This is a genomic window from Bacteroides sp. D20 (assembly GCF_003436255.1).
Taxonomy (GTDB): Bacteria; Bacteroidota; Bacteroidia; order Bacteroidales; family Bacteroidaceae; genus Bacteroides; species Bacteroides uniformis.
Map to the genome: position 1 here is coordinate 15492 of NZ_QSOO01000004.1, position 115343 is coordinate 130834.

The window sequence follows — 115343 nt, forward strand, 5'->3', positions numbered from 1 at the left end:
GGAGGGAAAGATTGTCTACAAGAAAATCGAGGAGGATGCGAAGATGAAGGAAATCGAATTCAAGAACGCCTACATCGTACATTACAAGGAAACCCTCGATGTGAACAACGAAGTGCCAATGACAATTGCGCTGACCTTCTCGGCTGAGATGATCAACGTGGGGAACGCCGCTTTGGACAATCGCTGGCCGAAGAACTGATATTTTCAGATAATAGCACCGAATATTTATCCGTTGTCGTTTGTAAAAACAAGCGGCAACGGAAAATTTATCAATCTTTTAATATTCCGTTGCCATGCTGGAAGAAAAGAAAATATCAATAAACGTAGATGGTAATCCTCTACATTCGTTTCAACAGATAGTGCTGAAGCAGGTCATCAATAACCACCACTATTTCGAGATAAGCCTTGATATAGAGGTCGGAGAAGTTTATGCGGCACATTCTTTGGAAAAGGCTAAGAACTGGCTCGGAAAAAAGGTTTCCATACAGATGGGAAGCAATACATTTATGGGAATTGCCACCCATGTTTCCATGCACCGCTCTTCCGGAAACCATGGATATCTGCTTTTAAGCGGATACTCCACAACATATCTTTTGGAATCAGACTTGCATTGCGCTTCATGGCTGAACAAGACGCTTGCAAATATTGTCAATGAGGTCTGTGAAAAAGCGGGAGTAAAAGCACTTATCGCTCCTGAATATACAGAAAAAATAGAATATGAGTGCCAATACAGGGAAAGTAATTTTGATTTTATCAGAAGGTTGGCACGGCAATACCATGAATGGCTGTATTATGATGGGACACAGCTTATTTTCGGGAAACCCGCACTTTCTTCTGCAATTCCCTTAACATACGGGCGGAATCTCCATAGTCTTGATATCTCCATCCAGACCCTTGCCCGTCCGTTAGCCGGGCAGTCCTACCATTCACCGGACAATCAAAAATACGATTCCAGTTCCCCTGATGCGCCTAAAGGATTGAATGCTTTAGGAAATTCGGCATTCCAATCCTCCCTGTCTTTATTCAAATCACCGGCCAACCAGTCAGCCGAACCGCGGGTAGCCAACAAAGGAGAGCTTGATTCTTATTTCCAGAAAAAACAGCAGAGTGACACTGCCGCCTCTCACTTCATAACCTGTGAAAGCGACTACTATTTGCTGACAGTCGGAAGTGTCGTTGATATAACAACCGCCATACATGCGGAAAAGTCCATTTTTATGGAACAAAGCCTCGGTTCGTATATCATTACCGAGATTACCCACGTGATAGGTACGGGAAATAACTATTATAACAGTTTCACGGCCCTCAGTTCTACGGTTGCAAGCATTCCGGCTCCGGATGTACCTCTGCCCGTGGCACAGACCCAGCAGGCTGTGGTAATCAGCAATGACGATCCTAAGAAACAGGGCCGTGTGCAGGTAAAGATGCACTGGCAAACCGGAGGGATGCAGACCTCGTGGATTCGTGTAATGGCTCCGGATGCCGGTATGAGTGACAAAGTACCCTCGAACAGAGGTTTTGTATTTATTCCGGAAAAGGACGACCTCGTTCTTGTTGCCTTTCGTCATGACGATCCCAACCGCCCATTCGTGCTTGGAAGTTTGTTTAATGGAAAAACCGGAACCGGAGGAGACAGCGGGAACAAGAAAAAGAGCCTGACAACGAGAAGCGGCTGTACCATTACCATAGATGATGATGCCGGAAGTATTCTGATATCGGATCCGACAGGAAGCAAAGTCATGCTTAACGGAGACAAAACCATCACCATAGACTCGGAAGAAAAAATCACTTTACATTCCAAAGTGATTGAAATCTTTGCTGATGAAAAGGTCGACACCAAAGGAGACAAGGAAGTCTGTGTAAAAAGTGACAAGACATCAATTGAGGGAACTTCCGAAACGGAAGTTAAAAGTTCCACTATTGTAAAGACAAATGCACCGACCGTTGAAACGAATGGTACCCAAAGTGTTGCTATCAAAGGGACAACGGTGGATGTAGATGGAAAAACGATGACCAACATAAAGGGAGGAGTTCTGAATTTTAACATGTAGAGTTTTTAATGGAATAAACAGAAAAAACGGAAAACCATCATGCTTTTAGCCGACACACATATGACGACTGTAACGGGAGTTGACGTCCATACGACGACAGTTCCTCCGTATAATCCTATCCATCCTTATATCGGTATAGTGATTGATCCTGCGGACTATATCCCCTTTCTTGGGACGAATGTCACGATCAACGGTCTGAAGCGTGGTGTTTCCGATACGAGCGGTATTCTCCTGACCGGTTCCCATATTCCCCTGATGGGGGCATTTGCCATGGCTCCGGTCATCGGACATGAAAGCATGAACTTTTTCTCTTCGCAAAGTGTCTTTTCTGACGGTAGCCGCCTGAGTCCCAAGGGATACATGCTGATGACCTGTAACGATATAGGTCTTCCTCTCTCGGCAACATTTGGTAGCAGCAAGGCGGGAAAGAAAAAGCTGAAACCCACGCTGTTCTCGCCGACCTCCTTCTCCATACCCATGCCTACCGGCAAGCCCGTATTTGTGGGCGGTCCGTATATCCCCGATATCGGTGGGGCTGCAATGGGGCTGGTTTCCAGTATAGGTTTCAGCTCGCTTATGAAAGTGGCAAGAAAGAAAGGCAGCAAGCTTGGTAAAAAGATATTGACCGAATTCAATCATAAGGTACTCAAAAGTAAGGTGATGCAGAAAGTACCCGGTACCCAAAAGTTGTCCAAAAAACTCTGCAAGATGGGCTTTGAGCCTGTCGATCTTATCGGTGGCGTGGTAGTGTACGAGGGCATGGACTTCCATTTGCCTTCCCCTGTACCATTCGCATGGGAGCGCTCGTGGTACTCCGACTCCCTATATACCGGCTGGCTGGGACACGGGGTACACTGTCTCTATGACCGTAGCGTGCAGGAACTTCCCGAATTGGGGGCTGCCTCCCTACGTATGGAAGACGGACGTGCCGTGGCATTCCCGATGATTCCCCCTGGTGAAGATTTTTATCTACGTGAAGAACGCATGACCTTACGACATACGGATACGGGGTACGAAGCATACGACCATGATACCCAACTTACATCCGTATTCAATGTCAAGGAGCAGGGCGGCAAATCATACCGGATGAACCGTTTGATGAATCCGGATGGTCTTGGTATAGAATTTAATTTTTCCAATGGTAAACTTTCCGGCATCACTGATGCCGCAGACCGTCGGATAAGGGTGGAAACCGAATTGCGGGGCTTTATCACCCGTTTGTCCCTTGAGACAGACAAGGGTATGGAGACACTGGTGTCCTATGGGTACGACGATGACGGGAATATGAACACCATCACCGATGCGCTCGGCCAGACGACCCATATCGTTTATGACGGACACCTGATGGTGGAGAAGACCGACCGCAATGGGGACACTTTCTTTTGGGAATATGACAGCCTGGGGCGTTGCGTGCATACCTATGGTAAGGACGGCATACAGGAAGGACATATCGAATATCATCCGGAGAAAGGTTTTAACCTTGTTACCGATGCTACGGGCGGCGTGACGACTTACCGTTACCGTCCCGACCGGATTGTCACCTCTGTTGAAGATCCTCTCGGTAATACGACCCGGTATGAATACACGGAGCATTCCGAACTGTACCGGGTAATAGATCCCGAAGGGCGTGTGACGGGCTACGGTTATGACGCAGTCGGAAACCTTACTTCCGTAACCTATCCCGATGGTAGCGAGGAAACATACATATATGACGAGCAGGACCGACTTATTATCCATGTGGATGCATCCGGGAACAAAACACATCGGCTCTATGATGCCGAACGGGGACACCTTGTCACACGTACCATCGACCGCATGGGAGAAGTGACAAAGTTCGGCTATGATGATAACGGAATGCTCGTATCCATGACACGCGGAGATCGTGTGAGTGAATTGTCCTACGACAGCGGGTTCAACCTCTTGTCGTGGACGGAGAACGGAAAGATTCTCCGCCACTGGAAATATGACCATATGGGGCGTGTGACGGCCGAGTACTCTCCAAAGCTTCGTCCCGACAGTTTCGAGTATGATGCGCTTGGACGTGTCACGAGGGTCTATGCGCACGACGGCAATACCGTAGAATTGGGTTATGACGCCTATGAGAGCGTGACGGAAGCCCGTGATGCACACCGCCATGTGTATATGTCCTACACTCCTTTGGGAAGCCTTGCTTCACGTGTGGAGGATGGTAAGGAAGTACGCTTCCGTTACGATCGTATGGAGCGTTTAGTAGATGTGGTGAATGAACGGGGTGACACTTATAGCTTTATAAGAGATGCTGCGGGACAGGTTCACACAGAACGTGGTTTTGACGGTATGACCCGAAAATACACACGCAACCGTGCCGGGGAAACCATCCGTGTGGAGCGTCCCGGAGAACGATATACCGAATATGAGTACGATGCGAGGGGACGGGTATGTACCGTATCGTACCATGACGGGACAAGAGAGGAATACTCTTACGACAAGTCTGGTAATCTGACTATGGCAGCAAACGGCTCGGCACGCATCCGGCTGGAGCGTGATGCTGCGGGACGTGTAGTACGTGAGACCCGCTTGCTTCCCGGAGGCGACAGCCCGGTAGAGGTAGTTTCCGTGGAATCGGAATACGACCGTTATGGCGGACGTACAAAAGTACGTAGTTCTCTCGGTGCGGACATATCGCTGGGTTATGACAGTTTCGGTCTGGTCAGCAGTATAGATGCACGTGGTAATCATGCGGAAGATACACCCGCATGGCAAAGTGATATTCGCCGTGACGAAGCCGGACGTGAAGTGGAGCGTTTTGCCACCGGAGGTATCCGTGTCACAACGGACTACGATGATATGGGAATGGTTCGTTCCCGGAATGTTTACTCGGACGGACGACATACAGGCTTCCGCAGCTATCGGTGGGACGTCGGCGCACGGCTTATGAGTATGCGCTGTAATATGTTGTCGGAACCGGTGATGTTCGACTATGATGCTGTGGGCAATCTTATACGAGGCGACTATGGGATGTTCGACCGTATTTTCCGTACCCCGGACATTGTTGGCAACCTGTACAGAAATGAGAACCGCAAGGATCGTACATATGACCGTGGAGGACGTATCCTCAATGACGGGGAGTATAACTACCGATATGACTGTGAAGGCAATCTCGTGCAGAAAAGCCGTAGAAGTTTGACAAATATCCCAAAAGAAAGTAATAAACCGGGCATATTCCGTATCTTTGGTGGCGACAAAGCCTCGAAACAGGAATCTGAGACTTTGGCATGGCAACCGGGTGACACCTGTTACACATGGCTGGCAAATGGTATGTTGGGCAGCGTGATTACTCCAGAGGGCAAGACAGTAACTTTTGAGTATGATGCACTCGGCAGGCGAACGGCAAAAACCTCTGGAGGAATAACAAAGCAGTTCTGTTGGGACGGAAATGTGTTGCTGCACGAGTGGAGCATTCCAGAGATCGAGCGTCCGAAGCTTGTTACGGATGAAATGGGACGTGAAAGCTATGATCGTCAGGAAACGTTCTTTGACATTGTTACATGGGTGTATGACGGCATGTCGTTCACTCCTGTGGCAAAGGTAGCGGAGAACGAACGGTATACGATTGTGCAGGATTATCTCGGTACACCTACACAGGCGTATGACAGTAAGGGAAACCTTGTCTGGGAAATGTTGCTGGATGTGTATGGTGGTGTAAAGAGTTACATGGGTAAGCAATGCTTTATACCATTTAGGTACCAAGGGCAGTACGAGGATGAAGAAACGAATTTATACTATAATAGATTCAGGTATTACAATCCCAACAATGGAAATTATCTTTCGCAAGATCCAATTAAATTAAAAGGCGGTGGACGCTTATATAGCTATGCCCGGGATGTGAATACATCTATTGATATATTCGGATTAGATAGAGATCATATTATTTTTCTTTCAGATGGTGGTGGTGTTATACCTCCTCAAACTACTAATTCTGAAAATTTGCACGGAGTATTTACAATAGATGCTACAGGTTCTTATGTTAAGGATAGAGAAGCATTAGCAAATAAAATTGGAATAAATGATCCCGGTAGAAATTGGAGAGCACATCACATTGATTATGATCCTCAAACAAATACAATGAGAATGCAGTTTGTTCATCAAGACTATCATTCTTATTCACATGTCGGTGGAGCAGATGATTTTTACAAAGCTACTGGTTTCAAGTATGGTACCGATGAAGCTGTAGCTGAAGCTGCAAAGAGAAATGAATTAAAAGTGAAAGTAAATTGTTATAAATAATATAAAATTAAACAACATGTCAAATAAACCATTATTTATAAATAACCAAATTCCTTTTGAAAATCAATGGAAAAACTTGTCTATTAATGATATAGAAGAAGCTGTTCCCTATGATTTTTTTGGTAAAAAAGAATTTATAGAATTCTATTTAGTCACAAATGGGGGAAATTTTACAAAAGGAGCATATATTTATCGTGATAACTTTTATTCTATAACTAAAGGAGATTATAACTCTTTAGAAGTTGGTAGCTTCTTCAATATACCTTTAATTGGAGATAATGAAGATTCTGAATATACAATGTCTATTCCTGATGCCATTGATAGAAGACAAGGTCATTCTGATGAGTTTGATGAATTTACTCTATTTAACATCCCATTTGCTGATAATTTTGGAGATAATGACTTTTGGATTGATATTCAAACAGGAGAAATAAAATATGTAGATTATGAATCTTGTTATGATCCTAATGATGCAATTATTGTAGCACCATCATTTGTTGATTTCTGTCAAAAACTTCAAGATAAAAGACGATTGTAAAAGCCTCAATGACACTTCTTCTTTAAGCAAGAAAATCAAGTCAACCACGGATTCTTGTATGGATCATAATCCGTTTGAAACGTAGCCATTGTATCTGACTCTAATAGTTGGGTAGATATTTTTGGATTATTAAATGAATTTGGTGTTGCTGGTTACGGAAGTCCAGTTCATGCAAAAGATGGTTTTACTGCTCACGAATTATTACAGAATGCGTGGCTAAGGAACAATAATGTCATATCGGGTAGAGCAACTTCTAATACAGCAATTGCTTTACAAGAAAGTATGCACAAAAGAATTTCAAAATTACAAGCAAATTATGGTTTACATAACCCCAATGTATTAAAAGATCAAACAGCTTTACAGAACATAAATCGGAATACTGCGTTAACTCGTAGGGGAATTTATGAAGATTTAGTAAGTAGAGGATGGGACCCTGCTAATGCTAAAGCATTTGCTACTAAAAAAGCGATGGAGTTACGAGGCGAAGCAATAGACTTTGCAAATAATAATGGTTTAATTAAAGGATGTCATTAATATGTATTTGGTTGCTAAAATTAGTCAAGTGAAAGGAAAAAATATTGTTGGTCGAATTGGAGGATTAGAGGCTATAATTTCTATGTTTCTTTTCAAAACCCACAGAAGCCGGAGGAATATATCACAGTACTTGTCCCTCAAAGCTATGATGTTATGATTGATTGTAATATCTATCCTAATTGTTCTATTAAAGTATTTACTCACCCATTTTCTGAAGAAAGTGATAATATTGAATATACAATAAAACACATTAGAAAAAGCAATATTGTTGGCTATGAAAATAGTAATAAACCTCAATATTTAACATTCTCTGAATATCCAATATTGATACAAGAAGAAGATTACTATATAAAGGATCTAAATAAAGATAATTACATTTTTTTATACAAATAGATGAAGATTACTATCCAAATGATTTAATTGATGGTAATTATATCTTTGGATATGGAGCATTGTATCTATATAAAAATATTGATAACAATAAAATAATTGCAGGGTTTTGGCAGTATTCATAACTTGACAATGTGTATCAATTAAGAATTTATTTAAAGATTACAGTAGTATAACTTTAGTTTTAGGATTCGTTGTTTGGAGTGATAATTGAAATACTATTAATGGAGTTTATTAAAAAAAGAAGATAGTATGTTGGAAATTAATAAATAACCGAGATCAGCCGGATATGCTGTGAAGTAAAGAAACTACGGCCGGCACCGGTCATTCAACATGCAGGTTGCCATTGGCTATATCAAGATAAAAGACGATAGTAAAAACCTGAATAATACTTATTCTTGAAAAAAGGAAATCAAGTCAGCCACGGATTCTTGTACGGATCATAATCCGTTTGAAACGTTGCCATTTGCCAATCGGTCACAGGCTTCTTCTTTTCATCCAATTTACGAGGAATCTGCGGGTTGAGGCGTAGTTTAGCCGCATCATTCAGCCATTTCATGCTATCTTCGTAATCACGCATACGTACAACACTGACATTGTTCGGGGCAATCAATTTTGTAAGCTCATAGATTGCCAACCGAACCATGTGTTTCTTGAGATTATAATTGCGTGGATCATGCGGAGATAAATTCTGTCCAACAGTAGGGGTGTCTGCATTTACATCTGTTTCAGGATAGAATACATGTCCGTCGAAGACAATATATTCGTGTTCTGAAAGCTCATAGGCATTGTATTTCGGATCATAATCTGCGATAGCTCCCCAACAATCGGATTTCATAGGATCAAGATTATAATCGAAATTATTAAAAGTCATCAATGTATAGAATCCTCCATCGTATTCGACCACACTCCATAACGGATATTCAACAGGCTGCCATAAGGATGTTTCCATCTCTATCCAGCCGGTAACCATCGGAATACGAATATCATCGAACTTGTAGCCATTCTCTGAAAGACATGTATAGACAACTCCATTACAATTCACCTTATCGCCTGGATAATAGGTATTAAACTGGGAATAATTTATTACCTGTGCTATATCTGTATTGATATCGGAGCACTCTTCCCAATAAATAACTGTTGACGGCTTGCGATAACCACTGATGGAACGTATCACTTCATGAATTTGTCCTTCAAAGTAGATATGCACTCCCACCGGATAAGTAATGCGCCGGTCATAGTCGGCGATATATTTTCCTTTGGCGAGCTCTTTCTCCACTTCGTAATTCTCCGAGAGATATTCCACGATACTTATTTCTGCCGATTCTTCAGCCTGGACAAATCGCCCGTCATTGCCCCGTGTAAGCTGCGCAAGGGCTTCTTGAGTGATGATACCCAAATAATCGTTGTTATTGAGAAACCGTCTATACATATTCTTATTTCGTTGTTAATATGAAAATCCTTCCTGAATAACCGAGGTAGAAACCACATATCCGTTTCCGTCTCCGCCACTCTTAAACTTGTACCAACTGTCGCGCAGATAATAACATAGCAGATAGTCAAGGCAGTCGGACAAATGACCGTAACGCTCGTACTTTACACCGGTTTTCGGATCGGTAGTCTTCTGTTTATTCTTGGAACCGTCCTCGTTGCGGAGCTGATAAATCAAATCCTGTGTGAGCTTCCGACATTTGATGTCTATCTGTATTTCCCAGCCGTTGTAACCATCGAACACCTCGTTTACAAACTCACAGCGTGTCGCCTGCGGAGGCTGCTTTCGTAAAAGTTTTACTTTCGGGCGTAGAACTCCTTTACCAAAAGTGTCCGTAATGATGGTGTAGTTGTTAATTCCGTCCTCGTTAGTGGTGGAGCGCTGCAATCCGGATGGATCTCCTGTTACATCCACTCCGCCGATATGTTTGTCACGGTAAAGTTTCAAACGTACTTTTCGTGCCAATGCAGGTGTGTTATTTTCTTTTTCCTCCGGCTTACCGAGTATTTCCTCAAGTATATATACCTTCTTGTTGTCGTAGTCTATCTGTGAGGAAAGCACGGACATTTGGGGAGCGACGTTAAAATCCCAAACCGTAACAAGCGGTTTGGTAGGATCATATACTTTTTCTTTCAGCCCGGTAACAAGATGCCTGGAACCATCAAAACTGCGATAAATGGCCATATCGTTAGCTTCCACAAAGTCCCAGTTGCCATAAAGCAAGCGTTCCTTGGTGGCCTGATCCCGAATTTTGTTCAATGCAGCCTCGTAAACCTGACGAAAAGCAATATTCGGATTATCAAATACGGAAAACGGAATATAGGATTCACCTTCACGGCAAATAACTTTTTCACCATTCTCGTCTTGTACAAAACGGGAGCGCACCCAGTTAATCGTCGGATTGGTCGTGAGCAACATTCGTGGCGTCTTAAACGTTTCGTGGGTTCTCCAACGGAGACGGGAAAATAGCACCTCGACAGCCCGTTCGGAAATCTCCGATACCTCGTCCACCATAGCAATGGTATATTCGGACGAACCAAAACGTTCGAAGTTCGGGTCGCTGGGGATATCTGCCATCTCTTTCATGATAATAACCGAATCATTCCAGAATGTGAGTGTGCCTTCGAGATTGTTTATCTTGTAATTTATATCCTCTTTAAGTCCCCAATCTTTCAGTATCGACTTAATGGTATTCCAGGTCGATTCCTTCAATGATTTGAGTGTTTTACGGGCTACGACCGCACGAATATTCTCAAACCGGATACACGAGGATACCAACCATACGCTACCGATAAAAGACTTTCCGCCACCTGCCGCTCCGCCACCCAATATCAACTGTGGAAGATTTTGCGACCTACATTGCTTACATTGCGGCTTATACTGCGGATTCCTTTGCGGGTCGTAACCGACAAGGATTTGCTCTATTTCTCCACCGCAGTGGGGGCAATAATTAGGCTGCAACAACTTCCACAGTTCATATTGTCGTGGTGACGGTTTAAACTCGATATGCAGGTTTTTAGGCGGTTTGAGCCTGTTGACCGCCATTCCTTATACGATTTGAATGGTTATATCGGTTTCGGACTCAAGTATGGAATATAATTTCTGGAAAGTAGCACGGGATTCCAACACTTTCCCTTTAACCGTGTTATTTCCCACGATGATGCAGCCGGCAGAATCAGATTCGGTATTGCCGGAATGAATCAGGATACCGAGGAAATGGGGCACATCGTGCAGATACGGCATCTTTTTCTTATACTTGGGACTGTACTGAAGAGTGACTTTATATGTCCCAGCGGGAATGGCAGTTCTGGCATAGATCTTTTCCTTACAAGTACAAGAACAGCCATTAGGGGTATTAGGGCAAACAGCCGGAAGTTCTCTTACGGTATCTTCGATGGTGTTACAGAAAAATTTACCGTTGATGGACAAGTCGCCTATTGTATAGGTCGAGCCTCTGAATTTGCGATTGAGTGTTAGCTTCATACTTTGATACTATTTGTATCGAAAGAGTAGCGCCAACTATCGAATAGAGTTTATTGAGAATGTTTATAAGGTAAGATTTTAGAAAGTGATTATTGTCTTTGTTGTGTTGTAGGTACTCAATATCTAATGAAAAGTGTCAGAACCTCTTTAATAGACGGGGAAAAGTTTTTTCGTGGATTCGGCATTTTAATCTAATTAAAAAGTTGTATGAGATAAATCGTATATAACATCATAAAGAATATCGTCATAATACAATTAGTTACCCATAATATTCAGGCATTTCTCCGTCCAAGAGTTTTTAAGAATAGAAGAGGAATAGGATTTGTGTGTTATTCTGATACTTATAGCACTTTATACAAAGAAACGAGGGTTCTATTTTCTGTTTGAAACAAGAAATGACCGTTACTTAATATGCATTCATGAATATTGCTGTCATTCGGATCGGAGTCTAATAAACGCACAGCTTCATCTTTATCTATAACTTGCATCTCCACACCTTGTATTGTTATCAAAGTGGCATCTTTGGGAATCTTCATAAGTTCATTTAATAATGTACTTTTCATAATACTCTAATTCTTGGCCTGAAGTCCCGTCAAGCATTTTTATAATCAAAAGAAAACGTGGGACATAACTGTCGCACCGAGGTTCTGGTAAAACCTATCCGCAAACAAGTTAAGCCCACGCCAAAGCATAGGCGAAAACCGTTTGTCTTGCGGATGAATGAAATTTACCAGATTTCGGTGCATGACAAAAGCTAACGCTTTCTATTATTTTTTTTCTTTTGCAAAATATAAATAAAAACGAAATCCAACAATCAATGTAGTCTTATCAGTCTTTAAATATATGCAAAAGAAGTTCTGAGTTATTTTTTATCTTTCATAAATAAAAAAGTAAGCAACCAACATAAATTGTGACAGCTTTATTCTTTACTCAGAAAGAAAACTATTTTTTACTTGCCTCCAAAGATGCTTTACGGAACTCTTTAGCCAGTTTTTCCAATATTAAAGAATCCTTACGGGCACGAGTCCCGGCAGCCTTATTCTGTTTTTCCAATTGAAGCGTAGCATTTGCTTTAAACGTTTCATAAGTGTCCTGCATTTTTTCTAAAAGTTCTTTCATCGTTATTTTTATTTGAATTATAATATATCAGCAAAGATAGCAGATGATTGAAAGTTATTTTTTAGAATGCAGAAATTATTGCTTGATAGCACGAATATTTAACAAATAAATACATTTGTTTGTATATGGAAGATTGATTCCTAACATCAAGTTCCGGTTAACAAGATGTTTATATACAAATTCGATAACCTGAAAACAAGAATGGAGTATAAGGATTTAGAAGGTCGATTTTCCTATGTTTGATTGCCCTATGCGAAAAATATCATGAGATAAATGCACTGAATCATGGAAAATAGCTATATTTGCAAGGAGTGACAAATATAGGGCGTTTTGCTCTATTTTGTCACCCAAAGACAGATGAGGTATAGTACAGCTATTGGAGTTTCACTATAAAACTATTGCATTGAGATGAAATGCTCAATATTAATAGATTATGTAGTTTTTTACAGAAGTGACAAGGAAGGAAATTTGCTCTGTATAGGGGGATTTTCAGAAATAATTCATTTCTAACCTTTTAGAAGTTGTAAACTATATACATCCATCTTTGCGAAAATTTGATTATTAATTGTATTCATGTAGGCTAATATGCGATTTTTCGACTCAGCCACCTTAGTTTACATTTGATATTCAGCAAGTTAGGTGGTAAAAATAAGCTACCTGGGATAGATAGCCTTTTTTTATGCCCGCACCATTCGATTCATCCAATTAGTATCAATTCACTTTATACAACTTTTTAACCCACCAAAAGTGTTTTTAAACCCCAAAAGTTGTAGATTATAAATACTATGTTTATATTTGCAACATGAAAAAAGCGCTCGAGAAAATGTAGTATCTACAACTCGTCTGTGAAGTGGGTGGCGGTTGTGATATAGACAGCGTTCATAAGACAAACAAGCAAGCAATCTACAACAATAAAAATATGAAAGTTAGACTTATGACGAAAGTTAGTGCTGCAACCCTCATTTCAGCAATTGCCTGCAGCATATTCACGGGATGTACCGAAAAAGACCTATACAATCCCGAACGTGGAAAAACAGAACTAAAGCCGGAGAGCGAATACTTTGACTTTGCAACAACAGCCCAGGTAGCTTTTGACGTGAATTATGGAAAAATCGCAGGAGGCGCATTAATAGAGGTGTTTACAGAAGACCCCATCACCTATCAGACAAACAACCTCTACTCCATCAACGGCGAAGCGGTTTTTAAAATCTTTGCAGATGCAGACGGACGCTTCACCGGCAACGTAGAACTGCCCAAAGCGACAGAAAAGGTATATATCATCTCACAAAGTTGGGGAGCCCCCATGTGTGTGGAAGCGGATGTGGAAAACGGCAAAGTGGTGGTAGATATGACCGAGGACAATGCCAACACTCGCTCAGCTGCCATGACACGTGCAAAATCCAACCTGACTATCGACCTAAAGGATAGGAAGGAACGGGTATACTCCATCGTTGGATGGGGACAATCTCACGGTGAGATTATTGATAATAATGACATTGTAACTACGGGAAATTTCAATGACGGAACTTTAAAGCAGTTACAACACACACTGTGGAAAGGTTATGACAGCAAACCCAGCAATCTGGACAACAGAGCTTTGGTGAGCGATACAAAGCATGTGAACACCACCATTGCCCAAGCATATATCAACAACCAGGGACAACACGTAACGATTACCGATGCAGAACTGTATCTGACCTTCCTGACCGAACGTGCCGGTTACCTGACTTCCATCGGCTATTATTACTACAAGACCAATGAAATTCCCAACAGCCCTGACAAGGTAGACAAATTCATTATCATTCCCAATGCATCCATTGCAGGAGACGACCCGTATACCGGATGGTCTGGAAGTGGTAACAAATATTCCCGATATGACGCTCCCATACAGAAGAATACAAAAATACAACTTCTGTATCAGGACGAAAACGGTAATGTCTCCACCAAATTCCCGGCAGGATATACCATAGGATATTTCATCATCCCCAATGGATATACCCCCAATAAAGGTATCGACTACTCTATAAATTATATATATTCCAATAAAGAATGGAACAAGATATATGCAGGCCAACAAGCTCGCTTTATCTCCCTCTCCACCAGCAACGGCACGGTAGTCTACGGAGTAGAAGATGGCGATGATACCAGCTACGAAGACATACTGTTCTGTATCGATGCCAACCCCAATGAAGCCATTCAAGACCCGGACCGTCCGGTCATAGACCCGGAAGAGCCTACGGTGACGAGCTCCGAAACAACCTACCGCACGTATGCCTACGAAGACATCTGGCCCAATGGCGGTGACTATGACTTGAACGACGTGATTATCGAACACAAACGGGCCATTTCATTCAACAGCAACAATTATGTGCTGAAGGTGGAAGACACCTTTGTACCCGTACAGCAAAGTGGTGCCGCCACATACTCCAACGCATTTGCCGTGCAATATGTGGCCAGCCAGCGAGGCAGCATAGAACTGCCTGCCGGAGCAGTCGATGAAACAGAGACCTCTTCTGTCATCCTATTCCCCGATGCAAAGTCTGTGCAGGGCAACGAATTTACCGTAACCCGTACATTTGCAGACAACACATTGCCTAAGAAGAATCTGGAGAGCGACTTGAACCCGTTCATCATTGCCCAGTATACAGCCGGAGCCGACAACCGGACAGAAGTGCATCTGCCCAAGAAGAAAGCGACCGGTAAAGCCAACGCAGAGCAAATCGGAGCCGAAGACGATGCCTACTACATCAACAAGGACGGCAAATATCCATTCGCCATCATGCTGCCGGCCACAACCGGCACGGAAGGCCCCATCCGGTTCACTCCGGCAAAGGAAACCGTACGCATCGACCTGGAGTATCCCGATTTCGCCAAATGGGTAGAGTCCAATGGTGCCACCAATAATGACTGGTATCTCTACTACCAGTCGTCCAAAGAGTGAAATCCTACGACATTGCTTAAAGAAGAGCCGCGCAATAGTTGCATTTGCGCGGCTTTTTCATGCATGACCATTACCGTTATGAAATTATTTTTTCTACATTTGCATCCGCTAAAAGGAAACAAAACCGCATCAGGCTGAAAAAAACATGAGGAATACATCACCCGCCGCACCTACCATCCGCTTCCGCCGCTGGAGCAGAAAAGCCTACGCTGCATTTGCCAGCATAGGACGGTGTGTCACCATCGGTTGCCTGCGCAAAAGCGTGGCAGACAGCTCTCTGTCCAAACAGAAGACTGCGGGAACCGCCGGACATGCCGGATGCGGGGAAGAGAGTACCTGGAAAGGAGAAACGGAAGGAAGGGAAACCGACACCGGCATTCCGCTGGGTAGCAGCAGCGTCCTGACAAGTATCCTCACGGAGCCGGGAACGAACCGGCACATTCTTTTTGAAACACAATTCATCCGCCCCTGCGGGAATACGGGCGGACAAGACACATATAGCCTGAAACAAAAGAGAACAAGAGGTACGGATTACCGGAAGCCATGCAGCAGAATGACGAGCTGCACCGCCCCGGCAATCCGTACCTCTGTCTTTATCCATGAACATAACCCAAGAAAGATATGACCCTACAGAAATTAAAGGAACAAGTGCTGCGCGGCAGCCACATCAGTAAGGAAGAAGCCGAATGGCTGGCTGTGCAACCCGACAAGGAAGCGCTATACGAAGCTGCCCACGAGATAACCCGGGCCCGAGCCTCGGAGGAGTTCGACATGTGCTCCATCATTAATGCCAAGTCCGGACGATGCCCGGAAAACTGCAAGTGGTGTGCACAGTCGTCGCACTACAAAACCCAGGCAGACGTGTACGACCTGGTGGACAAAGAAGAATGCCTGCGGCATGCCCTGCATAATGAAGCCCAGGGCGTGGCACGTTTCTCGCTGGTGACCAGTGGACGGAAGCCCTCCTCCAGAAACATGGAGAAACTGTGCGAAGCCGCCCGGCACATGCGCCGGCACTCGTCCATCCAGTTGTGCGCATCACTGGGACTGCTCAACGAAGACGAAATGCGGGCACTGCACGACGCAGGCATCACCCGCTATCACTGCAACCTGGAGACAGCCCCCTCCTACTTTCCCCAACTGTGCAGCACGCACACGCAGGAAGAGAAGCTGCGCACCCTGCAAGCCGCCCGCAACGTAGGCATGGACATCTGCAGCGGCGGCATCATCGGCATGGGCGAGAGCATGGAGCAACGCATCGAATTCGCCTTCACACTGCGCGAGCTGGAAGTACAGTCCATCCCCATCAACCTCCTGAGCCCCATCCCCGGCACACCGCTGGAACGGCAGGCACCACTCAGCGAGGAGGAAATACTGACCACCATCGCCCTCTTCCGCTTCATCAACCCGACGGCTTTCCTCCGCTTTGCCGGAGGACGCTCGCAACTGAGCAAGGAGGCCGTAAAGCAAGCGCTACACATCGGCATCAACTCCGCCATCGTGGGCGACCTGCTGACAACGCTCGGCTCGAAAGTGTCGGAAGACAAGGTACTGATAGAAGATGCCGGATACCGGTTCTGCGGCTCGCAGTTCGACAGAGAGCACCTATGGCACCCCTATACCTCCACAACCAACCCGCTACCGGTGTACAAGGTGAAGCATGCCGAAGGCGCCACCATCACCCTGGAAAGCGGAGAAACACTCGTAGAGGGAATGTCGTCGTGGTGGTGCGCCGTCCACGGGTACAACCACCCTACACTGAACCGGGCGGCAGAGGAACAGCTGGGCAAGATGTCGCATGTGATGTTCGGAGGGCTGACACACGACCCTGCCATTGAACTGGGCCAGTTGCTGCTACCGCTTGTCCCGCCGTCCATGCAGAAGATATTCTATGCCGACTCGGGCTCGGTGGCAGTAGAGGTGGCCTTGAAAATGGCCGTGCAGTACTGGTATGGCAAGGGAAAGGCGAAGAAGAACAATTTTGTGACTATCCGTTCGGGCTATCACGGGGATACATGGAATGCCATGTCTGTCTGCGACCCGGTGACGGGCATGCATTCGCTGTTCGGGGCATCATTGCCGATGCGCTATTTCGTGCCGCAGCCGCGCTCGCGCTTCCACGGCGAATGGGATGAACGGGATACGGTGGAACTGCGGAAACTGGTAGAGGAGCATCACGAGGAACTGGCAGCGCTTATCCTCGAACCTGTGGTGCAGGGCGCTGGCGGCATGTGGTTCTACCACCCCCAGTACCTGCGCGAAGCGGCACAGATATGCAAGGAACATGGCCTGCTGCTGATATTCGATGAGATAGCCACGGGCTTCGGACGGACGGGAAAACTCTTTGCCTGGGAGCATGCGGGTGTAGAACCGGACATCATGTGCATAGGAAAGGCCATAACGGGCGGATACATGACGCTGTCTGCCGTACTGACGACGAATGAAGTGGCGGATACCATCTCCAACCATACGCCGGAGGTGTTTATGCACGGACCCACCTTTATGGGAAACCCACTGGCATGCGCCGTAGCGTGCGCTTCGGTGAAGCTGCTGACCTCGCCCGAATACGACTGGCAAGGCAAGGTGACTCGCATCAGCCGGCAACTGCAAGAAGAGCTTGAACCGGCACGCCGATTACCGCAAGTGACGGATGTACGTGTGCTGGGAGCCATCGGGGTGATTGAGACAAAAAAGCCCGTAGACATGGCGTGGATGCAAAAACGCTTCGTTGAGGAGGGAATCTGGGTACGCCCGTTCGGAAGATTGGTATACCTGATGCCTCCGTTCATTATAGAGCCGGAACAGTTGAGGAAGCTGACGGGAGGGTTGATGAAAATTATACAGGAAATGAATTGAGAGGATAAAGGGAAAATTATTATATCAAGAATTTATGAACGTAACTAACTATATGCAGCAAGAGCTGCAAACATTGAAAGAACACAGCAACCTGCGCCGCCTGCCGCAACTGACACACGAGGGACGCACGGTTGTAGCCGATGGCCGGCATATGCTGAACCTTTCGTCCAACGACTATCTGGGTCTGGCTGCCGACCGCCAGCTGAAGGAAGAATTCCTGCAGACACTGACACCGGACACCTTCCTGCCGACTTCCTCCTCCTCCCGCCTGCTGACGGGGAACTTCGGGATTTACGAAGAACTGGAGACGGAACTCGCCACACTTTTCGGCACAGAGACAGCACTGGTGCTCAATAGCGGCTATCATGCCAATATGGGGATTCTACCCGCCGTGAGCGATACACAAACCCTGATACTGGCAGACAAGCTGGTGCATGCCAGCATCATCGACGGCATCCGCCTATCCACCGCACGCTGCATCCGCTTCCGCCACAACGACCTGGTACAACTGGAACGCCTGCTGGAACAACACCATGCAACATTCCGGCAATTGATTATCGTCACAGAAAGCATCTTCAGCATGGACGGTGACCAAGCCGACCTCACGGCATTGGTGCGTTTGAAAAAAAGATACTCCAACGTACTGCTCTATGTGGACGAAGCCCATGCATTCGGCGTAAGGGGACTGCGCGGTCTGGGCTGCGCCGAAGAAACCGGATGCATCCGGGATATAGATTTCCTCGTGGGCACCTTCGGCAAGGCAGCGGCGTCTGCCGGCGCATACATCGCCTGCTGCCGGACGATACGCGAGTATCTCGTCAACCGGATGCGAACCCTCATCTTCACCACGGCATTGCCTCCGACAAGTATTGCCTGGACACTGTTTATCGTGCGGAAACTTGCCGGAATGCAGGACCGCCGCGAGCATCTGGCAAGAATCAGCCGGACGCTGCGCGAAGCATTACAAGCCAAGGGGTACGGATGCCCTAGCGCAAGCCATATCGTCCCCTTGATTATCGGCCCCAGTGCCGACACTGTGCTGTGCGCAGAGTTGCTGCAGAGGCATGGGTTCTATGCACTGCCGGTACGCCCGCCCACAGTGCCCGAAAGGACATCACGCATCCGCTTTTCGCTGACGGCAGACATACGGGAAGATGAGATTGGAGAACTGATACCCCTTATTCCCCTAAAGGAAGAGAGGAATACTAACGCTATACGATTCTAAAAACAGATGAAACAAAGTTACATTATACACGAGCATCATCCCCGGCTATTGCTGTTCTTTGCCGGCTGGGGAGCCGATGAGACGCCTTTCAAAATGTATCGTCCGGCAGCCAGCGACTTCATGGTGTGCTATGACTACCGCACACTGGATTTTGACGCCTCCGGACTGGAAGAATACCGCGAAATCAACCTCATCGGCTGGTCTATGGGGGTATGGGCGGCTTCGCAGACCGTGCCACAGCTCTCATCGCCAGGTACGTCCGGCGAAGGTATCCATATGGCAAACAGCATCGCCATCAACGGAACGCCCTACCCCATAGACCAGCATATGGGCATTCCACCCGCCATCTACCACGGGACATTGGACGGACTGACTGGGGCTTCACTGCACAAATTCCTCCGCCGCATGTGCGCCAACGGAGCAGCCTTCAAAGCTTTCCTGGAAATCACTCCCCGCCGTCCGCTGGAAGAGTTGAGAGATGAGTTGACGGAGATTGAGAAGATGTACCACACACTGCCTGCTGCCACCTTCCATTGGCAGCAGGCAGTAACGGGAGGCAACGACCGCATCATTCCACCAGCCAACCAGCTGCAAGCCTGGGAAATACTCGGCACCCCCGTACTGCAAACGGAGGATGCCCACTACCAGGAAGAGTTATTCAGACATTACCTGCAAGACCTATGGACAAGCCACTGAACCCGATGGACAAACAACTGATAGCCGCCCGCTTTGCCAAAGCCCGGAATACCTATACCCGGGAGGCCCGCGTGCAGCAACAAGTCGCCGAGAAGATGATGCAGCTCATAAAGGAACCATACACACGTTTCCGCCGTGTCGTAGAGTTTGGCTGCGGAACGGGAAGCTACTCACGTATCCTCCTCCACACCTTGCAACCGGAAGCTCTGCTGCTGAACGACTTGTGCCGGGAAATGGAGGAGTGCGTCAAGGAACTTTGCGACGGCACTACCGTGCAGTTCGTCCCCGGTGATGCCGAAGCCATCGACTTCCCCGGAGAAACCGACCTGATAACCTCGTGCTCCACCCTGCAATGGTTCAACGACCCAGGTGCTTTCTTCACCCGCTGCCACCAAGCACTGGTGGCAGACGGCCTGCTTGCCTTCAGCACCTTCGGCGCCACAAACATGCACGAAATACGCCAACTGACTGGGCACGGGCTGGACTATCTCTCCGTTGAGGAGCTGCAAGCCCTGCTGTCTCCCGGTTTCGATATTCTTCATGCCGAAGAAGAGGTGATATCCTTGCCCTTCCCCACTCCCCAGGCAGTGCTGAAGCATCTGAAGCAAACCGGAGTCACGGGTACGGAAAAAAGGATGTGGACGCGTAGTCGCCTGCAATCCTTCTGCAAAGAATACACAACCCGGTTCAGTGATGCCGCAGGCAACGTAAGCCTGACCTATCACCCTATTTATATCATCGCACGAAAAAAAACAAAATAATGGAAACAAAAAACATCTACTTCATCAGCGGCATTGATACAGATGCCGGAAAAAGCTATTGCACCGCCTGGTACGCCCGTGAGCTTATGCAACGCGGCCTGCGCGTCATCACCCAAAAATTCATCCAGACCGGCAACACCGGTCATTCCGAGGACATCGACCTGCACCGCCGCCTCACCGGAACCGGCTACCTGCCGGAAGACAAAGAGGGGCTGACCATGCCCGAGATATTCTCCTATCCCTGCTCTCCCCACCTCGCCGCCCGCATAGACAAGCGCCCGATAGACTTCGGAAAAATAGAGCGTGCCACCAGGGAACTTTCCCATCGCTATGATACCGTGCTCGTAGAAGGCGCCGGCGGTCTGATGGTTCCCCTTACCGAAGATTTCCTGACGATAGACTACATTGCGGAGAAGCAGTACCCGCTTATCTTTGTCACCTCCGGAAAGCTGGGCAGCATCAACCACACCCTGCTGAGCTTCGAAGCCATCAAGAACCGGGACATCGCGCTCGATACGGTACTCTACAACCTCTATCCCACGGTAGAGGACAAGACTATCCAGGAAGACACGATGAAATACATCAAGCAGTATTTGTCCAAGCACTTTCCCGGAACAAAGTTTGAGGTAGTGCCGGAAATTGTGTAAATTTGCAGCACATAAACGTCCTACTGCACATGGAAGCATTTACATTAGATTCAACTGAAATTATCGTACTCGCTACGGCGGGTGGTCTGTTCCTTATTCAAATTATCTACTACCTCTGTCTCTACAACCGTATTCATGCGCGCAGCCGTGCCGTGAAGCAGGGAGACACGCACTTCACCCAGGAACTGCCCCCCATATCCGTCATTATCTGCGCCCGCGAGGAATCCGAGAATCTGCGCCGCAACCTGGGCGCCGTGCTGGAGCAGGACTATCCCCTATTTGAAGTCATCGTCATTAACGACGGCAACACTGATGAGAGCGAAGATTACCTGACCATCCTCGAGGAGAAATACCCCCATCTCTACCACAGCTTCGTGCCCGATTCCTCCCGCTACATCAGCCGTAAGAAGCTGGCTGTGACGCTTGGAATCAAGGCCAGCAAATATGAATGGCTGGTGTTTACCAATGCCAACTGCATGCCCCAAAGCAACCAATGGCTGCGACTGATGGCACGCAACTTCACATCACGTACCCAAGTGGTGCTGGGATACAGCGGCTACGAACGCGGCAAAGGCTGGCTGCACAAACGGGTGGCATTCGACAATCTGTTCACTTCCATGCGCTATCTGGGATTTGCCCTGGCAGGCAGCCCCTACATGGGCATCGGGCGTAACCTGGCCTACCGGAAGGAACTCTTCTACCAACAGAAAGGATTCTCCGCACACCTCAACCTGCAACGGGGAGACGACGATTTGTTCATCAACCACGTGGCTACCCCGGAGAACACGCGGGTAGAAACGGATGCCAATGCCATTGTGCGCATGCAGCCGCTTCTGCGTACCAAGGACTGGAAAGAAGAGAAAATAGGCTACGCCTCCACAGCACGGCTGTATCATGGAATGCAACGCTGGCTGGCCGGTTTTGAGACCCTGACCCGCCTGGCATTCCACGCATCCTGGATAGCCGCGATGGTCATCGGCATTCTGCACTTCCACTGGCTGGCAGCAGGCGTCGCTTGTCTTTTGTTCCTGTTCCGTTTCACCCTGCAGGCCGTCATTGTCAACAAGACCGCCCGCGACCTGGAAGAACAACGTAGATATTACTTCACACTACCGGCTTTCGACCTATTGCAGCCGATACAGTCTTTACGTTGGAAATGGTACTGTCTGTTCCGCAAGAAAAGCGATTTTCTGAGAAAGTGATTCTCTTATTCGTAACGGATGGAAGTTGCCGGATGGATGCGTGTAATCAGGAATGATGGGCCCAGCAACATCAGGACCGAAGCCAGCAATGTGCCGGCATTCAGCAGCAGGAACAGCCAGATATTGAAAGATACCGGAACAGTAGCCATGTAATAGGTTTCAGGGTCGAGCTTGAACAAGCCGGACCAGCGCTGCACGAAATAGAACGCAAGGCCGATTATGTTCCCCCAAAGCATGCCTTTCCCAATGAGGAAGACCGAAAACCAAAGGAAGACTTTACGGATGGTAAAGTTATTGGCTCCCAAAGACTTCAGCACGCCTATCATGGAGGTACGCTCTATGATGATAATCAGCAGGCCGGATACCATGGTGAAACCCGCCACCCCAATCATCAGAATGAGAATGACCCAGATGTTGACATCCAAGATGCCCAGCCAGGCAAAGATTTGGGGATTGAGCTGCTCTACATTACGGACGCAATACTCGGCACCATAGCGGTCGGGATTCTCATCCGTATCGGCAGCTATCTCATAGGTGGTTTCTTCCAGCTTGTCATAATCGCGTATTTCCAGCTCCACACCGCTCACCTGGTCCGGCTCCCAGTTGTTCAGGCGATTCACCAGGTAGAGGTCGGTAAGCAGGAATAGGTTGTCGTATTCGGAGAAGTTGGTTTGGTAGATACCTGCAATCTTCAGGCGGCGGGCACGCACATCGTCCTGGATGAAGTAGGTGTCTATCTTGTCACCGAGTTTCAATTGCAGCTTGTTGGCAAGAGACTTTGAGATGACTACGCGGTTGGACGAAGCGGAATCGCTGAATTGCGGAAACTCCCCCTCCAGCAGATGGCGGTGGAAAAAGGTGCTGTCATACTCCTGCCCCACACCTTTCAGCACCATTCCCTGAAAGGCATCGGCGGTCTTTATCATCCCCGGCTTGGTGGAGTAGCGTTGTACATGCTTCACTTCGGGATAATCGGAAAGCGCAGCCATCATGCTGTCGCCCACCACCACCGGGCGCGTCTCATAAGAGCGTGCAGCATCCAGGTTGCCTATCTGGATATGGGCACCGAAACCCACGATTTTATCCCTTACCTCGCTCTTGAAGCCAACAATGACGGACACGGCAATAATCATCACCGCCAGTCCGAGAGCAATACCCACCATGGCAATAAGGACAGCCGGACGGGAAACTTGCTTGCCCGGCTCCGAGTTGCGATAAATGCGCAACGCTATAAAGCGAGATAAGTTCATAAATTAATCCCTAATCCTTCATTTCTCTTCCCGGATAGGCTTCCAATGCTTTTTGCAATACAAACAAGGCGCGGTTCAAGTCGTCTTTCTTCAGTACGTATGCGATACGCACTTCGTTGCGACCGGAACCCGGCGTAGTATAGAATCCGGACGCAGGCGCCATGAATACCGTCTGTCCCTCGTATTCGAACTCCGACAGACACCAGGCACAGAACTTGTCCGAATCATCTACCGGAAGCTTTGCCACCGTATAGAATGCTCCCATCGGGATGGGCGAATATACGCCCGGTATACGGTTCAATCCGTCAATCAGGCATTTACGGCGTTCTACATATTCATCGTATGTGTCGCGCAGATAATCCTCACCGGCATCCAGCGATGCTTCTGCGGCAATCTGGCCAATCAACGGAGGACTGAGACGTGCCTGGCAGAACTTCATGACAGCATCCCGGATTTCCTTGTTCTTCGTTATCAGGGCACCGATGCGGATGCCGCACTCCGAATAGCGCTTGGACACGGAATCAATCAGCACCACATTGTTCTCAATGCCCTCCAGATGGCAGGCAGAGATATAGGGAGAACCCGTATAAATAAATTCACGGTACACCTCGTCCGAGAAGAGGAACAAATCGTACTTCTTCACAAGGTCGCGAATCTGGTTCATTTCACGGCGTGTATAGAGGTAACCCGTAGGATTGTTGGGATTGCAAATCAAAATAGCACGCGTGCGCTCGTTAATCAACTCCTCGAACTTCTCTACCTTGGGCAACGAGAAACCCTCTTCGATGGTCGTGGCAATGGTGCGTATCTTGGCTCCGGCAGAGATGGCAAACGCCATATAATTGGCATAGGCCGGCTCGGGAACAATGATTTCATCCCCCGGATTGAGGCAAGCCAGGAAAGAGAACAACACCGCCTCCGAGCCGCCGGAAGTGATGATGATGTCGTCTGCAGTCAGATTGATATTGTACTTTGCATAGTAACCCACCAACTTCTCGCGGTAACTGCGATATCCCGCACTGGGACTGTATTCCAGAACTTTCCGGTCGATGTTCCGTATCGCTTCAATCGCGACTTCCGGAGTAGGCAGGTCGGGTTGACCGATGTTCAGGTGAAATACATGTATACCCCTCTGCTTGGCAGCATCTGCCAGAGGAGCCAGTTTTCTGATAGGAGATGCGGGCATCTCCATTCCGCGAATAGATATTGTTGGCATGAGGTTTATTTACTATTTGACGATTTATGATTTACTATTTAATAGAGTATTTATAGGTGATATTGCTATCACTTTATCATTAAAGTTGCAAATGTAGCGAATTATTTGAAACCAAAAGGAAGGCAAGACCATAAAAACTTTAAAAAACTTATCTATCGTAAAAACTCTATGATATGTAAACAGAAACTTGTATCTTTGAAAAAGCAAACGAGCCAAGTAGAATCAATTGTAAATAGTAAATAGTCAAATAGTAAATAACACCATGGTCATCAACCTTATAACTTTTGCTTCCATACTGCATAAACAAGCATCAGTCCGTAGCTCCCACGAAGTGATATTGACTGAATTGGAAAAATACTTTACCGTCAACTTCATTGATTACAAAGACATAGACAAGTTATCACCCGATGACTTCAGTATTATATTCATTGCCACCGGAGGTGTGGAACGGCTGGTAATCCAGCATTTCGAATCCCTTCCCCGCCCCGCCATCCTCTTGGCAGACGGCATGCAGAACTCACTGGCCGCCGCTCTCGAAATATCTTCCTGGCTGCGCGGCCGGGGAATGAAAAGCGAGATTCTTCACGGAGAGCTCCCCGAGACCATCAAGCGTATTTTTGTCCTGCACAGCAATTTCGTGGCACAACGCAGCCTTTTCGGCATGCGTATCGGCGTAATGGGCACTCCGTCCAGCTGGCTCGTTGCCAGCAATGTGGATTATCTGCTTGCCAAACGCCGCTGGGGTATCGAGTACACAGACGTCTCATTGGACCGCATTTACGAATACTACGGACAGATAACGGACGACGAGGTGGGCGAAGCATGCGCCGGACTGGCAGGAAAAGCGCTTGCCTGCCGAGAGGCAAGCCCCGAAGACATGATAAAAGCCATGCGGCTGTATCGAGCCATCAAGAGGATTGTAGAGGAAGAGCGACTGAGCGCCATTACCCTCAGCTGCTTCCGCCTGATAGACCAAACGGGAACCACCGGCTGCCTTGCCCTTGCCTTGCTGAACGACGAAGGAATCATTGCCGGATGTGAAGGCGATTTACAATCCGTCTTCACCATGCTGGCCGTAAAAGTGCTGACGGGGAAAAACTCCTTCATGGCCAATCCTTCCATGATAAATGCCCGTACCAATGAAATCATATTGGCACACTGCACCATCGGCATCGCACAAACGGAGCAGTTCATCATACGCAACCATTTTGAGACGGAAAGCGGCATCGGTATTCAGGGAATCCTGCCGACGGGAGATGTAACCATCGTAAAATGCGGAAGCGAAAGCCTGGACGAATATTACCTGAGCACCGGCACGCTTGTTGAGAATACAAACTACATCAATATGTGCCGCACCCAAGTACGGATAAAAATGAACTCCCCTGCCGACTATTTCCTCAAGACACCGCTGGGCAACCACCACATCATGCTGTATGGCAATTACGAGGATATATTGGAAGAGTTCCTGCAAGCCAATGCCTGCAAACGGATTGAATGATTACTCGTTCGCATCCGGTATCACCACCTCGAAACGCGTTCCTTTTCCCAACTCTGAGGAGACCGAGATAGAACCATGCAGGCGGTCTACGATGGTCTGGCAAATGCTCAGCCCCAAACCGGCGCCCTGCGTAAAGCTGTCTTCTTTGTAAAAGCGTTCGAAGATATGTTTCTGGGCGTCTTCAGAGATACCGCTTCCCGTGTCTTCGACAAAGATGGTGGTATATCCTTCCCGGTTCGTGACATAGCCGAAGGTGATGCTGCCCGTTACCGTGAATTTCTTGGCATTGTTTATCAGGTTGTTCACGACCTGCTTCAAGCGGACGGAATCGGTGATGACCAATTTGTCTTCCCCTTCCGGAATCTCTATACGCAGCTCTACATCCCGAGGCATACTCAGACGCTGGGATTCATGGACCTCCTGCATGATAAACGCCAGGTTGAATGCTCCGAACTTAAAGTCCATCGTGCCCGATTCTATGCGCGAGAGGTCCAGAATATCGTTTATCAACGCCAGCAGCAATGTACAGTTGATGTTGATTGTTTCGACGAACTGCTTTACCTCTTCCGGAGAAAAAGCGTCCAAATCCTTCAACAAATCCGAGAAGCCGACAATGGCATTCAAAGGGGTGCGTATCTCATGGCTCATATTGGCAAGAAACGCAGATTTGAGCTTGTCGGCCTGCAAGGCACGGTCACGTGCGGCAATCAAGGCCTCTTCCGTATCCTTGTAACGCTGGATGCTCTGGCATACTCCCAATACCATGTATGGGGTATCAACCGTCAGTCCGTCATAAGCGGTACTGCGGAACTCCCACCATTCATAGCTCCCATCCGCACTCTTCAACCGGAAACTCATCCGTGAATTGATTTCATTGCCCAACAGAATGGCATCAAAATTCCTGCGCGTATGCAGCAAGTCTTCCGGATGTATAAGGGTGTCCATCTCATCACGTGCCAGCAAGTCCGTATCATCGGTATACCCGAAACGGCGCAGCAATCCACCCGGGAAATGGAAACGGTTCATATGCATGTTGTACTGCCACGGATAAATGGAGCTTTCCTCCACCGCCATATTGAAGAAGCGTCTCTGCATCTCTTCTTCGGAGATATTGCGGCATACAATCGCCATTCCCGTCATCTTTTCATTGGCAAAGATAGGTACTACCTCGCCGGAAACGGGGAAATACGTTCCCTGATGGTTTTCCTGCATGAAGGCTTTCTCCGGAATAGAAATAGGTCTCTTTCCGGTACGTACTTTCTTCAACAAGTCCTGCAGGATGTTTTCTCCATTCATGTAAATCCTGAAAATGGAGCCGGCCATCTGCCCTTCATAGAAACGGGACGTATAGGTTTCGGAAGAAAGTCCCAACATCTGTAACAACGGACGGTTGACAAAATGGATGCGCAGGTCGGTATCATACGTAATCAAGCCGTCGCGAATGGAACAGAAGATATTGTCGAACTCGTCGCGCTGCTCCACCAGGCGGTGCTGTATCAACAAGCGGGTCTGGGCATGTATGCGCTTACGCGACTCCCTGCGGTTGGCACGGAAAAGCCAGGCAACCAGCAGCACCAATGCCCCGACAATCAGCGAATAGAACAGAATGAACCAGACACGGTAACGCTCCATCAACGGTATATTCAAAATGATGCCCTTGCTCTCCGCACGGTTCGTGTCCACACGGAAAAACTGCAACTGTTTGTAATCGAACAGCAACTTGCCCCCAAAGTCCTTTACTTCCAATGAGGCGGGTGACTTGCCCTTCAAAATACTTGCAGCCTGCCGGCCGGCAGCAAAAGCATCCTCTCCGGGAACGGCATCATACACACACAGAACACCGTTCGTCATAGCCAGGTTCTGGCTGGTAAACACGGGGGCCTTCAACTTCAAGGAAAGAAAGGGAATCCATTTGGGAGCAATGACAATATGCTTGTAGGCATTGTAGTCATAGCAAATGGAAGTGATGATAGAGTTCAAGGACTTGGCCTGCACATTCAGCACTTTCAACTCATGCTCCGGATAGTTGCTCTTTATGCGTTCCCAGGATTCCTCCACAGCCTTAACCCCTTTAAGGCTCAGGAAACTGCTGTCGGACAGACAGACCAACTCCCTGCGGGAAGGAAACATGCGGACAGCCGCATCCAGCAAGACATCGAAATCCGTTTTCGAAACATAGCCGGAGACGTTGGGCATTCTTTCAAAGACTCTCTCATCCGGGTATTTGATACCCGAAACCACTACCGGTATCTGATAAGGCAGGGAATCACCGCAATGGGTCAATGTGAAGAAAGCCTCATCGCTGGAGGTCACAATCAAGTCCGTTTTCCGTTGCCTGGCACGCTCGCAGATGCGGCGCATGATGAAGCACTCGGAAGCGAAAGACCAGTAATCGGCATTCAGATATTCAGTAGTGATATTGGCTTTAACTCCCCCCTTGTCCAGTCCGTTCTCCAAATTTTCTGTCAGAAGGCTGTGCCAAGGAGTATTTTTTGTATAGGACTGTATGAAAAGTACATTGTACGTACGTTCCGTAGCCGAAAGTGTTCCCGACATCAACCACAACAAGCCTGCAAACAATGGAAAGAAAAGGCGTTTCATCATAATATAGATTTTGTATACTCAACGCAAAACTCTTATTCGTCACGCAAATATACAAGTTATATTGAGAATGAGCACAGATTATTCAAAAAAAACTCACTCATCGTGCAATGCTTCGGCAGGCTGTACCTTCATGGCCCGTGAAGCCGGATACCAGATTCCTGCAATCACCATCAATGCCATCAATATCCAGACAATAGAAACGCATATGACAAATCTCCCCCAAGTGGCATCCGTGGCTTCCGTAAAAGTGACATCTGCCATAACCATATTGATACATATCATCAAAGCGGGGATGGAAGCAAGTGCCAACAGCAGCAACCCTTCACCCAGCAATTGCCAGCGTATTCTTCCGCGGCTGCTGCCCATGGCCATGCGCAAAGCAATCTCGCTGCGGCGATGGCGGGTACGGAACCAAAAAGTTCCCATCAGCCCGATGAATACATTGAAAACAAAGAATATCACAATGAGCCTTGCGCTGCGGATATACGGGGTGATTCCTTCGGCAGCATCCCGCTCTATCTTCTGGTCCTTATAGCTCTGTATGTCGAAAAGATAGAATGGAGCGACCTGCAGCTGCGACATCATATCCTGATAAAAACGAGCTGCAAAATTATCCGTATCCGCCTCCGGACGTATCCGTAGGGAGATGAACGGGAGGTACTGGTCCTCATAGAACCAACCGGGGAAAGGAGTCAGGACAAAAGGTCCGTAACGGGCATAGTCATCCGTCTTCTGCAAGGCACAGACTGCAGAGACACGGTAACGGAGACCTCCGCTGTAATAATCCAGAAACTCGCGGCCCACCGCCCCGGCACTTGTCTGAAAAAGACTGTCTGCCAAATCACGGGTCACCACGGCAGGCAGAGGACTGGCAGTGGAATTCCAATCCGAGACATTCCCCTGCAACAGCGGAATGCGCATGACGTCGAAATATTCGGGAGACACATAGCGCACTGTAGTCTCGACAACATGCACGCTGTCCGTCGTATACCCCTGGTAAACACGCCCGCGGGTATAAGTATCGGTACCCAGCCACGTGGCAGCACTTTCCACTGCAGGATATTGCCTGATACGCCGGAGCACTTCCTCCATCGGCTTGAACCAGAAGGTCTGCAGGCTGTCTTCCGACGTGCACGGCACTATCTGTGTGGGATTGCAGGAAATCCTTATCTTATAGACATGCTCCAAATCATACCCCTTAGGCTGCCGTTCTGCATGGGCAAAGCCATAGAGTACATCCACACAATACCACATCAATGTAAATACAATCAACAGCTCGGCAAACAGCCAGCCGTTACTGCGGCGCTGGTTCCATATCTGGTGTAAAATAGAATGTATCATACTCGTTACTGTTTTAATTGGGATTCGTTTATCCGCTCATTCTCCGCCAAGAACCTCGGCTATAGGGCGACGGGTGGCATGCCAGGCAGGAATAAACACAGAAAGCAGGTTGAACAACAGACACACCACCAATACAGCCACGAAAACCGCAGGACGGAGGAAGAGCCAGACGCTTACATCAAAATTCGTTCCGGGAGCACCATCGCCAAGCATCCAGTCCTTACCCAGCCATAGGAATATGCACGAAAAGAGAAAACCGAGCAATGCGCCGGCAAATGCCAAGGCCAGGTTCTCGCGGAGCAACTGCACCATCAAGGTAGAACGGCTGGCGCCGTATGCTTTCCTTACCGCAAGCTCAGCCATGCGACGGGACATTTGCGAAGATATAAGTCCGCTGACATTGATAGCGGGCACAATAAGCAATATCAAACCCAGGATGATGCAGGTTACGGCAGGACTCATCGTGTCATTACGGAAGAACTGCCGTTCCGTATAGGTGCTGAGGTCGGGAAGCTCCAGTTCATATTCGACCAGTATCTCGTTGAAGCGGGCAAGCGACTGTTCTATCTGCCGCTTGAGTTCCTCTCTGCCGACACCGGGCTTGACAAGGGCCACAGCCTCGAAATCTCCCCGTAGCCCTTCACTGCCCAGACCGGAATCCCGGGTGGAATAAGGCATCCACAACTCTCCATAGGCAAATGTGAACAGAGAGCTCACATCCTTGGTGACCCCGACAATGCGCTTAGGGCGAAAGTTGACAAAATAATTTTTGCCAATGGCTGCTTCGGCAGACCCGAAAGCTTCGCGAGCAAGCTGTTCGCCTATAACCACGACATCCCGGCAAGCATCGAACTCTTCGGTACTGAAAAGACGGCCCGCCACAAGAGGGATATCGTAGACACGCCAATAGTTCAAATCCACCTGACGAACCGTACGGCGCATTCCCCGCACGGGCGAATCTCCACAGTATCTAAGATAGGTAGGTCCCAGATAGGTGACAAGTTCCGCACCCGGAAGTTCTGCAAAAATAGCGTTGACAGCCCGATAAGACATGCCCGTATTGGAATTGCTGTGGTCGGACTTGCGGTAAGAGTATCCATAAGAAGAATATACCATGCTACTGCGGTGCGACTCGGGAGCCAAGTCAGCCGTCTGGATGTCATACACCATGTAAATGACCATGACAAAGGTTATACTCACTGCCGTACCGATGACGGAAACAGCACTGAAAAAGGGATTCTGGCGGATAAGAGCTAAAATTTGTTCCATAGCTTTCTATTCATCGTGCAATGCTTCGGCAGGCTGCACCTTCATCGCCTTGCGGGCAGGAATACCTATACCGATGACAATCATTAGGGTAATCAGCACAAAGCTGATGGCAGCACAGAGCAGCAGGCGGTCCCACTCCAACGTCGTACCGTTCCTCCAGGAATTCAACTCCAGGTGTGCAAGATTATAATCGATGAGCAATGCAACGGGGGTGACAATTGCCAACAACAATATCCCTTCACTAAGCAGCCGGCTGAAGATGGCACGGTCTGTCGCTCCATGCGCTTTGTGCAGTGCTATCTCCGAACGGCGTTGCTGCGTACGGAACCAGAATGTTCCGAGCAAGCCGAGGAAAATGTTCAGCAGCAGGAATCCCATACCCATCACATAGTTACGGATGTCATTGGTCCATGCCTGCTGGTAGTTGCGACGAATATCCTTGAAAGAACGTATCTCCGAAATGAAGATATTGCCTATGCGGAACTGGCTCTCACTGTCTGCCTTCAGCCTCTCAATGAAGTCATTGTCCTGCCCTTCACGGACGCGGACACAAAGTTCGAGACCGATATAGTAGAAACTCTGCTTCACCATCATGGAATATGAGCTTCGCGCCTGGTCATAATCGTGATAGCGTACATTTTGCAGTGCAGCACCCAGCCGGTAGGTCTTCGTAGTATCACCAAAAAGATAGAACCGCTGGCCTACGAGATCTGTCATCCGGCAGTCGTATTTCCGGTAGAGGTTATCCGAAGCCATAAACTCCCCGCGCTCCAACATTTCAGCCAATTGTTCGGGTGTCTCGCCACGCGTGCCCCGATAGCGGAATACACGGGGAAAGTCCGGTGTCACTAACCTGCGGATGGTCCAACCGGGAGAACGCAAAGTGTCATAGCTTACTTCAGCGCCTGAATTGCTTCCGTTGTAAGGATACGAATTCTGCGAAAGGCTGACCGCTTCTATCTCCGGCCGACGACGCAGACGCTCCAACAACTCGGCTATGTCATCGTGGGTCTGCTGAGAGGTATGCCCGGCTATGTAGTCGGGACTTTTGGGTGTCAGTTCCCCCAACTCTATAAGGTAGCAGTGCTCTATATTAAAGCCTCTCGGCTCCAGATAGGTGGCGGCGCGCGTGTAGAGATAGTCTACCACGTACCACATCACTACACTCACTACCAATAACTCCAACACCAACCATAGGTTTGAGAGCCATTCATTCTTTATCTGTGTAAGAAGTTTCTTAGTCATTTTCTTCAATGATTAATGTTTTGTGATGGAGTTATTTATGCAAACGTCCGCCCAATGCATTTACAATCCCTATTCTTGATGCACGCCATGCGGGAATACCGGAACTTAGTAAGTTCAGCACAAAGCAGAACAACAACGCCCAGCCAAAGGTGGAGCCATGCAGCAATATGCTTGCATCCACTGCCGGAGGACTCAGCGTCTGGCTGAATTCCTGCGCAAACAGCAGTGTATTTCCCAAATAAGCGAATGCTACACTCAGCAACAATCCCATCACCCCTGCCAGCAATGTCACCACCAGATTTTCTGCAATGATTTGCCCCATCAGTTCCAGTCTCGTTGAACCGAATGCCCGGCGCACACCAATCTCTGCCACACGCTGGCGCAGACGGCTCTGCGTCATCGAGCTGAGGTTGATGGCAGGAACAATCAGTAGAATGATGAAGATAATGAGACGCTGCCTGCGTGCCTGGTCCACGTCCGGTTCGATGTTGGCAGCCATTCCTGCGGCATTTTTCTCCTGGTCATAAGGACGGTTACGGTAAATCAACGAATAACCATTCTCGCCAATTACAGTGTCGTACTCCTGACGGCGGCGTTCCGTCTCCTCACGAATCGCGGGAAAATCATCACGGCTTTTCGCCAGAATGGTAACGCTCATCATCCCCATATGCTCATCACTCCAAGTGTTTTTCGTCACCTCAGTAGAAGTATAGGGTACCCATACCTGCGCATAGGCAGTGTTGGCCAAAGTAGAAACATCCTTCACTACGCCGGACACTGTATAAGGAGCATGGTTCAAAAGGAATTCGCGACCAACAGCCTCCGTTGTCTGGAATAACCTGCGCGCTACACTTTCCGTAATTACCGCTACGGGTAGTCCGGCATCGAATGTAGCCTGGTCATAAGGTTTCCCGGCAACAAAAGAGAAATCAAACACACGCCAGAAAGTATCATCTGTCTGCAACAGGTCGATACCCGTTGCAGGTTGTCCCGGCAGATTCACGGGGGTAGAAATGACCATACAGGTATAAATCGTTACTGCTTCGGGGGTCTTCAGCGATTTGAAGCACTCAAGCGCAGTCTTTATCCCCATCGGTCCGTTGGAACTGTTTCCCTCTCCCCAGCTTTTGTTGGTGATGCTCATATAATGCACATGTAGAAAGCGGTCGCGGTTGCTCTCCGGAGCAAACGGAGCTACCTTCACCTGCTGCATCATCACCACCAGCATGATGAGGAAGATGGCAAGTGCCGTACCGGCTATGCTGACGACACTAATCATCGGTTGCTGCCGCAACTGTGCCCAGGCTTGTGTGAAGTATTGCTTTATCATATTGATATTTACGATTAGACGATTTACTATTTACGATTGGTGTTACCGCTACTCAACGGCCCACCTTCAGGTTACATGTATTCACTCCGCCTATGCCTCCTTTAGAAATGTCAGCATGCCCGGCAGTTCCGCTCAAAGTGACGTCACCCACACCACTCATTCTGGCAGTCAAATAATCGCAGACTACATGAATATCGGCGCTACCTACTCCGCGCAAAGCAACTTTCAGCTCGTCACACGTCAAATCGGATACATTCACTTCACCCACTCCCTTTACTTCAAATGACACCTCATCCAGTTTCAAGGGCTTCTCACAATTGAACTCCCCTACACCGGTAAACTCCACCTTCTTCAAATCAGGAGCCGAAATCCAAATGGTCACGCCATCTTTCTGATTTCTCATGCTCTTGTTTTTCCTATCCTTGAAGCCTATCAGCAGACAGCCGTCCTTCACTGTGGTTTCTGTATTCTTCACGTGCTTCTCCTTACCTTCAATCTTGAAAGAATAAGTGTCACTCTGTGTAAAATAAATTGTTCCCACAGACGTTATCTCAATGGACGAAAAGGCATCCACTTTGCGCACTTCACTCACTTTGGTATCTTGTGCATAAACACTCAGCATACCTACAAATGTCAATATCAATGCAATGATAATACCTACTATATTAGTTTTCATTTTTCTTCTTTTTTATTGTTAATCCTCTATTGTTTTTCATACTACTCTTCATGCAACGCCTCTGCCGGCTCAATCTTCATAGCCTGCCGTGCCGGAAACCATATTCCAATCACTACCATCAGAGCTATCAGTAACCAAGCCCCTAGAGAACCTGCAAGGAAGCGTATCACACTCCACTCTATCGGCCAAGTGGATATGAGAGAGGTACGTCCTATAGTAAATTCCGCCATCCCCACATTGTAGCATACAACCATGGCAGGCAATGTCACTAACGCCAATAACAGTAACCCCTCACCTATCAGTAAACGAAACACACCGCCACGCGTACTGCCCATCGCCATCCGTAGAGCTATCTCCGAACGGCGGCGGCGAGTACGGAACCAGAAGGTGCCTATTAACCCCAAAAATACATTCACCAGCAGGAAGAGCACCACCACAGCCTGACTGTTCACCTTATCCGTATCGCCATTCATCACCTCGAACTGCAACTGTTGTTCAGTATAGGGAGCGGCATCTGCCACAAACGCATTGTCCGTGTCCAGTTTAGGCGCTATTTCGCGCAGAAACTTCTCCCGATAATCCGGTCCGTCGGCAGCAGGCTTCACGCGGAAAACAATCTGCGACCAATTGTCGGCAAACTCTGCCTTAATCATATTCTCTCCCAAATGATAAAAGAACCAAGGTTCCTCAACTCCATAACGATAGGAACGGAAAGCACCGGTCTTCCCCATCTGCTTGATGATTGTAACAGAATCACCATTACCTAACGGCGTAGTCTGCGAAAACTCCGGCATTTTCTTACGAAAACGTTCAAAAGCGGCATTACTCAGTGTCACATTGTTCCATCCTGCGGGAGTGTCCCGGAACGGGTGACGCGGGTCCTCACTTATCCGGAAAACATCCATATATCCTCCAGTCGTATAAATACAGCGTCCTTGCACCCAGGAAGTATCTTGCACAACCAACGCATTGTAACTATTACTGCCACTCATCGGAAGGCTCCAATAACAAAGGGCAGCTGCCTCTACGGAAGGCTCTTGTTCCAATTTCGCCAATATACCCAGATATTTATCGGCATCAGTCAGACTCGTATCCCGACTTTCTCCACCTACAACGGTGGATAATTTATAGACATGTTCAATATTATAACCCAGCGGACGGTAGAAAGTATATTTCATGCATCCCAGTGAGTCACAGAGGAACCACATCACGATGAATACCAAGAACAATTCAGCCAATACCCAGCCGTTACTGCTGAAGCGTGCCTTTATCATACGTAAGTTATGTATCGTAAATTTCATATCAAGTACCTCCTTCTATTTATCATTCAAAGAATCTACAATAGTGTGCCGTGCCGCTATCCATGCAGGCAGTGCCGCACTCAACAGATTGATGACCACACAGAAAACAAATGCCAGCAGGAATACCCACGGACTAAACAGCGCCTCCATGTTCAAGCTGAACTCGCCCGACGTACCCACATTCTGATTATTGGTGAACAGCCACATACGCATGGCATATACTGCCAAATAACTGAAAAGCAGTCCCACTACTCCACCCAGTAATGTCAACATCAGATTTTCGTTCAGTATCTGCCGCACAAGCACACTTTTCGTTCCTCCAAAAGCCTTACGTACACCTAATTCGGTAATACGTTGCTGCATGCGGCTGTTACTCAAGCCACACAAATTGAGTGACGGTACCAACAAAATGATAAATAAAGCTACGGCATATTGAAGATAAAGCATTGTCAAGTCTGGCCCTACATTAGCCCATACGTGGTTGACGTGCGCCACGATATTGTCCGGCTGTTCCATGATGTCTATCTGTTTATTACCCAATCCGGCATTAACACGTTCCACCTGCTTGGCAATGCCCTCCCGGATGGCAGGAAAGTCATCGGATGTACGTGCCAATACAGCAATCTGCATGCCTCCCAAATAACTGTGGACTCCGGTAATTTTCAGTTCGTCGGCACTGTACATACCCCATACTTGTGCATATGCATCCTTAGCAGTGACGGAAACATCTTTCACCACTCCCACGATACGCGCAAATTCCCGGTTCAGCAGGAATTCCTGTCCCACTACATCTGTACTTCCATACAGTTTCCGCGCTACAGACGCACAGACTACTACAGCCTTGCTTTCTCCAGCACGGTCGGCTTCGCTGAAGCCGCGTCCGGCAAGAAACTGCATGCTGAACACTTTCCAGAAGTCGGGATCTGTCCGCATAGCATCCACTTTCACCCGATTGTTACCGTCAGTCAACGAAGCCAACGACAAACCGGCTGGGGAAAATGCCGTACAGTATTCCACTTCGGGCACCGGCTGCACGCATTCTTTCATAAATGCCGCCGAAGGATTACTCCAATTATTATTGCCGTCCTTTTCCTTGTCGTATACGTGCATAGCGGAAAAGTAAAGACACCGACTGCGGTTCACTTCCGGTTCCAAGTCAGCATATTTCGTCTGCCAAGTAATCACAATAGCCATAATCATGGTGATAGCAAAGGCCGTACCCAATATGGAAATCGTACTTAGCAGCGGATTCTGCTTCAAAATGACAAAAGTCTGTCTTATGATTCGCATTTCATTAATTGATAGTTGATAATTAATAGTTGACAGTTGCTAAGCAGTAATTATTCCACCTGACGTCCGTCAAAGAAGCGGATGGTACGTGAGGTCTGTTTGGCCTGCTCTTCATTGTGAGTCACCATCACAATGGTACGTCCGTCTTCCTTGTTCAGCTGATGCAACAGCTCCATGACTTCGGCACCCATCTTGGAGTCCAGGTTACCGGTAGGCTCATCGGCGAGGATTATCTCCGGATTGCCGATAATGGCGCGGGCAATGGCTACACGCTGGCACTGTCCGCCGGAGAGCTGTGTAGGCATGTGGCGCATGCGGTGGCTCAAGCCGACCTTCTTCAACACCTCTTCCGCCAAACGACGGCGTTCTTTGGCAGACACCTTTCTATACAGCAAAGGCAGCTCCACATTATCCAGCACATTCAGCGAATTAATCAGATGGAAAGACTGGAACACAAAACCCAGCTTCTGGTTACGGAAAGCAGCCAGCTCCTTGTCCTTCATGCCGTCCACTTTCGTACCGGCTATTTCGATGGTGCCGCTGGTAGGTGCATCCAGTAAACCCATAATGTTCAGCAACGTAGATTTTCCACAACCGGAGGGTCCCATGATACTGAGAAATTCTCCCTTGTTCACTTCGAGGTTTACATTTTCCAATGCCACGGTTTCAATCTCGTTTGTACGATAAATCTTGTTGATGCCAGTTAACTTAATCATAATGGTAAGTATTTAATTGTTATTATTCTGTTCCGTTTCTATTCCGCACAATTTCTGTTTCAAGAGGTCAAAAGTTGTGCCAAAACCGTTTATTATTGATTATCTGCTATTTATACATGCAGTAAGGTGTCCGAAAATGAACACTTTGTCCGTTTTCATCTATTCGTCACGCAGGGCTTCCGTAGGTGGAATGCGGCTGATGTTGCGCGCCGGGATATAGATTCCCACCAACACTACCACCAGCAGTATCAGAAAGATGACGAGCGACACGAGCAGATAATGCGAGGTGAAATCCGACACCCAATAGCTCTCTGTACTCTCCACCCAATTCTGTCCTTTGGCCAGCCCTTCTTTCAGTGCATATTGCAAATAAAGCAGAAAACCAGTCAGTGAAGCGACCACGGTCAATACCGTGCCTTCGCCCATCAGCAGGCGGACAATGTCACTACGTGTAGCTCCGAACGACAGCATCACTCCCACTTCCTCGCGCCTCGTACGTGTCTGCAACCAGAAGGTACCGATGACACCCAGGCAAAGATTCACCAGGAAGAAAGCCGCCATCGCCAGATTACGGCGGTAAATCGGTGTGGAATTGCTGGCTTCGCTCTCCGTTATAATCTGCTCATAGGAACGGACACTGCGAGCAAACAGATTGCCCCGCCTCATCTCCTTCACCATCCAAGGACGGAAATCGTGCAGAAAACGCTCCATGCTGACACCCTCTTTGAGACGTACCAGGATATGGGCACTTTCAGGGATATAACTTGTATCGATGGTAAGCATCGGCATAAATGCAACGGGGACGGGACGCCACTCGCTATACATCTTCATGGCTCCTATCGTACCGACAACCGGCATGTACAAGGTATCTCCATGGTCTCTGCTTATACAGCGTTTGCCATGCGCGTCTTTGGTATGGAACAACTGTTCGGCAGCATTCTCCGTCAGTACAATGTCATTCGGGGCATAGGCGTAGTCGGACAGCTGTCCGGGTGTCCGCCCCTTACCGGAACGGAAACCATACGTATCGAAAAAGTTCGTATGAGGCAAAAATTGTATCATCATAATAGATAAGGGAATCGTATCCCCTTCGGCAAACAATTGACTATTCGAACTTCCCGAAGAATTGGGATAACAGAATCCCAGCACGGGAGTGGCCGATTCCACACCGTCAAAGTCCTTGACATAACGCACCAAATTATAATAGTTGTCCACCAACGTAGCAGAGTCCTGCGCTTCGGCATCGTATCCCGGTGCCTGGGGCTGCAATGCGCCCAATGAAATGAGGCAAAGCCGCTCCGCATCATAGCCCAACGGGATATTACGATCGTGCGTGACCACAATCACCGGGTCCAATACAACCCAACTGATGATACTCACCAATATCAATTCGGCCAACAACCATCCGTTCTTGCGGCGGCGCGCCCAAAGATTCTTCCATATTAACTTAAACATACCAACCTCCCGTGTCTTATCGTTTTTCATTCAGTGAGTTCACAATCGGTTTCCGCAAGGAATACCACGCCGGTATAAGGGCCGACAACAGATTCAGCACGACGCACAGCGCCAATGCGGCGAGAAAAACCAGCGGAGCAAACAGCATTTCACCCGATACGCGGACATCCACCCCTTCGGGTACCATATTCGGCCAACTGTCGAATACCGTAAATATCCACTCGCGTCCCGCGTAAAGTGCCAGCCATGCCAGCAGCAAGCCCAATGCTCCGCCCAGTGCGGTCAGTAGCAGGTTTTCCCACATCACTTGTGAAAGCAGCATCTTACGTCCGGCTCCAAACGATTTCCGCACGCCCATCTCTGCCAGACGTCCCTCCATACGGCTCGATATCATGCCGCTCAGATTCAGGGCAGGCACCAACAGCAATACGAGCAGGACAAGCAGAAAGTGGCGCACTGTGGCCCAAAGGTCAAACTCCATACTTGCATAAGTCTTGAAGACACTCAACAGATGGGAGGTGGGCTGCTCCCAGAAATCTACTTTCCATTCATCGGGATGCATAAGATTCTCCTTGCGGCAGATTTCCTTTATCTCAGCCCGCAGAGCATCTCCCTGCTTACTGTCCTGCACCAGAAAGGTAGCACTGAAAGCTCCCAGATAGGGAAGGTCGTACTTGGGAGTGCTGTAATCGGGCGACACCGTATAAGGTATATAAAGCTGTGCATAGGATTTAGAGGTGAGGTAACTGGCACTGCACACCACCCCACAAACCCGATAGTCGATATAGTTCAGGCTGAACGAGCGTCCTACTACCTCTTCCGTCGTACCGAACAAGCGGCGTGCCAAATCATCGGTAATGACAGCAGTGGAAATGCCACTTGCCAGGTCGGATGCCGTGAATGGACTACCTTCCAGGAATTGGAAAGAATATATCTTGAAAAAAGCAGGGTCTGTCAACTTTACCATAACCGGAAAATCACCGCTGCGGTCGGCAGGCTGTATATAACTGTTTTCCGACAAATCATTATGCAGCTCGGCCGAAACGACAAGGGCATTCTCTACGGGATAGAACCAGTCTTGCAGTGCCTTGTAGGAAACAGCCCATTGCATGGTCCTGGTATTGTTGCCGCTTCCCTGCGTGAATTTTGAATTGCTGAGGTAAAGCGTATTCATGCGGTTTGCCTCCGGATAGACGGGCGCAATCTTCACATAATACACCACCGCCATAATCATTGTCATGGCAATGGCCAGCCCCGTACCCACAATGTAGAGCATGCTGAACAGTTTATTCTGCTTCAACAGCTCCCAGGCTTGTTTCAAGTAAACCTTTATCATTTTAGCTTCAACTTATTCTTGTTCTTATAGTTACTCATATCGCTCACCACCACTTCATCACCCGGTTGCAAGCCACTGACCACTTCTACAAACTCAAAGTTGGAATCGCCCAGCTGCACCTTGCGCTTTACAATTTCCTTGTCGGAATTGCGTACAAAAAGTTCATACTCCCCACGTCCCACATAATAGCTGGCATTGGCTATGCGCATCACGTCTTCCTTCACTGCATTCATCACATAGACATCGGTTTTCAGACCGGAACGCAGTCGGCGGTTGTTGTCCTCATTCAACTGCACGGTAAAGGAGATGACGCCATTCTTTGAAAGCGGAGTAACACTGCTTACGGAACCTTCCAGCTTTTCGCTGCCAATCTTCACAATGGCCTTGCCGCCGGCAGCCACACGGTCACCGTAAGTATCGGCAATCTCGCCTTCCACCTTGAAGTGACTCAAGTCGGAGATGACGGCAATCTGTGAGCCTTCGGGAACCTGGGCACCAATCTGATTGTTGATATAAGTAAGGATGGCCTTCCGGGGCGAACGCACCTGCGCATCGTCGAGCGTACGTTTGGTTTCGGCCAGTGTCTTCTGAAACATGCTGAAATCCAGTTCCTGCACTTGGTATTCTGCAGCCAGCACTTCCTTCTCGTTGGCATACTGCTGCTGTAATTGCTCGTATTCCAGTTGTGCTACGTTGTAGCTCAGTTCGGCTTGGCGCACTTTATCGGTGGTGCCCGAACCGAGGCTATCAAGGTACTGCTCGTTACGCAGTTCCACCTTCATGCGGTCCAGCTTCATGGCGGAGACTTTGATTTTCATCTGAAGGTCGGTCAGCTTGGTCTGGTTGTCGAGTTTCAGCTGTTTCAGCTTGTAGCTGCGCATCTGCTCTTCATCCAGCATCTTTTTGTAGTCGGTTTCGGCGCTCTGCAAGTCCAGTTTCAGGATGGGGGTACCTACATCCACGCTGTCGCCACCTTTTCTGTACACTTCCAAAATGCGGGTATTGATGGGCGAGTTGATAATTTCCTCGAATGCCGGGACTACCTTGCCGGAGGCGCTAACGCTGACTTCAATCGTGCCTTTACCCACTTGGGAGAAAACGAGGTCTTTCTCCTTCACTCCCGTACGCATCAATGAAATGAGTACACTGACCACTACGATACCTGCCACGCCGATAGCACCGTAGCGGATGATTTTCTTATTGCGTTCTTTATTACGCACTTCTTTCGGAATTTCTCTATCCATATCTTTTAATTTTATTGTTTGCGAACATAACGCTTAATATATACTAAATCCATGCCAAAATCATAACCCCCTGAAAGTAAGCGAAAAGACAAAAAAGAAGGGTGTCCGTTTTCGGACACCCTGTACATTTTCGGATAGCTTCTTTATCTTAATCTCAATCTGTCGCCAATCTCCGGCACGTATTCCGCATCCTTGCGATTCATCTTATAAAGGTTCTTCAGACGAATGCCGTACTTTTGGGAAATGGTATGCATGGAATCACCGTCTTTCACTATGTAGACGGTATGGGGTTTGGCGGCTTTCTTGCGCTTTTCTTTCAAGTAAATAATGTCTCCCGCCTCCAGTGTGTATTCTTTATGGAGGTCGTTGTATTTCACCAGCTTCTTCCAGCTGATGTCAAACTCCTTGCCCAACACCTGGAAGGTGTCTCCGTCGCGCGCCACGACATAAGCTATATCGTTGGCAATGTACACCTGATGCGGATTGGCCAGCCAAGGTTTCTTTTTCAGTTCCTTCTCCCAACTGCGGACATCGCGCTTGCTCATGCCACGGCTGTCGTACTTATACAGTTCATAGTCCTCAATAATGGTTATCAAGCGGTTGGCATACGACGGGTCGGTAGCATAGCCGGCCTTCTTCAAGCCGCGCGCCCAACCCTTATAGTCCGTAATCTTCAGTTTGAAAAGAAAAGCATAACGTGCTCCCCGTTTCAAGAAATCGGAATGGTCTTCATAAGAGTCTTTCGGATTGCGATAAGCGCGGAAACATTCATTGCGGGCATCGTCATCATGCCTCACCGTCCGTCCGCGCCAGTTGCCTCCACACTTGATGCCGAAGTGATTGTTGCTCTTGCGCGCCAGCTCACTGTATCCGGCACCGCTCTCCAACAGCCCTTGGGCCAGCGTGATGCTGGCAGGTATCTTATGACGTTGCATCTGCTCCACGGCAAGGGGAGCATACTGTTTGATATACTCATTGTAGCGGGCATTCCGGCGTTGTGCCTGCACTGTTGTTATGGAAATAAAAAGAAATGCTATGATAGCAGTCAGTCTGAAAATCCGTTTCATGCTTAAAATGTTGAGTTCTGCACAAAAGTCCGTAAAAGAATTGAAATAACCAATCTCTTTTCTATCTTTGTAACATTAATTACAATATAACCCTTTGCCTTATGAAAGAATTAAATATCGAAATCGCCGTCAAGATATACGACTATGAAGAACTGGATGCCGCCGACCGCGAACTGATGGATGCCGCCCGCGAGGCTACCAACCGCAGCTATGCCCCTTACTCCCACTTCTCGGTAGGAGCTGCAGCCAGACTGGCAAACGGTATTGTAGTGACCGGCACCAACCAGGAAAACGCCGCCTATCCTTCCGGGCTGTGCGCAGAACGTACCACCCTATTCTATGCCAACTCCCAACATCCCGACCAGGCGGTAACCACCCTCGCCATTGCCGCACGCAACGAGCACAACGAATTCCTGGAGTCTCCCATCCCTCCCTGCGGCGCCTGCCGGCAAGTGATGCTCGAAACGGAGAAGCGCTTCAAGCATCCCATGAGGGTGTTGCTATATGGCAAAAAGGGAATCTACGAGCTGAAGAATGTGGGAGAATTACTGCCACTCTCGTTCGATGCTTCGGCCATGAAGTAACAGAACCAATAAAGTATTAACATCGTGTCTGCAGGAAGTTAATTTCTTGCAAACACGATATTAACTTCTTGCCGACACGATATTAATATCGCAAAAAGCCTTTGTTATTCAGTGGAAATCATTACCTTTGCGCCCACTAACCAATTAATTCCACCGATGAGAATATCCGACTAAAGACAACACATTTCGGTAAACATCACTATCAACATGCTTTTTCAGACTGAACGCTGAGTATCACCTATATAGATGTTTAGCCAATACTGTGTTTGTCCGTACCCCTCCCCTTCGAGAATTTCAATTTCGGGGAATGCTTGCATCTCCCCTATCATTCTTACTTCTAAAAACACAGTAGAAACTTATGAGCTTTATCATTAAAGACCTTAGCTATATCCATACAGATAAGGAAATCTTGTTTTCACACCTCCATTTGAGTATCAACTCCGGAGATAAAATAGCCCTGACCGGAAATAACGGTTGCGGCAAGTCTACCCTCATGCGCATTTTGGCAGGAGACTTGTCACCAAGTTCGGGAACGGTGCTACGCCCCGAACATCTGTACTACGTGCCCCAGCACTTCGGACAATACGACCGGCAGACAATAGCACAAGCTTTGGGAATCAGCCACAAGCTATCTGCCCTGCATGCCATCCTAAGCGGTGACGCTACCGAAAAGCACTTCAATACGCTCAATGATGACTGGAACGTGGAAGAACGCGCCCAGGCTTCTCTCGACAGCTGGGGACTGGACGGTATCACACTCTCCCGTCCGATGGAAGGACTTAGCGGCGGCGAAAAGACCCGCATCTTCCTGGCAGGCATGGAGTTGCACAACCCAACAGCCATCCTGCTGGACGAACCGACCAACTATCTGGACGCGGATGGACGGGAACGTCTGTATAACTTGATACGACGGACATCGGCTACCGTGCTCGTCATCAGTCACGACCGCACGCTACTGAATCAGTTGCCTGCCATCTGCGAACTCTCCTCCCAGGGATTGACGTATTACAGCGGAAACTACGACTTCTACAAAAAACAGAAGACCCTGCAACAAAACGCCCTCACCCAACAACTAGAAGAGAAGCAGAAAGCCCTGCGCCTTGCACGCAAAGTGGCACGCGAAGTAGAAGAACGGAAGGCCAAACAGAATGTGCGGGGAGAAAAAAACTCCATTAAAAAGGGGATTCCCCGCATCATGATGGGAGCACTGAAAAACAATGCGGAAAACAGCAGTAGCAGACTCAGCAGCATACATGCGGAGAAAGCGGAAAAGCTGCAGACGGAAATGGCAGGCATCAAAAGTTTACTGTCGCAGACGGACAAGCTGAAAACAGACTTCAACACCTCCCATCTGCATACGGGCAAGATTCTGATTACGGCAAGGAACGTCAACTTCCATTATCCCGACCATACAGCCTCCCCCGTAGAAACACCCCACACGGAGACGGCTGCAAAGAGTCTCTGGGCTTCTCCCCTCACCTTCCAGCTAAGAAGCGGCGACCGCCTCAGCCTGAAAGGAAAAAACGGCAGTGGAAAAACAACCCTGCTGAAACTCATCATGGGCGAATTGCACCCCACCGACGGAGTGATGGAGCGTGCCGGCTTCACCTCCGTCTATCTGGACCAAGAATACTCCCTCGTCCGTAATGAGCGCAGCGTACTCCAACAAGCAGAAGCTTTCAACCACCGCCACCTGCCGGAACATGAAGTGAAAACCATCCTCAACCGTTACCTCTTTCCCCGCGACGTGTGGAACAAGCCGTGCGGCAAACTGAGTGGCGGCGAAAAGATGCGCCTCTCCTTCTGCTGCCTGATGATTGCCGACAATACCCCGGATATGTTCATTCTGGACGAACCCACCAACAATCTGGACATCGAGAGCATAGAAATAATAACGGCAACGATACGCGACTACGCCGGCACCGTAATTGCCATCAGCCACGACCGGGAGTTTCTGAAAGACACCGGCATCGAACGGGAGATACTTTTGGAATGAATCAGTAATTTAGGTAACAACAACCGTAATTTGTATACTGCCATTCTCATAAAACCTGCCTATTTTTGCAGCACGTAATCATTTACTAACTAACAAACAACGAATATGAGCAAAAAAGTATTAATCCTCTCCTCCAGTCCCCGCAGGAATGGAAACTCCGACCTCTTGTGCAATGAATTCATGCGCGGTGCCGCAGAGGCCGGACATCAAGTAGAAAAGATTTTCCTGAAAGACAAGCACATCAACTACTGCACGGGATGCAGCGTATGCAGCATGTACGGCAAACCCTGCCCGCAAAAGGACGATGCCGCCGAAGTGGTGGAAAAGATGATTGCCGCCGACGTCATCGTCATGGCAACTCCCGTATACTTCTACACCATGAGCGCGCAGATGAAGACACTGATTGACCGTTGTTGTGCACGCTACCTTGAAATAAAGAACAAGGAGTTCTACTTCATCATCGCCGCCGCCGAAGAAAGTGTCCCCATGATGGAACGTACCATCGATGGTTTCCGTGGCTTCCTCGACTGCCTGGAAGAGCCCAAAGAATGCGGCACCATTTATGGCGTGGGTGCCTGGAAGGTGGGCGAGATAAACGACAAGCCTTCCATGCACGAAGCCTACGAGATGGGAAAAAAGGTATAAAGAACGAATACTAACCGCTATACAATACATTTATGCTACGTACCATCAGACTGACCCTTGCCGTCATCTTCTTCGCACTCATCACGCTGTTGTTCCTCGACTTCACGGGAACACTGCATGCCTGGTTCGGATGGATGGCGAAGATACAATTCCTGCCGGCCGTGCTGGCACTGAACATCGGTGTAGTACTGTTTCTTGCAGTGCTGACCTTGGTATTCGGACGCATCTACTGCTCCGTCATCTGCCCGTTGGGAGTATTCCAGGACATTGTTTCCTGGCTCTCCGCCAAACGGAAGAAAAACCGTTTCCGCTACTCGTCCGCACTGAAATGGCTACGCTACGGTGTGCTGGGAGTATTCGTACTTGCCATTATCGGCGGACTGAACTCTTTTGTCGTGCTGCTGGCCCCTTACAGCTCATACGGGCGCATCGTTTCCAGCCTTTTCTCCCCACTCTACCAGTGGGCAAACAACGGACTGGCCTACCTGGCCGAACGTGCTGACAGCTATGCCTTCTATGAAACGGATGTATGGATGAAGAGTCTCCCTACCCTGCTGATTGCCACAGTCACTCTGGTGGTCCTCATCGTGCTGGCATGGCGGGGCGGACGTACCTATTGCAACACCATCTGTCCGGTAGGTACAGTGCTTGGTTTCCTCTCGAAGTATTCCTTGCTGAAACCGGTGATTGACACAAAGAAGTGCAACAACTGCGGACTTTGTGCCCGCAACTGCAAGGCATCGTGCATCAACATCAAGGCACACGAAATAGATTACAGTCGTTGCGTGGCATGTATGGACTGTATCAACAAGTGCAGGAAAGGTGCCATCACTTACACACGCCGCAAGCCGGCCTCCGCTGCTGTCTCCCAGGAAACCTCCGTGGCACCGGAGCAGGTAAACGACGCCCGCCGCGCATTTCTCTCTACAACTGCCGTGTTTGCTGCTACGGCAGCCCTCAAGGCGCAGGAGAAGAAAGTGGACGGTGGACTGGCTGTCATCGAGGACAAAAAAATCCCCGAGCGCGCCACTCCCATCACTCCTCCGGGCTCACTGAGCGCCCGCCACTTTGCACAACACTGCACAGCCTGCCAGCTCTGCGTATCGGTATGCCCCAACCAAGTGCTCCGTCCTTCTTCGGACTTGACAAAACTGATGCAGCCGGAAATGTCCTACGAACGCGGTTACTGCCGCCCCGAATGCGCCAAGTGTGCGGAGGTGTGTCCTACCGATGCCATCCATCTGACAAGCCTCGCCGAGAAATCGGCCGTCCAAATCGGTCATGCCGTATGGATTAAGGAGAATTGCATCTGCATCACAGACAAGATGGAATGCGGGAACTGTGCCCGCCATTGTCCGGCCGGTGCCATACAGATGGTTCCTTCAGACCCGGAAGACGAAGCCTCCATCAAGATACCGGTAGTCAACGCCGAACGCTGTATCGGATGCGGAGCATGCGAGAACCTTTGTCCGTCGCGTCCGTTCAGTGCCATTTATGTGGAAGGCCATGTGATGCACAGAACTGTCTGAAGCAGCTTTATCATCCAAATATCCATTTATAATTTCAGTCCTATCACAATGAAAGAAGACAATAAGAACAAGATAAACCGCCGCGATTTCTTCAAACTCGCCGGTGCAGGAACGCTTGCCTCGGCAGCAGCCCTGTACGGCTGTTCGGGCAACAAGAACAACGGGGAAAGCGAATCGGCCGCACTGGGCGAGATACCAACCGGCAAGATGACCTATCGTACCAACCCCAACACGGGCGACCGGGTTTCTCTGCTGGGATACGGATGCATGCGATGGCCCACCCGGAAACGTGCCGATGGGAATGGAGACGAAATAGACCAGGAAGCCGTGAACGACCTGATAGACTATGCCATTGCTCACGGAGTGAACTATTTCGACACCTCTCCCGCCTATGTGCAAGGTCTGTCGGAGCGCGCCACGGGCATTGCCTTGAAACGCCACCCACGGGAGAAATTCTTCCTTGCCACAAAGCTGTCCAACTTCAGTCCCAGCACGCACAGCCGCGAAGAGTCCCTTGCCATGTATCACCGCTCCTTCCGCGACCTGCAAGTGGACTACATCGACTACCTCCTGCTGCACGGCATCGGCATGGGCGGCATGGAAGCCCTCCGTTCCCGCTATCTGGACAATGGCATGCTGGACTTCCTGCTGAAAGAGCGCGAAGCCGGACGTATTCGCAACCTCGGATTCTCCTATCATGGAGATATCGAAGTCTTTGACTACCTGCTCTCTCGCCATGACGAACTGAAATGGAACTTCGTACAAATCCAACTGAACTACGTAGACTGGCGGCATGCCAAAGAAGTGAATACCCGCAACACGGATGCCGAATACCTATATGCCGAGCTGGTGAAGCGCAACATTCCCGCCGTTATCATGGAGCCGTTGCTGGGCGGACGCCTATCCCGCCTAAACGACCACTTGATGGCACGTCTGAAACAACGCCGCCCGCAGGAGAGCGTGGCTTCCTGGGCCTTCCGATTTGCAGGTACTTTCCCCGATGTGCTGACCGTACTGAGCGGAATGACGTACATGGAGCATCTGCAAGACAACCTGCGTACCTTCTCCCCGCTTGTTCCATGTACGGAAGAGGAGTTTACCCTACTGGAAGATACCGCCCAGCGAATGCTGCAATACCCCACCGTGCCGTGCAACGACTGCAAATACTGTATGCCGTGCCCCTATGGGCTGGATATTCCAGCCATCCTGCTGCACTACAACCGCTGCATCAACGAGGGCAACGTGCCGCAGAACAGCCAAGACGAGAATTACCGCGAGGCACGCCGCGCCTTCCTGATAGGCTATGACCGCAGTGTTCCCCGTCTCCGCCAAGCCAACCGCTGCACCGGTTGCGGCCAATGCAACCCGCACTGTCCGCAAGGCATCGACATCCCGGCGAAACTGCAGGAGATAGACCGATTTGTGGAAGCGCTGAAGCAGGAAACCCTTTAACGGACTTATCTTCAACCCTGGTTGTCCATTTTAAGGATTACCAATCATATACAGATTCTTCTTTTTGTATAACTTTGCAAAAAGAACCATAGATAAACGATGAATAAAAAGATTTTAACCGCAATTTTAATAAGTATCGCCCTTCCGGGTAGTATGCTGTCCGCACCTGCCGACAGCCTCCGGCTGAAAAGCTACAAGCTTGATGAAGTCGTAGTGACCGGGACAAGAAATGAAACAGACATCCGCCACCTGCCAATGACCATCTCCGTAGTGGGCCGCCAGCAACTGGAACAGACCTACCAGCCCTCCATCCTGCCTGCACTGACCGAGCAGGTGCCCGGACTTTTCACCACAAGCCGCGGCATCATGGGCTACGGCGTATCCACGGGAGCCGCAGGAGGCATGAGCCTGCGCGGCATAGGCGCCGGGGTGAATGCCGCCGGAGGACCTACGACCAGCCTGCTGGTGCTGATAGACGGACATCCGCAATACATGGGCCTGATGGGGCATCCCATCGCCGACGCCTACCAGAGCATGATGGCCGAACGGGTGGAAGTGCTGCGCGGTCCCGCCTCCGTCCTCTACGGGTCCAATGCAATGGGCGGGGTTATCAACATCGTCACCCGCAAGATGCAGGAGGACGGGGTGAAAACCAATGCGCAGATAGGATACGGTTCCTACAATACCCTGCAGACGGAAGTCTCCAACCGCGTGAGGAAAGGGCGTTTCAGCAGCGTGGTGACCGGCTCGTACAACCGTACCGACGGACACCGTGACGACATGGAGTTTGAGCAGTATGGCGGCTATGCCAAACTGGGATACGACTTCAGCGACACCTGGAAGCTGTGGGGCGACGTGAACATCACCCGCTTCAACGCCTCCAATCCCGGCGAAGCCGACAATCCGTATATAGACAACGACTCGCGCATCACACGCGGCATGACCTCCTTCGCACTGGAAAATCGTTACGACCGTACTTCCGGCGCCGTGAGCTTCTTCTATAACTGGGGCCGGCACAGGATTAACGACGGCTACCACCCCGGAGAAGAGCCCCAGAAGTCGCACTTCAACTCCAAGGACCGGATGCTGGGCATATCGTGGTATCAAAGCGCCACGCTCTTCACCGGTAACCGCCTGACCGTAGGTTTCGATTACCAGCACTTCGGCGGAGAGTCCTGGAACAAGGTTGTCGCCATCGACGAGGCAAAACCCGGACAGCAGATTGGTGACCGCATCCCCGGCGTGGACAAGCAGATGGATGAATTTGCAGGCTATGTGGATTTCAGGCAGGACATCAACAGTTGGCTTTCACTGGACGCCGGTGTCCGCATAGACCACCATTCGCACGTAGGCACGGAATGGATTCCCCAAGGGGGACTGGCTTTCCATCTGCCCCGGCAGGCGGAACTGAAAGCAATGGTGAGCAAAGGATTCCGTAACCCCACCATCCGGGAGATGTACATGTTCCCTCCACAGAACCCCGATTTGAAAGCGGAGAGCCTGATGAACTATGAACTCTCCTTTACGGGGCAGCTCTTGGGAGGAGCCATGTACTATGGAGTGAACCTATACTACATCAACGGGGACAACATCATCATGACGGACCCTGCCCTACGCAAGAACGTCAACTCCGGAGAGATAGAGAACTGGGGTGTGGAAACCAACATCGGCTACCGCATCAACCGACACTGGCAAGTGAATGCCAACTACAGCTGGCTACACATGGAAAATCCGGTACTGGCGGCTCCCGAACACAAACTCTATGCCGGTACGGACTTTACGCAAAGACGCTGGAGCTTGTCTACCGGTATACAATACGTAAAGGGACTCCATACCTCGGTCACCCCAGGTAAGGAGAAGCAAGAAAACTTCGTGCTCTGGAACTTACGTGCCAACTACCGTCTGTGCAGTTTTGCCGACGTATTCGTCAAAGGCGAAAACCTGTTGGCACAACGCTATGAAATCAATGCAGGCTTCCCCATGCCGAAAGCCACGGTGATGGGAGGCGTAAACATCAATTTTTAATACTGTCGCGAAGGGATATACTCCGCCCGATAGATGCGGTCGAAGAAAGGTGCCCACTCGTTTTCCGTGATGCCAATCTGCAGGCCATAGAAGTGTGTACCGGCTTCCCGGTAACGGCGAATCTCCTCCATAAGGGCAGGTGAAGAGTGAGGAATCTTGAAGTCGCTGACCCAAAGTACATCGGCATTCATATACTCCTTGCCTTCTTTGAGCAGGCGGAACGTGGCTTCCAGCATGCGGGTGGCATCTGTATCCCCGCAAGCTGTCTTTGAGAAGAATTCGAGCAGCCTTGCCCGCTCTTTCCTTACGTCAATCGGATGGATGGAGACGGAAAAGGCTATCAGAAAGCAGTTCCGCCGTTGACGGTCGGCTATCTCCAGGAGCTTTATCAGCAGAGAGTGGGCAATCTTCTCCGGCTTGCCAGCCATGCTTCCCGAGGTGTCCAGACAGACAATCATCGGACCTTTGGGACGGGCAGGCTTGGTTTCGATGCGCCGGGCAGGCTGCATGATTTCCGATTTATAACGGAAGGTCTGGAGCTTGCGAGTAAGGTATTTGTAGACGAACAAATCTTCCAGTTCACTGTCGGCGGAATGGGCAAGCTCAATGGGAAGCAGAGCATTGAGGTCGTTGCCGGTACTGATGCCCAGGATGTCACATTTGGAGGAGTGCTCCATTTTGTAGACGTTTCCCTCGGCAACGCGGATTTGCTCACGTCCTTCGTCGTCTGCCATACGCCCCATCTTGTGGGCCACTTTCACTATCTCGGGGCAAGAGCGCTGGATGCGCACGATTTTCCGTATACGCTCAAAGTCGACGGTATTCCACAAGCCGCTCATCATGCCCCAGGTCTGGAAGAATTCGTCCTTATCCACACGGTTCTGGCGGATGTACTCGGGGATGTCTTTCAGATTGGAACGGAGCCTGCGCTCGAGGGCATCTTTGCGGAAAGCAATCTCTTTCTCCTTTTCTTCGTGCATCTTCAGTTGGAAGGCGTCTTCCCAGTCGTCCACCATTTTCTCCCAAACTTCATCGTCCGCATATCCTCCTTCTGTGCCGAAGTGGCTGCGGTAGAAGCGGGAGTCGAAGCCGTACTTCCGGTATTTGTCGGAAATCTGCTGGAGCAAGGCTTGCCAGCCATCTTTCCGTTTTGCCATGGACCATTCCAGCACGAGTTTCATCCCGGTCCGTTCCGACTGGCTTTTCCGGAGGTTGTACCTCTCCTTCTCCAAATTCAAGTGGATAAACTGAATCATGGTGTCGTAAAAGATACGTGCACAGACCTCATTGCCCAGCACCTGCACCTTGACCATGGAGTCGTTCATCACGGAGAGCAGATAGGCATACAAGGGCTCGGTATCCGTCTCAGCACACTCTCCGGTGGCTACAAAACGGTCCAGTGCCTGCACATAGAAGGCGGTGTCATATCGGGTGGCGGTGGTGTTCATCTTCTTCTTGGTTACTGGAGGATTATTCGTCTCCATATCTCAGTTTGCGCATGTCCACACGCGCCCAGGCTATCTCCTTGCGGACGATGGAGACGTATTGAGCTACGCTCTTTTTATCCTCTTCGGAGACGAAAAGGTTGTCGGACAAATCTCTTACCAAACGGTCTATATTTGTGGCAGCAGTGTCCAGTTCCGTCTCATAGTCGCGGTCGGTAATGGAGAGGTTCCCCAGCCAGAGCTGTTGCTCCTCGCCCCGTTGCAGACGCCGCATGGGGAAGCGCACACCGTTGATGTAGAGATGCTTGTCGTCGCGGTAGAGGGTGACGCGTTCGGTGCCTTCCTCTTTCACGACGCCGGTGTCGGCAAAGGCGCGAATGATGGTACGCTTGGGATTGATGGGGTCGACATACATTACGCCCAAGGTGGGGGCATCTTTGGCGCTGTACTCCTTCAGATTTTTGTAGTCCACGATAAAGATGTAGGTGTTGCCCGTACCATGTTTCTCCACCTGGTAGTAGAAGTGGTCCGTTATCTGCAGGTCATCGTCCCTACGGTCGCCGGCAAGGCGGGCTTTGTCGAGGGCTTCGCGCACACGGCTGACTTTCAAATCGGATTTCAGCGAGGAGGCGATACCGGCAATCTGTTTTGTGTGGGACACGAATAAGGCACGGATAACGATGTCACGGATGGCAACGCTCTCATCAGGCTCACTCCATAGGCAGTGGTAGACGGGAAGCAGGTCGGTCATGGAGACTTCCGTGCGGCCGTGGACGAAGGCGGAGGTCTTGAGCAGCTTCACGATGTTCTTCCAGCGGCGGTCGCTGACGTAGACATTGCGGCGCAGGTCGGAGTCTTGCATCTCTACGCTTGTCAGTCCGTGGCGAATGGCTGTGATGCAGGAAAGAACATCGAGAGGCAAGGTTACGCGGCGTATCTCAGCTTGCCATTCGGCATACTCGCGGTCGGAGATTTGCCATTCGCAGGCAGTCGTTTCCGGATGGTCGGCAGAATCGTCCAGCAGCATTTTGTAGAAAGACTCTTCCTGCTTGACGCAGGTGCAGAGAATGCGGATAAGGAAGCGGTCCCATAGGGCTTCCAGTCCCTCGCCTTGAGCGGGCAGTTCGTTACTGGCAGCTACGAGCAGTTTGAGGGGGAGATGCAGTTCCTTGTCGCCATTGCGGAAAAGTTTCTCGTTGATGACGGTCAGCAGAGTGTTCTGTATGGCAGGGCCTGCTTTCCATATTTCGTCCAGAAACACGACATCGGCTGTGGGCAGATAGCCGTCGATGGCACGTTCATACTTGTCGGATTCTTTCAGTCGGCTAATGCTGACAGGACCGAAAATCTCGTCGGGCGTAGAGAAGCGGGACATCAGGTATTCAAAGGCACGGGCATCTGTAAAAGCCGACTTTAGCCGCCTGGCTACCATTGACTTGGCTACTCCCGGAGGTCCCAGGAGTAGAATGCTCTCGCCTGCCAGAGCTGCCAGCAGGGAGAGGTTTATTTCAGTTTCTTTTTCGTATACTCCCCGGTTCATTTCGGAAAGGAGGAGACGAATGCGTTGGGTTATTTCCACAATATGATTTATTTATAGTCAGTACTCATGTATAAAGAAAAGTGTGTAAAGATACAAAATAGTAGGGAAATCAGAGAGAGTCTTATTAAGATTCACTATCTTTGGAAAACAAATACACACAGACACGCACACACGTTGTGATTTGCTTTCATTTCCTATATCTATTACCATTTCTACCTGGAGACAAATTGTCCCCAGGTAAGTGACCAGTCCTTCATCGGGTCAGTCCCTATTATTGGGGATTTAACAATCCCCCCTCTTTTGCCGAAAACTAAAACTTTCCTCCCCAAACACTACCCTTCGTATCACTATATTTTATACCTTTGTTCACTAAGAATTAATCGTCCCATACCCATTTCTGTTTCGTCCGACAGCTGTCGGACGATAATTAAACAACTGTTGGACGATAATGCAACAGTTGTCGGACGATTAGTTTTTAGGAAGAAGAAAATTAATCCGCTTAGCGACAAAAATAATTCCCCGAAGCGACGAGAACTGTTTATCGCTATAAACAAAAATAAATATCTTATGAGCGCGTATTACGACCTTTACGAAACGCCTTCGCCCGACGGGAAAGAAGACAAGAAATCACTCCATGCACGTATCTGCCCGAAAAGGACTTATACCCAAAAGGAGTTTGTGGAACATATCGCAACTTTCCAACATCTGCCCAAGAATGTGATAGGGGCAGCATTGGATGCCTGCATTGACGAGTTGTGCGACCTCCTTGCCAACGGAAACATCGTGGAGCTGGGAGAACTCGGATTCTTCAGCACTTCACTGAAATGCCTGCGCGAGACCGACGACGAGAAAAAGAAAATCCGCTCCGAATCCGTCCAATTCCAAAACGTACACCTGCGCATCAGCAGCACGTTCCGCAACAACATCAAGAAGAAAATGACGTTGGAACGTGTACACTCCACTACCAAGAAATCGAAAAAAGTAGTAGAGACCACCGAAGAAACAAGAAAAGCCGAACTGGAACTGTTCCTCAAGCAGAATGTATGTATCAACAAGAACGAATACATCCAGCTAAGCGGACTAACCAGACATGCCGCCATAGACGAACTGAACAACTTCATCCGGCAAGGGTTCCTGCGCCGCCGCGGAATGGGAAGGTCAACGGTCTATGTGCGACAAGAAAAAGACACAGCAAACGAAATTTAGGGGGGCAAGCACAGAGACACAGAGACATAGAAATTAATTTGAAAAGAATCTCTGTGCCTTTGTATTTTCGTGTTCATCCCCCCCAAAAAATAATAAAACAACAAACAATGGAAAAATCAACAGAACCCCAACCCTGCACGCAGTGGTTCGTCTTCTTCAAAGACCAACTGCTGCTGAAAAAAGGATATACAGACAAAGGAGAAATAAAATACAGCGTACCCGTCAGTATAGAGCCTCCTCTGACACCGGAAGCCGGAAGTAATATACACGAAGTGTTCCCCCCCAACGGCAAGCAAGTACGTGCATTCGCTTTGGAACAGCCCGTGGCCGAAACCGACGAATGGGTCATGATAGGCCTGCGCGCATCGTACGACTACATCTCGCCGGACGAGTACCGTTCTGCAGGAAAGGCCTTCCAGATACTCTATTGGGACGAGCACAGCCACTTCTGCCCCGTGTGTGGTACCGCCATGGAGCACCAGACCCCCATCATGAAGAAGTGTCCCAACTGCGGCAATGAGATGTACCCTCCCGTTTCCACCGCCATCATCGTACTGATACGCAAAGGAGACGAAATCCTGCTGGTGCATGCCCGGAACTTCCGAGGAACCTTCTACGGACTGGTGGCAGGCTTCCTCGAAGCCGGCGAGACACTGGAAGAATGTGTGGAACGGGAAGTTTTTGAGGAAACGGGGCTGAAGGTAAAGAACATCACCTACTTCAGCAACCAGCCCTGGCCCTACCCCAGCGGATTGATGGTGGGTTTCATTGCCGACTACGAAAGCGGGGAGATAAAACTGCAGGAAGATGAGCTGACCGCTGCCGCCTTCTATTCCAAAGACAACCTGCCCGAAATTCCACGAAAACTGAGTATCGCAAGAAGGCTGATAGACTGGTGGATGGAGAACAATTAAAAATTAAAGAATTAAAAAGAGGGGGGGAAGAAATTTTAAAAAGCAGATTGCGGAAAACACACACTCACAAACGAACAACTACGAATGAAACGACTCTCATTCACATCAACCAATCGGTGTGTAACCGCAATCTGCCTATACTTAACTTCCCTGCAAACGTTTTGTTCATCAACCATCGGGTTTAAGTCTTTATTTAAGTTTTCTTTCAACACAGAAGCAAAAGGAAGAGGCGCAGCCCTCACGGGTTACGCCTCTCCGAACACTATATACACATTTTTTCCTCTTTCCTATCAAATGCCGAGTGACTTGCGCACTGCCTCCACTTTCTTCTCAGCTTCGGCATCGGCGCTGGTATAGCATTTCGGACAACCCATCTCGCCCTTCACCTCGATATAGAACTTAATCTTCGGTTCCGTACCGGAAGGACGGACAGAAATCTTCGTGCCGTCTACAGTGAAATATTGAAGTACATTGGAAGTCTCGGGCATATCCAGCTTGCTTACGTTGCCCTGGGCATCAGTAAGTTCCAGCGTCTTGTAATCCTTAATCAGACTGACAGCCGAACCGCCGATTTCCTTCGGAGGATTGGCACGGAAGTTATCCATCATCGCCTTGATTTCCTCGGCACCGCTCTTACCCGGTTTCACCACATTCACGGTGGTTTCCTTTGAGAATCCATATTCTACATAGATTTCCATCAATACGTCATAGAGTGTCTTGCCCTGGTCTTTGGCCCAAGCACAGATTTCGGCCAGCAAAGAGCAGGCAGAAACCGCGTCTTTATCACGGACAAAGTCTTCGGCCAGGAAGCCATAGCTTTCTTCACCACCACCGATATACTGCTGCTTACCTTCACTCAGACGGATTTCGCGGGCAATCCACTTGAAGCCGGTGTAGCAGTCGCGCATTTCAATCTTGTTCTTGTCTGCCACAGCCTTGATGAGTTCAGTGGTCACGATGGTCTTCACGATGAAGTCGTTCGGCTGCATCTTGCCCATTGCAATACGGTTCTTGATGATGTAGTACAAGAAGATGAGACAAGTCTGGTTACCATTAATAAGCACCCACTCGCCCTTATCGTCCTTGCAGGCCATACCGACACGGTCGGCATCCGGGTCACTTGCCATCACGATGTCAGCGTCAATCTTCTTGGCCAGCGCAATGGCCATGGAAAGGGCTTCGGCATTTTCGGGATTCGGAGAAACCACCGTCGGGAAATTGCCGTCCTTCACCATCTGTTCGGGCACGCAGTTGATATTCTCAAATCCCCACTCCTTCAATGAGTCCGGAATAAGCACGCGGCCTGCGCCATGAAGCGGAGTATACACAATGCTGAGGTCTTTCTGGCGACGGATGACTTCGGGGTCGATAGAGATGGAGTGAACCATGTCCAGATAAACCTTATCCACTTCCTTGCCGATAATCTGAATCAAGTCCTTGTTGCCGTTGAACTTGATGTCGGCCACCGTCACCTTGTTCACCTCGTCTATGATGGCCGTGTCGTGCGGAGCGAGCACCTGCGCACCGTCATCCCAATAAGCTTTGTAGCCGTTGTATTCTCTGGGGTTGTGGCTGGCTGTGATGTTGATACCGCTCTGGCAGCCGAAGTGGCGAATGGCAAATGAAACTTCGGGCGTAGGACGAAGGTCATCAAAAAGATATACCTTGATGCCGTTTGCAGAGAAGATGTCAGCAGAAATCTTGGCGAACTTGTCACTATTGTTGCGGCAGTCGTAGCCCACTACAACGGAAATATCCTTCTTTCCGGCAAAACATTTGTTCAGATAGTTGGACAAGCCCTGTGTTGCGGCACCTACAGTGTAAATGTTCATGCGGTTTGTACCGGCACCCATGATGCCGCGCAGACCACCCGTTCCAAACTCCAGGTCTTTGTAAAAACTGTCTATCAATTCGGTTTTATCTGGATTTTCCAACATGCGTTTCACTTCTGCCTGAGTTTCGGCATCATATGCCGGGGTAAGCCATTTTTCGGCTTTCTCAGTCACCTGCTTAATCAGTTCCTGATTTTCCATAAGACTGTTATTGTTTTAAGGGTTAATATAAACTTTTTTGTAAGACACAAATGTAGAAGAATAAGTTCAAATATCCTAATTTTATTCAGGCATTTTATATCTGTCTCCCGTCTGCTTAACATACTCTTCAAGGAACTCCTTCGGGTATCCCGGGCGGATTACGCCTGCCGGCTGGCCGATGGAATTACGTTCGAATTGACCGTTTTTCATACGTTTGACAACGCCGTCATTATACTTTACGACAAGAAACTCGCCAAGACGTTTCCAAGTATCGAAAGTGCTTTGGGCAGTCATGTTCGTATAGTTGGTAAGAAATGCCTTTGCTTTGGCAGGATCTTTTTCCAGCAGTTTGGCAGCAGCAGCCTCAACGCCTTCCTGCGCTTCGTTGAAGGTTGTCTCCAACTCTGTCTGAGTGGCACGCACGTCGCCCATCATCAAGTCATAACGGGGATAAACCATATTGGCCACCCAGTTGAAAATCCAGAAAGCGGAGTTCCAGGAGAAAGTGATGTAATCGGCGCCGTCCACACGGGTGTAGCATACGGGAACCTTGTCCGTACAGCAGTATACGGGCGTAAATACCGTCATGTTGGCATCATCTGTGCCGAACCACAATACTCCACCGATAGGATCGGGCAACTCGGAGCGCATCTGTGCCACGAATACGAAACCGCTCTGCTGGGTGGAGATGGGACGTTCATTGAAGTATTCCTGGTCACCCACCTTGAAAGAGAGTGGAGAAAGGCGGTACGGGGTATGATACGGGCCTGCGCCGAAATCTTTGCTGATGTCGAGAGGAGTACCTTCATAATGGTCGCGCATGGCGTTCTTCACATCCTGCACGGAAACCTTGCGGTTGGGCTTCACAAACAGAGGCATCGGAGTGTCCGTCTCACCCAATATATAAGGCAGGAACTCGTTGCCGCGGTCGGTAAACATATTGAAATAGCTCCATACGCGTGCCTCGCAATAGCGACGGGCACCGAAATCGAGCGGAGCATAGGCATCGGCAAAGCTGAAATCCTTGTTCACACCGTCAAAATAGCCCTTCTCGCGTGCAAAGGAGATGACATCGGGGGAGTACATACAGTTCTCCTTGTCGTTCATGTTGAACTGATGAATGCGGCTCTGGTTGGCATGAGCGGAGATACAATCATCGGGCACGCGGACAGCTACCCATACGGCACCGCGCACACCGGGTCCCTTGCCAATCATCTCCATAATCCATATTTCGTTGGGGTCGGCGATGGTGAAGGACTCGCCACTGCTGTAATAGCCATATTCCTGCACCAGTTCCGTCATCACTTTGATGGCCTCGCGGGCGGTGCGTGAGCGTTGCAGACCGAGGTAAATCAGGCTGCCGTAGTCGATGATGCCGGTGGTATCCACCAGCTCGGGACGTCCGCCGAATGTCGTCTCACCGATAGTGAGCTGGAACTCATTCATGTTGCCAATGACATTGTACGTCTGACGCGCCTGCTCTATCTGCCCAAGGTATTTGCCGGTGTCCCACTCGTGTATGTCAATCAGCGTACCTTTCTTGTGCATACCAGCAGGATAATGATACAACTCGCCGAACAAACCATAAGAATCGGCAGAATAGGAAACAATGGTAGAACCGTCCGCGGAGGCGTTCTTGCCTACGATAAGATTGGTGCAGGCCAGCGCATTCGCCACGGCTGCCACAACAAACAAGACGGAAAGAGTCAGTCTTTTACTTTTCATACTTCTAAATTATAATGTTACTAAATATTTCAGTCTTTACCATACAAAATCAAACTGTTCGGTAGTACGGTTGCCACAGCCATCCGTCACCGTCATCTCCACCACATGCTTGCCGCCTTTCTCCACATATTTCGGGTCGAGCTCGCACACCAGGTTACCACTGATGGAATTGGGCTTTCCAAACAAGGCATACTTCCCGTCAATCGTACCCCGATAGGTATTGATGCCGGTTTCCTTGTCCTTGGCCTTGAAGATGATTTTTCCCGTACGTCCCCATTGGGCTTGGTTCACGGGAGTTATCACCGGCGGAACCGTATCCACCGCCACGGTATAAGTCCCCAAATCCCGTATACGCACTTTCATGACACCATCCTCATACTTACCGCCGATACGGTATTTTCCACCGCGCGCCGTTACGCCCGCCACATAATATTTGGTCACATCCTCTACCGGACGCCGGCGCAAGCCGATACGCAAATCGCAGGCATTGTGCATAGGAATACGGGTATCGTTCAATTGATAGGTGAAAGCTATGTCGCCGCTATCAGCCCGCACGGAATAGTTCAGCAAGACATCATCGTAGAGCATTCCTTTCGGGATGACCAATTCCAGCCCCGGTTCCTGCAGATAGTTCACCTTGTCCCATTTGAGGGCATATTTCTCACGACATTCCACCGGAGCAATTATCGTCTTCTGTCCCTGGACTGTAAAGCGGACTTTAGAGGTATTTCCCAGCGCATCGCTCAGTGTATAGACAAATCGGTAAGGGCGTTCTTCGTTGATTTCCACCAGTCCGCGATTGCCGTTGGATGCCTGCAGCATGCGAAGGCGGTTGCCCGGCTCTATAAAAGACTTCATGTACTGACCGTGTGTCCACGAATTGATATAGCGGTTCTCCTCATAGGCAAAGCGGTCTACCGTACTGCGGAAGACTTCCTCACCGTCCACTTCGAGAATCACCGTCTTCACGCCATATTTATTCTGCACTCCGTCCATATAGTCGTAGGCACGGATGCCTGCACCAATCAGTCCCCAGGCGGTAATGGGTTTCGTTGGATGTGCCGGAAAAGCCCGTCGCGTCTGCTTGCCCTCCACCACTCCTTTTCCCGGCTGTGGAAACAGCATGATACCTTCGGCACGCGGGGCAGTCTTGTCTTTCACCTTGTTCATGAAGAAAGGCAGCGGGTCGATATATTCGTCCGTAGCCGTCTCTATCATATCCAGATGCAGGTGCGGACCGAAAGAGTATCCGGTGTTTCCGCTCAAAGCTATTATCTGACCGGCCTTCACGGGATATTCATCGGGTTCGGGAGTAATTTCCACCTCCCAACTTTCTTTCTCGTACTGCAAGTCTTCAACCCGGCGGGCCACATCGCCCACAAAGGCACTCAAATGGCGGTTTATCGTCGAATAACCATTGTCATAAGCCACATCGAGCACATAGCCCGAACCGTGGGTAACGCGGATACGCGAAATATATCCGTCGGCCAGAGCGCGTACCGGCTTGCCTATGGTTCCACCGGTCTTGAAATCCAGTCCGCCATGAAAATGGTTGGCACGTATCTCGCCGAAGTTACCGGAGAAAGTGATGGGAAAATCAAAAGGCGGGATGAAGGAGGGCTTGTCTGTATCGGTTTCTTGGGCATAGCCGCTTTGCACACTACCAATAAAGAACAAAAGAGAGAAAAATATAGAATATTTCATATTTTGTACAGTCAATATTATTTTAAATGCATGCAAATATAAAAAGAATAGTTCTCTCTACCTACAGAAAGCTACAATTATCATTGATTAAAACATGCATAAAAATTCTGTTGAAGAACATAGATGCACCGATAACACCCAAGCCGGGAAATCGCTATATTGCGCCATGTTTAACCCCCCAATTAAAACTTTAAGGTTATGATTATCGGAGTACCTAAAGAAATCAAGAACAACGAGAACCGCGTGGGAATGACCCCTGCCGGAGTAGCCGAATTGGTGAAAAAAGGTCATACGGTGTATGTGCAAGCCACAGCAGGCGTAAACAGCGGTTTCTCCGACGATGACTACATCGCCGTAGGTGCAAAGACTTTACCGACCATTGAAGACACGTATGCCGCAGCCGACATGATTGTCAAGGTAAAGGAACCTATTGCACCAGAGTACAAACTGATTAAAAAGGGACAAGTGGTATTCACCTATTTCCACTTTGCAGCCGATAAATTACTGACCGAAGCCATGATTGAAAGCGGTGCCGTCTGCATCGCCTACGAAACCGTGGAAAAAGAAGACCACTCACTTCCGCTACTTACTCCTATGAGCGAGGTGGCAGGACGTATGGCTACCCAAGTAGGAGCCCGCTTCCTTGAAAAGCCACAAGGCGGCAAGGGAAAACTGATGGGTGGCGTGACAGGCGTACGTCCCGCACGCGTACTTGTCCTCGGAGGCGGTATCGTGGGCACCAATGCCGCACAGATAGCTGCCGGAATGGGTGCCGAGGTGCTGATTACAGACATCAACCTCCCTCGCCTGCGTTACCTGAGCGAAGTGATGCCGAAAAACGTAAAGACACTCTATTCTTCCACCCATAACATCAAGATGGAATTGCCGAACATCGACATGGTAGTAGGTTCCGTCCTCATCCCCGGTGACAAGGCCCCGCATCTCATCACCCGCGAAATGCTGAAGATGATGAAACCCGGCACCGTACTCGTGGACGTAGCCATCGACCAGGGCGGTTGTTTCGAGACCTCCCATCCCACTACGCACAGCGATCCTACCTACATTGTGGATGGAATTGTGCACTACGCCGTTGCCAATATCCCCGGCGCCGTACCCTTCACCTCCACCATGGCACTGACAAATGCCACCCTGCCCTACACCGTTGCCCTGGCATGCAAGGGCTGGAGACAAGCCTGCAAGGACGATCCGGCTCTGGCGTTGGGATTGAACGTAGTGGAAGGCAAGGTAACATACAGAGCTGTAGCCGATGTCTTCGGGCTGAAATATGAGGCGATTGAGTTATAAGTTATAAGTGATGAGTGATTTGTTGGTATTTTCCTTTCAGCATGGTAGCGCAGCACAATTACCAACAAATCACTCATCACTCATAACTCCCCCCCAACAAAGAATCCTTCTTCCTCGCATACTCCCACCACATAGCGAGCAGTGTGATGCAGAGGTTGAAAATAAACGGAAATTCCTTGGAATTAGTGTGGAACAAGGTCTGAAAGAAGTCTGTAATGAACGGGGACAATAGAATCGCCAGATAATTCATTACCATTACAAAGGCCAGTGCCAAAGTTGTTTTTTCCGGTATAGCCGTATCTACTGTCTCGTCATAAATCAGCGGTTGAATGACACCATATCCCAAACCAACCAACATACATCCCGGTATTATCAGCCATTCTTTAGGCGAAATCCATATCAAAAGCAAACCCGCTGCAATGGACAAAAGGCTGTAAAACTTTGTGTGTTTCCCCATCCACTTCACGATATGCCCCAGGAAGAAACCCGGAGCCATAATGGCAAGGAAGAATAAGGAGATCATCAATCCGGAATTTCCGCTGGAGAAGTGATGGGCCTCCATCAAAAAAGGCAAGTCAAAAGTAACCGCCAGCACTACATACGTAGTGACGCCATAAAACAGCATCAACTGTAGCAGATGGCGGACATGGATGCCGTATTTACCGGGAATCGCACGCTTGGATTCCTCCGGAACAACGGTAGCCGTATCTTCTGTTTTCTGCGGCTGACCGGTATCTCCCTTCAAATACCCGACAAGCAGCAGAGAAACCAACGGAAGCAGATATACCACGAAAGGCAAGTGCCAGTTTACCTCTGCCAGATACCCAGTCACCGCCGTTGCCACAACCAGCGTCACATTGGTGATGGCAGAACTGTAACCAAACTGCTTTACCCTATACTCCCCCGTGAAATAACGTGAAACCAAACCGGTAGACAACGGGATTATCAGTCCCGAGCCAATGCCGAGCAAAGCACTGACCACCATCAACTGCCACATTTTGTCCGAAAAAAGATAAAGTACCCCACTGGCGGCAAACATCCAAAGCCCCGCTTTCAGCAGACGCACAAAGTCACGTTTCTCGGCCAGCTTGCCCGCCAACAGCACAAAAGGAATTATCAGCAGCGAAGGCAGGGAGGTAAGCATCTGTATATCCAGTTCCGTGGCATGTGGAAAAATGGTAGTAAGTTGTCCCAAAATAGGTGATACGGCCAATCCCGGCAAGGAAGTCAATGCAGAGACTGACCAAATGCCGACAAGCGTGATAAGGGGGATTGTACCCCTTCCGGTATTGATTTTCATATAGTAGTATATTAATTAAATGAATAATGTGGGAACAACAAACCTACCTTCAGAATGTTCGTTTTTTAAGATTTTACTACGCTGCCCTTTAATAAACGCCAAATAATGCAAAACCCCGGAACTTTCATCCGCAAACCCCGTTGTTGTGGGAAATTCGACGGGGAAAAGCCCCGCCGCCTAAACCTTTAAAAAACTTATTAATATGGAAGATTTGAATTTCAGAAAAGGAGATGCAAAAACTGAAGTATTCGGTTCAAACCGTATGTTACAACCCTCACCCGTAGAAAAGATTCCCGACGGACCTACTACCCCGGAAATCGCCTATCAGATGGTGAAAGACGAGACCTTCGCCCAAACGCAGCCTCGCTTGAATCTGGCTACATTCGTCACTACCTATATGGACGAATATGCAACCAAGCTGATGAACGAAGCCATCAACATCAACTACATTGACGAGACCGAATATCCGCGCATCGCCGTAATGAACGGTAAATGTATCAACATCGTGGCCAACCTCTGGAACTCTCCTGAAAAAGAAACCTGGAAAACCGGCGCACTTGCCATCGGTTCCTCGGAGGCATGTATGCTGGGTGGTGTGGCAGCCTGGTTGCGCTGGCGCAAGAAACGTCAGGCACAAGGCAAACCGTTCGACAAACCCAACTTCGTTATTTCAACCGGTTTCCAGGTGGTATGGGAAAAATTCGCCCAATTGTGGCAGATTGAAATGCGTGAAGTGCCTTTGACACTGGACAAGACCACGCTCGACCCCGAAGAAGCCTTGAAGATGTGTGATGAGAACACCATCTGTATCGTGCCTATCCAAGGCGTTACATGGACAGGACTGAACGATGACGTCGAAGCCCTCGACAAAGCCCTCGATGCCTACAATGCGAAGACCGGCTACGACATTCCTATCCACGTAGATGCCGCCAGCGGCGGTTTCATCCTCCCGTTCCTCTATCCCGAAAAGAAATGGGACTTCCGTCTGAAGTGGGTACTCTCCATCAGCGTCAGCGGACACAAATTCGGTCTGGTTTATCCGGGTCTGGGCTGGGTTTGCTGGAAAGGCAAGGAATATCTGCCCGAAGAAATGTCATTCAGCGTAAACTACCTCGGTGCCAACATTACTCAGGTAGGCCTGAACTTCTCCCGTCCTGCCGCACAGATTCTGGGTCAATATTACCAGTTCATCCGTTTGGGATTCCAGGGTTACAAGGAAGTACAGTACAACTCTCTGACCATCGCCAAGTATATCCATGACGAAATCGGCAAGATGGCTCCGTTCGTAAACTATTCCGACGAGGTTGTGAACCCGCTGTTTATCTGGTATTTGAAACCGGAATATGCAAGAGCTGCCAAATGGACTCTGTATGACCTGCAGGACAAGCTGTCACAACACGGTTGGATGGTACCCGCCTATACACTGCCTTCAAAGCTGGAAGACTACGTCGTAATGCGCGTCGTTGTTCGCCAAGGATTCAGCCGCGACATGGCAGACATGCTGCTGGGTGACATCAAGAATGCCATCACGGAGCTGGAGAAACTGGATTACCCGACTCCTACCCGTATGGCACAGGAAAAGAACCTGCCGGTGGAAACCAAAATATTCAACCACGGATGCCGTACTCATAAAAAATAAATTAATTTACGATTAAACGATTTACGATGTACGATTAGAGTTTCTCTTGATACGGACTACGTTTAAAGGAGTAATTTCAATCGTAAATCGTACATCGTCTAATCGTACATCACAACGTGTTTATGGAAAAGAAAATATCAATTTCACAAATAAAGGAGGTTGCCCAAGAAGCCTACAATGAGGTGAAGGGCAGCACAGGAGGCAAGAATGCGGATTATATTCCCTACCTTGCCAACATAGACTCCAAACTATTCGGACTCAGCATCTGCCTGATGAACGGGCAGACCATCAATATAGGTGACACAGACTATCGTTTCGGTATAGAGTCCGTCTCGAAGGTACACACGGCCATCCTTATCCTGCGCCAATACGGTGCACAGAAAGTGCTGGACATGATAGGTGCCGATGCCACGGGACTACCATTCAACTCCATCATCGCCATTTTGCTGGAAAACGACCACCCTTCCACTCCATTGGTAAATGCCGGTGCCATTTCCGCTTGTTCCATGGTGCAGCCAGTGGGAAACTCCGACAAAAAATGGGATGCCATTGTACAGAATGTCACTGAGCTGTGCGGCTCTGCCCCACAACTCATCGACGAACTGTACAAATCGGAAACGGCTACCAACTTCAACAACCGCTCCATTGCCTGGCTGCTGAAAAACTACAACCGCATCTACGATAATCCGGACATGGCTCTCGACCTCTATACTCGCCAGTGTTCTCTCGGCATCACGGCCCAGCAACTGGGCATTGCCGCAGGAACCATCGCCAATAACGGTGTGAACCCCGTCACCAAACAAACGGTGTTCGAAGCCAGCTTGGCACCGAAAATCACGTCGATGATTTCTACCGTAGGCTTCTACGAGCATTCGGGCGACTGGATGTACACCGCCGGCATACCGGCCAAAAGCGGTGTAGGCGGTGGTGTAATGGCCGTATTGCCCGGTGTCATGGGAGTATCGGCCTTCGCTCCTCCCCTAGACGAAGCGGGAAACTCCGTAAAGGCCCAATCGGCAATCAAGTTCATCATGAACAAGCTCGGCCTGGGTGTGTTCAACGGTGATAACGTAACGATTACAGAATAAGTTTCTCTTTTTAGTTATGAGTTATAGGTTATGAGTTATTTGTTGGTAGGCACCGTAATCAGCAAATGACTTATAACTCATAACTTATGACTTTATAATGGACTTCATCATGAAAATGGCTCTATCAGAATTTGTATTGCGGGAAAAAGGTATCTATGGCATACTGCATGTCATTATATTGATACTGTCGCTATTTTTAGTTATCAGCATCTCTGTCGACACGTTCAAGGGGATCCCCTTTTACGAACAGTCGGTCTACATGAAAGTACAGTTGTGGATATGCGCCCTGTTCCTGGCAGATTTTGTATTGGAATGGTTCCTGGCAGAGAAGAAGGGTCACTACGTGGCCACGCATTTCATTTTCCTGCTGGTAGCTATACCCTATCAAAACATCATTGCCTATATGGGATGGACTTTCTCACCCGAGATAACCTATATGCTGCGTTTCATCCCATTGGTGCGGGGTGGTTACGCCATGGCTATCGTGGTGGGTTGGCTGACGTACAACCGCGCATCGGGACTGTTCGTTTCCTACCTTACCATGTTGCTGGCCACTGTCTATTTTTCCAGTCTGGCCTTTTATGTCATGGAGCATGGTCCCAATCCTTTAGTCAAAGGATATGGAGACGCCTTATGGTGGGCATTTATGGATGTGACGACGGTGGGTTCCAATATCATAGCAGTCACTCCCACCGGACGGGTACTGTCCGTACTGCTGGCTGCGCTGGGCATGATGATGTTCCCTATCTTTACAGTGTATGTAACGAGCCTGGTCGAACGGCGCAATAAGGAAAAAGAAGAGTTCTACAAGAAAGTTGCACAGAAGCCCGCGCCCAAAGCCGACGCTTCCTGAATAGTTAAAACCTGAACTTTCACTTATCCGTTGGGAACAACTCTCCCCAAGTGTTGTTATAGACGCTGATTTTGAATATATTTTTCATCTAAAACCTTAACTTATGGCAAATATTAAACAAACAGTGAAGCTGGGTGTATTTACCCTGGCAATCATGAATGTGACGGCAGTAGTATCCCTACGTGGACTTCCTGCCGAGGCCGTGTACGGAATGAGTTCGGCCTTCTACTACTTATTTGCAGCCATTGTTTTTCTGATTCCGACGTCACTTGTCGCCGCGGAACTGGCTGCCATGTTTCAAGACAAGCAAGGCGGTGTGTTCCGCTGGGTGGGCGAAGCCTACGGAAAAAAACTGGGCTTCCTTGCCATCTGGGTACAATGGATTGAAAGTACAATCTGGTATCCTACCGTATTGACATTCGGTGCCGTATCCATTGCTTTCATCGGCATGAACGACGTACACGACATGTCACTGGCCAACAACAAGTATTACTCGCTCGTCGTTGTCCTCATCATCTACTGGCTGGCTACGTTCATCTCCATGAAGGGCATGAGCTGGGTAGGTAAAGTGGCAAAGGTCGGCGGCCTGGTCGGGACTATTATCCCTGCCGCACTGCTGATTATCCTGGGTATTATCTACCTTGCCACCGGCGGACACTCCAACCTGGATTTCCACAGCAGCTTCTTCCCCGACTTGACGAACTTCGACAACGTGGTGCTTGCTGCCAGTATCTTCCTCTTCTATGCCGGTATGGAAATGGGCGGTATCCACGTAAAAGACGTGAACAATCCCTCCAAGAATTATCCGAAGGCAGTGTTCATCGGTGCAGCCATTACGGTTATCATCTTCGTACTCGGAACTTTCTCACTGGGTATCATCATCCCGGCCAAAGACATCAGTCTGACACAGAGTCTGCTTGTAGGCTTCGATAACTATTTCCATTACATCCGTGCCTCCTGGCTGTCACCCATCATTGCCATTGCTCTGGCATTCGGGGTGCTGGCAGGTGTATTGACATGGGTTGCCGGTCCGTCCAAAGGTATCTTTGCCGTAGGAAAAGCAGGCTACATGCCTCCGTTCTTCCAAAAGACAAACAAACTGGGCGTACAGAAGAATATCCTTTATGTACAAGGCGGTGCAGTAACCGTACTGAGCCTTCTGTTCGTAGTCATGCCTTCCGTACAGAGTTTCTACCAGATTCTATCACAGCTGACTGTAGTCCTCTATCTTATCATGTATATGCTGATGTTCTCCGGAGCCATCGTGCTGCGTTATAAGATGAAGAAGCTGAACCGTCCGTTCCGTATCGGCAAGAATGGCAACGGATTGATGTGGCTCATCGGTGGTCTTGGTTTCTGCGGGTCATTGCTGGCATTCGTATTGAGCTTTATCCCACCCAGCCAGATTTCAACAGGCAGCAACACTGTATGGTTCTCCGTGCTCATCATCGGTGCGCTGATTGTAGTCATTGCCCCATTCATTATTTATGCTTCCAAGAAACCGTCCTGGGTTGACCCGAACAGTAGCTTTGAACCGTTCCATTGGGAAGAGCAACCTGCTGTGCAGACAGCCGGTAAAAGTGCAACAAATATGGCTACCGGTAGCGCCACTGCCAGCAGCAATGGCACAAGTAATTCCGCCACAAGTGGAAATACGGCAAAAGACACAACCAATATCCCCAAAGGATAAAAGGTTATAAGTTGAAACTAAAAAAGGAATATCCCCGAAATCACCGGGAATATTCCTTTTTTATTGTTATATGATACCAGAAGAGGGAATATTCAGAAATCCAATTCCTGCATTCTCTCCCACGCCCTTCTGCTCTCCTCCACCAACTCTTGCATGACCGACGCCACAGACTGCACTCCCTTTCCATGCAGCAAGGCAGATACCTGCCCTATTTCCAGTTCCCCTTCTTCCAAGTCACCTTCAAAAATACCACGTTTGGCACGGCCACGCCCTAAAAGGATACGAAGTTCTTCCTCTGAAGCTCCCACAGCCTCAGCAGCCTCTACGGCGCTGCGAAAGTTATTGCGCACCAGACGCACCGGAGCCAATTTCTTCAAAAGCAGACGGGTATCCCCTTCTTCCAAATGCAAGCAGTAATCCTTAAATACCTCGTTTGCAGAACTCTCTGCCGTCAAGGCAAAGCGTGTACCAATCTGCACACCTTCCGCACCCAGCACCCGGGCAGCCAGCATGGCCTCACCCGTTGCAATGCCACCGGCGGCAATCAGCGGAAGTGTAGTAACTGCACGTACAGCTGGTATCAGGCACAGGGTGGTAGTCTCCTCCCTCCCATTGTGCCCACCGGCTTCGAAGCCTTCGGCAACTACTGCATCAACACCCGCCTCTTCTGCCTTCACGGCAAAACGCGAGGACGAAACAACATGCACCACCGTGATGCCACGCTCGTGCAACCAACCAGTCCATTTCTTCGGGCTGCCGGCAGATGTAAATACAATCTTCACTCCCTCGTCGGCCACAATCTGCATTATCTCTTCTATCTGGGGATACATCAAGGGAATATTCACACCAAAAGCATGATGCGTAGCCTCATGGCATTTCCTGATATGCTCCCGCAACGTTTCGGGATGCATCGAACCTGCGCCGAGCAAGCCTAGCCCTCCTGCATTGCTTACAGCAGCAGCAAGTCTCCAGCCGCTACACCACACCATGCCACCTTGAATTATCGGATATCTTATTCCGAATAGAGAAGTCACTCTGTTCATTATTACTTTTTTTAAAGGTTTACTAATGAAAACAAGAAGAGGAGAAAGAAAGTTCAAAATTTGACAAAAAGTGATAAATTACTGTTGTTCCAAAACAGTTATCGAATCTCCATACGCCTTCAATACTTCCAGCGTACGGGCACGGCGCTTGCGGCCTTTGAAATTCCAAAACTCACGGGTAAAAGGTGTCATCAGGTCTAAACCGGAAATTCCACCGCCACTGGCACCCTGCCAACCGCCCACAGCCATATTATTGGCCCGCTCCGTCACCCGGTAACGCAAACCGGTTGCTTCAATCTGCTCCACCGTCTCACGCGGACCGGCATCAAACGGATGTTTAGCCCAGTTCGTAGGAATCATCAGAATCTTAAGCGCATAGAATTCATCTCCTCGCCAAGTATCCTTGTCTACCTTGATTTTTTTCTGATAAATGGGGTCCCAATTATATTTGGTATTGGCTGTATAAGGACGTAAGGTAAGCACCACTTTTTTCTCGGGCGCTTTCGGCATGACGGGCAATGAATTATCAAAATCCATCCACGACTTGTCCATCACCGCTTTCGGAGTACCCAGAGAATTGTTCATTTCCAATTCCTGCAATACCTCCGGATTCAGTTTTACCTCCCCCTCGCCCTTCAGCAACCGGTTCAGCCTCAACGAGTCCTGAGGGGTCCAGTTTTGGGCATAGCAAGGGAAGGCTACTGCACAGAGCAGCCCCATTACAAGTATAAATCTCTTCACCTGACAGTTTGATTACTTAATACCTAATCCTTAATCCCTAAAAACATTTCACCACCACATATATCCGCTGCCACAAAGCGGTTCGTCATAGCAGGGATCAATCGTCCACATAGTCCGTGGATACTTACGGGTTTCCCACCAGCGGCGGTAGCGCGAAGCGGCATCCAGCACCTCTTCGTCCGAAAGGAAATAGATACCTTCATAATTCTCCGCATCCGTATGTACCATCTTGCATCCCATCGAAGCATTGTTCCCGAGGCGGATAGTCTCTACCGTCCACAGGATGCATTCGCCCAAACGCAGCTTGCCACCTGCCGAATAGGATACCGGAGCCAGGGGGAAAGAGGGAATGACCGTCAAGTCCTCGGCATACTTCAGCAATTCCTCTATATCTTCGGAAGTGAACTTGGGCATGTTACTCAATCCATCCGGACTTTGGGTAGAATATTTGCCAGCCTTCAACTGCTTGACAAACAAGTCTACATCCGGATGGTTGTAGTCCAACGTTTCTTTGCTGCAAGAGCCCAAAGAGAGAACAGAAAGAGTAAAGAATACGAGCAGCATAGTCTGCCCGAATATATGTAATTTATTGTATAGAGTCTTCATATTTGTATGGTATTTAAGATTAATAAGTCATGCGCACGCCGCACAACAGATTCAGATTGGTGGGCCGTTCCGTACGCAAGGTTCTTGTCTGCGAGTCCGTATCGAAATGATGGGATACAGACGGCTCTGCAAACAAGGCAAAACGGTTGTTCATTTTATAGCGTACCCCTACTCCGGCAGCAACCGACAACTGTACCGGCTCTGCACCGAAACCATTGTCCGGAGCACCTGCAATGCATTTCTCGGCTGCTCCACCTACCATAGCATAGAAATCCACTTTCGGCGTACTGGCCAGCATCATGTTCAGCCTTACCGGAATTCCCAGCGTATGCAACGTATGGTCACCATCCAAGCAATTATACTGAAGACCGGCTTCCAAGGAGAAATGCTTGTTCAAACAACGTTCCACGCTTACCCCGGCCGTGAACGGCATATGGAAATTCCCTTTCGGCAGGGAAGTGCCGATGCCTGCTTTCAATGCCCAATTACGGGGCTTGGATGGCGATACAGCCACAGACTTTGCCGGTTCTTCCTCAGAAGATGGCAGCATTCTATCTATATCAGCATCCTTATGGCCAGGATTTGAATGGTAGTTCCCGTTTCCGGCCGGAGTTCCGTTACTGTAATAACCGTTTCCCGGCTGCTGCTGGTTTCCGTACACCCGTTGGGTAATCCGAATGGAAACATGGACAGACACGGATTCATCCTCATCGGCCTGCGCCGTCAATCCTGCCGGAATGCCGTTGGCGGGATGCTGTGTACCGGGCTTTTGTGCCATGGGGTTGGCCTGATGGATAGAGGGAAAACTTTCCTGCACCACATCCCCGTTCAAGTTACCTTCCGGCGTCATGGCCGCCACTTGTGTAAAGGCCTCCTTGATTTCCTCTTTCGGAGAGAAATACCAGAAAGCGGCAGAAGCAGCTCCCAGTACAAATACAACAGAGGCGGCTGCGGCTACGCGGTGAAACCTCGGAGAAAGAAAAAGCGGCCTCCTACCTTTTGCGGCAACCGGTGACGGCAAGTCACGTTGCAACCCTTCCCAGAAGTCCTCCCGCACTGTCATCTCTGCGCCGGCAAGACGACTGCGGAACAAACCGGTTATTTCATCATTTTCTCTCATATTCAGTATATTCTTTAATTCTTTTTATCAACAAACACTTAGCACGATGCAACTGCGAGGTAGACGAATGCTCTTTGATGTGGAGGATTTCGGCTATTTCCTTGTGCGATTTCTCCTCAAAGACGTATAAGTTGAATACAGTACGGCATCCATCGGGAAGTTCCGCCACGAACGCCATCAGCATTTCTTCGGAAATACGGCCTCCGGTTTCGGCAATGCCTGCTTCATCCGGAATGTCGGGCAATTGTTCCTCATTCACCACCAGTTGGCTGAAACGTTGCTGTTTCCGCAGGTAGTCTATCGCCTGCGTCACCATTACCCTTGTCACCCAGGTACTCAATGCACATTCGCCACGGAAGGTGAAGTGGGTGAAAATTTTGATGAAGCCATCGTGCAATACGTCATGGGCCGCATCGACATCGCCCGTATAGCGGTAACATACCGCCAGCATCTGCTTGGAGTAGAGGGTGTATAATTCCTTTCGGGCGGAATCCTTTCCTGCCCGGCAGCCCTCAATCAGTTCTATCTCATTTTCCAATGTCAGTGCTCGTTTTACGGACGCCTCTTCGCGTCGTTTGTTAGTTAGACGCAGCATTTTTGAAAATGCTGCTGAATTAAATATAAAAAGATGTTAAAGAACGGAGATTACTTATATTTGGCTTTCAATACTTGAATCTGCTTGGCCAGCCTTTCATCCAATTCATCAAATTCATGCCAATACAGAAAACCGGGAACCATGTTGACGTAATTGATAAATTTCTTATACTGCACAAGAAACAAGGCCTGGTCCCGAAGACCGTCGCCACCGTCAAAAACATTCGCCCACTCCCTGGACATGGCAGCACTCATAAGAGCATCTGTTTTCGTTGCATAGTAATCACTGACATCCTTTTGTTTCCTGCCCAACTCAAAATAAGTCTGCAATACATCCTGCAACATACGTTTGTCCGGTATATACTGCATCAATGAAGAACCTTTCAGCACATCCAGCGCATCTGTCCTATAAGAAAATTCATCCATATTATTGAAAAACTTGCCATACTTCCACAGAGTATCTGTCGGTATCTTGGATACATCCATATCATGTTCCCTCAACAACAGACTCATGTGTATGTCAATATCCAACAAGTGCTTTATATTACGGAGCTCCTGCCTATTATATTCCAACTCTTCCGTTACCAACTGCATCGTAGCACGCACTTCCTTTTGGCGGGCATTCTCGGTAATCCGGTCATTTCCCCAGAAAGTGACAATGATGCCCGCAGCCACAATACTGAACTGGCGGAAATAATCACCTATGCGCCAACTTTTTATCTTATGGTTCAACCTGTTAAAGCTTGTCTTTCCCATATCTTTTCATTCTAAATGATACTTTTTCTCAAGCGCTTGTATTGCCTCGTCTATACGTTTTCCCACACGTTCTACATAGTCCGGCGTAAAATAGTTCCGCGCTACCCTGACAAAGTTCCGTACCGACCTGTCCGACAAGTAAATATCCCACGCCTCATATCCTCCACGATTTATCTGGTCCGTCTGTTCATCAGTCAATGCCAAATGGAAAGGAACCATAATTTCGTCCTTCATATCGTAATAGCCATTCATAGTCGCCCTAAATCCATCCAATACCTCATAGATTCCGGTCAACTGCAACAGTAGCTCTTTATCTGAAATCTTCTGCATCAACATGGAGTTTTTAAGTATATCCAATGCATTCTGACTATAATAAAAACTGCGGATATGCCCCATAAGAAAGCGGAACTGTATCAATGAATCTTCTGGTATCGTCCGATGCTTTAAGTCATACTCCACCAATAAGCTGGAAAGACGTTCATCCTCTCTAAACTCTGAAACGATACTCTCATAATTCTCCCGGTTGCTTTTCAGTTCATCCCTAATCAGCGACATGGTGGCTTGAATATCTTTCTTCTCGGAGTTTTGAGTAACCAACTCACTACCGGCAAAGGTAATCAGTACACCAATCACCACAATGGAAGTCTGCCGGATGTAGTCTCCCACTTGCCAACCTTTGACAGTTGTTTTTACTTTATTCCATGTTATGTTTTTCATACCTTCCTACGCTATTTATCCATTGAAACACATCATCCGTTACAGCCAAACGCATCATCTATCTGCCCCAAACAGACCATCTGTTTCTCCCAAATACACCATCTGTTTTTCCGGGTGCCATTACTCTACCGGTTATCAAGAGAAAGCCTCTCATAAATCTGCCTTAATGCAGCATTCTTTATGAGAGGCTTTCCTTATTATTCTGCAATAACGCGTTCTGCCTTTGTCAACATGCTTTAAAACTCATATCCAATCCCTTCACAGAATGGGTCAGCGCACCGACTGAGATAAAGTCTACACCGCATTCGGCATAGTCGCGGAGCGTATCAAACGTGATGCCGCCGGAAGATTCCGTTTCATAGCGGCCGCCTACCATCTCTACGGCCTTCTTTGTCATTGCCGGCGTAAAGTTGTCGAACATGATACGGTCTACACCGCCCAGGTCGAGCACCTGCTGCAATTCGTCGAAGTTGCGCACTTCTATTTCTATCTTGAGGTCCTTGCCTTTTCCCTTGCAATATTCCTTCGCACGGTTGATGGCCTTGTCGATGCCTCCCGCAAAGTCCACATGGTTGTCTTTCAGCAAAATCATATCGAACAAGCCGATACGGTGGTTTACACCGCCACCGATTTTCACTGCCATTTTCTCGAGGATACGCATGCCCGGAGTAGTCTTGCGGGTATCGAGTACACGGGTATTCGTACCTTTCAGTTGCTCGGCATACTTATGTGTCATGGTGGCAATGCCACTCATGCGCTGCATGATGTTCAGCATCAGACGCTCCGTTTGCAACAAAGACTGTATCTTGCCTTCCACAATCATGGCCACATCACCAGGCTTTACGGCTGTACCGTCATTAATGAACACTTCCACCTTCATGGTAGGATCGAAACGGCGGAACACCTCCTTTGCTATCTCGATACCGGCCAGGATGCCCGGTTCTTTTATCAACAGTTTGGACTTGCCCATTGCCGTAGCAGGAATGCACGAAAGGGTTGTATGGTCTCCATCGCCTATATCTTCGGCGAAAGCCAGGTCTATCAGCCTGTCAATCAATTCTTCTTCCTTATTCATCTGTTTTATCTATCCTTATTTGATGTATGACATATTTGCTCTGTACTTTTCTGAAGAAACAATTCACCCGAAAGTTTCCATTTGCGGTCATCAAGGTACCGATGACGAAACCGGACTCATCGCGCTTCCCCTGATGGTTCACATTAAAACTGCCGACCTTGTGGTTGGAAAAGAAAGCAGCCATTGTGCCCTCTGCCGTCCGCTTGTCGGCGTGGGTCGACTTATTCTGAATGATTAAATCGACCTTGTCACCCAGATACTTGTTGAGCTCCTGAGAGTTTCCTTCCTTGAAGGCTCCAATCACTCCCTCGGGAACATTCTGAGCCAGCAGCACAGACGTCCAAATGAAGAGACCGGTCAACAAAAAGATTACCCGTTTTTTCATTTTCACAAGTATTTATGATAGGCAAAGGTAAGCATTTGTCTCAAAATACAATAAAAAAATGCTAAATTTGTGCGCTAATCAAAACAGAACCAGTATGAAAACTACTCTGCTCGTTGTAGGACGAACTGTAGAACAACACTTTATAACAGCCATCAACGACTATGTGCAACGTACCAAGCGTTATCTCTCATTCGAGATGGAAGTCATCCCCGAACTGAAAAACACCAAGAGCCTCTCCATGGAAGTGCAGAAGGAAAAGGAAGGGGAACTGATATTGAAAGCTCTCCAGCCGGGAGATGTGGTCGTACTGCTGGACGAAGGTGGAAAAGAAATGCGCTCCATAGAGTTTGCAGACTATATGAAGCGCAAGATGAATACCGTGAACAAACGGCTGGTATTTATTATCGGAGGCCCTTACGGATTCTCCCCCAAAGTGTACGAAGCGGCACACGAGAAGATGTCCCTCTCACGCATGACCTTTTCCCATCAGATGGTGCGCCTCATCTTTGTGGAGCAACTCTACCGGGCGATGACCATACTGAACGGGGGGCCGTATCATCATGAATGATGAATTTCAGCTCCGCGACACCTGGAATCCCTTATCCGAGAGTGACATTTCTACGAACCTGGCTCTCGGATTCGGTACATTCAGCGTCAAGGTCTCACGGATGCGCAGGGCTGCCTGCGGATCCTTAGCCACCATATACAGATAACCTCCCCCACCGGCTCCCGGCAGTTTATATCCTAAGGTATAGTCTTTTATCTGACGGATGATGTCCTCTACGGCAGGAGGATTTGTTCCACTGTCCAGTGCCTTCTTCTGCATCCATGTCTTGCCTACCAGTGTTCCGAAACTCTTGAAGTCATTCCGTTGAATGGCTTCGGCCATATCCAAGGCATGTGCTTTCATCTCTTCTAATAACCCCAGGTGCAGGGAAGAGTTGAGGAACATGGAGCGTACTATTTCTGCAAGGATGCCCTTGGCTGTACGCGTAATGCCCGTATAATACAGCAGATGGCAATCGCGGTATTCCGGATGGGTAAACAAATGCTCGGGCAACCAGCGTACCAATGGCTGCTGGGCAAATCCAGCCTCCGTCTGCAACAGTTTGATACCTTGCAGTACCCCACCGTATTGGTCTTGCCAACCGCCACCGGTCGTCAGCAACTGTTCCAGGGCAAGCGTACGGCGGCATATTTCGTTCTTATCCCACATCAGTCCGCAAAAGTCACTCAATGAACCCAAGACAGTAGAAGCCAAAATGGAGCTTGTGCCCAGACCGGAACCTGCAGGTATGGCAGAAAGCAATGTAATCTCTATACCTGTGCCGAAGGCTTCCAGTTGTTTTTCCAGCGAAGGATAAGCCGTTTCTGAAAAAGCCGGAACAAACCCGGCCAGCGCCAATGCTGCTTTGGGAATGGAAAAGGGGGAACCTATCATGCAATAGGATTGCAATTCCTCAAAAGTATTCACCACCTCCATGGCTCCCATATCAATGGAGCGCAACACGATGCGATGCTCCGCGCAAGGTTTGATGTACACTTGTAAAGGCGGCTGCCCGTTCAGTTCAATGGCAATATTCACCACACTCCCACCGGCAAACAAGGAGTAAGGCGGAGTGTCCGTCCATCCTCCCGCCATATCTATGCGTACGGGGCTACGCCCCCATACAATCTGGTCACTATACACATTCAGGCGAGGACTGCTCTTGCGTTCATACAAATCAGTCAGCAATCCTTCGCGCAACAAGTTGAATGCGGCCTGCTCGTCTGCCTTGAAGTCCCTTCCGTCCAGCTTCTCAATCTGTGCACGCAGCATCCGGTTATGGATACGCTGCATCAGCGAGGCATCTGTCGGCAACACTTCCGGCTTGTCAATGCCGAATTTATGGAATTCACCGGCCACATCCATCAAGTCGAGTTGATAGAATACACTCTTTGCATGGTTGCGTGCCAGCACTTCCCAGTTTCCTTTGCAGAAGCTCTCCCGCTGTGCATACAGCAGACGCAAGTCGGCTTGTGCTGAAATTTCGTCGGCGGACAACCGACGACTTTCCAGCCAGACAGCCTTTCCTTCCGTCAAGCCCGGTTCGGAAACCATCCATCGAAGCACTGTCCCCATCTGCTCTTTATCTTCCACAACCGGGAAGATGGCAGCAGCCTGCAGGTCCTCTTTTCTGCCGGTGATGTCTTCCACCGACAATTCCCGTTCGACCAGCCATTCCGAAAACGACATTCCAAGGAACAGTGTCTTTTCATCCCGAATATCCCCCTTAAAAGTATCGTCAAAACCATAGGGGCGTACTGCCCAGCGCTGGTCGGCAAGCGGAACTATATCAATGCAGATACCGTCTGGAATGGTCAGCCTCCAGTCATTCTTGGGAACACCCGTGATAATCTGCCGTGCCCCCAGCCGCCAAGAAGCTCCAACAAAGCTATTTTCAATCCAAAGACTGTCGTTCTTCGGAGTAAGGGGGAGATGCACTTCTGCATTCTGCACAAAGATGGCCGGATTGGGCTTCAACTTCCGGTGCATAATCTGGCGCTGGTCGTAGACCTTATTCTGTAAGGTGACGGTTGAAGACAACAGTTCGCGGCTTGTTCCATAATGGTAGAATTCGCCTCCGGGCAAAGGCAATATGGCGACGGAGAGGCTATTCAGCTCTTCATCCTCAATACGGGGATGATTTCCTAAGGACAAGCCAAAGTCAGCATACAAGTCATAGTATTTCAAGTCGGAATATGGCGTATCCACGTCCAAAGCCCCATCTGCCTTCTGCGAACGTTTCATCAGCAAGTCAACGGCCCGGTCGCTCAATAGCCAGATGCCGATATCCATTAAAAAGAGATGTGTCTTGGAGAGGTTTTCCAATTCTTCCAGAGAGGGTTTCTGAAGCATGAAATCCAAGGATTCCGGTTGATTCCGGTCCGAGATAAACACACCATGATGTGTGGCGAGCAACGGGTCTACCCACAGTCCATAGCACACCACATCTGCATCGGGAATCTCTTGAAGCGGCTTTTCCGCACGGATATATACGTCACCACTGGCAATCAGCGTACGCAGTCTTTCGGGAGCCCGCTCCATTATCTTTTCGTAAAGTGGGAGTTGAAGGGATAATAAATTCTGTCCCAGTTTTTGTCCACGCGCCCAGCGAAACACCGGAATCGGGGTCAATATCTTGCCCGCCGGTGCATATCCCGGTAAACGACGGCTTTGTCCTCCGGCATGCAGCAGAATACGCTTCTCTATTGGAATGCTTTTCTCTGTTGGAATGCACTTTTCTGTTGGAATACGCTCCTCCGCCCAATACTTCCTATCCCGTTCCTTCTGCCATTCTCTCAAGAGCCAGGTAGTTCCCCCACCCGAGCCAAGTTTCATTCCCACCGGGTCGGAAGTACAAAACCATTCCGTACGGTCTACATTTTCCAGTTCATAGAATGCCGACACCAGATTAGGCGGCAAAGACAATAATTTCTGCATATCAATCGCTGTATTGCTTACTATTTGACAGCAAAGTAAAATAATATTAGGCAATTGACATAGAAAGTTTCAATTTATTTCTTTGGTATCAAGCTTGTGTTCCTTTACGGAAATACGACTGAGTATATAGGCGATTCATAAAGAATGGCTTTTCCAATCAAGTTCATTTTTAAAACAGAGAAAAGAATTGATTAAGAGTTAAGAAATTGTCGAAAGAGACATTATTAAAGATTCTTAGTAAATTTCTCAGTAATAAAAGATAGAAATACACACGAACAGATACAAACAATTTATAGCATGCAATACACGATACTAACAACATGTCGTGCAAGAAGTTAACAACGTGTCCTACAAAAAACAAATATCGTGTCCGCAGGATATTAACTTCCTGCAAACACGATATTAATTCGCTTTTACACAAAACTATACGAGGCTAACTACCTGCTGCAACAACCCCGACAATTCGAAAGTAGCATTCTTAATATCCGAAATCCGGTTCTTGCCTTCTGTCGTAAGAGAAAAACGCATCTGACGCTTATCTTCCTTACCTATCAGACGGGTAATGAGCTTCTTTCCCTCGACAGAGCGAATGACCTTTGAAGTGTTGGAGGCAGACAAACCCAGTGCCTCGGCTATCTCACTAGAGGTAAGCTTAGGAGTATTGAGCAGCGTGCACAACAACATTCCTTCATTCAGCGATAAATCATACATCTGCGTAAACTGCACCTCGAACTCGGCAATAGCCCGATAAACATCACGGATTTTACATAAAGTCTCCATATCTTGTCCTCCTATATAAATAAGTTCACATTTGCCTTGTCCGCACGTTCCATATAGGTAGCCACGCCGCCGATGGTTACTTCATCCAGAAGTTCTTCGTGCTGGATGCCCATCATATCCATAGACATCTGGCAAGCAATGAATTCCACTCCCTGCGCCAATGCCTGCGAGCGCAACGACTCCAAAGAATCCACTCCCTTGCGCTTCATCAAGAAGCGCATCATGCGGCTGCCCATGCCAAACATATTCATCTGCGACAACTTCAGTTTCAAAGAGCTGGACGGCAGCATCATGCCGAACATCTTGCCGAAGAAGTCCTTCTGCACACTGGGTTTCTGCACTTTCTTCAAGACGTTCAGTCCCCAGAAGGTGAAGAAAATGGTTACTTTCTGTCCCGTTGCCGCTGCTCCGTTTGCTAGTACGAAGGTTGCCAGCGCTTTGTCCAGGTCGTCACTGAACAGAATCAGCGTCTTTCCCCTACCCCTGGCTGCGGAAACATTGGAAGCAGATGTACAAGCCGGAGCACCTTTCTCGATGACTACCGTATAGCGTCCTTTCTCGTCATGCTTCTCTATCAATTTATTTCCCGTCGTATCACACCAGGCAGAAGCATCGCGTGCAAAACCGGCATCGGTTGCCACAATCTCCACACGCTCGCCCACAGCAATGCTATCCATCGCCTTTTTCACCTGCATGATAGGTCCCGGACATTGCAAACCGCAAGCATTTATCTTCAACGTTTCCTTCTTGGACACTGATGCATCCGCAGGAACATCATCAGTAGCAGCCTCTACCGAAGAAGAAGAGCCGCCGCCTGCCGGAGCAGATGGAAACGGCAGAGGTGCTGTTGCCGTGGAGTAGGTCTTATAACCACCTATCAGATTGCGCACATTGCGATAGCCGCGCCCCATCAAGATGCGCAGGGACAGATAACCGCGCAGACCCACAGCACAGAAAAGCACTACCGGCTTGTCTGTAGGTATCTCTGCCAAATGTTCGCGCATTTCGTCCAACGGAATATTGACGGCTCCCGGAATGGTGCCGAAAGAGAATTCCTCGGGCGTACGGGTATCTATCAGCATCACTTTATCCTTCTCTTCTACCAGCTCGCGCCAAGAGATGACAGGCATAGCACCGCTGATAATGTTCGATGCTACATAGCCGCCAATAGCGATGGGGTCTTTGGCCGAGGAGAAAGGAGGCGCATACGTGTGCTCCGTCTCCATCAAATCGTAGACTGTGCCACCCCGCTTGATGAGTCCGGCTATCTGGTCGATTCGCTTGTCCACTCCCTCGTAACCGATACATTGCGCACCATAGAGTTTACCGGTTTTGGGATGGAAAGTCAGTTTCAAGGTCAAAGGCAGGGCATCCGGATAGTAACCGGCATGAGATGCCGAGTGAGTCACCGAGCTTTGATATTCCATGCCCCACTGCTTCAAGCGTTTGGCTGCAAGGCCCGTAGAGGCTACCGTCATGTCGAATACTTTGGCAATGGAGGTGCCGATAGCTCCTTCGTAGGAAACAGTATTGCCAAACACCATATTATCAGCAACGATACGTCCCTGGCGGTTGGCAGGATTTGCCAGATAATTGAGCCAGGGCTTTCCGGTCAGCGGATGAGGATATTCGATGGCATCGCCCACGGCATAGATGTCTTTTTCGGAAGTCTCCAAGTGTTCGTCTACCCAGATACCGCCCATCTCGCCCAGTTTCAAGCCGGCTTGTTGCGCCAATGCAGTGGCAGGACGCACACCGATGGAGAGTAACACCATATCGGCAGGAATGGCCTTTCCGCTTTTCAGGAATACGGTGATTCCGTTGTCCGTACGCTTGAAGTGGGTTACGCCTTCTTCCAGATAGAGGGAGACACCTTTCTGCAACAGATGCTGATGAATAGGTGCCGCCATAGAGAAGTCGATAGGCGCCATCACCTGATTACCCATTTCGACTACAGACACATGAACACCGGCATGATGCAGGTTCTCCGCCATTTCCAATCCGATGAAACCGGCACCTACCACCACGGCGCGTTTCACCTGCTTGTCCGAGATATAAGCCTTGATATGGTCGGTATCTTCTACATTGCGCAACGTGAAGATGCCTTCGGAATTAATGCCTTCCAAGGGGGGCTTCACGGGGTTAGCACCGGGAGAAAGCAAAAGTTTGTCATAGCTTTCATCGTACTCCTTGCCTTCCGCATTGCGTATGGTAACGGTCTTGTTTTTGGGATGGATGGCGATTACTTCATTCTGCACACGCACATCAATGCGGAAGCGCTTGCCGAAAGATTCGGGTGTCTGTACCAACAGCTTCTCGCGCTCTGCTATCACTCCACCTATATAATAAGGTAAACCACAATTAGCATACGAGATGTAAGGGCCTTTCTCCAATAAAAGGATTTCAGCCATTTCGTCCACTCTTCTCAGTCGGGCGGCTGCCGTGGCTCCACCTGCTACACCGCCAATGATTACATATTTCATAATTCTTCGTTTTTTAAGTTTGACGATGCAAAGAAAATAATTATTTTCAATAAAACATAATTTCCAAAGGAAAATATTATTAAAAGACTCATTTTTAATAAGAATAGGCATAAAAAAACGGATTATTACAAGTTTTTACACCTATAATAATCCGTTCAGTATGCAAGTTTTTATAAGCTTACCAACCAAGCCGAGCAAGACCGACAGCACTATACCATGAAGTAGAACGATAAGCGGCATTAGCAGCTTGAGCAGCAGCAGAAGTGGCAGTGGAAGGTATATAATGGCTAACCCCATTTGCCCGCTTCATGGAGAACATACCAACAGACATCGAATAAATCATCGGTGTTTTTTTCCAACAGACAGAAGCTGCATCATATGCTTGCTTCCATTCATCCAAGGCAACTTCATCCACAACGAGTTTTTCCATCATTTCTACGAAATCATAATAGCCTACATAATAAGACGATCCTACTTTACGCTGATCATAATCAAAGACCGATGACCGAAGAACTTCTCTATCTGCTGTCACTCCCGACAAAGCATTTGCTGTAGCAGCAGCTAAGTTCTCAAGCTCAGAAGATTTCAGCACATCTATAGCAGTGCCCATTGTCCAATTGCTATTACTTCCTATTTTTCCAGTATAAATTTCATCATAAGCAGCAAAAGTCCCAATAGCCATTTCTACCGCTGCACCTTTCTGAAATATAAATGGAAACATTCTATCATAGGCAGCACCAGGACCTGGATTCTCAGCAGGGAAACCAATATAGTAATCGCAACAATCACGCAACTCATACGCGACTTCCACCGACTGCATAAAGCAAGCATCAAACATAATAAAATCAAAATGAGGAGCGTTCTGTAATACTAACTTCAAGTCCTCAATATTCATATAATGCCCTCCTCCAGTCTTATCATTTCCTATCCAGCGAGTAGAAGGCAATGGAGTAGGTATCCATCCTTCCCCATGCGACCAATAAATCAAACCATAACTTTCCGCTTTATATAAAGAATTCCCAAACACATCATTGAATACCTCTTGCGTCTCAGCGACTCCGCACGAATTTCTATCTTCGTATTCTTTGACTATTGTTTCAACAACAGTACCACCTTTATTTTCAATTTCAATCAAACGAGGAAATCCCGTATCTATATACACCAATAAATGCATATCAGATGTATTATCAATTGAAGCCATCCCAGCTTTCAATTCCTCCAAATCCCCATCCGTAAAGCTAGCCAATGGATTTATACTATTATCCGCTGCCATATATACCAGCACAGTACGTTTCCCATCAACCGGAGGATCAGGTATCGGGTCATCACCACGACACGCCGACATGAACAAGGGGAAAACGAAGAAAAAAAGAAGATATAGTTTTGTTTTCATACTTGAAATCTTATTCCTGCGGTTTTGCAAATGTGAAAGCCTCAGGCTTCACCACCTGCAAAACCATATTCTTACTCTTCTTATACTTACCTTTTACCTTTACAGCCTCTTTTTCCAACTTTTTCCTGTTTTCAGAGAAATAAATCATGCAAGTATAGTCCGGCTTCTTCAGATTATACTCCAGATAATTCTTGAGCTGGTAAGTGTATAAATCACGCTTGGGCAAGAATCCATTCTTATCCAGCTCTACGCTGTCCAATACCTGGATGTCTGTATAATATACGATGGAGTCATTGAAAGAAGCCGCCACACCAAAAGCATATACAGCCTTTTCCTTATCTTTCATTGTAAAAGCCGAGCACAACGCAAAAACCAAAGCTACGGCACAAAGTATACGAACGTATTTCATTGAGTTATGAGTTATAAGTTATGAATTATCAATGGGGGCAAAGATATAAAAAAAACCGCACGCCTACTAAAGACGTACGGTTTTTTAATTCCTTCTATTTGTCGGAAACTGATATTTCTTATTTATCCCAAATAAGATTTGAGCAATTTACTACGATTACTTTGTCTTAATCTTCTGATTGCTTTTTCCTTAATCTGACGCACACGCTCACGGGTCAAGCCGAATTTGTCGCCGATTTCCTCTAATGTCATTTCCTGCTGTCCGATACCGAAAAACATCTGTATGATTTCTTTTTCCCTATCGGTTAACGTAGAAAGAGCTCTATCAATTTCCCTCGCAAGAGACTCGTTCACCAAAGAGCGGTCGGCCATAGGGGAGTCGTCGTTGACCAGCACATCGAGCAAGCTGTTGTCCTCTCCTTCTACAAAAGGTGCGTCCACCGAAATGTGACGGCCGGACACCTTCAGCGTATCAGAGATTTTGTCAACAGGGATTTCCAGTTCATCGGCAAGCTCTTCAGGAGACGGACGACGTTCGTTTTCCTGCTCGAACTTGGAGAAGGCCTTGCTGATTTTATTCAGCGAGCCTACCTGGTTCAACGGAAGACGTACAATACGCGACTGCTCTGCCAAAGCCTGCAGAATGGACTGACGTATCCACCATACTGCATAACTGATGAACTTGAAACCACGTGTTTCATCGAACTTTTCGGCAGCCTTGATCAGTCCTAAATTACCCTCGTTAATCAAGTCGGGCAAACTCAAACCTTGGTTTTGGTACTGCTTGGCCACAGATACAACGAAACGCAGATTGGCACGTGTCAATTTCTCCAGTGCAACACGGTCACCCTTGCGGATGCGCTGAGCGAGCTCCACTTCCTCTTCAACAGTAATGAGGTCTTCGCGACCGATTTCCTGCAAATACTTGTCAAGAGAAGCGCTCTCTCTGTTAGTGATACTTTTTGTAATTTTAAGTTGTCTCATTCTTATAATACAGATTTGGGTTGCAAAGGTACGACAAATTATTTTGTTACAATAATTTCATCCCAACTTTTTCACCTTATTTATATCTTATCCTATATAACAAAAAGGATGCCGGTATGTATTGTACCGACACCCCCTTTTTCGCTATTGTTAGCTAATATTACAATCTTCTTACCTAACTATCCCTATTTTTTATTCTTGAGTCAAATCAACGGCATACATTGCACGTTTTCCTGACGGGAACATACCGGTGATGAACAAACCTTGCTCAGGAGACTTTCTTGCCTCTTTCATCGCCTTTTCCAAATCGTCCACCGTCTTCATCGGCACTCCGTTGGCTTTCAGAATGATGAAGCCCTTGCGGATACCTGCATCGGCCATCTTGCCATTGGTAACCCCGGTAACTTCCAGACCGTAACCCAGGTTCAACTGCTTCTTCAGCTCGGAAGATACGGGCTTGAAGGCTGCACCCAAGATTTCCATTCCGGCATCCTTCACTACCTTCGTAGTGCCTTGCTCATTCTTCAGCGTGATTTCGAATTCCTTTTCCTTCTTGTCACGAACCACTGTTACCTTCACTTTGTCGCCCGGACGGTGTTTTGCCAGCATTTCCTGCAAATCCGAGAACTTGTGAATCTTCTTGCCGTTCAATGCTATGATTACATCATTTTCCTTCAAGATGCCGGCAGCGGAACCACCTTCAACAACTTCGGCCACATAGATACCCTCTTTCACACCAAGTTCGTCGGCCTTCTTCTTCAGTTCTTCGGTCCAACGTTCGTCCATCTGCAGGTCTGTGCTCAAATCACTACCCTTGATGCCAAGGAGCGCGCGCTGCACGGTACCAAACTGTTTCAAGTCGGCTACCACCTTTGTCATAATGCTGGTAGGGATGGCAAAACCATAGCCGGAATAAGCACCCGTGGGTGAGTAAAGCATGGCATTGATACCAACTAGCTCGCCTTTGGCATTCACCAACGCACCACCACTGTTACCTTGGTTGATGGCAGCATCCGTCTGAATGAAAGACTGGATGTTTGCAGCTTGTCCGTTGGAGGCAGAAGAGCCAATGGAACGGGCTTTTGCACTGACGATACCAGCTGTTACGGTAGAGTTCAGGTTGAACGGATTACCTACTGCCAATACCCATTCTCCCACCTTCAACTGGTCGGAGTCACCAACCGGAATTGTCGGGAAGTCATCCCCTTCAATCTTAATCAATGCCAAGTCCGTGCTAGGGTCAGTACCGATGATGCGTCCTTTCAGCTCACGGTCGTCATTCAGTTTCACAGTGATTTCATCAGCACCTTCCACCACGTGATTGTTCGTCACAATATATCCGTCTTTGGAGATGATGACCCCCGAACCGAAACCTACACGCGGCTGGGTCTGTATCTGGCGCTGGCGTCCACGACCGTCTCCAAAGAAGAAGTCAAAAATATCCGGCTGTTCTTGCACCGTCTGAGTCTTGCTCAACTGAGTGGCACGTATATGCACTACAGCATGGAGCGAGCTCTCCGCTGCTTGTGTCAAATCCACAGGCTGGGCATCCGTTGCATGGAAAGCTGCCGGCAGCAGATTATTCGGGTTCTGTTGGAACAACTCGCTGAATGCGGCAGGCTTTTCCTTATTCAGCATCTTATAAGTGGTCAATCCAGCCACTCCAGAGCTCAGGAGCACGATAGCCGCAACTCCAAGGATGTTTTTTGTTGTCTGTTTCATACTATTCTTCCTATTCTTTAAATTGTTAATATTCAAGTTTCGTTTAACATTACGACGTTAAAATAACGACAAAAAACGTTCAGTTATTCCGCTTGTCACTCTTTTTTGTTCTCTTTTAACAGAGGATATTTAGGGCTTAACAGCGGTTAACGGCAAAGACTGACAAATTAGCATTTATGTACGATTGCTGACTGTTAAAGAACTGACAGATAGGGCATAAAAAGACGCATCACCCGTTGCGGCCGAAACGGATGATGCATTTGGGGTAAACAGATGATGCGTTTATACCAAACAGATGATGTGTTCGGGCTGAACGCATCATCTGTTTTTAGAGGGCAGATAGTACCTTAATAATTCAAGTAATCAATGTCCATGTGGTAGTCCCACTGCGGGAAGTAGAGGTTACCTCCCTCCCACTCCACCTCGCCACGCTGGAAGTCGACGGTCTCGCTGCGGGGATACTGCTTTTCGGGCTGTAGCGGCATGCCGTAATCAGTGTTCACAATCATGCGCCAAGAGTCTATACCACCCAGGAAGAAATATTCTTCGTCGGCATTGCGAGCAAAGGCAGGAATGCCGAATGACTGGTCGGCAGGCACCCAACCCACACCCTCAAAATAGACTTCTGCCCAATCGTGCAGATTCCATGCACGGGGATGCATCATGAAGCCGCTCTGGAAATGTGCGGGAATTCCACTGATGCGGCAAAGCGTAATGAACAGCAGGCTGACTTGGCCACAGTCTCCGTGACGGTTGTCCAACACATATTCCGGGATATTCTCAATGGTGGAATATTCGCGTGCAGAAGCCCACGGGAAGTTGTCATTCACCCAACGGAAGATACGTTTGGCTTTCAAGTAGGGGTTGGTTTCACCGGCTGTCAATTTGGCAGCAAGTTCGCGCAAGCGTGGGGAAAAGACGATATGCTTCTCACGCTCGGCAGTATATTCCTTATAAAGGGCGGTCGTCGTATCATAGGGCTGCACGTCTTCCGGCTTCAGATTATGCCATTCGCCGTTGGCGGTAAACTCAAAGGTTTCGGAGAATACGGTCGGTTCGCCTTCGACAGCACGTTTCTCCATGTACAATGTACTGTGACGGCACTCGGGCGACGAAAAGGTGTATTGCGGTTCACTGGCCGAAATGAACTCGACATCCTGCTGCCGAGCCTGGTCCTGACGGGGATAGGGCAACCAGCAACGGATGATTTTCCCGGCAGGCACGGCATTGGTATCCACGGTCAACGTGTAGGTGACGCGCATGCGCTTCGGCGCAACAATGGCCTTGCCCTCCTTCTTCACAGCAGAAATGATTTCGGGCAGGTTCTCCATATTCACTTTCTCGCTGCCACTCGGCGAAGAACCTTCCTTGGCTATCTTGATGTCATAGCAAGTGGAGTCCACACGAAACAGATTAGGTCCGGCATTACGGAAATAGCGTTTCTCTCCATCCAGCATCATGCACTCCAAAGCTTTGGAAGCTTCCCACTGGCGCATCTGCTCATCGGTCACGTCGGGAATATACTTGCGGATATAGTCCTTCACCTGGGATTCCGTCATACAGAAATCCGTAAGCAGACGTTGGTGCAGGTCGTCCTCCCAATTATAGGGCTTGCTCTCGGACTTCGTGCTGCATGCAGAAGCTATCACAAACAGAGCGACGGTATACAATAGCTTTCTCATAACTTCACCACTCCAATACCCGGCAAATCGGGCAACGTTATCTTACCTTTCACAACCTCCATACCCTTGAAACGGTCGTTCGCAATCAGCAGACTACCGTCTAAGTCGGCAAAGTCCACTGCCGGAGAGAATTGAGAGGCAGCGGTAATGGCACAAGAGGTCTCGGTCATACAGCCTACCATCACTTTCATGTCCAATGCACGTGCCAAAGTCACCATCTTCCAGGCTTCGCGCATACCGGTACACTTCATCAGCTTGATGTTGATGCCCGTAAAGGCGCCCTTCAAGCCTGCCACATCCTTCAGACGCTGAATGGACTCATCGGCAAATATGGGTAACGGGCTTTGCTGGGCGACCCATGCGATATCGTCCAATTGTTCCTTGGGCATCGGTTGCTCTATCATGACAATTCCTTTTTCGTGCAGCCAATGTATCATATCGAGCGCATGATGTTTGTCTTTCCAGCCCTGGTTGGCATCAATGGCAATCGGAAGGTCTGTCACCGAACGGATGGTCTCTATCATTTCTTTGTCGTTCTCCCGCCCCAGCTTCACTTTAAGGATATTGAACCGGTCGGCACACTCTTTCGTCTTTTCACGCACCACGTCGGCCGTATCAATGCCGATGGTGAAAGTTGTAGAGGGAGTCTTTTCCTTGTCCAAACCCCATATCTTATACCAAGGGGCTTGCAACAGTTTGCCCACAAGGTCGTGCAAGGCGATGTCCACAGCAGTTTTAGCAGCGGAATCCCCTGCCGAGAGGCTGTCTATATAAGCCAGTATATCTTCCAGCTGAAAGGGGTCTGAGAATTGGCCGATAACATCCTGCACCTTCTTCAGAAAAGCCAGTACACTGTCCATCGTGCCTAATTCGTGTTGCAGGTACGGGGGCATGGAGGCTTCACCATAACCGATAATGCCATCATATTCTATCTCGACTTGAACGTCGGGAGTGGTAGTACGCGAGTAGGTGGCCACTGTAAAGACATGGCGCAATTTCAGTTCATAGGGGAAGAAACGCAGTTTCATTTTGGGGGTTACACCTGCCCTACTGTTCACGTTGAACAAGGAAGGAGCGTCATTTCCTCCGGCAAATACATGATTGATTGCCATGCCTGAGCCGAGTGCGGCAAAAGCGGCGGTTTTCAGGAAATCTCTTCTGTTTGACATAATTGTGTGTGTATTAAATGTGCCAATATGCTAATGGGCTAATGTGCCAATGGGCTGCGCTATGTATATGCTACGTTATGTTTGCACCGTCACGCCGCAGGTCATTGGCATATTGGCACATTAGCACATTATTACATTGAATAAAATGGATTCGTTTCCGTTGTATTGAGCGACGCCTCCTTATTTATATAAGGTAACACGCGCGTAGCGAACAACAGTCTACCGAGGTTGTATTCATCGAACAGCTCGTCGTCGGGGCTGAAGCTATTGACGCGCACATCGCCTTGCGAATGGATGAAACGCTTGTTGCCGATATACATGCCGACATGTACCACACGTTCCTTGCGTTCCGGCGTCGCCTTGCGCCCGAAGAAAATCAAATCGCCCGGCTGGAGGTTACTGAAATCAGGAGCGATATCGATATGCTCGCCCACGTATGCCTGCTGGGAAGCATCCCGCGGAATGATGATGTCGTGCATGAAAAGAACGGTGCGCATGAAGCCGCTACAATCCACCCCTTTGGAGGAAGTGCCAGCCCAAAGATAAGGGATGCCCATCATGCTATGCGCCGTGGCTATAATGCTGGCGGCATCCTGCTTCAAGGTGGCACGCCATTTCTTCTCAGGCATGGAGATGGATTTGGAGATATATCCCTGACGGCCGTCGGGATAAGCCACCTTATAAAAGGCACCTTTTGTCCCCTCCCACTTCAGGCGGTTTCCTGCAGCAACATCAGAGACGGTCTGCGATGCCTGGCTGGGCTGTGAGTAGACAAAGCCATAATGCGAAGTCACCACTATTTTCTCTGCATTGTTCCAAGCGGTCAGCTCTTCCCGCGTGACGGGATGTATGCCTACTCGGTGTACCCATGCAATGTAGTTGTCCGGTGTCTGGATACGGTACCAGCCGTCGCGCTGCAACACCCGCACCGGCATACCCATCAAGCCTTGCGTCATCATTTCTGAAGAGAAATCCGGGGCTACCCGAAGATTGCACACAGACACATTGACAATGCCATACGTCTTGCCTTCAAGTCCGGCCTCATCCGGAAGCACTTGCAGACAATCCATCACCGCATATCCTTTCTTTGCCAAACCATCCAGCAAAGCCGTCTTTGCCTCTGCCGAAGTGGTGACACCACGCAACATCACATTCTTTCCGGAGAAAGAGTAATCCACATCGAACAAAGCCACGCGCTTGTCCGGTGCAAACTTTTGTTTCAAACTGTCAGCGAGTTGCGCCACTTCTGCAGGTATTGTACGGTCACCCACTTCCGAAGCGACAGCAAAAAGCGGGATTAACAGAAATAAAGAAAAAAGAGAGGATAACTTTTTCATTGGCCAAAAGGATTTGGGGGTTATTACTAATAGCAAAGCTACGAATTTATTCCGAAATAGATACATGTTTTTAAGATAATTAAGAGTAAAGAATGAAGAATGAAGGATTCATCCGTACTGCATCCGCACACTGCACAACAAATTCTTCATCCTTCATTCTTCATTCTTCATTAATATTCCGTATCTTTGTACCCTATAAAGCAGTTGGTCGGTCTGTCGCTTGCGCCTCGTGCGTATGAGGAAAGTCCGGGCAACACAGAGCGTCCCACTTCCTAACAGAAAGCTGTCCGTGAGGGTAGAGTAACGTAGAAGAAAATAACCGCCGTCGCCCTTGGGCTACGGTAAGGGTGAGAAGGTGGGGTAAGAGCCTACCAGTCTTGTGGCGACACAAGGGCTGTGCGTCTTGGGAGTTGTAAGGTCATGTAAACCGACGTTATGAGAGTTGCTCGCTCCATGTCGGAGGGTAGACCGCTAAAGCTTGTATGGTGACATGCGGCTCAGATAAATGACAGACACTTCTTTAATGGAGAATGGATAATGAAGAATGGATAATTCCTAATTAGGCTTTTTCAGAAACAGAAGAACAGAACCCGGCTTACAGACTGACTGCTTTTTTATTGACAATGGATAATCGAGATAATAGCATGAACAAGCGTATTGCTGCCCTTTGGAAATTCCTCACCTACGACATCTGGCGTATTACGGAAGATGAAGTCACGCGAACGACCTTTTCCGTATACAATATCATCAAGACGATTTATCTTTGCATCAACCGCTTCACCAAAGACCGGATAGTAAACAAAGCCTCGGCGCTGACTTACAGTACGCTGCTTGCCATCGTGCCTATTCTTGCCATTTTGTTTGCCATAGCCCGCGGTTTCGGATTCGATAATCTGATGGAAAGCCAGATTGTCAACGGTTTCGGCGGTCCTACGGAAACCACGGAAGTCATCCTGCAATTCGTGAATTCGTATTTGTCTCAGACCAAGAGTGGAATATTCATCGGAGTGGGTCTGATTATGTTGCTGTGGACAGTCCTGAATCTAATCAACAATATGGAAATCACCTTCAACCGCATCTGGCAGGTGAAAAAGGCGCGCAGCATGTACCGCAAAATAACGGATTACTTCTCTATGCTTCTGCTGATGCCCATTCTGCTGGTGGTGTCCGGTGGTCTTTCCATCTTCATGAGTACGATGGTGAAGAACCTCGAAGACTTTACCCTGCTGGCTCCCGTCGGCAAGTTTATGGTGCGCCTCATCCCCTTCGTGCTGACCTGGTTCATGTTTACAGCACTGTACGTCTTTATGCCGAATACAAAGGTCAAGCTGAAACACGCACTCATATCCGGTATTCTGGCAGGTACGGCACACCAGGCATTCCAATTCCTTTACATCAGCAGCCAGTTGTGGGTTTCCCATTACAATGCCATCTATGGTAGTTTTGCCGCCCTTCCGATGTTTCTGCTATGGTTGCAGGTATCCTGGACCATCTGCCTATTCGGTGCCGAACTGACCTACGCCGGACAGAATATCCGGAACTTCAGCTTCGACAAGGATGCGCGCAATATCAGCCGGCGCTACCGCGATTTTATCTCCATCCTGATAATGTCTCTCATAGCCAAGCGCTTTGAACAAGACGCCCAGCCCTATACAGCCGAAGAGATATCCGAAGAGTGCCAGATTCCCATCCGGCTGACACACGAAACCCTTTATGAATTGCAGGAAATCAACCTCCTACATGAAGTGGTGACCGATGAAAAGAGTGAAGACATCGCTTACCAGCCTTCCATGGATATCAACAAAATGAATGTGGCCCTCCTACTGGACAAACTGGACACGCACGGCTCAGAAGATTTCAAAATTGATAAGGAAAATGAATTCAACAACCAATGGGGAGCATTGCTGAAGGCACGGGAGGAATACTACAAGAATGCAAGCAAGGTGCTGCTGAAGGATTTGTAAGCACGCGGAAGTCTTTCCGGAAACTCCGTATCTGCTTTCTTTTTGATTATTTTTTAGACGCGGATGACGCGGATTGGAATATTAAAAAAATCCGCGTCATCTGCGTCATCTGTGTCTAAAAAGTAAATCACCGATATTTCTCAGGCTCCACGGCACGAGTCATATCATAGGCACGGTCACTCTGACGGGATGCCACTAATTGCAGGAAATCGTCCATAGTGCCGTTACCTTATTTATATTGTATCATGCGGCTGATGTACTTACCAATGATATCGAACTCCAGATTCACCACACTGCCCACTTTGAAAGCATGGAAATTGGTATGCTCAAAGGTGTAAGGAATAATGGCCACCTGGAAAGTATCGTCGGTGGGATTGCACACGGTCAGGCTGACACCATTGACCGTTACCGAGCCTTTGTCTACCGTGATGTAGCCGCGCTTTGCCATCTCCTTGTCAAAAGCATACCGGAAAGTAAAGTAATAGCTTCCTTCCGCATCCTTTATATCGATGCAAGTGGCAGTCTGGTCCACATGTCCTTGAACGATATGGCCATCCAGCCGGCCGTTCATCATCATACTACGCTCCACATTCACTTCATCTCCCACCTGCAACAAGCCAAGATTGGAACGGTCCAGCGTTTCCTTCATGGCCGTCACGGTATAGGTATCATCTGTCAGACTGACTACCGTCAGGCAAACACCATTGTGAGACACACTCTGGTCTATTTTTAATTCACTGACGAATGAACACTTGAAAGTAAAATGTACATTCTCCTGGTCTTTGACCATCGCCACCAATGTGGCACATTCTTCTACTATTCCGGAAAACATGGTTCTATATACTTTTAGGTTATACACGATTTATTATTAATATGCGCAAAGATACAAAAAGCCCTTCGTATAGGTACAAAAAAAAGGAAGCTTTTCACAAAGCCTCCTTTTTCAGTTTTCAATAGGTATTAGTTTTTTTTTAAGGTAAAAAGATTGTTTTCAGGATAACGATGCAAATATAGGCGCTTTTCGTGATACTAACCAAATTAAAAAACATGTCTTATAACATCTTTTTGAGAAATCATTTAAGTTTATTATCATTTCAAAGCATTTTTCTACACCTGCAATCGTTTTCAATGGACAAATATAAGGCTATTTTCCATGAAACACTGAAATTATCCTAAAATTTTGTTTATTTCTTATCATTTAAGTAGTGTTCGTCTGTCCGCCCACTATGTTTTAACACTTTTGCGTCGATAAAGAACACTATTTCTTCGGCAATATTCGTGATGTGGTCGCCGGAACGCTCCAACTTGCGGAACACGCTCACCAGGTTCAGACAAGAGAGTGCACTCTCCGGATGCCGGCTGATGTAGTCGGCAAGAATGGCAGTGGCCTCAGCATTGATTTCATCCAGCATATTGTCCTTGGCAAACACGGCGGTAGCCAGTTCCTGGCTCTCCTCCTGAAGCGCCTGTTTTGCCTGTTCGAGCATGGAGAGTACCTGGGCTATCATCTCTTCGAGACGGAGTTGCTTGACCAGCTCAGTATCCAAAGCAGGTTCATGGCAGTTGAGGGCAAAGCGGGCAATGCCCTCTGCAAAGTCGCCCAGACGCTCCAGGTTCGTATTGATTTTGAGCATGGCAAGCACAAAGCGCAGGTCGATGGCAACGGGGTTGTAAAGGGCAATGATGTCTTCCACGTCGCTGTCTATTTTCAGTTCGAAAGCATTGACACGACGTTCGCGCACCAATACCTGCTGGGCCAGTTCCCGGTCCAGCGTAAGCACGGCATCACCTGCACGGTCGAGCTGATTATATACCAGGGTCCACATTTCGTCTATTTCCTTTTTCAGCAAGACGAGTTCAGATTCGATAAACTTCACCATAATGTTTCTATTTTAAGATTACTTTTGTACAACTTATTTTGGCCTGCATGGAACAATCCGCTACCCGAAACGTCCCGTGATGTAGTTCTGCGTCTCCACCTTGTCGGGATTCGTAAATATCTTCCGGGTATCTCCAAACTCCACCATCTCACCCATATAGAAGAAAGCCGTATTATCACTGACACGCGCAGCCTGCTGCATGTTGTGGGTGACGATGACGATAGTGTACTGCTTCTTCAACTCGTGGATAAGCTCTTCCACTTTGGCGGTGGAGATGGGGTCGAGGGCGGATGCCGGCTCGTCCATCAGCAGGACCGAAGGAGACACCGCCATGGCACGGGCTATGCAGAGACGTTGCTGCTGACCGCCGGAGAGGGCGTAGGCAGAGACTTTCAGCTTGTCCTTCACCTCATCCCAAAGGGCGGCGCCTTTCAGGGTTTCTTCCACCCGCTGACGGATGAAGGAGTTATCGGTGATGCCATTCACACGGAGTCCGTAGGCAACGTTCTCGAAGATGCTTTTTGGGAAAGGATTGGGCCGCTGGAACACCATGCCCACGTTCTTGCGGAGTTCGTCCACTTGCACTCCTTTTCCATAGATGTCTTGTCCGTCAATGCGTATCTCGCCGGTCAGACGGGTGTCGGGAATCAAATCGTTCATGCGGTTCAGCAGGCGCAGGAAGGTAGACTTTCCACAGCCCGAGGGACCGATGAAGGCTATCACAGACTTCTCCTCAATGTCCATGCTGATGCCTTTCAGGGCATGGAAATCGCCATACCAGAAGTTCACGTCACGGGTTTCTATCTTGTTCTTCATACCTATTGTATATGTTTTCAATTCGTCTTAATCTTCTTCTCAAAGTATTTCCGCAGGGCGTTTGCCAACAGATTCACCAGGAGGATAATCAGTATCAGCACCAATGCTGTGCCATAAGCGATGGGAAGCTGCGCTTCCATATCCGTACCGCTGGTAGAGATGACATAGAGGTGATAAGGAAGCGCCATGCACTGGTCGAAGATACCGGTCGGCAGTTGCGGCAGGAAGTAGGCGGCACAGGTGAAAAGGATGGGTGCCGTCTCGCCCGAAACGCGCCCCAGCGCCAGAATCAGTCCGGTGATGATATTGGGCATTCCCATCGGCAGGATGACATGCCAGATGGTCTGGAGCTTGGTGGCTCCCAACGCGCGGCTTCCTTCGCGCATGCTGTCGGGGATGGCTTTCAGTGCTTCTTCCGTGGTGCGGATAACCAAAGGCAGACTCAGCAAGCCCAGTGTCAACGAACCTGCCAGGATGCTGTCTCCAAAATCCATATAGTTGACGAACAGTGCCATGCCGAACAGACCGAACACGATGGAAGGGATGCCGCTCAGATTATTCGTCATCATCCGTATGAAGCGTACTACCCAGCCTTTCGGCACATACTCATTCATATAAATGCCGCTCATCACTCCCACCGGAAAAGCAAACAAGGCACTACCCGCCATCAAACAGAACGTACCTACAATGGCAGGAAGAATTCCGCCGGCAGTCATACTGTTGGCAGGAGCCGTTGTGAGGAACTCCCAATCGATGACTCCTATACCTTTATATATAATGAAACCGAGGATAGCAAAAAGAATCCCCACCACACTCAAGCTCAACAGACGGAACAAGCCAAATGCCACGTTTTGCGAAAGATGCTTTCTATTGACCATATCTACCTTCTTTTATTTTCGTCTTGGCGAAACTGCTTCCACCGTGAAATTTATTAATAAACTGATGAAGAACAGCACGACACCCAGCAGGAACAATGCTTCGTAGTGAGGTCCGCCGGCAGGTGCTTCGCCTAGTTCGGCGGCAATCGTTGCCGGAATGGTGCGCAGCGGTTCCAGGATGGTATGGGGAATGACGGCGGCGTTGCCCGTCACCATCAGCACAGCCATCGTCTCGCCCACCGCACGGCCGATGCCCAACACCACTCCGGAGGTGATGCCCGAAATGGAGTAAGGAATCACCACCTTATATATAGTCTGCCATTGCGACGCTCCCAGCGCCAGACTGGCTTCGCGCATGGCACGAGGGCAATTTCTCATCGCATCTTCCGTCACCGTAATGATGGTGGGCAACGCCATAATGGCAAGCACAATGCTGCCCACCAGCCCGCTCTCGCCTACCGGCAAGTTGAACACCTGCTGCAAAAACGGCACAATGACAATCAAGCCGAAAAAGCCGTAGACCACCGACGGTATGCCACTCAGCAACTCAATGATGGGCTTCAGCAGATTCCTTACCCGGGAATTGGCTACCTCCGACATATAGATTGCCACCGACAGACCAAACGGCAATGCAAAGAGGATGGCAAACAGACTGACCCACAGCGTCCCCGTAATGAGCGGCAAAAAGCCGAACTGCGCAGCAGGTGTTGCCGTGGGAAACCATTCGGCACCGGCAAAGACGTCCTTCACCGAAATGGTGTTGTCTTTCAGCAGATGCACCGAGTCCGGACGGACAATGAACTGCTGCGGTACAAAGGCTATAATGCCAGGCGTACGCTCCACCAGCTCCGTAATGCAGGCACCTGCATTTTCGTAGGAAGCGCCCAACTGCTCTTCCGTATAATACAGTGTGATGTCCTCCAAACGGAAAAGGCGGATAGGAAGGTCCTCCCCTCCCACTTCGTTCCAGTTTGTCAGCTCTTCATCAAAGACATTCTTTATCTGTGCCGGAGTCAGTTCGCCCACCCGGTTCTCCTTATTCAAGGCCAATACATACCCTTCTTCTATCACCTTGCTGCTGAACAAGCCCAGCGCTTCGGAAAAGAGGAACACGACGATAAGTACGATGGTAAGACTCGTCACAAAGCCGCTACAAGCCAGTATACCTTCTACAATCTTCTCAAAAATCTTTTTCATGTTGCCTATTGATTTCTGTATGCAAAGGAACGGGCCGGATGTTAAGGCAGTGTGACTAACGTTTGAAAGAAATGTTTCAAAGGTGTTACAAAACTATTACAACGACTCAAAGCACATTCCATGTAACACATTTGTAATATCCATTACCTTAATTTGCATCATGTGTTTACCCTATTTGCACCATGTGTTTTATGAAGACAAGAAAATTACTCCTACTCCTCGCCCTAGCAGCTGCCACCACTGGCATGCAGGCGCAACGCATCAAAGGCAGCGACACCGTGCTCCCCATAGCGCAGCAGACCGCCGAACGCTTTATGACCCTGAACCCCTCTGCCCGTGTCACCGTGACCGGCGGCGGAACCGGTGTCGGTATTTCAGCCCTGCTGGACCAGACCACGGACATCGCCATGGCTTCCCGCGCCATCAAGTTCAGCGAAAAGATGAAGGCCAAAGCCGCCGGAGAAGACTTGGCAGAAGTTCCCATCGCCTACGATGCCCTTGCCGTAGTGGTCCACCCCTCCAACCCAGTGAAACAACTGACCCGCCAACAACTGGAAGATATCTTCCGGGGCAAAGTCACCAACTGGCAGCAAGTGGGCGGAGACGACCGCAAAATCGTAGTCTACTCCCGCGAGACTTCCTCCGGTACCTACGAGTTCTTCAAGGAAAGCGTACTGAAAAACAAGAACTACATGAGCAGCAGTCTCTCCATGCCTGCCACGGGAGCCATTATCCAATCCGTCAGCCAAACTCGCGGAGCCATCGGATATGTGGGTCTAGCCTATGTATCGCCGCGTATCAAGACGCTCGCCGTTTCATACGACGGGCAACATTATGCCGCTCCCACGCTGGAGAATGCCATCAATAAGACTTATCCGATAGTACGCCCGCTATACTATTATTATAACCGGAAAAACGCTTCGGTCATAGCCCCTCTGCTCGATTTCATTTTGTCTGCCGCAGGACAGAAAATCATCAAAGAGAGCGGATATATCCCGGTACATAACGAATAAATCTTCATTCTTCATTCTTCATTCTTCATTTTTTTACCCTATCTTTGTCCCCACGATACGAAAATAGTAACATTATGGCAGAAATAAAGAGCGAAGAAACAAGCGAAAAAAAGAGCTTGAACTTCATTGAGCAAATAGTAGAAAACGATTTGAAAGAGGGTAAAAACGGGGGAAAAGTACAAACACGCTTCCCGCCCGAACCGAACGGTTACCTCCACATCGGACACGCCAAGGCCATCTGCCTTGATTTCGGTATTGCCGCCGCACACGGCGGTGTCTGCAACCTGCGTTTCGATGACACCAACCCCACCAAGGAAGATGTGGAATATGTAGAAGCCATCAAGGAAGACATCCAGTGGCTGGGCTACAAATGGGGTAACGAATATTACGCTTCCGACTATTTCCAGCAATTGTGGGACTTCGCTATCCGCCTCATCAAAGAGGGCAAGGCATACATCGACGAACAGACTTCCGAGCAGATTGCCGCCCAGAAAGGAACTCCCACCCAGCCCGGTGTGGAAAGTCCCTACCGCAACCGTCCTATCGAAGAAACACTGGATTTGTTCCAGAAGATGAACAGCGGCGAGATTGAGGAAGGTGCCATGGTGCTCCGTGCCAAGATAGACATGGCAAGCCCCAACATGCACTTCCGCGACCCTATCATCTACCGCGTAGTGAAGCATCCGCACCATCGCACGGGCACCACTTGGAAGGCTTATCCGATGTACGACTTCGCCCACGGGCAAAGCGACTTTTTCGAAGGCGTGACACACTCGCTCTGCACACTGGAGTTTGTGCCCCACCGTCCACTCTACGATCTCTTCGTGGACTGGGTGAAGGAAGGCAAAGACCTCGACGATAACCGCCCCCATCAGTATGAGTTCAACAAACTGAACCTCAGCTATACGCTGATGAGCAAGCGCAACCTGCTGACTCTGGTCAAGGAAGGTCTGGTAAACGGTTGGGACGACCCCCGCATGCCGACCATCTGCGGTTTCCGCCGTAGGGGATACTCTCCGGAGTCCATTCATAAGTTCATCGACAAAATAGGATATACAACCTACGATGCGCTCAATGAATTCGCCCTGCTGGAAAGCGCCGTGCGCGAGGACTTGAACGACCGCGCCACCCGCGTATCCGCCGTACTGAATCCGGTGAAGCTTATCATCACTAACTATCCCGAAGGGCAAGTGGAAGAGATGGAAGCCGTCAACAACCCCGAGCATCCCGAAGAAGGCAACCACGTCATCGAATTCAGCCGCGAACTCTGGATGGAGCGCGACGACTTCATGGAAGATGCCCCAAAGAAATACTTCCGCATGACACCGGGACAAGAGGTACGTCTGAAGAACGCGTACATCGTGAAGTGTACCGGCTGCAAGAAGAACGACGCCGGTGAAATCACCGAAGTATATTGCGAATACGCCCCCGATACCAAGAGCGGTCTGCCCGGAGCCAACCGTAAGGTGAAAGGCACCATCCACTGGGTAAGTTGTGCCCACTGCCTCGAAGCAGAAGTGCGCCTCTACGACCGTCTGTGGAAAGTGGAGAACCCGCGCGACGAGCTTGCCGCCATCCGCGAAGCGAAGAACTGCGACGCACTGACAGCCATGAAAGAAATGATCAACCCCGACTCCCTGAATGTGCTGCCCTGCTGCTACATCGAGAAGTACGCTGCCGGCATGCAGCCCCTCTCCTACCTGCAGTTCCAACGTATCGGTTATTTTAATGTTGACAAAGATTCTACGCCAGAAAAAATGGTATTCAACCGTACTGTAGGTCTGAAAGACGTTTGGGGTAAAATCAATAAATAAGAATATGAGTAAAAAAAACCTGCTGTCCGGAAGAGACAAAGAACTGCAAGAAATGGCAGAACAATATGAAGCTGCCAAAGCAGAGAACAGAACCATCTATCTGGACGCAGACGACTTAGCCGACCTCGCAGACTGGTATGCCGTGCATCATAAATATGCCATGGCTACCGAGGTCGTAGAGTATGGCTTGGGAATACATCCGGATAATACGGCTCTGCTGGTGGAACAGGCATACTTGTTCCTCGACACCCAGCATAAAGAGCAAGCCAAAGATATATTGGAACGGATTGCCGAAGAATCTTCCGAAGTGAAAGTGCTGAAAGCCAACCTACTGTTGGGCGAAGGCAAAGAAGAAGAAGCAGAAGCGATACTCGACAGCATAGACGATAAGGACGACCTGGCCAATATCGTTGATGTATCCTATATGTACATCGACATGGGATTCCCGGAAAAAGCATTGACATGGCTGACGCGCGGACTCGAAAAATATGCCGAAGAAGAAGCCTACCTTGCCGTCACCGGCGATTGTTACTATGCCCAGGGACTGTTTGAAAAAGCCACCTTCTTCTTCAATAAGCTGATTGACAAGAATCCGTATTCGGCTCCTTACTGGTTTGGACTGGCCCGTTGCTACTTTGACCAGCAGATGTTCGACAAAGCAATCGAAGCATGCGACTATGCCACGGTGGCCGATGACGAGTTTGCCGATGCCTACCTGATGAAAGGACATTCCTTCTTCCAATTGGGAAATGAGGAAAGTGCCATGGAGAACTACCTGCAAGCCGAAAAGTTCCATCTCGTCTCCCACGGTTTCATCAACACCTTCATCGGCCTGAACAAAACCTCCAAAGGAGAGTGGAAAGAAGGATACGACTATCTGGAAAAAGCCATAACGGCCGAAGACAGCCATGACTTCGCCTTGCCCTCCCTTTATGCCAATGCGGCCCTATGCCTGCACAAGATGGGAAAAAAGCGCAAAGCCCACCAATATTGTAAAAAAGCATACGACTTGGCACCCGAAGAGATAGACCCGTATCTGATTGAGGGGCGCATCTACATGGAAGAAGGTGAGTATGAGAAAGGTGTGAAAAAATGGGCCAAAGCCTTAGAGTATGCCCCCTATGCAGATACCTGGCACGAAATAGGCATGTGTAGCATGGAGATAGGACAACTAAGCTATGCCAAGCTGGCCTTTGAACATGTCAAAGAGATGGAACCGGACTTTGAAGGTATCAACGAAAGGCTGACCTCTCTGTATATGCTGCTCAAAGACAAAGAGAACTTCATGAAGTACAACCAGCTGTGCGAACATCCGTTCAGGCTGGAAGAGCTGGACAAATTGCAACAGATACTACAAGAAGATAACCAGGAAGAGCTGGCCCTAGTAATGAAGAATATTTTCAATGCATTACAATAACAGTAATTATATACCACTAATCTAGCAAATGGAATCAGTAGCCTTTATCCAATGGTGTCTCGACCACCTCAATTACTGGACCATCACTTTATTGATGGCCATTGAAAGTTCGTTTATTCCCTTCCCTTCGGAAGTTGTAGTCCCTCCTGCCGCTTGGAAAGCCGCCAACAATGACAACATGAATATATATCTGGTGGTATTGTTTGCAACCATAGGGGCAAATATCGGAGCATTGATAAACTACTATCTGGCAAAATGGCTGGGACGCCCCATCATTTACAAGTTTGCCAACAGCCGTTTCGGGCACATGTGCCTCATCGACGAAGCCAAAGTGCAGCATGCGGAAGAATATTTTGACAAGCATGGAGCCGTATCAACCTTTGTCGGCCGCCTGATACCTGCCGTACGCCAGTTGATATCCATCCCTGCCGGTCTGGCACGCATGAAGCTGGGAACTTTCTTGCTGTACACCACCTTGGGTGCAGGCCTTTGGAATTCCATCCTGGCTTTTATCGGCTATTACTTGTCCACAGTACCCGGCATTGAGAACGAGGAACAGCTGCTTGCCAAAGTAACGGAATACAGCCATGAGATAGGTTATGTATTTATCGGCATCGGCGTACTCATCGTGGCATTCTTCATCTATAAAGGCATGAAGAAGAAATAAAAAAGAAAACGGTATGATAATAAAAAAGCGGTGGACAGCATGATAAATTCTGTCCACCGCTTTTTATTGCTTATCCCAAATCCAAACTTTCTACTTTACAGCTGCAATAGCTTTATCATAGTCAGGTTCTTGCGTAATTTCAGGTACCAATTCCGTATAGGCAATCTTACCATCTTTGCCGATAACCACTACCGAACGCGCCAGTAGACCTGCAAGCGGTCCGTCGGCCATGCGTACCCCGTAGTTTTCATCAAAATCGGAGAAACGGAAATCAGACAAAGGAATCACATTCTCAATACCCTCCGTTGTACAGAAACGTGCATGTGCGAAAGGCAAGTCCTTGGAGATTGCCAACACTACCGTATCGGGCAGGCCGGCAGCCAGTTTGTTGAACTTACGTACAGAAGTAGCGCACACACCAGTGTCAAGGCTGGGGAAAATATTCAAAATAACATTCTTCCCGTTCAGTTCCTTCAAAGAGAATGAAGACAAATCTGTTTTTACCAATTCGAAATCGGGGGCAACAGAGCCCACCTTTATAAATTCACCGATAACCTTTACCGGTTGTCCTTTAAATTTTGTTGTAGCCATAGTTTTATCAAATTATATGTATACATAACAAATTACATACAGAAAAAGTTCACCCGAAACTTTTTTCCCGATAAACTGTTATTCTACAGACGAATTAATGATAATCACTTAAAAAATTAAATTCACATGAAAACTATTTTTGACGAACTTCAGCAGGAAGTAAAGAATTGGTGGATTTCACTCATTCTTGGTATTCTTTATGTAATAGTGGCTATAAGCCTGATGTTCTCCCCTCTCAGCGGGTATGCGGTATTGAGCATTCTGTTCAGCGTCTCCATGTTGTTCAGCGGTCTGCTGGAAATATCCTTTGCAGTAAGTAACCGTAGAAGGGTATCCAGTTGGGGATGGTATCTGGCTGGAGGCATCATCGACATGATTCTGGGATTCTACCTGATAGCCTACCCGATGCTCAGCATGGAAGTCATTCCATTCATCATCGCCTTCTGGCTGATGTTCCGCGGCTTCTCATCCGTAGGCTATGCCATGGACCTCAAAAGATACGGAACAAGAGACTGGGGATGGTATGTTGCTTTCGGTATTCTTGCCGTCATCTGCTCGCTCATCATCTTGTGGCAACCGGCAGTAGGCGCCCTTTACGCCGTGTACATGATTTCGTTTGCATTCCTGATTATAGGCTTCTTCCGTATCATGCTGTCATTCGAGCTGAAAAACCTGCACAAGCGCGGGAAAGAGTGGAAGGAAAAGAAAGAAGTATCAGCCGAATAAGTAGCCCACACGAAGCGTGTCAAAAGGAATCCCACCTTTGACACCTTCGTTTAGCCGAATTGCTCAATAACGTCTCAGAAAACGGAACATCGTAGTCCGTGACACTCCCATCTGCCGGGCAAGTTCGGCACACGACTCTCCTCTTTGGTGCTCCCTTACAAGTTTCCTCTTGTTCGCATAGAGTATCTTCATTTTGGGTGTGTCTCCTTTCTTCCTGCCCAGATGTTTTCCTTCTTTCCTCCGTCGTTCCAGGGCTTCTTTGGTGCGCATGGAAATCAGATTACGCTCTATCTCGGCCATCAGTCCAAAAGCAAATCCCAGCACTTTGCTGTTGATGTCATTCTGGAACACATACCCCTCTTTGGTACTGTACAACACCACTCCCCTTTTGATGCAGGAGTTAAGAATAGTCATTATCTCCAGCAGTGTCCGGCTAAGCCGTGAAATCTCCGTTATAATCAAGGAGTCTCCCGGTTTCATCCGGTCCAACAAGCCCGCCAGTTTACGCTCTTTGCTACTCACTTTTCCGCTGACCGTCTCCATGTACCATCTGTCGATGCTCAACCCATTCTTTTCCGCGAAGCGTATAATTTCCTCGCGCTGATTCTCTAAAAACTGCTTTTCTGTACTTACTCTTAAATAAGCTACTACTGCCATAATTGATAAACGTTTATTGGTTATTATTCACCACCAAAGAACGGTTATTCAAGTAAGAGTGGCAACACACAACTATAGCTCTCTATCAAAGAGGATCACATTATGGATATCCCCCGAAGTCAAGGAAGACTTCTCGGTAACCATCTCAAATATGCCTATAAACAAAGAAAACAGCCCCACTGAAGCTGTTTTCTGAAATTAGTTCATAAAAAATTGATACTATGTAGTTTCATAGTATACTCTTCTTCATTTCATTCACTATGTATCTCACATCCTCATCCGTCACATAAGGACCACTCGGCAAGCAAAGACCACGTTTGAACAAGCCCTCACTGACACCATTCACATAGGCAGGATTAGCCGCATAAACCGGCTGGAGATGCATGGGCTTCCATAAGGGACGGCTCTCGATACCGGCTCTGTCCAAGCAAATACGCATGGCTTCCACATTACGGTTGGGCTCACAAGAGGTATGGGCACTCACTGGCTCATGCGTAACACCGGCGGCACCACCTACGGCACCTTTCACTGTCTCACGGTAGGCATCCTCCTCACCTCTCACATGCAGATTCTCGTCAAGTAGTACCGTGTTCAGCCAATAGTTGCTGTCGTAGCGTCCGGAAGGATTCTCATGAAGCGTGATTCCCTCTACATCAGCCAACAGCTCACGATACAGACCGCACAGATACTTATGGTGCGCTATGTGCTCATCCACCACCGTCATCTGGCCGCGGCCGATACCCGCACAAATGTTACTCATCCTATAATTATAGCCTATACGCTCATGCTGGTAGTAGGGATAGGACTCACGGGCCTGGGTAGCATAGAACATTATCTCACGTTTGGACTCTTCATCAAGGCAAATCAAAGCACCGCCACCGCTGGTGGTTATCATCTTGTTGCCATTGAAAGAAAGCACACCATATTTGCCAAAAGTTCCAAGAACTTGCCCGTCAAACTTGCTTCCAAAGCCTTCGGCGGCATCCTCTATGACCGGAATACCATATTTATCTGCCACCGACATGATTTGGTCTATCTTGTAGGGCATCCCATACAAAGCCACCGGAACAATCGCTTTGGGCTTTCGGCCGGTCTTGTCGATACGGTCCCTGATAGCCTGCTCCAGAAGAACCGGGTCCATGTTCCATGTATCAGCCTCAGAATCCACGAATACCGGAGTGGCACCAAGGTAGGTCACCGGATGGGAAGAGGCACAAAAAGTGAAGCTCTGTACTATCACTTCATCACCTTGAGCAACTCCGCAAGCAAGCAGGGCCAGATGCACAGCAGCAGTACCGGCACTTAAAGCCACCACCTTTTTATTCCGCCCAATGAAGCGTTCCAAATCCTGCTCGAAGGCATTCACGTTCGGTCCGAGAGGAACAACCCAGTTGGTATCAAAGGCTTCTTGTATGAAGCCCATCTCCTTGCCGCTCATGTGGGCGAGGCAAAGATATATTCTCTTATCCATTTCTTTGTAAAATAAATCAGGTTCATTCGACAGAAGAAGAACTCTTCCGCCTCACATAATAGGGGATAAATAGCCAATAAAACAGCCTATAAATATACTTCCGGCTGAAAGTTCTCATAATTCTCACCATGACCGGGATATAAACGACACCCCTTCGATAAAGAAAGAATACGTTGTCGGGATAGTTCTGCGGATACTTTATTGCTGTTAGGAAATGAAGCGGGCACCTTTAGCCCTGGTATAAACGCATCACCTGTAAACAAACAATTGCCAAACTTGTAAGTCAGGCAACTTCTATCATGACCGGGAGTCTCATAAACTTCCACTCCAGCACTTCCATATAAATATACAGTATCCCCTTCTTTCAGTTCTTTCATGACACTATAATGTTGAAATACATAAGGGCACAAACTATAGCGCGATAAATTCAATTTATCGGAGTACAAGCCTTCCTTTCCCAAAGCAGAGATATAGATGGGAGTTTCCGGATATTCATCAATGATGGAATCCAAGCCATATATATGATCAAAATGGGAATGGGTAATGAAAATACCTTTCAAAGGTAATCCCCGATTGTTTATGTTCTCAATTATAGGGGCAGGATCTCCACAATCAATCAAAAAACACAGGTCACAATTCCTGCTTATTGCCAAATAGGTATTTGATTCAAATACAGAATTGACAATCCGAACAATCTCAATCATTTCCACTTTGCCCGTCAACAAAGAGGGCCGCCCAAGGTATTCCATCTGACCAATCTGTCAATCAGAAACAGTCCATCCCACGGCATTTCAAAGTTCAACATCCTGCCTATCAAAGGGCATCGGGCAACACCTGCCATTGTAGCCTTATTTGCAAAATCAATGGCCTTATCTTCAGGAGCGGCAATGCCAATCGTCTGGATATAATCCTGAACATGTACCAATGCATCATTTATGTGATCCACCGGATGTACCATAAGCACACGTGAATACACTGGCTTACAAAGTTCATTGTCCTCTGAATAGAGTACTGTCCATGACATCGTATCACTTCCCCAAACTCTACCTTTAAAATCATACACTCCCCTGGACGAGTGAACAGCAGATATCTGTTCCGGAGATATGAATGGTTTAGGAATTTGGGCTTCCGTTTTGGGAAATGCCTCCGCTAAAATTTCACAGAAACGTTCAGGAGTAACTATTCCTCCTTTCTCAATATAAAGATTATGAGGTGATGCACAACCGGACTGGTCAAAAACAGATACATCTACCGACACCCGTCTTGCCAATTTCTTCGCAGCATGCTCCGATGACAGTTCCTCCCTAGCAATTACCGCATAAGACAATTTGGGGCCGAAAACAACTGTTTCACAGTCAATCATCGAAGGATACTTTGCCACCGTCTCAACAGCCTCTTTCCCTCCCCATGCAATTCTGACCTGGGCAGACCCGGACATCAACTCTCCCAATTTTTTGGCATCTCTCGAGAAATATACAACAGCCACAGTATCCATCAGAGCCGAACCTTCAAGTGTATAGCCATCCTCAGTTGTATAAGTAACCCCCTCAAACGCACTCAAAAGCGCACGGAACACACCGTCATCCTTGGCAGAGACCTTTAATAAGTTCACATTTTTAGTTATGATACATTGGACCAAGGCAAATACACCTAATATTTGTACATTGCCTGCCATCCAATGACAAGCCAGTCCTCGCGAATTTGCCTTCAAGAAATGTTTTGAAGAATTTGGAAAATGCAAGAAGGTATCGCAATACCTCATATTTCCCCTCAGCCCCTCTTCGGCTATCTGCCTTAAATGAGACGCTTCACACCAATTCGACAAGAACAGCAAGCCTTTGTCCTTCAAAAAGGAAAAACGTTCATCGGACAGCCATTTCTTTGAGACTTCACCAATGATGCCAATCAGTGCCTCGACCGGTTGCTGCCGGAGCCAGTCCAGTTTATCATTCAGACAAGAAATAATACCCTGCAGCCGCTCCTCTCCCGTATTCCCTTTCAAAGTTCCCCTAAAATATTGAATGTCCAGATGAGAGTCCGACTTTATTTCCGTCCCTTCTTTCTGTTGAAACACCAACTTGGAGGAAAGAATATCCCCACATCCTCTGACCTCCGCTTTCTTCAACCGTCCGACAATACGGAACCTCTGTCCCGGACGTCCATAAGGACAAGGTGAATCTTCCAGAATGCCGATATCATCTGTCAATACCACATTGCCCGGATAAGAATGAGGAATAGGAGTTATAAATTCAAGCATCCCTTCCTTTCCCGCCGGAAGGACACTTCTTGTAACGGTATCGCGGGCCAGGACTTTCACATAAGAAGAGGCATGCTTACAGCCACAGGCACAATCCGGATAATTCAACCCCATCTGCTCTGTAAATCCATAAATGTCGATGACATCTTCCGGACAAATGCCAAAGCACCGCGCTAATTGCTCATTAAAAAGTTCTTTGCTTATTTTCTCACTTTCCAATTTTTTCCAACCGCCAATATGGATTATCTTGGAACCTTCAGGCAAATGCAGTCTCACATCTGATTCCAGTATTGACTTCAATACATGTTGATACAATATATAAGTGAATCCAAAAACCACAACAGGCTGTCCGGATGGCAATTCTTTTATAAATGCCTGAATGCCTTCCACATCAAAATATGAGAGACCGTTCTCATCCGCTTTCAGGAAATAACCGACTTTACTCGCAAATTTAAGATACCCGGTCACCGCGGCAAATCTCGCTCCAAGCAATTTTCTGGAGGCAGAACGGGGATCAATATCCATAATCAGGAAAGGTTTCCTCTCTTTGCCAATGAATTCACTGACCACCTTTACCATTGCTTTACCTTGTCTTTTTGCTGTTATCTTATCAATGACTACGGTACTCGGTATTCCTGAAGTGGCAGAGGACTGTAATGCCAAAGTCAGCTCTTCCCGGGGAACTGAATTCAAGTTGAATCCCAATTCCTTGAATACACTGACGGCCACTGGCGGAAGTTCATCCACCGAATGAATCGGCTCATGAGGATTAAAGTTCTTCCTCTCACAAAAATGCCGATACATCTCATTGTGCTCATAGTGGAAAACAAGCTCATCACGCAGAGCTTCTATAAACAAATTATCACATTCTTCACTCCCGTCATAAGGAGGTCTGTTCAACAGTTCTTCAACCATGCTTCGTTCATTCATAATCATTTCAATAATAACCGTTGTATCTTGCCCGATGTTGTTCGGGGGATACTATCAATATGTTCCAGATAGACCGGTATCTTATAATTCTCCACCAGAGCCCCCATCTCTTTCCGGACCCTTTCATCATCCTCTTCCGTCAAGCAGCCAACGATGAAAGCCTTCACGACTTCTCCCATCACATCATCATGCACACCGATGCATGCAGACTCCTCAATACCCGGAATGGAGTTCAAGGCCTCTTCGACCTCAATCGGACTGACTTTTTTCCCACCGACATTGATAATCTCCTTTTTACGGCTTTTTAGATATATATAGCCGGAGTAATCAATGTAGCCCCAATCTCCGGTTTTGAAATAGCCGTTATAAAAATCATTCCTGAAGATATCTTCTGATACTCCCCAATAGCCAGCACACACATGTCCGCCCTTTACGCACAACTCGCCCTCCTGCCCTGCCGCAAGTAAATTTCCTTGTTCATCACAAACGACAATTTCCGTACCGGGAGAAGACTTGCCCACTGAATCCAAATGTTCCATATCGGTATGGAAATCGATAAAAGCGCTTCTCGAAGCTTCGGTCAACCCATAGTGCATACATATCTTGGTATCAGGCAACAGACGCATCAATCTCTCTTTCTCAGTTTTCGGCATAAATGCACTGCCTATCTCTATATACCTCAATTGGGAGGCATATCGGGCAATCCTATCCGCACTCATCTTGGCAATATAGGCCCAGCTGGCAGGCACCATACCAAAACCAGTGACCCTGCATCTTTCTATCTCACCGAAGAATCTCTTCATGCTGGCAAAGCTGCCCAAGAGGATTAGAGTGGCGCCTTTAGCCAGTACACATCTCAGCCGGCCCAAGCCGAAAGAATGACTGATAGGCAAAGCCAGCAATTCAATATCCTCGGAAGTATTCCCTATGAAAGTATTTATATTATTTGCAGCGGACAATTGGTTGGAGTAGGACAAAACCACCCCTTTGGGCATACCGGTGGTACCGGTAGTAAACAGAAGGTCGGCAATATCCCTCTCTTGAGGAAAAACCACATCAAAATCCTTATCGAATCCTATCTCTGTGAACGGAAGCACCTCATGTCCCCCTTTATTGCGTAGCTCGCCGATAATCATGGAAGGTGCTGCACAATCAATGATCCTTTCCAGACGGGTTACATTGGTCTCCGGATCAATCGGGACACAAATACACCCTGCCAGATGCGCTCCAAAATAGGCATAAATGAAATCTATATTTTTACTTGCAGAGACAATGATCCGGTCGCCCTTTCCCACTCCCTTAGAAATGAAATAGGCAGCCGTATGCTTGATATTGTTCCACAAGACACGATAAGAGACAGTCACTTCTCCCGAAATGACGGCCGTCTTTTCGGGAGAAGTAATTGAATGCCGATATATGATTTCCTCTATCACCATAATTATTACAACTTTTCCTCCACAGCTGCTATGATATCATGGACATCTTCCAGATCCATCATCTCTTCCGGCTCAAAATTGATATCAAAGGCCTCTTCTACATTAGAAAGGATTGTCAAATGTCCCATAGAATCCCATTGGGGAAAATCACCGATTGTACTATTCTCATTAACATTGGATACTTCCGTTTCACAGACAGAAGCTACAATCTCAAATACTTTTTCTTTTACGTTCATAATCTATCTATTTATAAATGACATAATCCGTTCTACGACTTTATCAGTTGATAATCCGTTCTGTTCCATCATATAAGGATAGTCACCCACTATGGAAAAACTATCCGAAGCTCCTATTTTCAGCAATTTAGGATGTGAGTTATATTGTGATAAGTAATCTGCCAAGGAGTCGCCCATACCTCCAACCATACGGTGTTCTTCAAGAGAAACAATGAAAGGCGCATTAAAATCTATAACTTCAATATCCAGAGGTTTGACAGTATGCATATCGACAACAGAAGCAGAAACTCCTTTCCCTGCTAAAATTTCAGCTACCTGCATAGCCATATACACCATACTTCCGGTAGCTATGATCTGCAAATCCTTCCCCTTTCGCAGAGTGACAGACTTGCCCACTTTGAAATCAAAATCCTCGTGATAGACAATAGGAGTTGCAGTTCCCCCATACAAGCGAATATATACGGGGCTTTCCAACTGTACTGCAGCTTCAAGAGCCTTCATTGCCTCCAATGCATCACAAGGAGCTATCACCGTCATACCGGGAATTGTTTTCATCAATGAAATATCCTCCAACGCATAGTGGGTATTTCCCATTAGTGTCAACGAAAATCCGGAACCAATCCCCACAAGAACTTGTGCCGAATGCATATACCCCAAGAATTGGCGGACTTGTTCAAAGCAACGCATTGAAACAAAACAAGCCTGGGCTACTGATATTGTTTTATATCCTTCATCCGTCAATCCAGCTGCCACTCCAATCATGTTTTGCTCAGCAATTCCTAAGTTGAAAAACTTGTCTGGATACAAGGATTTAAATTTATCAAGTCCGGCAGGTGTTGACATATCAGCCGAGAGAACAATCACATTATCCTTTTTCCGAGCCACATCGGGCAATGTAATACCAAACATACTTCCACCTTGTCCTAAAGCTGAATAAATCTTAGGATTAATCTTACTATTTCCCATCATACATTGCTTTTATATCTTCTACAGCTTTTTCATATTTCTTCAATGACAACACGCAATGATGCGCCATCTTATTATTCATCAGAAATGAAATGCCATTCGCTTTTACTGTATCTGCGATAATCACCCTTGATACATCAGATGGCTTATTCAAAACGCATAGCAACTCCTCTATAGAATGCCCATTTACGACCTCCACTTCCAAACCAAACGACTTGAACTTTTCTTCCAAAGAGTATTGGTTCATGATTTCTTTGGTAGGACCATCTAGTTGATAGCCATTTCTATCTACAATGATTATAAGATTATTCAGTTTGAAATTTGCAATAGACATCAATGACTCCCATACGATTCCCTCGTCACACTCTCCATCACCCAATAGCACATAGACTTTATTACTCTGGTACTTTTTCTGCATAGCCAAAGCTACTCCTACAGCATAAGATAGCCCCAAGCCAAGACTACCTCCCGAAAATTCTATTCCATAAGTTAAATTCCGATGTGGGTGTCCATGAAAAGAGGTACCATTCTTATCAAATGTGGATAAATCTTTCTCACACAGCAGGCCTTTCTTCCACAAGGCCGTATAGTAGGCCAAAACGCAATGTGCCTTACTAATGATTATCCGGTCCCTTTTCTCGTCAAATGTATCATCCACATAAGCTACCGAATAGAGCGCTGCAAATATTTCCATGGCAGAGAAAGCTCCACCTATATGAGAACCGTTACTGCCCGTACTTAAAGCCATTTCAAGAGCCTTAAGTTTCATATCATAACAATCTTTTTCCAGGCTAATTATTTTATTTTCAATCATATTCTATACCCCCCCCGTAATTTTTATAACTTCACCGTCAATATATGACGAATCATCACTGGCAAGAAATGAAACGACTTTAGCCACTTCCTCCACAGTACCCAATCTTTTCAATGATGTATCATTAACCAGTTGCCCCATCACCTTGCTATCAACAGAGGTGCTCATATCCGTATCAAGATACCCCGGTGCTACAGCATTCACTCGAATCTTGGCTGAAGCAAGTTCTTTTGCCCAACAAGTAGTCATACTTATAAGGGCTGCTTTACTGGCTCCATATACAGTGTTACCCACAGTCGGTTTCAAGGCTGCAATAGATGCCACATTGATTATAGATGCCGATTTTGAGCGCAACATCAATTTCACAATTCCTTGTGTAATCTGCAGGGGAGCAAAATAATTCACTTGCATCACCCTATGAGCATCTTCCATCTTCAATCGGAGTAACCCATCCGTATTCAATATACCGGCATTATTCACAAGTATATCTATGACAATTTTTAAAGAGTATATTTCTTTTAAAGCAATCCGTATGGCATCCTCATCAGACAAGTCAAAATAGATAGGATATATCTGTATTCCATATTCTGATTGGCATTGCCTATAGAAAGCATCCTGCTCAGCTGTCTGTTTACGAGTGCAAGCTATAATATTGGCTCCACCGACAACCAGCTCTTGCATTATTGCCTTGCCTATACCTCGATTACAACCCGTAATGAGGGCAGTACGTCCTTCAAGTCTTTTCATAATTAATCCAATTCAATCAGAGGCAGGCATATAATATGGTCTAGTTTAATATAAGCACTCCCCCAAGACAAACCTGAACCAAAACCACAAATTACAACATCAGCATCTTCTAAAGATAATTTTTCACCTATACCAACAACCATTGTAATAGGTATAGAAGCACTGCTTGTATTCC

General features: G+C 48.2%; 95 protein-coding genes, 1 other RNA gene and 1 pseudogene (1 of these 97 only partly in view). 35 read left to right on the forward strand and 62 right to left on the reverse strand.

What is annotated here, in order from left to right; all coding sequences use genetic code 11:
* The 5 genes from tssD to DXD78_RS05055 form a co-directional block, all read left to right on the forward strand.
* On the forward strand, positions 1 to 199 hold a 199-nt coding region (tssD, locus tag DXD78_RS21260), incomplete at its 5' end, for a type VI secretion system tube protein TssD (protein ID WP_304650830.1).
* 94 nt (positions 200 to 293) lie between these two features.
* Positions 294 to 2051, forward strand: a complete 1758-nt coding sequence (locus DXD78_RS05040; RefSeq protein ID WP_101602690.1) for a type VI secretion system Vgr family protein — start codon at positions 294 to 296, stop codon at positions 2049 to 2051.
* Between the two features lie 39 nt (positions 2052 to 2090).
* Complete coding sequence (locus tag DXD78_RS05045) at positions 2091 to 6317, forward strand: RHS repeat-associated core domain-containing protein (RefSeq protein ID WP_101602689.1); 4227 nt, start codon at positions 2091 to 2093, stop codon at positions 6315 to 6317.
* A gap of 16 nt (positions 6318 to 6333) precedes the next feature.
* Positions 6334 to 6855, forward strand: a complete 522-nt coding sequence (locus DXD78_RS05050) for an SMI1/KNR4 family protein (RefSeq protein ID WP_101602688.1) — start codon at positions 6334 to 6336, stop codon at positions 6853 to 6855.
* Between the two features lie 282 nt (positions 6856 to 7137).
* Positions 7138 to 7389: a hypothetical protein gene (locus tag DXD78_RS05055; RefSeq protein WP_101602687.1), complete on the forward strand. Its 252-nt coding sequence runs from the start codon at positions 7138 to 7140 to the stop codon at positions 7387 to 7389.
* A gap of 802 nt (positions 7390 to 8191) precedes the next feature.
* On the opposite strand, the gene DXD78_RS05065 is transcribed toward DXD78_RS05055, so the two are convergent.
* The 5 genes from DXD78_RS05065 to DXD78_RS05085 form a co-directional block, all read right to left on the reverse strand.
* Positions 8192 to 9211 carry a hypothetical protein gene (locus DXD78_RS05065; protein WP_101602684.1) on the reverse strand — a complete coding sequence of 340 codons (1020 nt, stop codon included), beginning with the start codon at positions 9209 to 9211 and terminating at the stop codon, positions 8192 to 8194.
* A gap of 15 nt (positions 9212 to 9226) precedes the next feature.
* Complete coding sequence (locus DXD78_RS05070; protein WP_101602683.1) at positions 9227 to 10816, reverse strand: phage terminase large subunit; 1590 nt, start codon at positions 10814 to 10816, stop codon at positions 9227 to 9229.
* Between the two features lie 3 nt (positions 10817 to 10819).
* Positions 10820 to 11254: a DUF5675 family protein gene (locus tag DXD78_RS05075; protein ID WP_101602682.1), complete on the reverse strand. Its 435-nt coding sequence runs from the start codon at positions 11252 to 11254 to the stop codon at positions 10820 to 10822.
* A gap of 341 nt (positions 11255 to 11595) precedes the next feature.
* Positions 11596 to 11817, reverse strand: coding sequence for a hypothetical protein (locus DXD78_RS05080; protein ID WP_101602681.1), 222 nt, complete (start codon positions 11815 to 11817; stop codon positions 11596 to 11598).
* A gap of 379 nt (positions 11818 to 12196) precedes the next feature.
* A complete protein-coding gene (locus DXD78_RS05085) occupies positions 12197 to 12373 on the reverse strand; it encodes a histone H1 (protein WP_032532785.1) in 177 nt (58 codons plus the stop codon).
* A 919-nt stretch (positions 12374 to 13292) separates the two neighbouring features.
* Between DXD78_RS05085 and DXD78_RS05090 the strand changes: the two genes are divergently transcribed.
* The 8 genes from DXD78_RS05090 to DXD78_RS05130 all read left to right on the forward strand — a co-directional run bounded on the left by DXD78_RS05090 (position 13293) and on the right by DXD78_RS05130 (position 22701).
* Positions 13293 to 15314, forward strand: a complete 2022-nt coding sequence (locus DXD78_RS05090) for an LruC domain-containing protein (protein ID WP_009038283.1) — start codon at positions 13293 to 13295, stop codon at positions 15312 to 15314.
* Positions 15315 to 15459: 145 nt separating this feature from the next.
* Positions 15460 to 15939: a hypothetical protein gene (locus tag DXD78_RS05100; protein WP_005837403.1), complete on the forward strand. Its 480-nt coding sequence runs from the start codon at positions 15460 to 15462 to the stop codon at positions 15937 to 15939.
* Positions 15936 to 18170, forward strand: a complete 2235-nt coding sequence (gene bioA, locus DXD78_RS05105) for an adenosylmethionine--8-amino-7-oxononanoate transaminase (RefSeq protein ID WP_009038282.1) — start codon at positions 15936 to 15938, stop codon at positions 18168 to 18170. The genes DXD78_RS05100 and bioA overlap by 4 nt, the downstream gene beginning before the upstream one ends.
* A 34-nt stretch (positions 18171 to 18204) precedes the next feature.
* Positions 18205 to 19395, forward strand: a complete 1191-nt coding sequence (locus tag DXD78_RS05110) for an 8-amino-7-oxononanoate synthase (protein WP_009038281.1) — start codon at positions 18205 to 18207, stop codon at positions 19393 to 19395.
* Positions 19396 to 19401: 6 nt separating this feature from the next.
* On the forward strand, positions 19402 to 20091 hold the full coding sequence (locus tag DXD78_RS05115) for a pimeloyl-ACP methyl esterase BioG family protein (RefSeq protein WP_005831127.1): 690 nt from the start codon (positions 19402 to 19404) through the stop codon (positions 20089 to 20091).
* Positions 20076 to 20852, forward strand: a complete 777-nt coding sequence (gene bioC / locus DXD78_RS05120; RefSeq protein ID WP_005831129.1) for a malonyl-ACP O-methyltransferase BioC — start codon at positions 20076 to 20078, stop codon at positions 20850 to 20852. The genes DXD78_RS05115 and bioC overlap by 16 nt, the downstream gene beginning before the upstream one ends.
* Positions 20852 to 21499 (forward strand): dethiobiotin synthase, encoded by a 648-nt coding sequence (gene bioD / locus DXD78_RS05125; protein WP_005831133.1) that lies wholly within the window; start codon positions 20852 to 20854, stop codon positions 21497 to 21499. Before bioC ends, bioD begins: the two co-directional genes overlap by 1 nt.
* A gap of 29 nt (positions 21500 to 21528) precedes the next feature.
* On the forward strand, positions 21529 to 22701 hold the full coding sequence (locus DXD78_RS05130; protein ID WP_117652555.1) for a glycosyltransferase: 1173 nt from the start codon (positions 21529 to 21531) through the stop codon (positions 22699 to 22701).
* Positions 22702 to 22706: 5 nt separating this feature from the next.
* Here DXD78_RS05130 and DXD78_RS05135 read toward each other — a convergent pair whose 3' ends face one another.
* Positions 22707 to 23951 carry an ABC transporter permease gene (locus DXD78_RS05135; protein WP_009038279.1) on the reverse strand — a complete coding sequence of 415 codons (1245 nt, stop codon included), beginning with the start codon at positions 23949 to 23951 and terminating at the stop codon, positions 22707 to 22709.
* A gap of 10 nt (positions 23952 to 23961) precedes the next feature.
* Positions 23962 to 25167 (reverse strand): pyridoxal phosphate-dependent aminotransferase, encoded by a 1206-nt coding sequence (locus DXD78_RS05140; protein ID WP_005837410.1) that lies wholly within the window; start codon positions 25165 to 25167, stop codon positions 23962 to 23964.
* 262 nt (positions 25168 to 25429) lie between these two features.
* On the opposite strand from DXD78_RS05140, the gene DXD78_RS05150 reads away from it, so the two are divergent.
* The gene (locus tag DXD78_RS05150) at positions 25430 to 26665 is read left to right on the forward strand and encodes a fucose isomerase (RefSeq protein WP_005831144.1); all 1236 of its coding nucleotides are present in this window, start codon (positions 25430 to 25432) and stop codon (positions 26663 to 26665) included.
* Here the strand turns inward: DXD78_RS05150 and DXD78_RS05155 are convergent, their stop codons facing one another.
* The 13 genes from DXD78_RS05155 to DXD78_RS05215 form a co-directional block, all read right to left on the reverse strand.
* A complete protein-coding gene (locus tag DXD78_RS05155; RefSeq protein WP_008664738.1) occupies positions 26666 to 29269 on the reverse strand; it encodes a PAS domain-containing sensor histidine kinase in 2604 nt (867 codons plus the stop codon). It lies immediately after the preceding gene.
* 93 nt (positions 29270 to 29362) lie between these two features.
* Complete coding sequence (locus DXD78_RS05160; protein WP_005831148.1) at positions 29363 to 30610, reverse strand: ABC transporter permease; 1248 nt, start codon at positions 30608 to 30610, stop codon at positions 29363 to 29365.
* Between the two features lie 36 nt (positions 30611 to 30646).
* Positions 30647 to 31879 (reverse strand): ABC transporter permease, encoded by a 1233-nt coding sequence (locus DXD78_RS05165; RefSeq protein WP_016274404.1) that lies wholly within the window; start codon positions 31877 to 31879, stop codon positions 30647 to 30649.
* A 6-nt stretch (positions 31880 to 31885) separates the two neighbouring features.
* Positions 31886 to 33124 carry an ABC transporter permease gene (locus tag DXD78_RS05170; protein ID WP_057282098.1) on the reverse strand — a complete coding sequence of 413 codons (1239 nt, stop codon included), beginning with the start codon at positions 33122 to 33124 and terminating at the stop codon, positions 31886 to 31888.
* A 31-nt stretch (positions 33125 to 33155) separates the two neighbouring features.
* On the reverse strand, positions 33156 to 34454 hold the full coding sequence (locus DXD78_RS05175) for an ABC transporter permease (RefSeq protein ID WP_117652556.1): 1299 nt from the start codon (positions 34452 to 34454) through the stop codon (positions 33156 to 33158).
* A 52-nt stretch (positions 34455 to 34506) separates the two neighbouring features.
* Positions 34507 to 35130, reverse strand: coding sequence for a GIN domain-containing protein (locus DXD78_RS05180; RefSeq protein WP_005837414.1), 624 nt, complete (start codon positions 35128 to 35130; stop codon positions 34507 to 34509).
* Between the two features lie 41 nt (positions 35131 to 35171).
* The gene (locus tag DXD78_RS05185) at positions 35172 to 36431 is read right to left on the reverse strand and encodes an FtsX-like permease family protein (RefSeq protein ID WP_005831158.1); all 1260 of its coding nucleotides are present in this window, start codon (positions 36429 to 36431) and stop codon (positions 35172 to 35174) included.
* Between the two features lie 15 nt (positions 36432 to 36446).
* Positions 36447 to 37721, reverse strand: coding sequence for an ABC transporter permease (locus tag DXD78_RS05190; RefSeq protein ID WP_117652557.1), 1275 nt, complete (start codon positions 37719 to 37721; stop codon positions 36447 to 36449).
* Between the two features lie 50 nt (positions 37722 to 37771).
* On the reverse strand, positions 37772 to 38437 hold the full coding sequence (locus DXD78_RS05195; RefSeq protein ID WP_117601249.1) for an ABC transporter ATP-binding protein: 666 nt from the start codon (positions 38435 to 38437) through the stop codon (positions 37772 to 37774).
* 159 nt (positions 38438 to 38596) lie between these two features.
* Complete coding sequence (locus tag DXD78_RS05200; RefSeq protein WP_008664747.1) at positions 38597 to 39892, reverse strand: ABC transporter permease; 1296 nt, start codon at positions 39890 to 39892, stop codon at positions 38597 to 38599.
* A gap of 16 nt (positions 39893 to 39908) precedes the next feature.
* Complete coding sequence (locus tag DXD78_RS05205) at positions 39909 to 41228, reverse strand: ABC transporter permease (protein ID WP_117652558.1); 1320 nt, start codon at positions 41226 to 41228, stop codon at positions 39909 to 39911.
* Complete coding sequence (locus DXD78_RS05210) at positions 41225 to 42472, reverse strand: efflux RND transporter periplasmic adaptor subunit (RefSeq protein ID WP_016274396.1); 1248 nt, start codon at positions 42470 to 42472, stop codon at positions 41225 to 41227. Before DXD78_RS05210 ends, DXD78_RS05205 begins: the two co-directional genes overlap by 4 nt.
* 143 nt (positions 42473 to 42615) lie before the next feature.
* Complete coding sequence (locus DXD78_RS05215) at positions 42616 to 43539, reverse strand: glucosaminidase domain-containing protein (RefSeq protein ID WP_035448747.1); 924 nt, start codon at positions 43537 to 43539, stop codon at positions 42616 to 42618.
* A 101-nt stretch (positions 43540 to 43640) separates the two neighbouring features.
* Here DXD78_RS05215 and cdd point away from each other — a divergent pair, with 101 nt between their 5' ends.
* The 6 genes from cdd (at position 43641) to DXD78_RS05245 (ending at position 51770) form a co-directional block, all read left to right on the forward strand.
* The gene (cdd, locus tag DXD78_RS05220; protein WP_005831168.1) at positions 43641 to 44123 is read left to right on the forward strand and encodes a cytidine deaminase; all 483 of its coding nucleotides are present in this window, start codon (positions 43641 to 43643) and stop codon (positions 44121 to 44123) included.
* 358 nt (positions 44124 to 44481) lie between these two features.
* Positions 44482 to 46119, forward strand: a complete 1638-nt coding sequence (locus tag DXD78_RS05225; RefSeq protein ID WP_117652559.1) for an ABC-F family ATP-binding cassette domain-containing protein — start codon at positions 44482 to 44484, stop codon at positions 46117 to 46119.
* Between the two features lie 105 nt (positions 46120 to 46224).
* Entirely contained in the window at positions 46225 to 46764 is a 540-nt protein-coding gene (locus DXD78_RS05230; RefSeq protein ID WP_087333058.1) for a flavodoxin family protein, read from the forward strand.
* A gap of 32 nt (positions 46765 to 46796) precedes the next feature.
* Positions 46797 to 48293 carry a 4Fe-4S binding protein gene (locus tag DXD78_RS05235; RefSeq protein WP_055288604.1) on the forward strand — a complete coding sequence of 499 codons (1497 nt, stop codon included), beginning with the start codon at positions 46797 to 46799 and terminating at the stop codon, positions 48291 to 48293.
* A gap of 48 nt (positions 48294 to 48341) precedes the next feature.
* Positions 48342 to 49745, forward strand: a complete 1404-nt coding sequence (locus DXD78_RS05240; RefSeq protein WP_117652560.1) for an aldo/keto reductase — start codon at positions 48342 to 48344, stop codon at positions 49743 to 49745.
* A 153-nt stretch (positions 49746 to 49898) separates the two neighbouring features.
* Complete coding sequence (locus DXD78_RS05245) at positions 49899 to 51770, forward strand: TonB-dependent receptor (protein WP_370448303.1); 1872 nt, start codon at positions 49899 to 49901, stop codon at positions 51768 to 51770.
* Here DXD78_RS05245 and DXD78_RS05250 read toward each other — a convergent pair.
* Both DXD78_RS05250 and DXD78_RS05255 read right to left on the reverse strand, forming a co-directional pair.
* Positions 51767 to 53218 carry a hypothetical protein gene (locus DXD78_RS05250; RefSeq protein ID WP_009038269.1) on the reverse strand — a complete coding sequence of 484 codons (1452 nt, stop codon included), beginning with the start codon at positions 53216 to 53218 and terminating at the stop codon, positions 51767 to 51769. The two genes, DXD78_RS05245 and DXD78_RS05250, sit on opposite strands and share 4 nt — an antisense overlap.
* Positions 53219 to 53240: 22 nt before the next feature.
* Positions 53241 to 54794: an AAA family ATPase gene (locus tag DXD78_RS05255; protein ID WP_009038268.1), complete on the reverse strand. Its 1554-nt coding sequence runs from the start codon at positions 54792 to 54794 to the stop codon at positions 53241 to 53243.
* 528 nt (positions 54795 to 55322) lie between these two features.
* Between DXD78_RS05255 and DXD78_RS05260 the strand changes: the two genes are divergently transcribed.
* Together DXD78_RS05260 and nudC are read left to right on the forward strand one after the other, a co-directional pair.
* Positions 55323 to 55961: an HU family DNA-binding protein gene (locus DXD78_RS05260; RefSeq protein WP_005832241.1), complete on the forward strand. Its 639-nt coding sequence runs from the start codon at positions 55323 to 55325 to the stop codon at positions 55959 to 55961.
* Positions 55962 to 56068: 107 nt separating this feature from the next.
* Positions 56069 to 56875: an NAD(+) diphosphatase gene (nudC, locus tag DXD78_RS05265; RefSeq protein WP_009038266.1), complete on the forward strand. Its 807-nt coding sequence runs from the start codon at positions 56069 to 56071 to the stop codon at positions 56873 to 56875.
* A 290-nt stretch (positions 56876 to 57165) separates the two neighbouring features.
* Here the strand turns inward: nudC and DXD78_RS05270 are convergent, their stop codons facing one another.
* The 3 genes from DXD78_RS05270 to DXD78_RS05280 form a co-directional block, all read right to left on the reverse strand.
* The gene (locus DXD78_RS05270) at positions 57166 to 58908 is read right to left on the reverse strand and encodes a phospho-sugar mutase (protein ID WP_009038265.1); all 1743 of its coding nucleotides are present in this window, start codon (positions 58906 to 58908) and stop codon (positions 57166 to 57168) included.
* An 81-nt stretch (positions 58909 to 58989) separates the two neighbouring features.
* The gene (locus tag DXD78_RS05275) at positions 58990 to 60633 is read right to left on the reverse strand and encodes a C69 family dipeptidase (protein ID WP_005831190.1); all 1644 of its coding nucleotides are present in this window, start codon (positions 60631 to 60633) and stop codon (positions 58990 to 58992) included.
* Positions 60634 to 60669: 36 nt separating this feature from the next.
* Complete coding sequence (locus DXD78_RS05280; RefSeq protein WP_034529614.1) at positions 60670 to 62337, reverse strand: M23 family metallopeptidase; 1668 nt, start codon at positions 62335 to 62337, stop codon at positions 60670 to 60672.
* Positions 62338 to 62535: 198 nt separating this feature from the next.
* On the opposite strand from DXD78_RS05280, the gene ald reads away from it, so the two are divergent.
* The gene (ald, locus tag DXD78_RS05285; RefSeq protein ID WP_009038263.1) at positions 62536 to 63642 is read left to right on the forward strand and encodes an alanine dehydrogenase; all 1107 of its coding nucleotides are present in this window, start codon (positions 62536 to 62538) and stop codon (positions 63640 to 63642) included.
* Between the two features lie 76 nt (positions 63643 to 63718).
* Here ald and DXD78_RS05290 read toward each other — a convergent pair whose 3' ends face one another.
* The gene (locus DXD78_RS05290) at positions 63719 to 64942 is read right to left on the reverse strand and encodes an MFS transporter (protein ID WP_005832250.1); all 1224 of its coding nucleotides are present in this window, start codon (positions 64940 to 64942) and stop codon (positions 63719 to 63721) included.
* Positions 64943 to 65144: 202 nt separating this feature from the next.
* On the opposite strand from DXD78_RS05290, the gene DXD78_RS05295 reads away from it, so the two are divergent.
* From DXD78_RS05295 to gadC, 4 genes are all read left to right on the forward strand, one after another.
* On the forward strand, positions 65145 to 66581 hold the full coding sequence (locus DXD78_RS05295; RefSeq protein ID WP_005831197.1) for a glutamate decarboxylase: 1437 nt from the start codon (positions 65145 to 65147) through the stop codon (positions 66579 to 66581).
* Between the two features lie 122 nt (positions 66582 to 66703).
* Positions 66704 to 67669: a glutaminase A gene (gene glsA / locus DXD78_RS05300; RefSeq protein ID WP_009038262.1), complete on the forward strand. Its 966-nt coding sequence runs from the start codon at positions 66704 to 66706 to the stop codon at positions 67667 to 67669.
* Positions 67670 to 67778: 109 nt separating this feature from the next.
* A complete protein-coding gene (locus DXD78_RS05305; protein WP_005832258.1) occupies positions 67779 to 68522 on the forward strand; it encodes a potassium channel family protein in 744 nt (247 codons plus the stop codon).
* A gap of 103 nt (positions 68523 to 68625) precedes the next feature.
* On the forward strand, positions 68626 to 70212 hold the full coding sequence (gene gadC / locus DXD78_RS05310) for a putative glutamine/gamma-aminobutyrate antiporter GadC (RefSeq protein ID WP_005832260.1): 1587 nt from the start codon (positions 68626 to 68628) through the stop codon (positions 70210 to 70212).
* 92 nt (positions 70213 to 70304) lie between these two features.
* Here the strand turns inward: gadC and DXD78_RS05315 are convergent, their stop codons facing one another.
* The 9 genes from DXD78_RS05315 to DXD78_RS05355 form a co-directional block, all read right to left on the reverse strand.
* Positions 70305 to 71255: a nitronate monooxygenase family protein gene (locus tag DXD78_RS05315; RefSeq protein ID WP_009038261.1), complete on the reverse strand. Its 951-nt coding sequence runs from the start codon at positions 71253 to 71255 to the stop codon at positions 70305 to 70307.
* Positions 71256 to 71333: 78 nt separating this feature from the next.
* Entirely contained in the window at positions 71334 to 71996 is a 663-nt protein-coding gene (locus tag DXD78_RS05320) for a DUF4858 domain-containing protein (RefSeq protein WP_008664780.1), read from the reverse strand.
* Positions 71997 to 72044: 48 nt separating this feature from the next.
* Complete coding sequence (locus DXD78_RS05325) at positions 72045 to 72602, reverse strand: DUF4943 family protein (RefSeq protein ID WP_009038260.1); 558 nt, start codon at positions 72600 to 72602, stop codon at positions 72045 to 72047.
* 19 nt (positions 72603 to 72621) lie between these two features.
* Positions 72622 to 73722, reverse strand: a complete 1101-nt coding sequence (locus DXD78_RS05330; RefSeq protein WP_005832266.1) for an outer membrane beta-barrel protein — start codon at positions 73720 to 73722, stop codon at positions 72622 to 72624.
* On the reverse strand, positions 73709 to 74317 hold the full coding sequence (locus tag DXD78_RS05335) for an RNA polymerase sigma factor (RefSeq protein WP_005831214.1): 609 nt from the start codon (positions 74315 to 74317) through the stop codon (positions 73709 to 73711). Before DXD78_RS05335 ends, DXD78_RS05330 begins: the two co-directional genes overlap by 14 nt.
* 50 nt (positions 74318 to 74367) lie before the next feature.
* On the reverse strand, positions 74368 to 75072 hold the full coding sequence (locus tag DXD78_RS05340; RefSeq protein WP_005831216.1) for a hypothetical protein: 705 nt from the start codon (positions 75070 to 75072) through the stop codon (positions 74368 to 74370).
* A 6-nt stretch (positions 75073 to 75078) separates the two neighbouring features.
* The gene (locus tag DXD78_RS05345; protein WP_005831218.1) at positions 75079 to 75789 is read right to left on the reverse strand and encodes a hypothetical protein; all 711 of its coding nucleotides are present in this window, start codon (positions 75787 to 75789) and stop codon (positions 75079 to 75081) included.
* 226 nt (positions 75790 to 76015) lie between these two features.
* Positions 76016 to 76864: a carboxylating nicotinate-nucleotide diphosphorylase gene (nadC, locus tag DXD78_RS05350; RefSeq protein WP_005831220.1), complete on the reverse strand. Its 849-nt coding sequence runs from the start codon at positions 76862 to 76864 to the stop codon at positions 76016 to 76018.
* Positions 76857 to 77249 carry a DUF4783 domain-containing protein gene (locus tag DXD78_RS05355; protein ID WP_009038259.1) on the reverse strand — a complete coding sequence of 131 codons (393 nt, stop codon included), beginning with the start codon at positions 77247 to 77249 and terminating at the stop codon, positions 76857 to 76859. The genes nadC and DXD78_RS05355 overlap by 8 nt, the downstream gene beginning before the upstream one ends.
* Positions 77250 to 77343: 94 nt before the next feature.
* Here DXD78_RS05355 and rlmH point away from each other — a divergent pair, with 94 nt between their 5' ends.
* Positions 77344 to 77817 carry a 23S rRNA (pseudouridine(1915)-N(3))-methyltransferase RlmH gene (rlmH, locus tag DXD78_RS05360; RefSeq protein WP_005831223.1) on the forward strand — a complete coding sequence of 158 codons (474 nt, stop codon included), beginning with the start codon at positions 77344 to 77346 and terminating at the stop codon, positions 77815 to 77817.
* Positions 77818 to 77823: 6 nt separating this feature from the next.
* On the opposite strand, the gene DXD78_RS05365 is transcribed toward rlmH, so the two are convergent.
* The 10 genes from DXD78_RS05365 to DXD78_RS05410 all read right to left on the reverse strand — a co-directional run bounded on the left by DXD78_RS05365 (position 77824) and on the right by DXD78_RS05410 (position 92691).
* Positions 77824 to 80733, reverse strand: a complete 2910-nt coding sequence (locus tag DXD78_RS05365; protein WP_009038258.1) for a bifunctional fucokinase/fucose-1-phosphate guanylyltransferase — start codon at positions 80731 to 80733, stop codon at positions 77824 to 77826.
* Between the two features lie 423 nt (positions 80734 to 81156).
* On the reverse strand, positions 81157 to 81513 hold the full coding sequence (locus DXD78_RS05370; protein ID WP_005831273.1) for a MarR family transcriptional regulator: 357 nt from the start codon (positions 81511 to 81513) through the stop codon (positions 81157 to 81159).
* Positions 81514 to 81524: 11 nt separating this feature from the next.
* Complete coding sequence (locus DXD78_RS05375) at positions 81525 to 83996, reverse strand: FAD-dependent oxidoreductase (protein ID WP_034529610.1); 2472 nt, start codon at positions 83994 to 83996, stop codon at positions 81525 to 81527.
* A 178-nt stretch (positions 83997 to 84174) separates the two neighbouring features.
* The gene (locus DXD78_RS05380; RefSeq protein ID WP_009038256.1) at positions 84175 to 85389 is read right to left on the reverse strand and encodes a clostripain-related cysteine peptidase; all 1215 of its coding nucleotides are present in this window, start codon (positions 85387 to 85389) and stop codon (positions 84175 to 84177) included.
* Between the two features lie 10 nt (positions 85390 to 85399).
* The gene (locus tag DXD78_RS05385; protein ID WP_009038255.1) at positions 85400 to 85798 is read right to left on the reverse strand and encodes a hypothetical protein; all 399 of its coding nucleotides are present in this window, start codon (positions 85796 to 85798) and stop codon (positions 85400 to 85402) included.
* 122 nt (positions 85799 to 85920) lie between these two features.
* Positions 85921 to 86781 (reverse strand): RNA polymerase sigma factor RpoD/SigA, encoded by an 861-nt coding sequence (locus DXD78_RS05390; protein WP_002561589.1) that lies wholly within the window; start codon positions 86779 to 86781, stop codon positions 85921 to 85923.
* Between the two features lie 192 nt (positions 86782 to 86973).
* Positions 86974 to 88503, reverse strand: a complete 1530-nt coding sequence (locus DXD78_RS05395; protein WP_005831283.1) for a Do family serine endopeptidase — start codon at positions 88501 to 88503, stop codon at positions 86974 to 86976.
* Between the two features lie 347 nt (positions 88504 to 88850).
* Complete coding sequence (locus DXD78_RS05400; RefSeq protein ID WP_009038254.1) at positions 88851 to 90185, reverse strand: transglutaminase family protein; 1335 nt, start codon at positions 90183 to 90185, stop codon at positions 88851 to 88853.
* Complete coding sequence (locus DXD78_RS05405) at positions 90182 to 91354, reverse strand: dipeptide epimerase (protein ID WP_009038253.1); 1173 nt, start codon at positions 91352 to 91354, stop codon at positions 90182 to 90184. Before DXD78_RS05405 ends, DXD78_RS05400 begins: the two co-directional genes overlap by 4 nt.
* A gap of 131 nt (positions 91355 to 91485) precedes the next feature.
* Positions 91486 to 92691 (reverse strand): NlpC/P60 family protein, encoded by a 1206-nt coding sequence (locus tag DXD78_RS05410; RefSeq protein WP_009038252.1) that lies wholly within the window; start codon positions 92689 to 92691, stop codon positions 91486 to 91488.
* Between the two features lie 200 nt (positions 92692 to 92891).
* Here DXD78_RS05410 and rnpB point away from each other — a divergent pair.
* Positions 92892 to 93305: RNase P RNA component class A (gene rnpB, locus DXD78_RS05415), an RNA gene on the forward strand.
* Between the two features lie 30 nt (positions 93306 to 93335).
* Complete coding sequence (locus tag DXD78_RS05420; RefSeq protein ID WP_117652562.1) at positions 93336 to 94655, forward strand: YihY/virulence factor BrkB family protein; 1320 nt, start codon at positions 93336 to 93338, stop codon at positions 94653 to 94655.
* A gap of 136 nt (positions 94656 to 94791) precedes the next feature.
* Here the strand turns inward: DXD78_RS05420 and DXD78_RS05425 are convergent.
* The 6 genes and pseudogenes from DXD78_RS05425 to pstC all read right to left on the reverse strand — a co-directional run.
* A pseudogene (locus DXD78_RS05425) lies at positions 94792 to 94872 on the reverse strand (NAD(P)H nitroreductase); the annotation flags it as partial.
* A gap of 12 nt (positions 94873 to 94884) precedes the next feature.
* Complete coding sequence (locus DXD78_RS05430; RefSeq protein ID WP_005832292.1) at positions 94885 to 95487, reverse strand: riboflavin synthase; 603 nt, start codon at positions 95485 to 95487, stop codon at positions 94885 to 94887.
* A 352-nt stretch (positions 95488 to 95839) separates the two neighbouring features.
* The gene (gene phoU, locus DXD78_RS05435) at positions 95840 to 96535 is read right to left on the reverse strand and encodes a phosphate signaling complex protein PhoU (RefSeq protein WP_005832294.1); all 696 of its coding nucleotides are present in this window, start codon (positions 96533 to 96535) and stop codon (positions 95840 to 95842) included.
* Positions 96536 to 96595: 60 nt separating this feature from the next.
* The gene (gene pstB / locus DXD78_RS05440; RefSeq protein ID WP_009038251.1) at positions 96596 to 97351 is read right to left on the reverse strand and encodes a phosphate ABC transporter ATP-binding protein PstB; all 756 of its coding nucleotides are present in this window, start codon (positions 97349 to 97351) and stop codon (positions 96596 to 96598) included.
* Positions 97352 to 97368: 17 nt separating this feature from the next.
* Positions 97369 to 98229, reverse strand: a complete 861-nt coding sequence (gene pstA, locus DXD78_RS05445; protein WP_009038250.1) for a phosphate ABC transporter permease PstA — start codon at positions 98227 to 98229, stop codon at positions 97369 to 97371.
* Between the two features lie 12 nt (positions 98230 to 98241).
* Positions 98242 to 99426: a phosphate ABC transporter permease subunit PstC gene (pstC, locus tag DXD78_RS05450; RefSeq protein ID WP_009038249.1), complete on the reverse strand. Its 1185-nt coding sequence runs from the start codon at positions 99424 to 99426 to the stop codon at positions 98242 to 98244.
* A gap of 191 nt (positions 99427 to 99617) precedes the next feature.
* On the opposite strand from pstC, the gene DXD78_RS05455 reads away from it, so the two are divergent.
* The 4 genes from DXD78_RS05455 to DXD78_RS05470 all read left to right on the forward strand — a co-directional run bounded on the left by DXD78_RS05455 (position 99618) and on the right by DXD78_RS05470 (position 104337).
* On the forward strand, positions 99618 to 100439 hold the full coding sequence (locus tag DXD78_RS05455) for a PstS family phosphate ABC transporter substrate-binding protein (protein WP_009038248.1): 822 nt from the start codon (positions 99618 to 99620) through the stop codon (positions 100437 to 100439).
* A gap of 74 nt (positions 100440 to 100513) precedes the next feature.
* Positions 100514 to 102253 (forward strand): glutamine--tRNA ligase/YqeY domain fusion protein, encoded by a 1740-nt coding sequence (locus tag DXD78_RS05460; RefSeq protein WP_009038247.1) that lies wholly within the window; start codon positions 100514 to 100516, stop codon positions 102251 to 102253.
* Between the two features lie 4 nt (positions 102254 to 102257).
* Complete coding sequence (locus DXD78_RS05465; RefSeq protein WP_005832306.1) at positions 102258 to 103670, forward strand: CDC27 family protein; 1413 nt, start codon at positions 102258 to 102260, stop codon at positions 103668 to 103670.
* Between the two features lie 28 nt (positions 103671 to 103698).
* Positions 103699 to 104337, forward strand: a complete 639-nt coding sequence (locus DXD78_RS05470) for a DedA family protein (protein ID WP_005831315.1) — start codon at positions 103699 to 103701, stop codon at positions 104335 to 104337.
* Positions 104338 to 104427: 90 nt separating this feature from the next.
* Here the strand turns inward: DXD78_RS05470 and tpx are convergent, their stop codons facing one another.
* Complete coding sequence (gene tpx, locus DXD78_RS05475; protein WP_005831317.1) at positions 104428 to 104928, reverse strand: thiol peroxidase; 501 nt, start codon at positions 104926 to 104928, stop codon at positions 104428 to 104430.
* A gap of 126 nt (positions 104929 to 105054) precedes the next feature.
* Between tpx and DXD78_RS05480 the strand changes: the two genes are divergently transcribed.
* A complete protein-coding gene (locus DXD78_RS05480) occupies positions 105055 to 105654 on the forward strand; it encodes an HdeD family acid-resistance protein (RefSeq protein ID WP_005831320.1) in 600 nt (199 codons plus the stop codon).
* A 63-nt stretch (positions 105655 to 105717) separates the two neighbouring features.
* On the opposite strand, the gene DXD78_RS05485 is transcribed toward DXD78_RS05480, so the two are convergent.
* The 10 genes from DXD78_RS05485 to DXD78_RS05530 form a co-directional block, all read right to left on the reverse strand.
* Positions 105718 to 106311 carry a master DNA invertase Mpi family serine-type recombinase gene (locus DXD78_RS05485; protein ID WP_005831322.1) on the reverse strand — a complete coding sequence of 198 codons (594 nt, stop codon included), beginning with the start codon at positions 106309 to 106311 and terminating at the stop codon, positions 105718 to 105720.
* 229 nt (positions 106312 to 106540) lie between these two features.
* Complete coding sequence (locus DXD78_RS05490; RefSeq protein WP_009038246.1) at positions 106541 to 107782, reverse strand: DegT/DnrJ/EryC1/StrS aminotransferase family protein; 1242 nt, start codon at positions 107780 to 107782, stop codon at positions 106541 to 106543.
* Between the two features lie 86 nt (positions 107783 to 107868).
* Positions 107869 to 108486, reverse strand: a complete 618-nt coding sequence (locus tag DXD78_RS05495) for an MBL fold metallo-hydrolase (RefSeq protein WP_009038245.1) — start codon at positions 108484 to 108486, stop codon at positions 107869 to 107871.
* Positions 108487 to 108500: 14 nt separating this feature from the next.
* The gene (locus tag DXD78_RS05500) at positions 108501 to 110969 is read right to left on the reverse strand and encodes an acyl-CoA reductase (protein ID WP_227741037.1); all 2469 of its coding nucleotides are present in this window, start codon (positions 110967 to 110969) and stop codon (positions 108501 to 108503) included.
* A gap of 2 nt (positions 110970 to 110971) precedes the next feature.
* Positions 110972 to 112405, reverse strand: coding sequence for a class I adenylate-forming enzyme family protein (locus DXD78_RS05505; protein WP_009038243.1), 1434 nt, complete (start codon positions 112403 to 112405; stop codon positions 110972 to 110974).
* Between the two features lie 5 nt (positions 112406 to 112410).
* A complete protein-coding gene (locus DXD78_RS05510) occupies positions 112411 to 112641 on the reverse strand; it encodes an acyl carrier protein (protein ID WP_005832318.1) in 231 nt (76 codons plus the stop codon).
* Between the two features lie 3 nt (positions 112642 to 112644).
* Positions 112645 to 113610: a transketolase family protein gene (locus DXD78_RS05515; RefSeq protein ID WP_009038242.1), complete on the reverse strand. Its 966-nt coding sequence runs from the start codon at positions 113608 to 113610 to the stop codon at positions 112645 to 112647.
* A complete protein-coding gene (locus tag DXD78_RS05520) occupies positions 113597 to 114421 on the reverse strand; it encodes a 1-deoxy-D-xylulose-5-phosphate synthase N-terminal domain-containing protein (protein ID WP_117652563.1) in 825 nt (274 codons plus the stop codon). The genes DXD78_RS05515 and DXD78_RS05520 overlap by 14 nt, the downstream gene beginning before the upstream one ends.
* Before the next feature lie 3 nt (positions 114422 to 114424).
* Positions 114425 to 115168, reverse strand: coding sequence for an SDR family NAD(P)-dependent oxidoreductase (locus DXD78_RS05525; protein ID WP_117652564.1), 744 nt, complete (start codon positions 115166 to 115168; stop codon positions 114425 to 114427).
* A 2-nt stretch (positions 115169 to 115170) separates the two neighbouring features.
* Positions 115171 to 115343, reverse strand: the end of a protein-coding gene (locus DXD78_RS05530; protein WP_117652565.1) for a 3-oxoacyl-ACP synthase III family protein. The gene runs 886 nt beyond the window's last position; the window shows 173 of its 1059 coding nt (coding positions 887–1059); the start codon falls outside the window, past its right edge; it ends in the stop codon at positions 115171 to 115173.

Excerpts from the sequence above, each read along its gene's own strand:
- DXD78_RS05040 (WP_101602690.1), top strand. The coding sequence starts at position 294 with ATGCTGGAAGAAAAGAAAATATCAATAAACGTAGATGGTAATCCTCTA.
- DXD78_RS05045 (WP_101602689.1), top strand. The coding sequence starts at position 2,091 with ATGCTTTTAGCCGACACACATATGACGACTGTAACGGGAGTTGACGTC.
- DXD78_RS05050 (WP_101602688.1), top strand. The coding sequence starts at position 6,334 with ATGTCAAATAAACCATTATTTATAAATAACCAAATTCCTTTTGAAAAT.
- DXD78_RS05055 (WP_101602687.1), top strand. The coding sequence starts at position 7,138 with ATGCACAAAAGAATTTCAAAATTACAAGCAAATTATGGTTTACATAAC.
- DXD78_RS05065 (WP_101602684.1), bottom strand. The coding sequence starts at position 9,211 with ATGTATAGACGGTTTCTCAATAACAACGATTATTTGGGTATCATCACT.
- DXD78_RS05070 (WP_101602683.1), bottom strand. The coding sequence starts at position 10,816 with ATGGCGGTCAACAGGCTCAAACCGCCTAAAAACCTGCATATCGAGTTT.
- DXD78_RS05075 (WP_101602682.1), bottom strand. The coding sequence starts at position 11,254 with ATGAAGCTAACACTCAATCGCAAATTCAGAGGCTCGACCTATACAATA.
- DXD78_RS05080 (WP_101602681.1), bottom strand. The coding sequence starts at position 11,817 with ATGAAAAGTACATTATTAAATGAACTTATGAAGATTCCCAAAGATGCC.
- DXD78_RS05085 (WP_032532785.1), bottom strand. The coding sequence starts at position 12,373 with ATGAAAGAACTTTTAGAAAAAATGCAGGACACTTATGAAACGTTTAAA.
- DXD78_RS05090 (WP_009038283.1), top strand. The coding sequence starts at position 13,293 with ATGAAAGTTAGACTTATGACGAAAGTTAGTGCTGCAACCCTCATTTCA.
- DXD78_RS05100 (WP_005837403.1), top strand. The coding sequence starts at position 15,460 with ATGAGGAATACATCACCCGCCGCACCTACCATCCGCTTCCGCCGCTGG.
- bioA (WP_009038282.1), top strand. The coding sequence starts at position 15,936 with ATGACCCTACAGAAATTAAAGGAACAAGTGCTGCGCGGCAGCCACATC.
- DXD78_RS05110 (WP_009038281.1), top strand. The coding sequence starts at position 18,205 with ATGAACGTAACTAACTATATGCAGCAAGAGCTGCAAACATTGAAAGAA.
- DXD78_RS05115 (WP_005831127.1), top strand. The coding sequence starts at position 19,402 with ATGAAACAAAGTTACATTATACACGAGCATCATCCCCGGCTATTGCTG.
- bioC (WP_005831129.1), top strand. The coding sequence starts at position 20,076 with ATGGACAAGCCACTGAACCCGATGGACAAACAACTGATAGCCGCCCGC.
- bioD (WP_005831133.1), top strand. The coding sequence starts at position 20,852 with ATGGAAACAAAAAACATCTACTTCATCAGCGGCATTGATACAGATGCC.
- DXD78_RS05130 (WP_117652555.1), top strand. The coding sequence starts at position 21,529 with ATGGAAGCATTTACATTAGATTCAACTGAAATTATCGTACTCGCTACG.
- DXD78_RS05135 (WP_009038279.1), bottom strand. The coding sequence starts at position 23,951 with ATGAACTTATCTCGCTTTATAGCGTTGCGCATTTATCGCAACTCGGAG.
- DXD78_RS05140 (WP_005837410.1), bottom strand. The coding sequence starts at position 25,167 with ATGCCAACAATATCTATTCGCGGAATGGAGATGCCCGCATCTCCTATC.
- DXD78_RS05150 (WP_005831144.1), top strand. The coding sequence starts at position 25,430 with ATGGTCATCAACCTTATAACTTTTGCTTCCATACTGCATAAACAAGCA.
- DXD78_RS05155 (WP_008664738.1), bottom strand. The coding sequence starts at position 29,269 with ATGATGAAACGCCTTTTCTTTCCATTGTTTGCAGGCTTGTTGTGGTTG.
- DXD78_RS05160 (WP_005831148.1), bottom strand. The coding sequence starts at position 30,610 with ATGATACATTCTATTTTACACCAGATATGGAACCAGCGCCGCAGTAAC.
- DXD78_RS05165 (WP_016274404.1), bottom strand. The coding sequence starts at position 31,879 with ATGGAACAAATTTTAGCTCTTATCCGCCAGAATCCCTTTTTCAGTGCT.
- DXD78_RS05170 (WP_057282098.1), bottom strand. The coding sequence starts at position 33,124 with ATGACTAAGAAACTTCTTACACAGATAAAGAATGAATGGCTCTCAAAC.
- DXD78_RS05175 (WP_117652556.1), bottom strand. The coding sequence starts at position 34,454 with ATGATAAAGCAATACTTCACACAAGCCTGGGCACAGTTGCGGCAGCAA.
- DXD78_RS05180 (WP_005837414.1), bottom strand. The coding sequence starts at position 35,130 with ATGAAAACTAATATAGTAGGTATTATCATTGCATTGATATTGACATTT.
- DXD78_RS05185 (WP_005831158.1), bottom strand. The coding sequence starts at position 36,431 with ATGAAATTTACGATACATAACTTACGTATGATAAAGGCACGCTTCAGC.
- DXD78_RS05190 (WP_117652557.1), bottom strand. The coding sequence starts at position 37,721 with ATGCGAATCATAAGACAGACTTTTGTCATTTTGAAGCAGAATCCGCTG.
- DXD78_RS05195 (WP_117601249.1), bottom strand. The coding sequence starts at position 38,437 with ATGATTAAGTTAACTGGCATCAACAAGATTTATCGTACAAACGAGATT.
- DXD78_RS05200 (WP_008664747.1), bottom strand. The coding sequence starts at position 39,892 with ATGTTTAAGTTAATATGGAAGAATCTTTGGGCGCGCCGCCGCAAGAAC.
- DXD78_RS05205 (WP_117652558.1), bottom strand. The coding sequence starts at position 41,228 with ATGATAAAGGTTTACTTGAAACAAGCCTGGGAGCTGTTGAAGCAGAAT.
- DXD78_RS05210 (WP_016274396.1), bottom strand. The coding sequence starts at position 42,472 with ATGGATAGAGAAATTCCGAAAGAAGTGCGTAATAAAGAACGCAATAAG.
- DXD78_RS05215 (WP_035448747.1), bottom strand. The coding sequence starts at position 43,539 with ATGAAACGGATTTTCAGACTGACTGCTATCATAGCATTTCTTTTTATT.
- cdd (WP_005831168.1), top strand. The coding sequence starts at position 43,641 with ATGAAAGAATTAAATATCGAAATCGCCGTCAAGATATACGACTATGAA.
- DXD78_RS05225 (WP_117652559.1), top strand. The coding sequence starts at position 44,482 with ATGAGCTTTATCATTAAAGACCTTAGCTATATCCATACAGATAAGGAA.
- DXD78_RS05230 (WP_087333058.1), top strand. The coding sequence starts at position 46,225 with ATGAGCAAAAAAGTATTAATCCTCTCCTCCAGTCCCCGCAGGAATGGA.
- DXD78_RS05235 (WP_055288604.1), top strand. The coding sequence starts at position 46,797 with ATGCTACGTACCATCAGACTGACCCTTGCCGTCATCTTCTTCGCACTC.
- DXD78_RS05240 (WP_117652560.1), top strand. The coding sequence starts at position 48,342 with ATGAAAGAAGACAATAAGAACAAGATAAACCGCCGCGATTTCTTCAAA.
- DXD78_RS05245 (WP_370448303.1), top strand. The coding sequence starts at position 49,899 with ATGCTGTCCGCACCTGCCGACAGCCTCCGGCTGAAAAGCTACAAGCTT.
- DXD78_RS05250 (WP_009038269.1), bottom strand. The coding sequence starts at position 53,218 with ATGAACACCACCGCCACCCGATATGACACCGCCTTCTATGTGCAGGCA.
- DXD78_RS05260 (WP_005832241.1), top strand. The coding sequence starts at position 55,323 with ATGAGCGCGTATTACGACCTTTACGAAACGCCTTCGCCCGACGGGAAA.
- nudC (WP_009038266.1), top strand. The coding sequence starts at position 56,069 with ATGGAAAAATCAACAGAACCCCAACCCTGCACGCAGTGGTTCGTCTTC.
- DXD78_RS05270 (WP_009038265.1), bottom strand. The coding sequence starts at position 58,908 with ATGGAAAATCAGGAACTGATTAAGCAGGTGACTGAGAAAGCCGAAAAA.
- DXD78_RS05275 (WP_005831190.1), bottom strand. The coding sequence starts at position 60,633 with ATGAAAAGTAAAAGACTGACTCTTTCCGTCTTGTTTGTTGTGGCAGCC.
- DXD78_RS05280 (WP_034529614.1), bottom strand. The coding sequence starts at position 62,337 with ATGAAATATTCTATATTTTTCTCTCTTTTGTTCTTTATTGGTAGTGTG.
- ald (WP_009038263.1), top strand. The coding sequence starts at position 62,536 with ATGATTATCGGAGTACCTAAAGAAATCAAGAACAACGAGAACCGCGTG.
- DXD78_RS05290 (WP_005832250.1), bottom strand. The coding sequence starts at position 64,942 with ATGAAAATCAATACCGGAAGGGGTACAATCCCCCTTATCACGCTTGTC.
- DXD78_RS05295 (WP_005831197.1), top strand. The coding sequence starts at position 65,145 with ATGGAAGATTTGAATTTCAGAAAAGGAGATGCAAAAACTGAAGTATTC.
- glsA (WP_009038262.1), top strand. The coding sequence starts at position 66,704 with ATGGAAAAGAAAATATCAATTTCACAAATAAAGGAGGTTGCCCAAGAA.
- DXD78_RS05305 (WP_005832258.1), top strand. The coding sequence starts at position 67,779 with ATGAAAATGGCTCTATCAGAATTTGTATTGCGGGAAAAAGGTATCTAT.
- gadC (WP_005832260.1), top strand. The coding sequence starts at position 68,626 with ATGGCAAATATTAAACAAACAGTGAAGCTGGGTGTATTTACCCTGGCA.
- DXD78_RS05315 (WP_009038261.1), bottom strand. The coding sequence starts at position 71,255 with ATGAACAGAGTGACTTCTCTATTCGGAATAAGATATCCGATAATTCAA.
- DXD78_RS05325 (WP_009038260.1), bottom strand. The coding sequence starts at position 72,602 with ATGAAGACTCTATACAATAAATTACATATATTCGGGCAGACTATGCTG.
- DXD78_RS05330 (WP_005832266.1), bottom strand. The coding sequence starts at position 73,722 with ATGAGAGAAAATGATGAAATAACCGGTTTGTTCCGCAGTCGTCTTGCC.
- DXD78_RS05335 (WP_005831214.1), bottom strand. The coding sequence starts at position 74,317 with ATGCTGCGTCTAACTAACAAACGACGCGAAGAGGCGTCCGTAAAACGA.
- DXD78_RS05340 (WP_005831216.1), bottom strand. The coding sequence starts at position 75,072 with ATGGGAAAGACAAGCTTTAACAGGTTGAACCATAAGATAAAAAGTTGG.
- DXD78_RS05345 (WP_005831218.1), bottom strand. The coding sequence starts at position 75,789 with ATGAAAAACATAACATGGAATAAAGTAAAAACAACTGTCAAAGGTTGG.
- nadC (WP_005831220.1), bottom strand. The coding sequence starts at position 76,864 with ATGAATAAGGAAGAAGAATTGATTGACAGGCTGATAGACCTGGCTTTC.
- DXD78_RS05355 (WP_009038259.1), bottom strand. The coding sequence starts at position 77,249 with ATGAAAAAACGGGTAATCTTTTTGTTGACCGGTCTCTTCATTTGGACG.
- rlmH (WP_005831223.1), top strand. The coding sequence starts at position 77,344 with ATGAAAACTACTCTGCTCGTTGTAGGACGAACTGTAGAACAACACTTT.
- DXD78_RS05365 (WP_009038258.1), bottom strand. The coding sequence starts at position 80,733 with ATGCAGAAATTATTGTCTTTGCCGCCTAATCTGGTGTCGGCATTCTAT.
- DXD78_RS05370 (WP_005831273.1), bottom strand. The coding sequence starts at position 81,513 with ATGGAGACTTTATGTAAAATCCGTGATGTTTATCGGGCTATTGCCGAG.
- DXD78_RS05375 (WP_034529610.1), bottom strand. The coding sequence starts at position 83,996 with ATGAAATATGTAATCATTGGCGGTGTAGCAGGTGGAGCCACGGCAGCC.
- DXD78_RS05380 (WP_009038256.1), bottom strand. The coding sequence starts at position 85,389 with ATGAAAACAAAACTATATCTTCTTTTTTTCTTCGTTTTCCCCTTGTTC.
- DXD78_RS05385 (WP_009038255.1), bottom strand. The coding sequence starts at position 85,798 with ATGAAATACGTTCGTATACTTTGTGCCGTAGCTTTGGTTTTTGCGTTG.
- DXD78_RS05390 (WP_002561589.1), bottom strand. The coding sequence starts at position 86,781 with ATGAGACAACTTAAAATTACAAAAAGTATCACTAACAGAGAGAGCGCT.
- DXD78_RS05395 (WP_005831283.1), bottom strand. The coding sequence starts at position 88,503 with ATGAAACAGACAACAAAAAACATCCTTGGAGTTGCGGCTATCGTGCTC.
- DXD78_RS05400 (WP_009038254.1), bottom strand. The coding sequence starts at position 90,185 with ATGAGAAAGCTATTGTATACCGTCGCTCTGTTTGTGATAGCTTCTGCA.
- DXD78_RS05405 (WP_009038253.1), bottom strand. The coding sequence starts at position 91,354 with ATGTCAAACAGAAGAGATTTCCTGAAAACCGCCGCTTTTGCCGCACTC.
- DXD78_RS05410 (WP_009038252.1), bottom strand. The coding sequence starts at position 92,691 with ATGAAAAAGTTATCCTCTCTTTTTTCTTTATTTCTGTTAATCCCGCTT.
- DXD78_RS05420 (WP_117652562.1), top strand. The coding sequence starts at position 93,336 with ATGAACAAGCGTATTGCTGCCCTTTGGAAATTCCTCACCTACGACATC.
- DXD78_RS05430 (WP_005832292.1), bottom strand. The coding sequence starts at position 95,487 with ATGTTTTCCGGAATAGTAGAAGAATGTGCCACATTGGTGGCGATGGTC.
- phoU (WP_005832294.1), bottom strand. The coding sequence starts at position 96,535 with ATGGTGAAGTTTATCGAATCTGAACTCGTCTTGCTGAAAAAGGAAATA.
- pstB (WP_009038251.1), bottom strand. The coding sequence starts at position 97,351 with ATGAAGAACAAGATAGAAACCCGTGACGTGAACTTCTGGTATGGCGAT.
- pstA (WP_009038250.1), bottom strand. The coding sequence starts at position 98,229 with ATGGTCAATAGAAAGCATCTTTCGCAAAACGTGGCATTTGGCTTGTTC.
- pstC (WP_009038249.1), bottom strand. The coding sequence starts at position 99,426 with ATGAAAAAGATTTTTGAGAAGATTGTAGAAGGTATACTGGCTTGTAGC.
- DXD78_RS05455 (WP_009038248.1), top strand. The coding sequence starts at position 99,618 with ATGAAGACAAGAAAATTACTCCTACTCCTCGCCCTAGCAGCTGCCACC.
- DXD78_RS05460 (WP_009038247.1), top strand. The coding sequence starts at position 100,514 with ATGGCAGAAATAAAGAGCGAAGAAACAAGCGAAAAAAAGAGCTTGAAC.
- DXD78_RS05465 (WP_005832306.1), top strand. The coding sequence starts at position 102,258 with ATGAGTAAAAAAAACCTGCTGTCCGGAAGAGACAAAGAACTGCAAGAA.
- DXD78_RS05470 (WP_005831315.1), top strand. The coding sequence starts at position 103,699 with ATGGAATCAGTAGCCTTTATCCAATGGTGTCTCGACCACCTCAATTAC.
- tpx (WP_005831317.1), bottom strand. The coding sequence starts at position 104,928 with ATGGCTACAACAAAATTTAAAGGACAACCGGTAAAGGTTATCGGTGAA.
- DXD78_RS05480 (WP_005831320.1), top strand. The coding sequence starts at position 105,055 with ATGAAAACTATTTTTGACGAACTTCAGCAGGAAGTAAAGAATTGGTGG.
- DXD78_RS05485 (WP_005831322.1), bottom strand. The coding sequence starts at position 106,311 with ATGGCAGTAGTAGCTTATTTAAGAGTAAGTACAGAAAAGCAGTTTTTA.
- DXD78_RS05490 (WP_009038246.1), bottom strand. The coding sequence starts at position 107,782 with ATGGATAAGAGAATATATCTTTGCCTCGCCCACATGAGCGGCAAGGAG.
- DXD78_RS05495 (WP_009038245.1), bottom strand. The coding sequence starts at position 108,486 with ATGATTGAGATTGTTCGGATTGTCAATTCTGTATTTGAATCAAATACC.
- DXD78_RS05500 (WP_227741037.1), bottom strand. The coding sequence starts at position 110,969 with ATGAATGAACGAAGCATGGTTGAAGAACTGTTGAACAGACCTCCTTAT.
- DXD78_RS05505 (WP_009038243.1), bottom strand. The coding sequence starts at position 112,405 with ATGGTGATAGAGGAAATCATATATCGGCATTCAATTACTTCTCCCGAA.
- DXD78_RS05510 (WP_005832318.1), bottom strand. The coding sequence starts at position 112,641 with ATGAACGTAAAAGAAAAAGTATTTGAGATTGTAGCTTCTGTCTGTGAA.
- DXD78_RS05515 (WP_009038242.1), bottom strand. The coding sequence starts at position 113,610 with ATGATGGGAAATAGTAAGATTAATCCTAAGATTTATTCAGCTTTAGGA.
- DXD78_RS05520 (WP_117652563.1), bottom strand. The coding sequence starts at position 114,421 with ATGATTGAAAATAAAATAATTAGCCTGGAAAAAGATTGTTATGATATG.
- DXD78_RS05525 (WP_117652564.1), bottom strand. The coding sequence starts at position 115,168 with ATGAAAAGACTTGAAGGACGTACTGCCCTCATTACGGGTTGTAATCGA.